Origin of the sequence: Mycobacterium kubicae (assembly GCF_015689175.1) — a bacterium.
Classification (GTDB): domain Bacteria; phylum Actinomycetota; class Actinomycetes; order Mycobacteriales; family Mycobacteriaceae; genus Mycobacterium; species Mycobacterium kubicae.
This window is the reverse complement of the sequence record NZ_CP065047.1, coordinates 3,041,239-3,154,259: the sequence shown is the minus strand read 5'-3', so window position 1 is coordinate 3,154,259 and position 113,021 is coordinate 3,041,239. Positions and strand designations below refer to the sequence as shown.

At 65.5% G+C, this 113,021-nt stretch carries 116 protein-coding genes and 4 pseudogenes (2 of these 120 only partly in view); 69 read left to right on the top strand and 51 right to left on the bottom strand.

From position 1 onward, the window contains the following. On the top strand, positions 1-338 hold the 3' end of the coding sequence (locus I2456_RS14860; protein WP_186246548.1) for a type I polyketide synthase. The gene continues 12,082 nt to the left of window position 1, outside the view; 338 of the gene's 12,420 nt are visible here — the last part of the coding sequence; the start codon falls outside the window, past its left edge; the stop codon is at positions 336-338. Between the two features lie 18 nt (positions 339-356). Further along, the gene (locus I2456_RS14855) at positions 357-2,900 is read left to right on the top strand and encodes a sugar epimerase family protein (RefSeq protein WP_085073097.1); all 2,544 of its coding nucleotides are present in this window, start codon (positions 357-359) and stop codon (positions 2,898-2,900) included. Positions 2,901-2,907: 7 nt separating this feature from the next. Here I2456_RS14855 and I2456_RS14850 read toward each other — a convergent pair whose 3' ends face one another. Continuing rightward, complete coding sequence (locus I2456_RS14850; protein ID WP_085073096.1) at positions 2,908-3,588, bottom strand: hypothetical protein; 681 nt, start codon at positions 3,586-3,588, stop codon at positions 2,908-2,910. A 78-nt stretch (positions 3,589-3,666) separates the two neighbouring features. Between I2456_RS14850 and I2456_RS14845 the strand changes: the two genes are divergently transcribed. Genes I2456_RS14845 through I2456_RS14835 form a run of 3 tightly spaced genes read left to right on the top strand, consistent with a single transcriptional unit; the run spans position 3,667 to position 7,693 of the window. Next, on the top strand, positions 3,667-5,172 hold the full coding sequence (locus I2456_RS14845) for a carboxylesterase/lipase family protein (protein ID WP_085073095.1): 1,506 nt from the start codon (positions 3,667-3,669) through the stop codon (positions 5,170-5,172). Positions 5,173-5,177: 5 nt separating this feature from the next. Next, the gene (locus I2456_RS14840; RefSeq protein ID WP_085073094.1) at positions 5,178-7,169 is read left to right on the top strand and encodes a DUF7064 domain-containing protein; all 1,992 of its coding nucleotides are present in this window, start codon (positions 5,178-5,180) and stop codon (positions 7,167-7,169) included. Beyond that, positions 7,148-7,693 carry a gluconokinase gene (locus I2456_RS14835; protein ID WP_085073093.1) on the top strand — a complete coding sequence of 182 codons (546 nt, stop codon included), beginning with the start codon at positions 7,148-7,150 and terminating at the stop codon, positions 7,691-7,693. Before I2456_RS14840 ends, I2456_RS14835 begins: the two co-directional genes overlap by 22 nt. Here I2456_RS14835 and I2456_RS14830 read toward each other — a convergent pair. Beyond that, positions 7,662-8,720, bottom strand: coding sequence for a DoxX family protein (locus I2456_RS14830; protein ID WP_068033016.1), 1,059 nt, complete (start codon positions 8,718-8,720; stop codon positions 7,662-7,664). The genes I2456_RS14835 and I2456_RS14830 overlap by 32 nt on opposite strands. 71 nt (positions 8,721-8,791) lie before the next feature. On the opposite strand from I2456_RS14830, the gene pncA reads away from it, so the two are divergent. Then, positions 8,792-9,352: a pyrazinamidase PncA gene (gene pncA, locus I2456_RS14825; RefSeq protein WP_085073092.1), complete on the top strand. Its 561-nt coding sequence runs from the start codon at positions 8,792-8,794 to the stop codon at positions 9,350-9,352. Next, positions 9,352-10,149 (top strand): nuclear transport factor 2 family protein, encoded by a 798-nt coding sequence (locus I2456_RS14820; RefSeq protein ID WP_085073091.1) that lies wholly within the window; start codon positions 9,352-9,354, stop codon positions 10,147-10,149. Before pncA ends, I2456_RS14820 begins: the two co-directional genes overlap by 1 nt. An 11-nt stretch (positions 10,150-10,160) precedes the next feature. On the opposite strand, the gene I2456_RS14815 is transcribed toward I2456_RS14820, so the two are convergent. Beyond that, positions 10,161-10,517 (bottom strand): DoxX family protein, encoded by a 357-nt coding sequence (locus I2456_RS14815; protein ID WP_068033252.1) that lies wholly within the window; start codon positions 10,515-10,517, stop codon positions 10,161-10,163. Positions 10,518-10,606: 89 nt separating this feature from the next. Here I2456_RS14815 and I2456_RS14810 point away from each other — a divergent pair, with 89 nt between their 5' ends. The 6 genes from I2456_RS14810 to I2456_RS14785 all read left to right on the top strand — a co-directional run bounded on the left by I2456_RS14810 (position 10,607) and on the right by I2456_RS14785 (position 16,654). Next, entirely contained in the window at positions 10,607-11,476 is an 870-nt protein-coding gene (locus tag I2456_RS14810) for a sigma-70 family RNA polymerase sigma factor (protein ID WP_082965909.1), read from the top strand. A gap of 89 nt (positions 11,477-11,565) precedes the next feature. Then, positions 11,566-12,885, top strand: coding sequence for an ABC transporter substrate-binding protein (locus tag I2456_RS14805; RefSeq protein ID WP_068033022.1), 1,320 nt, complete (start codon positions 11,566-11,568; stop codon positions 12,883-12,885). Continuing rightward, positions 12,882-13,781, top strand: coding sequence for a carbohydrate ABC transporter permease (locus I2456_RS14800; protein ID WP_068162371.1), 900 nt, complete (start codon positions 12,882-12,884; stop codon positions 13,779-13,781). The genes I2456_RS14805 and I2456_RS14800 overlap by 4 nt, the downstream gene beginning before the upstream one ends. Then, entirely contained in the window at positions 13,768-14,610 is an 843-nt protein-coding gene (locus I2456_RS14795) for a carbohydrate ABC transporter permease (protein ID WP_085073090.1), read from the top strand. Before I2456_RS14800 ends, I2456_RS14795 begins: the two co-directional genes overlap by 14 nt. Further along, the gene (locus I2456_RS14790; protein ID WP_085073089.1) at positions 14,610-15,680 is read left to right on the top strand and encodes an ABC transporter ATP-binding protein; all 1,071 of its coding nucleotides are present in this window, start codon (positions 14,610-14,612) and stop codon (positions 15,678-15,680) included. Before I2456_RS14795 ends, I2456_RS14790 begins: the two co-directional genes overlap by 1 nt. Positions 15,681-15,685: 5 nt before the next feature. Next, positions 15,686-16,654: a patatin-like phospholipase family protein gene (locus tag I2456_RS14785; protein ID WP_139823040.1), complete on the top strand. Its 969-nt coding sequence runs from the start codon at positions 15,686-15,688 to the stop codon at positions 16,652-16,654. Here I2456_RS14785 and I2456_RS14780 read toward each other — a convergent pair. Continuing rightward, a complete protein-coding gene (locus I2456_RS14780; RefSeq protein ID WP_205880171.1) occupies positions 16,612-17,670 on the bottom strand; it encodes a DUF4185 domain-containing protein in 1,059 nt (352 codons plus the stop codon). The two genes, I2456_RS14785 and I2456_RS14780, sit on opposite strands and share 43 nt — an antisense overlap. 154 nt (positions 17,671-17,824) lie before the next feature. On the opposite strand from I2456_RS14780, the pseudogene I2456_RS14775 reads away from it, so the two are divergent. The 6 genes and pseudogenes from I2456_RS14775 (at position 17,825) to I2456_RS14750 (ending at position 21,760) form a co-directional block, all read left to right on the top strand. After that, a pseudogene (locus I2456_RS14775) lies at positions 17,825-18,660 on the top strand (DUF3097 domain-containing protein). Positions 18,661-18,786: 126 nt separating this feature from the next. Then, complete coding sequence (locus I2456_RS14770) at positions 18,787-19,311, top strand: OsmC family protein (RefSeq protein WP_068033035.1); 525 nt, start codon at positions 18,787-18,789, stop codon at positions 19,309-19,311. 11 nt (positions 19,312-19,322) lie between these two features. Further along, on the top strand, positions 19,323-19,799 hold the full coding sequence (cynS, locus tag I2456_RS14765) for a cyanase (protein WP_085073087.1): 477 nt from the start codon (positions 19,323-19,325) through the stop codon (positions 19,797-19,799). Continuing rightward, on the top strand, positions 19,796-20,863 hold the full coding sequence (locus tag I2456_RS14760; RefSeq protein WP_085073086.1) for an acyl-CoA dehydrogenase family protein: 1,068 nt from the start codon (positions 19,796-19,798) through the stop codon (positions 20,861-20,863). Before cynS ends, I2456_RS14760 begins: the two co-directional genes overlap by 4 nt. A gap of 19 nt (positions 20,864-20,882) precedes the next feature. Next, entirely contained in the window at positions 20,883-21,500 is a 618-nt protein-coding gene (locus I2456_RS14755; RefSeq protein ID WP_068162392.1) for an RNA polymerase sigma factor, read from the top strand. Beyond that, positions 21,497-21,760, top strand: coding sequence for a hypothetical protein (locus I2456_RS14750; RefSeq protein ID WP_068033043.1), 264 nt, complete (start codon positions 21,497-21,499; stop codon positions 21,758-21,760). Before I2456_RS14755 ends, I2456_RS14750 begins: the two co-directional genes overlap by 4 nt. Before the next feature lie 22 nt (positions 21,761-21,782). On the opposite strand, the gene I2456_RS14745 is transcribed toward I2456_RS14750, so the two are convergent. The 3 genes from I2456_RS14745 to I2456_RS14735 form a co-directional block, all read right to left on the bottom strand. Beyond that, complete coding sequence (locus I2456_RS14745) at positions 21,783-22,400, bottom strand: GTP cyclohydrolase I (protein WP_085073085.1); 618 nt, start codon at positions 22,398-22,400, stop codon at positions 21,783-21,785. 110 nt (positions 22,401-22,510) lie between these two features. After that, complete coding sequence (locus I2456_RS14740; protein WP_085073084.1) at positions 22,511-23,179, bottom strand: PAS and ANTAR domain-containing protein; 669 nt, start codon at positions 23,177-23,179, stop codon at positions 22,511-22,513. 231 nt (positions 23,180-23,410) lie between these two features. Continuing rightward, positions 23,411-23,872, bottom strand: coding sequence for an Hsp20/alpha crystallin family protein (locus I2456_RS14735; RefSeq protein WP_068033047.1), 462 nt, complete (start codon positions 23,870-23,872; stop codon positions 23,411-23,413). Between the two features lie 118 nt (positions 23,873-23,990). Between I2456_RS14735 and I2456_RS14730 the strand changes: the two genes are divergently transcribed. Then, the gene (locus I2456_RS14730; protein ID WP_068033049.1) at positions 23,991-24,374 is read left to right on the top strand and encodes a MerR family transcriptional regulator; all 384 of its coding nucleotides are present in this window, start codon (positions 23,991-23,993) and stop codon (positions 24,372-24,374) included. A 23-nt stretch (positions 24,375-24,397) separates the two neighbouring features. On the opposite strand, the gene I2456_RS14725 is transcribed toward I2456_RS14730, so the two are convergent. After that, the gene (locus tag I2456_RS14725) at positions 24,398-25,858 is read right to left on the bottom strand and encodes an aminotransferase class I/II-fold pyridoxal phosphate-dependent enzyme (RefSeq protein ID WP_085073083.1); all 1,461 of its coding nucleotides are present in this window, start codon (positions 25,856-25,858) and stop codon (positions 24,398-24,400) included. Positions 25,859-25,938: 80 nt separating this feature from the next. Between I2456_RS14725 and I2456_RS14720 the strand changes: the two genes are divergently transcribed. From I2456_RS14720 to I2456_RS14695, 6 genes are all read left to right on the top strand, one after another. Continuing rightward, a complete protein-coding gene (locus I2456_RS14720) occupies positions 25,939-26,571 on the top strand; it encodes a flavodoxin family protein (RefSeq protein ID WP_085073100.1) in 633 nt (210 codons plus the stop codon). Positions 26,572-26,690: 119 nt separating this feature from the next. Continuing rightward, positions 26,691-27,227: a DUF1360 domain-containing protein gene (locus tag I2456_RS14715; protein ID WP_068033053.1), complete on the top strand. Its 537-nt coding sequence runs from the start codon at positions 26,691-26,693 to the stop codon at positions 27,225-27,227. Positions 27,228-27,255: 28 nt separating this feature from the next. Next, positions 27,256-27,669: a ChaB family protein gene (locus I2456_RS14710; RefSeq protein ID WP_068162402.1), complete on the top strand. Its 414-nt coding sequence runs from the start codon at positions 27,256-27,258 to the stop codon at positions 27,667-27,669. An 11-nt stretch (positions 27,670-27,680) separates the two neighbouring features. Beyond that, positions 27,681-28,334: a UdgX family uracil-DNA binding protein gene (locus I2456_RS14705; protein WP_085073082.1), complete on the top strand. Its 654-nt coding sequence runs from the start codon at positions 27,681-27,683 to the stop codon at positions 28,332-28,334. A 162-nt stretch (positions 28,335-28,496) separates the two neighbouring features. After that, positions 28,497-28,877 (top strand): hypothetical protein, encoded by a 381-nt coding sequence (locus tag I2456_RS14700; RefSeq protein WP_174814199.1) that lies wholly within the window; start codon positions 28,497-28,499, stop codon positions 28,875-28,877. A 9-nt stretch (positions 28,878-28,886) separates the two neighbouring features. Beyond that, the gene (locus tag I2456_RS14695) at positions 28,887-29,573 is read left to right on the top strand and encodes an HAD family hydrolase (RefSeq protein ID WP_085073081.1); all 687 of its coding nucleotides are present in this window, start codon (positions 28,887-28,889) and stop codon (positions 29,571-29,573) included. Between the two features lie 70 nt (positions 29,574-29,643). On the opposite strand, the gene mbp1 is transcribed toward I2456_RS14695, so the two are convergent. From mbp1 to I2456_RS14680, 3 genes are all read right to left on the bottom strand, one after another. Further along, entirely contained in the window at positions 29,644-29,877 is a 234-nt protein-coding gene (gene mbp1, locus I2456_RS14690; RefSeq protein WP_068162415.1) for a microaggregate-binding protein 1, read from the bottom strand. A gap of 212 nt (positions 29,878-30,089) precedes the next feature. Beyond that, a complete protein-coding gene (locus I2456_RS14685) occupies positions 30,090-31,886 on the bottom strand; it encodes a thiamine pyrophosphate-requiring protein (protein WP_085073080.1) in 1,797 nt (598 codons plus the stop codon). A 40-nt stretch (positions 31,887-31,926) separates the two neighbouring features. Then, positions 31,927-33,255 (bottom strand): acyltransferase family protein, encoded by a 1,329-nt coding sequence (locus I2456_RS14680; RefSeq protein ID WP_241007715.1) that lies wholly within the window; start codon positions 33,253-33,255, stop codon positions 31,927-31,929. 54 nt (positions 33,256-33,309) lie between these two features. On the opposite strand from I2456_RS14680, the gene I2456_RS14675 reads away from it, so the two are divergent. Continuing rightward, the gene (locus tag I2456_RS14675; RefSeq protein ID WP_068033067.1) at positions 33,310-34,284 is read left to right on the top strand and encodes an aldo/keto reductase; all 975 of its coding nucleotides are present in this window, start codon (positions 33,310-33,312) and stop codon (positions 34,282-34,284) included. Here the strand turns inward: I2456_RS14675 and I2456_RS14670 are convergent. Then, positions 34,281-35,036, bottom strand: coding sequence for an acyl-[acyl-carrier-protein] thioesterase (locus tag I2456_RS14670; protein ID WP_085073079.1), 756 nt, complete (start codon positions 35,034-35,036; stop codon positions 34,281-34,283). The two genes, I2456_RS14675 and I2456_RS14670, sit on opposite strands and share 4 nt — an antisense overlap. Continuing rightward, positions 35,037-36,455: an NAD(P)-binding protein gene (locus I2456_RS14665; protein WP_139823039.1), complete on the bottom strand. Its 1,419-nt coding sequence runs from the start codon at positions 36,453-36,455 to the stop codon at positions 35,037-35,039. Positions 36,456-36,555: 100 nt separating this feature from the next. On the opposite strand from I2456_RS14665, the gene I2456_RS14660 reads away from it, so the two are divergent. The 4 genes from I2456_RS14660 to I2456_RS14645 are packed head-to-tail and all read left to right on the top strand — an operon-like array spanning position 36,556 to position 40,823. Then, on the top strand, positions 36,556-37,383 hold the full coding sequence (locus tag I2456_RS14660) for an enoyl-CoA hydratase/isomerase family protein (RefSeq protein WP_085073077.1): 828 nt from the start codon (positions 36,556-36,558) through the stop codon (positions 37,381-37,383). A 2-nt stretch (positions 37,384-37,385) separates the two neighbouring features. After that, a complete protein-coding gene (locus tag I2456_RS14655; protein ID WP_085073076.1) occupies positions 37,386-38,276 on the top strand; it encodes an alpha/beta hydrolase fold domain-containing protein in 891 nt (296 codons plus the stop codon). Further along, entirely contained in the window at positions 38,273-39,946 is a 1,674-nt protein-coding gene (locus I2456_RS14650) for a tetratricopeptide repeat protein (protein ID WP_085073075.1), read from the top strand. Before I2456_RS14655 ends, I2456_RS14650 begins: the two co-directional genes overlap by 4 nt. Positions 39,947-39,956: 10 nt before the next feature. Then, on the top strand, positions 39,957-40,823 hold the full coding sequence (locus I2456_RS14645) for a hypothetical protein (protein WP_085073074.1): 867 nt from the start codon (positions 39,957-39,959) through the stop codon (positions 40,821-40,823). Positions 40,824-40,839: 16 nt separating this feature from the next. On the opposite strand, the gene I2456_RS14640 is transcribed toward I2456_RS14645, so the two are convergent. The 5 genes from I2456_RS14640 to I2456_RS14620 form a co-directional block, all read right to left on the bottom strand. After that, positions 40,840-41,643: a GAF and ANTAR domain-containing protein gene (locus I2456_RS14640; RefSeq protein ID WP_068033081.1), complete on the bottom strand. Its 804-nt coding sequence runs from the start codon at positions 41,641-41,643 to the stop codon at positions 40,840-40,842. 218 nt (positions 41,644-41,861) lie between these two features. Beyond that, entirely contained in the window at positions 41,862-44,783 is a 2,922-nt protein-coding gene (locus I2456_RS14635; protein WP_085073073.1) for an MMPL/RND family transporter, read from the bottom strand. Continuing rightward, entirely contained in the window at positions 44,780-45,214 is a 435-nt protein-coding gene (locus I2456_RS14630) for an MmpS family transport accessory protein (RefSeq protein ID WP_277395682.1), read from the bottom strand. Before I2456_RS14630 ends, I2456_RS14635 begins: the two co-directional genes overlap by 4 nt. A gap of 253 nt (positions 45,215-45,467) precedes the next feature. After that, entirely contained in the window at positions 45,468-46,076 is a 609-nt protein-coding gene (locus I2456_RS14625) for a TetR family transcriptional regulator (protein ID WP_085073072.1), read from the bottom strand. A 76-nt stretch (positions 46,077-46,152) separates the two neighbouring features. After that, on the bottom strand, positions 46,153-46,386 hold the full coding sequence (locus I2456_RS14620) for a hypothetical protein (RefSeq protein ID WP_068033089.1): 234 nt from the start codon (positions 46,384-46,386) through the stop codon (positions 46,153-46,155). Between the two features lie 454 nt (positions 46,387-46,840). Between I2456_RS14620 and I2456_RS14615 the strand changes: the two genes are divergently transcribed. From I2456_RS14615 to I2456_RS14605, 3 genes are all read left to right on the top strand, one after another. After that, entirely contained in the window at positions 46,841-47,704 is an 864-nt protein-coding gene (locus I2456_RS14615; protein WP_085073071.1) for a LysR family transcriptional regulator, read from the top strand. A gap of 186 nt (positions 47,705-47,890) precedes the next feature. Then, positions 47,891-48,562, top strand: a complete 672-nt coding sequence (locus I2456_RS14610; protein ID WP_241007994.1) for an alpha/beta fold hydrolase — start codon at positions 47,891-47,893, stop codon at positions 48,560-48,562. Then, complete coding sequence (locus tag I2456_RS14605) at positions 48,559-49,503, top strand: R2-like ligand-binding oxidase (RefSeq protein WP_068162450.1); 945 nt, start codon at positions 48,559-48,561, stop codon at positions 49,501-49,503. The genes I2456_RS14610 and I2456_RS14605 overlap by 4 nt, the downstream gene beginning before the upstream one ends. 46 nt (positions 49,504-49,549) lie before the next feature. Here the strand turns inward: I2456_RS14605 and I2456_RS14600 are convergent, their stop codons facing one another. From I2456_RS14600 to I2456_RS14580, 5 genes are all read right to left on the bottom strand, one after another. Next, positions 49,550-49,792 (bottom strand): hypothetical protein, encoded by a 243-nt coding sequence (locus I2456_RS14600; RefSeq protein WP_068162453.1) that lies wholly within the window; start codon positions 49,790-49,792, stop codon positions 49,550-49,552. A 28-nt stretch (positions 49,793-49,820) separates the two neighbouring features. Next, positions 49,821-50,051 carry a deoxyribodipyrimidine photolyase gene (locus I2456_RS14595; RefSeq protein WP_068162456.1) on the bottom strand — a complete coding sequence of 77 codons (231 nt, stop codon included), beginning with the start codon at positions 50,049-50,051 and terminating at the stop codon, positions 49,821-49,823. Between the two features lie 54 nt (positions 50,052-50,105). Then, the gene (locus tag I2456_RS14590) at positions 50,106-50,972 is read right to left on the bottom strand and encodes a GGDEF domain-containing protein (protein ID WP_139823038.1); all 867 of its coding nucleotides are present in this window, start codon (positions 50,970-50,972) and stop codon (positions 50,106-50,108) included. 80 nt (positions 50,973-51,052) lie between these two features. Beyond that, positions 51,053-51,580: an SOUL family heme-binding protein gene (locus I2456_RS14585; RefSeq protein ID WP_390637827.1), complete on the bottom strand. Its 528-nt coding sequence runs from the start codon at positions 51,578-51,580 to the stop codon at positions 51,053-51,055. 264 nt (positions 51,581-51,844) lie between these two features. Continuing rightward, on the bottom strand, positions 51,845-52,375 hold the full coding sequence (locus tag I2456_RS14580; RefSeq protein ID WP_163703843.1) for a CGNR zinc finger domain-containing protein: 531 nt from the start codon (positions 52,373-52,375) through the stop codon (positions 51,845-51,847). 109 nt (positions 52,376-52,484) lie between these two features. Here I2456_RS14580 and I2456_RS14575 point away from each other — a divergent pair, with 109 nt between their 5' ends. Continuing rightward, positions 52,485-53,372: a DMT family transporter gene (locus I2456_RS14575; protein WP_085073068.1), complete on the top strand. Its 888-nt coding sequence runs from the start codon at positions 52,485-52,487 to the stop codon at positions 53,370-53,372. Between the two features lie 376 nt (positions 53,373-53,748). Here the strand turns inward: I2456_RS14575 and I2456_RS14570 are convergent, their stop codons facing one another. After that, positions 53,749-53,946 carry a hypothetical protein gene (locus tag I2456_RS14570; protein WP_068033109.1) on the bottom strand — a complete coding sequence of 66 codons (198 nt, stop codon included), beginning with the start codon at positions 53,944-53,946 and terminating at the stop codon, positions 53,749-53,751. A 300-nt stretch (positions 53,947-54,246) separates the two neighbouring features. On the opposite strand from I2456_RS14570, the pseudogene I2456_RS14565 reads away from it, so the two are divergent. The 5 genes and pseudogenes from I2456_RS14565 to I2456_RS14545 all read left to right on the top strand — a co-directional run. Next, a pseudogene (locus tag I2456_RS14565) lies at positions 54,247-55,260 on the top strand (IS256 family transposase); the annotation flags it as partial. 116 nt (positions 55,261-55,376) lie between these two features. Further along, on the top strand, positions 55,377-56,426 hold the full coding sequence (locus I2456_RS14560; protein WP_007172498.1) for a tyrosine-type recombinase/integrase: 1,050 nt from the start codon (positions 55,377-55,379) through the stop codon (positions 56,424-56,426). Further along, a complete protein-coding gene (locus tag I2456_RS14555; protein ID WP_007172497.1) occupies positions 56,423-58,366 on the top strand; it encodes a tyrosine-type recombinase/integrase in 1,944 nt (647 codons plus the stop codon). The genes I2456_RS14560 and I2456_RS14555 overlap by 4 nt, the downstream gene beginning before the upstream one ends. Before the next feature lie 46 nt (positions 58,367-58,412). Continuing rightward, a pseudogene (locus I2456_RS14550) lies at positions 58,413-58,631 on the top strand (transposase); the annotation flags it as partial. Positions 58,632-58,824: 193 nt separating this feature from the next. Beyond that, positions 58,825-59,430, top strand: coding sequence for a class I SAM-dependent methyltransferase (locus I2456_RS14545; protein ID WP_085074321.1), 606 nt, complete (start codon positions 58,825-58,827; stop codon positions 59,428-59,430). Here I2456_RS14545 and I2456_RS14540 read toward each other — a convergent pair. Then, complete coding sequence (locus I2456_RS14540) at positions 59,395-59,868, bottom strand: hypothetical protein (protein WP_085074173.1); 474 nt, start codon at positions 59,866-59,868, stop codon at positions 59,395-59,397. The two genes, I2456_RS14545 and I2456_RS14540, sit on opposite strands and share 36 nt — an antisense overlap. Positions 59,869-59,962: 94 nt before the next feature. Here I2456_RS14540 and I2456_RS14535 point away from each other — a divergent pair, with 94 nt between their 5' ends. The 3 genes from I2456_RS14535 (at position 59,963) to I2456_RS14525 (ending at position 62,924) form a co-directional block, all read left to right on the top strand. Further along, complete coding sequence (locus I2456_RS14535; protein ID WP_068033113.1) at positions 59,963-60,625, top strand: TetR/AcrR family transcriptional regulator; 663 nt, start codon at positions 59,963-59,965, stop codon at positions 60,623-60,625. 537 nt (positions 60,626-61,162) lie between these two features. Continuing rightward, on the top strand, positions 61,163-61,969 hold the full coding sequence (locus I2456_RS14530) for an SDR family oxidoreductase (RefSeq protein ID WP_085074174.1): 807 nt from the start codon (positions 61,163-61,165) through the stop codon (positions 61,967-61,969). A 70-nt stretch (positions 61,970-62,039) separates the two neighbouring features. After that, positions 62,040-62,924, top strand: coding sequence for a helix-turn-helix transcriptional regulator (locus I2456_RS14525; RefSeq protein ID WP_085074175.1), 885 nt, complete (start codon positions 62,040-62,042; stop codon positions 62,922-62,924). Positions 62,925-62,950: 26 nt separating this feature from the next. Here I2456_RS14525 and I2456_RS14520 read toward each other — a convergent pair whose 3' ends face one another. The 3 genes from I2456_RS14520 to I2456_RS14510 are packed head-to-tail and all read right to left on the bottom strand — an operon-like array spanning position 62,951 to position 65,320. After that, entirely contained in the window at positions 62,951-64,159 is a 1,209-nt protein-coding gene (locus I2456_RS14520; RefSeq protein WP_085074176.1) for an NAD(P)/FAD-dependent oxidoreductase, read from the bottom strand. Between the two features lie 4 nt (positions 64,160-64,163). Further along, positions 64,164-64,352 carry a ferredoxin gene (locus tag I2456_RS14515; RefSeq protein WP_068033121.1) on the bottom strand — a complete coding sequence of 63 codons (189 nt, stop codon included), beginning with the start codon at positions 64,350-64,352 and terminating at the stop codon, positions 64,164-64,166. Then, positions 64,349-65,320, bottom strand: a complete 972-nt coding sequence (locus I2456_RS14510; protein WP_085074177.1) for a metal-dependent hydrolase — start codon at positions 65,318-65,320, stop codon at positions 64,349-64,351. Before I2456_RS14510 ends, I2456_RS14515 begins: the two co-directional genes overlap by 4 nt. Positions 65,321-65,565: 245 nt before the next feature. Between I2456_RS14510 and I2456_RS14505 the strand changes: the two genes are divergently transcribed. The 3 genes from I2456_RS14505 (at position 65,566) to I2456_RS14495 (ending at position 67,347) form a co-directional block, all read left to right on the top strand. Then, positions 65,566-65,955: a TA system antitoxin ParD family protein gene (locus I2456_RS14505; RefSeq protein WP_068033125.1), complete on the top strand. Its 390-nt coding sequence runs from the start codon at positions 65,566-65,568 to the stop codon at positions 65,953-65,955. A gap of 22 nt (positions 65,956-65,977) precedes the next feature. Then, positions 65,978-66,556, top strand: coding sequence for an ATPase (locus I2456_RS14500; protein WP_085074178.1), 579 nt, complete (start codon positions 65,978-65,980; stop codon positions 66,554-66,556). Positions 66,557-66,666: 110 nt separating this feature from the next. Beyond that, positions 66,667-67,347 (top strand): hypothetical protein, encoded by a 681-nt coding sequence (locus I2456_RS14495; protein WP_131813420.1) that lies wholly within the window; start codon positions 66,667-66,669, stop codon positions 67,345-67,347. Between the two features lie 52 nt (positions 67,348-67,399). On the opposite strand, the gene arr is transcribed toward I2456_RS14495, so the two are convergent. Both arr and I2456_RS14485 read right to left on the bottom strand, forming a co-directional pair. After that, on the bottom strand, positions 67,400-67,840 hold the full coding sequence (arr, locus tag I2456_RS14490; RefSeq protein ID WP_371869926.1) for an NAD(+)--rifampin ADP-ribosyltransferase: 441 nt from the start codon (positions 67,838-67,840) through the stop codon (positions 67,400-67,402). Between the two features lie 145 nt (positions 67,841-67,985). Continuing rightward, positions 67,986-68,213, bottom strand: a complete 228-nt coding sequence (locus I2456_RS14485) for a hypothetical protein (RefSeq protein ID WP_241007993.1) — start codon at positions 68,211-68,213, stop codon at positions 67,986-67,988. Positions 68,214-68,301: 88 nt separating this feature from the next. Between I2456_RS14485 and I2456_RS14480 the strand changes: the two genes are divergently transcribed. The 3 genes from I2456_RS14480 to I2456_RS14470 are packed head-to-tail and all read left to right on the top strand — an operon-like array spanning position 68,302 to position 70,093. Continuing rightward, positions 68,302-69,150, top strand: a complete 849-nt coding sequence (locus tag I2456_RS14480) for a sigma-70 family RNA polymerase sigma factor (protein WP_085074179.1) — start codon at positions 68,302-68,304, stop codon at positions 69,148-69,150. A 44-nt stretch (positions 69,151-69,194) separates the two neighbouring features. Continuing rightward, positions 69,195-69,593, top strand: a complete 399-nt coding sequence (locus I2456_RS14475) for a VOC family protein (protein ID WP_085074322.1) — start codon at positions 69,195-69,197, stop codon at positions 69,591-69,593. A gap of 41 nt (positions 69,594-69,634) precedes the next feature. Beyond that, positions 69,635-70,093: a cupin domain-containing protein gene (locus tag I2456_RS14470; protein ID WP_085074323.1), complete on the top strand. Its 459-nt coding sequence runs from the start codon at positions 69,635-69,637 to the stop codon at positions 70,091-70,093. Positions 70,094-70,102: 9 nt separating this feature from the next. Here the strand turns inward: I2456_RS14470 and I2456_RS14465 are convergent, their stop codons facing one another. Beyond that, entirely contained in the window at positions 70,103-70,849 is a 747-nt protein-coding gene (locus tag I2456_RS14465) for an SDR family oxidoreductase (RefSeq protein ID WP_068033132.1), read from the bottom strand. Positions 70,850-70,960: 111 nt separating this feature from the next. Between I2456_RS14465 and I2456_RS14460 the strand changes: the two genes are divergently transcribed. The 4 genes from I2456_RS14460 to I2456_RS14445 all read left to right on the top strand — a co-directional run bounded on the left by I2456_RS14460 (position 70,961) and on the right by I2456_RS14445 (position 75,169). Further along, complete coding sequence (locus I2456_RS14460; RefSeq protein ID WP_068033134.1) at positions 70,961-71,509, top strand: TetR/AcrR family transcriptional regulator; 549 nt, start codon at positions 70,961-70,963, stop codon at positions 71,507-71,509. A gap of 184 nt (positions 71,510-71,693) precedes the next feature. Further along, positions 71,694-73,157 carry a biotin carboxylase gene (locus tag I2456_RS14455; protein WP_085074324.1) on the top strand — a complete coding sequence of 488 codons (1,464 nt, stop codon included), beginning with the start codon at positions 71,694-71,696 and terminating at the stop codon, positions 73,155-73,157. A 37-nt stretch (positions 73,158-73,194) separates the two neighbouring features. After that, entirely contained in the window at positions 73,195-74,346 is a 1,152-nt protein-coding gene (locus I2456_RS14450; RefSeq protein WP_241007992.1) for a serine hydrolase domain-containing protein, read from the top strand. Positions 74,347-74,419: 73 nt separating this feature from the next. Further along, the gene (locus tag I2456_RS14445; protein WP_131811319.1) at positions 74,420-75,169 is read left to right on the top strand and encodes a C40 family peptidase; all 750 of its coding nucleotides are present in this window, start codon (positions 74,420-74,422) and stop codon (positions 75,167-75,169) included. A 45-nt stretch (positions 75,170-75,214) separates the two neighbouring features. Here I2456_RS14445 and I2456_RS14440 read toward each other — a convergent pair whose 3' ends face one another. Continuing rightward, positions 75,215-75,766 (bottom strand): SHOCT domain-containing protein, encoded by a 552-nt coding sequence (locus tag I2456_RS14440; RefSeq protein ID WP_068033140.1) that lies wholly within the window; start codon positions 75,764-75,766, stop codon positions 75,215-75,217. A 232-nt stretch (positions 75,767-75,998) separates the two neighbouring features. On the opposite strand from I2456_RS14440, the gene I2456_RS14435 reads away from it, so the two are divergent. Together I2456_RS14435 and I2456_RS14430 are read left to right on the top strand one after the other, a co-directional pair. Continuing rightward, positions 75,999-76,670 (top strand): VC0807 family protein, encoded by a 672-nt coding sequence (locus I2456_RS14435; protein ID WP_085074325.1) that lies wholly within the window; start codon positions 75,999-76,001, stop codon positions 76,668-76,670. 7 nt (positions 76,671-76,677) lie between these two features. Further along, positions 76,678-77,757, top strand: a complete 1,080-nt coding sequence (locus I2456_RS14430) for a M42 family metallopeptidase (RefSeq protein WP_085074181.1) — start codon at positions 76,678-76,680, stop codon at positions 77,755-77,757. Position 77,758: 1 nt separating this feature from the next. On the opposite strand, the gene I2456_RS14425 is transcribed toward I2456_RS14430, so the two are convergent. The 4 genes from I2456_RS14425 to I2456_RS14410 all read right to left on the bottom strand — a co-directional run bounded on the left by I2456_RS14425 (position 77,759) and on the right by I2456_RS14410 (position 82,812). Continuing rightward, positions 77,759-78,196, bottom strand: a complete 438-nt coding sequence (locus I2456_RS14425; RefSeq protein ID WP_085074326.1) for an ATP-binding protein — start codon at positions 78,194-78,196, stop codon at positions 77,759-77,761. 30 nt (positions 78,197-78,226) lie between these two features. Further along, a complete protein-coding gene (locus tag I2456_RS14420; protein WP_068033264.1) occupies positions 78,227-78,583 on the bottom strand; it encodes an STAS domain-containing protein in 357 nt (118 codons plus the stop codon). Positions 78,584-78,709: 126 nt separating this feature from the next. Continuing rightward, positions 78,710-80,101 (bottom strand): PE family protein, encoded by a 1,392-nt coding sequence (locus I2456_RS14415; protein ID WP_068033144.1) that lies wholly within the window; start codon positions 80,099-80,101, stop codon positions 78,710-78,712. 86 nt (positions 80,102-80,187) lie between these two features. Further along, the gene (locus tag I2456_RS14410) at positions 80,188-82,812 is read right to left on the bottom strand and encodes an ATP-binding protein (RefSeq protein WP_085074182.1); all 2,625 of its coding nucleotides are present in this window, start codon (positions 82,810-82,812) and stop codon (positions 80,188-80,190) included. Between the two features lie 331 nt (positions 82,813-83,143). On the opposite strand from I2456_RS14410, the gene ngg reads away from it, so the two are divergent. After that, positions 83,144-84,940: an N-acetylglutaminylglutamine synthetase gene (gene ngg, locus I2456_RS14405; protein WP_085074327.1), complete on the top strand. Its 1,797-nt coding sequence runs from the start codon at positions 83,144-83,146 to the stop codon at positions 84,938-84,940. 60 nt (positions 84,941-85,000) lie between these two features. Here ngg and I2456_RS14400 read toward each other — a convergent pair whose 3' ends face one another. Together I2456_RS14400 and I2456_RS14395 are read right to left on the bottom strand one after the other, a co-directional pair. Next, entirely contained in the window at positions 85,001-85,336 is a 336-nt protein-coding gene (locus I2456_RS14400; RefSeq protein WP_085074183.1) for a DUF732 domain-containing protein, read from the bottom strand. 69 nt (positions 85,337-85,405) lie between these two features. Next, positions 85,406-85,663: a three-helix bundle dimerization domain-containing protein gene (locus I2456_RS14395; RefSeq protein ID WP_085074184.1), complete on the bottom strand. Its 258-nt coding sequence runs from the start codon at positions 85,661-85,663 to the stop codon at positions 85,406-85,408. Between the two features lie 116 nt (positions 85,664-85,779). Here I2456_RS14395 and I2456_RS14390 point away from each other — a divergent pair, with 116 nt between their 5' ends. From I2456_RS14390 to I2456_RS14380, 3 genes are read left to right on the top strand one after another with little or no spacing between them, the layout of a single operon-like run. Beyond that, the gene (locus I2456_RS14390; protein ID WP_139823158.1) at positions 85,780-86,124 is read left to right on the top strand and encodes a hypothetical protein; all 345 of its coding nucleotides are present in this window, start codon (positions 85,780-85,782) and stop codon (positions 86,122-86,124) included. 10 nt (positions 86,125-86,134) lie between these two features. Further along, positions 86,135-86,476, top strand: coding sequence for a DUF732 domain-containing protein (locus I2456_RS14385; protein WP_163703842.1), 342 nt, complete (start codon positions 86,135-86,137; stop codon positions 86,474-86,476). Positions 86,477-86,508: 32 nt separating this feature from the next. After that, positions 86,509-86,718 carry a hypothetical protein gene (locus I2456_RS14380; protein WP_241007713.1) on the top strand — a complete coding sequence of 70 codons (210 nt, stop codon included), beginning with the start codon at positions 86,509-86,511 and terminating at the stop codon, positions 86,716-86,718. On the opposite strand, the pseudogene I2456_RS14375 reads toward I2456_RS14380, so the two are convergent. The 4 genes and pseudogenes from I2456_RS14375 to hrpA form a co-directional block, all read right to left on the bottom strand. Beyond that, positions 86,715-88,189, bottom strand: a pseudogene (locus I2456_RS14375) (FAD-dependent monooxygenase). The gene I2456_RS14380 and the pseudogene I2456_RS14375 sit on opposite strands and share 4 nt — an antisense overlap. A gap of 119 nt (positions 88,190-88,308) precedes the next feature. Then, positions 88,309-89,808: a glucose-6-phosphate dehydrogenase gene (gene zwf / locus I2456_RS14370; protein ID WP_068033267.1), complete on the bottom strand. Its 1,500-nt coding sequence runs from the start codon at positions 89,806-89,808 to the stop codon at positions 88,309-88,311. Positions 89,809-89,864: 56 nt separating this feature from the next. Then, the gene (locus I2456_RS14365) at positions 89,865-90,803 is read right to left on the bottom strand and encodes a lytic transglycosylase domain-containing protein (protein ID WP_085074328.1); all 939 of its coding nucleotides are present in this window, start codon (positions 90,801-90,803) and stop codon (positions 89,865-89,867) included. Between the two features lie 8 nt (positions 90,804-90,811). Then, positions 90,812-94,753 carry an ATP-dependent RNA helicase HrpA gene (gene hrpA / locus I2456_RS14360; protein ID WP_085074187.1) on the bottom strand — a complete coding sequence of 1,314 codons (3,942 nt, stop codon included), beginning with the start codon at positions 94,751-94,753 and terminating at the stop codon, positions 90,812-90,814. Between the two features lie 209 nt (positions 94,754-94,962). On the opposite strand from hrpA, the gene I2456_RS14355 reads away from it, so the two are divergent. Both I2456_RS14355 and I2456_RS14350 read left to right on the top strand, forming a co-directional pair. Continuing rightward, positions 94,963-96,336 carry a PPE family protein, SVP subgroup gene (locus I2456_RS14355; protein ID WP_085074188.1) on the top strand — a complete coding sequence of 458 codons (1,374 nt, stop codon included), beginning with the start codon at positions 94,963-94,965 and terminating at the stop codon, positions 96,334-96,336. Between the two features lie 51 nt (positions 96,337-96,387). Continuing rightward, the gene (locus I2456_RS14350; protein ID WP_068033159.1) at positions 96,388-97,467 is read left to right on the top strand and encodes a YihY/virulence factor BrkB family protein; all 1,080 of its coding nucleotides are present in this window, start codon (positions 96,388-96,390) and stop codon (positions 97,465-97,467) included. Here I2456_RS14350 and I2456_RS14345 read toward each other — a convergent pair whose 3' ends face one another. Further along, on the bottom strand, positions 97,468-98,580 hold the full coding sequence (locus tag I2456_RS14345; RefSeq protein WP_085074189.1) for a spore photoproduct lyase family protein: 1,113 nt from the start codon (positions 98,578-98,580) through the stop codon (positions 97,468-97,470). It lies immediately after the preceding gene. Between the two features lie 59 nt (positions 98,581-98,639). Between I2456_RS14345 and I2456_RS14340 the strand changes: the two genes are divergently transcribed. After that, positions 98,640-99,521, top strand: a complete 882-nt coding sequence (locus I2456_RS14340; protein WP_163703841.1) for an SGNH/GDSL hydrolase family protein — start codon at positions 98,640-98,642, stop codon at positions 99,519-99,521. Further along, the gene (locus I2456_RS14335; protein WP_085074191.1) at positions 99,511-99,837 is read left to right on the top strand and encodes a DUF3253 domain-containing protein; all 327 of its coding nucleotides are present in this window, start codon (positions 99,511-99,513) and stop codon (positions 99,835-99,837) included. Before I2456_RS14340 ends, I2456_RS14335 begins: the two co-directional genes overlap by 11 nt. Positions 99,838-99,839: 2 nt before the next feature. Here I2456_RS14335 and I2456_RS28905 read toward each other — a convergent pair whose 3' ends face one another. Beyond that, positions 99,840-101,660: a PPE family protein gene (locus I2456_RS28905; protein WP_085074192.1), complete on the bottom strand. Its 1,821-nt coding sequence runs from the start codon at positions 101,658-101,660 to the stop codon at positions 99,840-99,842. A gap of 121 nt (positions 101,661-101,781) precedes the next feature. Beyond that, positions 101,782-103,395, bottom strand: a complete 1,614-nt coding sequence (locus I2456_RS14325) for a PecA family PE domain-processing aspartic protease (RefSeq protein WP_085074193.1) — start codon at positions 103,393-103,395, stop codon at positions 101,782-101,784. 137 nt (positions 103,396-103,532) lie between these two features. On the opposite strand from I2456_RS14325, the gene I2456_RS14320 reads away from it, so the two are divergent. Both I2456_RS14320 and I2456_RS14315 read left to right on the top strand, forming a co-directional pair. After that, positions 103,533-103,787: a hypothetical protein gene (locus tag I2456_RS14320; RefSeq protein ID WP_068164391.1), complete on the top strand. Its 255-nt coding sequence runs from the start codon at positions 103,533-103,535 to the stop codon at positions 103,785-103,787. A gap of 14 nt (positions 103,788-103,801) precedes the next feature. Then, the gene (locus I2456_RS14315; protein WP_085074194.1) at positions 103,802-104,803 is read left to right on the top strand and encodes a D-2-hydroxyacid dehydrogenase family protein; all 1,002 of its coding nucleotides are present in this window, start codon (positions 103,802-103,804) and stop codon (positions 104,801-104,803) included. Here the strand turns inward: I2456_RS14315 and I2456_RS14310 are convergent. Continuing rightward, positions 104,704-105,174 (bottom strand): hypothetical protein, encoded by a 471-nt coding sequence (locus I2456_RS14310; RefSeq protein ID WP_174814198.1) that lies wholly within the window; start codon positions 105,172-105,174, stop codon positions 104,704-104,706. The genes I2456_RS14315 and I2456_RS14310 overlap by 100 nt on opposite strands. Before the next feature lie 118 nt (positions 105,175-105,292). On the opposite strand from I2456_RS14310, the gene I2456_RS14305 reads away from it, so the two are divergent. The 3 genes from I2456_RS14305 to I2456_RS14295 all read left to right on the top strand — a co-directional run bounded on the left by I2456_RS14305 (position 105,293) and on the right by I2456_RS14295 (position 106,990). After that, on the top strand, positions 105,293-105,967 hold the full coding sequence (locus tag I2456_RS14305; RefSeq protein ID WP_068164382.1) for a cutinase family protein: 675 nt from the start codon (positions 105,293-105,295) through the stop codon (positions 105,965-105,967). A 92-nt stretch (positions 105,968-106,059) separates the two neighbouring features. Next, the gene (locus I2456_RS14300; protein ID WP_139823159.1) at positions 106,060-106,413 is read left to right on the top strand and encodes a hypothetical protein; all 354 of its coding nucleotides are present in this window, start codon (positions 106,060-106,062) and stop codon (positions 106,411-106,413) included. A 28-nt stretch (positions 106,414-106,441) separates the two neighbouring features. Then, complete coding sequence (locus tag I2456_RS14295; RefSeq protein ID WP_085074196.1) at positions 106,442-106,990, top strand: thioredoxin family protein; 549 nt, start codon at positions 106,442-106,444, stop codon at positions 106,988-106,990. 20 nt (positions 106,991-107,010) lie between these two features. Here I2456_RS14295 and I2456_RS14290 read toward each other — a convergent pair whose 3' ends face one another. The 4 genes from I2456_RS14290 to I2456_RS14275 all read right to left on the bottom strand — a co-directional run bounded on the left by I2456_RS14290 (position 107,011) and on the right by I2456_RS14275 (position 109,634). After that, positions 107,011-107,691 (bottom strand): IF2 family translation initiation factor, encoded by a 681-nt coding sequence (locus I2456_RS14290; RefSeq protein ID WP_068033167.1) that lies wholly within the window; start codon positions 107,689-107,691, stop codon positions 107,011-107,013. 27 nt (positions 107,692-107,718) lie between these two features. Next, positions 107,719-108,276 carry a CsbD family protein gene (locus I2456_RS14285; protein ID WP_068033168.1) on the bottom strand — a complete coding sequence of 186 codons (558 nt, stop codon included), beginning with the start codon at positions 108,274-108,276 and terminating at the stop codon, positions 107,719-107,721. Between the two features lie 94 nt (positions 108,277-108,370). Further along, a complete protein-coding gene (locus I2456_RS14280; protein WP_085074197.1) occupies positions 108,371-108,823 on the bottom strand; it encodes an SRPBCC family protein in 453 nt (150 codons plus the stop codon). A gap of 1 nt (position 108,824) precedes the next feature. Further along, positions 108,825-109,634: a lysophospholipid acyltransferase family protein gene (locus I2456_RS14275; protein ID WP_085074198.1), complete on the bottom strand. Its 810-nt coding sequence runs from the start codon at positions 109,632-109,634 to the stop codon at positions 108,825-108,827. 422 nt (positions 109,635-110,056) lie between these two features. On the opposite strand from I2456_RS14275, the gene I2456_RS14270 reads away from it, so the two are divergent. Then, the gene (locus I2456_RS14270) at positions 110,057-111,895 is read left to right on the top strand and encodes an NAD-binding protein (RefSeq protein WP_085074199.1); all 1,839 of its coding nucleotides are present in this window, start codon (positions 110,057-110,059) and stop codon (positions 111,893-111,895) included. A gap of 5 nt (positions 111,896-111,900) precedes the next feature. On the opposite strand, the gene glnA is transcribed toward I2456_RS14270, so the two are convergent. Beyond that, a protein-coding gene (gene glnA / locus I2456_RS14265; protein ID WP_068164351.1) for a type I glutamate--ammonia ligase crosses the window boundary here: on the bottom strand, positions 111,901-113,021 show its 3' portion. 316 nt of this gene lie beyond the right edge of the window; the window shows 1,121 of its 1,437 coding nt (coding positions 317-1,437); its start codon lies off the right edge, out of view; it ends in the stop codon at positions 111,901-111,903.

Here is a 113,021-nt window from a genome sequence, read left to right as displayed (position 1 = left end):
CCGCCACTGGACTGGCCCTTTCGCCGACGCTCATCTTCGACTACCCCAACTCGGCGGCGCTGGCCGGCTACTTCCACCAGGAGCTGGTGGGTAGCCAACCGGACGCGCCGCAGGCCGCACCCGGCGAAGCCGAGCTGCAACGCGTCGTGGCCTCCATCCCGGTCAAGCGGTTGCGCCAGGCCGGTGTCCTGGATCTGCTGCTGTCCTTGGCCAACGAGAGCGACGGCAACGGCCAAGCGACCGGGCCCGCGGCGCCGGACGGGTCCAGCGAGGACGACCTTGCCGACATGGACCTCGACGCCCTGGTCAATGCGGCGCTGATGAACGATGACGACTAGCCGCAACGAGGGGCCCCAGTGAGGATCGCGATCACCGGGGCCAGCGGATATCTCGGCCGCGGCCTCGCGGCCCGATTGCTCAGCCAAGGCCATCAGGTCACCGGCATCGCCCGTCGGCGGCCCGAAAGCTGGCCGAGCGCAGCCCAATTCATCACCGCCGACGTCAATGACGGCGCCGCGCTGCGGCGAGCGGTCGCCGGCGTCGACGCCGTCGCACACCTGGCTTGGGCGCCGAATGCGACGACCAACACCAACACCGCCCGCCACCTGCTCGCTGCAACGGCCGAAACCGGCTGCCGGCGAATAGTATTCGTTTCCTCAGCGCAGGCCCACGGTCAAGCGACTCGAGTCGAGGAGCTATTGGCGGGCTCCGGCGCGCAGTGGGTCGCGGTCCGCTGCGCACTGATGCTCGGGCGCGGGCTCGATGACCGGCTGCAGCGGCTGCTGGCAGCACCGGTGTTCCCCGATGTGGCCGCCGACCGCGGCCTGCAGGTGGTGCACACCGACGATGTGCTCCGGTTGTTGATCCGGGCCCTCCTGGACGACGACATCGACAGCGGCCCGGTCAATCTGGCCGCTCCCGGGGAGCTCACATTCCGGCAGATCGCCGCCGCGCTGCGACGTCCGATCATGCCGCCTGGCCTGGCCCCGCTGGCTCGGCGCCTGCCCTCGTTCGCCGAACTGCACACGGTGCAAAGCGCTCCGGTGCTGGACACCGGCCGATTGCGTGACGTGTGGCGATTCGAGCCGGCCTGGAACGCCGAGGAAACCGTCACCGACTTCGCACTGGCGGTTCGGGGCCGTCTGGCGCTCGGCAAGCGATTGATCGCTCTGCCCTGGCGCATGGCCAGCATTCAGGATCTGCCTGCGGTCGACGCCCCGGCGGCCGACGGCGTACTCCCGAAAATGGCAGGCCCGCAAGAACATAACGGAGAGTTCGACACACCGATCGATCCCCGCTTCCCGACCTTTTTGGCCACCAACCTGTCCGAGGCGCTGCCCGGGCCGTTCTCGCCGTCGTCGGCGTCGGTCACCGTGCGAGGTTTGCGCGCCGGCGGCGTCGGCATCGCCCAACGGTTGCGGCCTGGCGGAGTGATTCAGCAGGAAATCGCCATGCGCACCGTCGCCGTGTTCGCGCACCGGCTCTACGGCGCCATCACCTCAGCGCACTTCATGGCCGAAACCGTGCCGTTCGCCAAGCCCGCGACCATCGTCAGCAACAGCGGATTCTTCGGCCCCAGCATGGCTTCCCTGCCGATCTTCGGTGAGCAGCGTCCGCCGTCCCAGGCCGGTCGCATCGGCAAGCAGTTGCGCACGTTGCGCAACATCGGAGTGTTCGGGGTCAACCTGGTCGGCCTGTCCGCTGGTGCCCCACGCGACACCGGCGAGTACCTCGAGGACGTCAACCGCCTGGAACAGCTCGTCGGCGACGACGTCACCCGGCTCAGCGATCGCCGCCTGCTCAGCCTCATCCTGTTGGCGCGCGACCACGTCGTACACGGCTGGTGGCTGGCATCGGGTTCCTTCATGCTCTGCGCCGCCTTCAACGTGCTGCTGCGTGCACTGTGCGGACGAGACATGGCCCCGTCAGCCGGCCCCGAACTGGTCAGCGCCCGATCCGTCGAGGCGATTCAGCGGCTGGTGCATGCCGCGCGACGCGATCCCGCGGTGAGCCGGCTGCTGTCGGAGCCGGGGGAGCGGCTGGACAAGCTGGCGGTCGAGGTGCCGGAGTTTCATGCCGCGGTGCTCGCCGAGCTGGCCCTGATCGGACACCGCGGCCCGGCCGAGGTCGAGATGCTGTCGACCAGCTATGCCGACGATCCCGAGCTGCTGGTCCGCATGGTGACCAAAGCGTTGAGCGCGCCGCCGGCACCGCAGCCCATCCACCCCGCAATCCCGGTGCACGCCAGGCCTGTCGCCAAACTCGCCGCGCGCCAACTGCGGGACCGGGAGGTGCGCCGCGACAAGATGGTGCGCGCCATCTGGGTACTGCGCGGTCTGCTGCGCGAATATGGGCGCCGGCTGGTCGAATCCGGCGTCTTCACCACACCCGACGACGTCTTCTATCTCCTGGTCGACGAACTCGACGCCCTGCCCGCCAACGTGTCAGAACTGGTGGCCCGCCGCAGGGCCGAACAACACCGATTGGCTGCCGTCGTGCCGCCCACGGTGTTCAGCGGCACCTGGGAACCGGCCGCCGTCACGGCGGTGGCCGCCAGCGGGGGAGACACTTTGCGCGGTGTCGGGGTCTGCGGCGGCCGGGTCCGCGGCCGCGTCCGCATCGTGCGGCCCGAAACCATCGACGACCTCGAGCCAGGCGAAATTCTGGTCGCCGAGGTCACCGACGTGGGATACACCGCCGCGTTCTGCTACGCCGCCGCGGTGGTGACCGAACTGGGCGGTCCGATGTCGCACGCCGCGGTCGTCGCGCGTGAATTCGGCTTCCCGTGTGTCGTCGACGTGCAAGGGGCCACCCGGGCGCTACCGCAGGGGGCGCTGGTCGAGGTCGACGGCAGCACCGGGGAGATCCGGGTGATCGACCTGCCGGCTGAGGCGTCGTAGACCGGCCTCAACAGGCGAAGGCGACCCCCACCCCGTCCGGCGGCGGCACCGACCGCAGGCAGCCGTACGGTTCGACGCCCGCGGCGCTGAGCCGGGCCGCGGACTGGTGGGCGTAGTTCACACAGATCACCTCGGATTGATCGGCGCGGCAGCGATAGTCACCGAAGAACAGTGAACTGCCATTGGCCAGCTCCGGCCCGTCGCCGTTGACGAATGGTCCTGGATCGGCCCGCGCCGCTCCTACCTGCAAGTTGGTGCCGTCGAAGTTCACCCAGCCGCCCTTCCACTCGCCGTAGGCGGTGTCGGGCCGCGGCGGTGGATTGGTCAACTTGACCAGACAGGCAACCGCGTCACCGGTGTGTTTGGTATCCGTCGTGCACGCCACTGCACCTGCCGAGGCGGAAAACGCGCTGTCGTCACCGAGTTGATTGGTGACACCGTCGCGCGCTGCGGTGTGGAACTTGGCGGGATCGGCCGGGTGCGCCGCCTCCACCCAGGCGATGACCTCCGACATCGGCGCTCCGGCGGCCGGCGCGGTCGGCGGCGACGGCAGCTTGCCGGCCGAGGCGGAAGTGGTGCTGCTCGGCGGCGTTGCGCCGGTCGTTTGCGAATGTTCCGACTGGCTGCCGGCATCATGCGAGCACCCCGCAAGCAGCAGAGGTATTGCAACCAAGGCACCGATCCGCATCCCGCCAGGCTAATCGCCACGATCCGAATTCGGGCGCTGCGCGCGCCGTCCCCGCGACGCGTCCGCTAACGTCGGTCTATGCACGAGCGCATCGTCCGCGCCCGCACGGCCGCCGGCACCGTCGAAGGCTTCACCCGCGACGGCGTCAATCGCTGGCGAGGCATTCCGTACGCCAGGCCGCCGGTAGGCCCGCTGCGCTATAAAGCACCGCAGCCCGCCGAACGTTGGTCCGGGGTGCGGCACTGCCACGGATTCGCCAACTGCGCCCCCCAGCAGCGTCGCTACACCATGGTCGGTCTGGGCCGGTACCAACCCATGAGCGAAGACTGCTTGACGCTCAACGTCGTCACACCCGAAGGCGGCGCAGACGAACCGTTACCGGTCATGTTCTTCATCCACGGCGGCGGCTACATCTTGGGCAGCTCGGCCACCCCCATCTATGACGGTGCGGCCCTGGCCCGGCGGGGTTGTGTCTACGTGTCGGTCAACTACCGGCTGGGCGCGCTGGGCTGCCTGGACCTGTCCTCGTTGTCGACGCCCCAGACCAACATCGACGGCAACCTGTATCTGCGCGATTTGGTGCTGGCACTGCGCTGGGTCAACGACAACATCGCTAGTTTCGGCGGTGACCCGGACAACGTCACCATCTTCGGCGAAAGCGCGGGGGCCCACATCACCGCGACGCTGTTGGCGGTTCCCGCCGCCAAAGGGCTTTTCGCACACGCCATTTCGGAAAGCCCCGCGATGGGTATGGTGCGCTCGCCGGAGGTTGCCGCCGAATTCGCGACGCGATTCGCCCAGTTGCTCGGGGCGAGCCCTGACGACGCCGCCACGGCGGTGATGCAGGCATCGCCGGCCCAGCTGGTCAAGGCCCAGCAACGCCTGATCGAACAGGGCATGCAGAAACGACTGGGCGCCTTCCCCATTGGGCCGGTGGCCGGTGACGAGGTGCTGCCCATCGACCCGATCGACGCGATGCGCAACGGACAGGCGCACCGGGTGCCCCTCATCGTCGGCACCAACGCCGAGGAGGGCCGGTTGTTCACCCGGTTCCTCCGGATGCTGCCGACCAACCAGTCGATGGTCGAGGAGTTGCTGGCCGACGCCGACCCGGCTGCCCGCGAGCGCATCACCGCGGCCTACCCGAATTACCCTGCGGCATCGGCATGTATCCAACTCGGCGGTGACTTCGCCTTCGGTGCGGCGGCCTGGCAGATCGCCGAAGCCCACACCAACCATGCACCCACCTACCTGTACCGCTATGACTATGCACCGCGCACGCTGCGCTGGTCGGGTTTCGGAGCGACGCATGCCACCGAACTGTTCGCCGTATTCGACATCTACCGCACCAGATTCGGCGCCTTGCTCACCGCGGCCGCCGACCAACGCTCCGCGCTGCGGGTCAGCAACGAGGTACAACGCCGCTGGCGGTCGTTCAGCCGCACCGGTGTGCCCGGTGACGACTGGCCGGCCTACACGCATACCGACCGAGCCGTCATGGTTTTCGACCGCAAGTGCCGCATCGAGTTCGATCCACACCAGCACCGCCGACTCGCGTGGGACGGCTTTAGCTTGGTGCACTGAACGCCATGGCGTCTGACAACGAGCGGGCCATCGAACGCCCCAGCGACCTCACCGCCGAGTGGCTCACCGAAACTCTTGGCGCTGGAACCGTTTCCAGCTTCACCACCGAGCGTATCGGCACCGGACAAATGAGCGAGTGCTACCGGATCGGCCTGAGCTACTCCGAGGGCGACGGCCCGCGATCGGTGGTCCTAAAGGTCGCCGCCAGCGATCCAATGAGCCGGCAGACCGGGTTGACGCTGGGTCTCTACGAGCGCGAGGTCCGGTTCTACCACGACATCGCACCACGGCTGGGCGGCGCGATCGCACCGTGCTACCACGCGGCCGTCGACCTCAGCACCGGCGTGTTCGATCTGCTGCTCGGTGATGCCGCTCCGGCGGTCGTCGGCGACGAAATCGCCGGTGCCACAAGCCAACAAGCGCACCTGGCCGTCGTCGAGCTGGCCCGGCTGCATGCCCCGCTGCTCGGCGACGCTGCGGCGGCCGCCGCAGCGTGGCTCAACCGCGACTCACCGCTGAGCCAGGCCATGATCACGCCGCTGTACGCGGGCTTCATCGACCGCTACGGCGATCGGGTCGCGCCGCAGCACCGCACCGTCTGCGATACCTTCATCGCCGCTTTCGACGGTTACCTCGCTCAGGAGGGCGCCCCGGGCCGAGTGCGGGGTCTGGTGCACGGCGACTACCGGCTGGACAACATGCTGTTCGGCGCTGCCGGGTCCGACCGGGCACTCACCGTGGTCGACTGGCAGACCGTGTCCTGGGGACCGGCTTTGACCGATCTCGCCTACTTCCTGGGTTGCGCCCTATCCACTCCGGACCGACGCACCCACTATGACGAGTTGCTGCGTGCCTACTATGGGGCGCTGGGTCCGATGCCACCGATCACGCTGGCCGAACTCCGCGAAAGTGTGCGCAGGCAAAGCTTTTTCGGCGTAATGATGGCGATCGTGTCCTCGATGCTGGTGGAGCGCACCGCGCGCGGTGACGAGATGTTCATGACGATGCTGCAGCGGCACTGTGACCATGTGCTGGACACCGACGCGTTGGCCACCCTACCTGCCCCTGCCCAACCGGAACCCTTACAACCGGCGGAGCCGGATGAGCTCGCCCACACTGCAACCGCCGAGCCGCTATGGAGCGAGAGCTGGTACGCCGACTTCGTCGCTGCGGCAGAGGGATTGGGTGGCTGGTTCCGCCTCGGCCTGATACCCAATCAAGGGCGAGCCTGGATTCACGCGCTGCTGTGCGGACCAGACCTGCCGACCGTGGCCGTCATCGACGTCGACGTGCCGGTGCCCGCCGACCCGTGGGCGATCCGAACCGACAGCATCGAACTGCGCCACGCCGCCGACGCACCATTACACACCTATCGGGTCGATCTACGGGCCCGAGGCCAGTCCTACCCGGACCCGTCGGCCTTGCTGCGCGGCGAGGCGGGCGAACCGGTGGACGTGGCGCTCAACCTGGAGTGGACCACGAACGGAACCCCGTATCAGTATCGGGTCACCACCCGCTACGAGATTCCCTGCACCGTCTCGGGCACCGTCGTGGTCAAACACGCTCGCTACCAGATCGATTCGGTTCCCGGACAGCGCGACCACTCCTGGGGTGTGCGCGACTGGTGGAGCATGAACTGGATGTGGAGCGCACTGCACCTCGACGACGGCACGCACCTGCACGGTCTGCACCTGACCATCCCGAACACCGGCGAACTCGGCATCGGTTACCTGCAGAGTGCCGAGGGCCCGCTGACCGAATTGCAAAGCGTCACCTACCGAGAGGCGTTCGCGCCCAGTGGCTTACCGCTCGACACCAACCTGACGCTGAACCCCGGGGACCTTGCCGCTGACGTCGAGGTGCGCGCGCACGCGCCGGTCTTGCTGACCGCCGACGACGGGCGCGTCAGCCAGTTTCCGCGCGCCTGGGTCGACATCACCACTGGCGACGGCCGCCGTGGAGTCGGCTGGATGGAATGGAACCGAAACCAGCCGTGAGCGGCGACCGGTCGACGCCCCGGTCACCCATCGTGGTGATGGGTGTCTCGGGAGCCGGAAAGTCCACGATCGGAGCCGCCCTCGCGCGGCGCCTGGGCCTGCCGTTCATGGACGCCGACAACCTGCACCCGCCGGCCAATCTGGCCAAGATGTCCGCGGGCGTTGCGCTCACCGACGCTGACCGCTATCCGTGGCTGGAGAAGGTCGGCGACTGGCTGGCCGCCCACCCCGACGGCGGGGTGATGAGTTGTTCAGCGCTCAAACGCCGCTACCGCGACCAACTGCGCACCCAATGCCCTCAGGTCCGGTTCCTGCACCTGACCGGGACACGGGAACTGCTCAGCCGACGCATCACGGCCCGACCGGGTCACTTCATGCCGGTGGCATTGCTGCGGTCGCAATTGGACGCCTTGGAACCCCTTGGCGCCGACGAAAACGGCGTCGCCGTCGACGTCGGCCAGGACGTCGACGACGTCGTCGATTCCTATCTGGCTAGTTCCACCAGCGCTTGCGACGGCCGCTGAGCTGCTCGTCGAAGCGGTCGCGGGCGGTGTCGGCGAGTTGACTGCTGCGCGCCACCGCGGTGTCGGCGAGTTGGCTGCCCCGGTCGCGGGCGGTGTCGGCGAGCTGGCTACCGCGGGCCACCGCCGTATCGGCCAGCACGCTGCCGCGCTGACGTGCGGTTTCGGCCAGCTCTACGCTGCGCTCCCGAGCCGTGCTCGCCAGCTTCTCACCCCGCTTGCGCGCCTCCTCGGCCAACGGGACACTCCGCTCGGCCGCGGTGCTGGCCAACTCCCGGCTGCGTTTGCGCGCCTTCTTCGCCAGCGGCGCAGTCCGCTCGGCGGCGGTGCTGGCCAGTTCCCGACCCCGTTCCAGGGCGGCTTCGGCCAGCGGCGCGCTCTTCTCGGCCGCGGTGCTGGCCAGTTCGCGACCCCGCTCCAGGGCGGCTTCGGCGTAGGGCGCGCTCTTCTCGGCGGCGGTGCTGGCCAGCTCACGGCTGCGTTCGGCGCCGGCCTGCAGACCGTGCACAATACGATCCCCAAGCTCCGCATCGATCAGCGCGTCGTGGGATCCCGGTAGCGCTCCGGACACCCGCTCCGAGAGCCGTTCGGCCGCCTTGCGACCGCGCCAACCCAGCGACGGTTTACCCGCGGTGTCGGCCGACGCGATGATCAATCCGCCCAACAGGCTCACGTCGGCCAGAAACGCCCGGCGCATCTCCGCCTTGCGCTCCGGATCGGATTCGGTCCAAAACATATGCGCGCCAAGGTTGCCGGGGATTACTGTCAACGCCAGCGCAGCAGAGGCGACTCGGGGCAGTCTGCCCGCGGCCAACAACAGGCCACCGCCGATCTGGACACCGGCGTTGATTTTGGCAAGTGTCTCGGCATCCGTCGGTACTTTGCTACCCACCGGATCGGGCAGTTGCTGCAATCCGCTCACGGTGGGCTGGGCGGCTTGCGCTGCCGGCTTCGGGTTGCGCAGGGCGTCCACTCCCTGGCCGATGAACACAGCTGACAACATGGGTCGCGCGATTCTCCGGATCAACATGGCAGGTGTATTACCCGCCTCGCCAGCCCACAAACCGCCGGGCCGGTCGTTACCGGCATATCGTGGGGTGTGTGCGGGCGTTGATCATCGTCGACGTGCAAAACGATTTCTGCGAGGGCGGCTCGGTACCGGTGACCGGCGCTGCGGCTTTGCCAGCGGCAATAAACGCCTACCTGGCCAGTGACCCCGGATACCAACACATCGTTGCTACCAAGGACTTTCATATAGATCCCGGCGATCATTTCTCCGATCACCCGGATTACTCCTCCTCCTGGCCGCCCCACTGTGTCGCAGGAACTCTCGGCGCGGACTTCCATCCCGATCTCGACACCAGTCGCTTGGATGCCGTGTTCCGCAAAGGCGCGTTCAGCGGGGCGTACAGCGGGTTCGAGGGCGTCGACGACAACGACACACCGTTGCTGGACTGGTTGCGGCAACGGCAGGTGGATGAGGTCGATATCGTCGGAGTAGCCACCGATTATTGTGTGCGGATGACCTCCAAAGATGCGGTCCGCGCTGGCTTGGCGACCAGAGTGCTGCTGGACCTGACGGCGGGTGCCGCGGCGGACTCCACCTCGCAGGCCATCGCCGACATGCGCAATGCCGGTATCAGCGTGGTCTCGAGCAGCTGATGGCGCGGCCGGACCGGGAGGCCTTGCTGGCCGCCGTCGAGCGCTCGCCGCAGGCCGCCGCTGCCCATGACCGGGCCGGCTGGGTGGGCCTGTTCACCGAGGACGCCCGCGTGGAAGATCCAGTCGGGTCGAGGCCCAACGTGGGTCGTGAGCAGATCGGCCGATTCTTCGACACGTTCATCGCCCCCCGAGACATCAAGTTTCACCGGGACCTCGACATCGTCTGCGGCTGCGTTGTGGTGCGCGACCTCGAGCTCGAGGTGGCGATGGGTTCAGCCGTGACCATGCTCATTCCCGCGTTTTTGCGCTACGACCTGCGGGGGACCGGCGCCGACTGGCAGATCGCCGAACTGCGGGCGTACTGGGAGTTGCCGGCCATGATGCTGCAATTCCTGCGAACCGGACCCGGCGCGGTGTCACCGGCTGTGCAACTGTCCCGGAGCTTGCTGGGCAACCAGGGCCTGCGCGGCACCGCGGGCTTCCTCAGTGGTTTCCGCCGCGCGGGCACGCGTCACAAGAAGCTCGTCGAAACCTTCCTCAACGCAATCGTGCGAAAGGACGAGGCGGCCGTATTGCAAACGTTGTCACCAGGCGCCCCAATCACTTTGGGCGATGACGACGCACTGGACCGCACCGAACTCGTCGAGCAGCTGCGCGGCGCCAGCTGGACCAAAGCCATCGGCGCGGGTTCGACGGTCACCGTTTCGGTGGCCTCGGATCACGGGCGCGGCATTCTGTTCGCCGACGTGGCTTGGCGCGGCCACCAGATCAACGAGATCCGTTACTTCCCAGCCTGATCGGTGACGGCTCAGTGCGCCACCAGTAAGACCAGCGACGCGATCGACAGCACCAAGTAACCGCCTGGAAAGGCGATGTTGGAGAAGACGCGCGCCCGTACGTGCACAATGACGGCGCCGATGAAATACAGGACCAGCCCCGTCGCGGCGGCGATCCCGATATACCGCAAACCGAGCAGCCCGACGATCAGCCCACCGGCGCCGGCGAACTTCAGCATGGCCAGGGTCGGCAGCCAGGAGCGGGACACACCGACGCGGGCCGAATTCGCCAGGACGAATTGGGCTGGCACCAGGTCGGGCAGCGTAATGCCCGCGGTTGCGACGGCGGTGGTCAGGACGACAAGGAAGCGCACAATCGGTAGGGTCATGGTGCTGGTCTCCTTCGCAGCGGAGCGGTCGTATCGAGCGGTCATGGATGACATCTCTTTGACGACTCCCGCTCGCAGAAGGTGACCCGATGAACGCAATGGATCTCGCGGAGCTTGCGCAATGCTTCGACGCCGACCGCCGCCACCTCAAGTCGGTAGCTTTTCAGCTGCTCGGCTCGTCGTCCGACGCCGACGACGCCGTGCAGTCCGCATGGTTGAAAGCCAGCCGCTCCGACTTCGCCGCGGTCGACAACCTGACCGGATGGTTCACCACAATCACCGCCCACGAGGCCGTCGACCAGTTGCGGGGGCGCCAGCGACGGGCCGAGCGGCCGCTGGCCGAACCCGACGATCGGACCGCGCTGCCGGGTGCCGATGAGGAAGCCTTGCTGGCCGACTCGGTCAGTCGGGCGCTCGTCGTGGTGCTCGACCAGCTCTCACCGGCCCAGCGGGTCGCCTTCGTCCTGCACGACGTCTTCGGGTTGCCGTTCGAGACAATCGGTGACCTGTTGGACCGCACGCCCGCGGCCGCCAAGAAGCTGGCCAGCCGCGCGCGCAGCCGATTACACCCGCACCCGGCGGCGCGCAGCCCGCGCACCGCCCAGCACATCAGGCTCGTGGAGGCGTTTCTGGCGGCCTCCCGCGGCGGCGACATCGCGACGCTGCTCGAGCTGCTCGCGCCCGACGTCGTGCGCCGGGTCGATCCGGCACTGGTGCCCGACGATGTGCCAACCGAAGTGCGCGGCGCCAGAAACGTTGCCGAGGAGACCCGGCGCTTCTCCCAGCGCGCGCGCACCGGCGTTGTGGTTCTCATCGACGGCATGCCCGGTATCGCCCTTGCCCCGGCCGGACAGGTGTGGGCGCTGCTACGAATCGATTTCGGTACTGACGACCGGATTCGCGCCATCGACATCACCAGAGGCCGGCGCGGCGCCGTTCTCACGTCCGCGTACGCCTAGCCGTACCCGACAACTCAGGAAGAGCACAGGCCCATCGACTAAGAAGGACCAAGTGTGGGCCCGAAGAGGGGGCCGGGATCGGAAGCAGCATGTTCGAGAAGGCATTCGGACGGCGCAGCCTGTTGCGGGGCGTTGGTGCGGTGACCGCAGCCGGACTGGCACCGTGGGCCGGCGGTTGTGCCCCTGACGACGATGACGCCCTGACGTTCTTCTTCGCCGCTAACCCCGACGAGATCCACCCCCGGATGCGCATCGTCAAGGAATTCGAGCGCCAGCATCCCGACGTCAAAGTGCGGCCGATCCTGTCCGGACCTGGGGTCATGCAGCAGCTGTCGACTTTCTGCGCCGGCGGCAAATGTCCGGACGTGTTGATGACATGGGAACTCACTTACGCCGAACTGGCCGACCGGGGAGTGTTGCTCGATCTCAATACGTTTCTGGACCGCGACCGCCAATTCGCCGCACAACTGCGATCAGACAGCATTCCGGCGCTGTACGAGACGTTCACCTACAACAAGGGTCAGTACGCCTTCCCCGAGCAGTGGTCAGGCAACTACCTCTTCTACAACAAAGCCTTGTTCGCCGGCGCCGGACTCGCGCCGCCGCCGCGATCATGGAGCCAGCCGTGGAGTTTCACCGAATTCCTGGATGCCGCTACGGCTCTCACCCAGCGCGACGCGTCCGGCCGCGTCACCCAGTGGGGTTTCGTCAATGCCTGGGTCTCCTACTACTCGGCTGGTTTGTTCGCCATGAACAACGGCGTAGCCTGGGCGGTTCCGCTCACCAACCCGACACACCTCAACTTCGACCAGGACGCCTTCATCGAAGCCGTGCAGTTCTACGCCGACCTGACCAACAAGCACCGAGTCGCACCCAGCGCCTCCGACCAACAGTCGATGTCCACGGCCGACCTTTTCGCCGTGGGGAAGGCCGCCATCGCGCTGGGCGGTCACTGGCGATACCAGACGTTCGACCGAGCCGACGGCTTGGACTTCGACGTGGCGCCGCTGCCGGTGGGACCGCACGGCAGCGCCGCGTGCTCCAATATCGGGGTCACCGGGCTCGCCATCGCGGCGACCAGTCGGCGCAAGGAACAGGCGTGGGAATTCGTGAAATTCGCGACCGGACCCGTCGGGCAACAGCTCATCGGTGAATCCCGGCTGTTCGTCCCGGTACTGCGGTCGGCGATCGATTCCGACGGCTTCGCGAACGCACACCGCAGAATCGGCAACCTCGATGTGCTCACCGAGGGGCCGGCGGTCTCCAAGGGAATGCCGATCACACCCGCCTGGGAGAAGATCGGTGCGTTGATGGACCGCAACTTCGGCCCCGTGCTGCGCGGCGCCCGTCCGGCGACGTCGCTGCGCGCGCTCTCCCATGCGGTCGACGAGGTGCTGCGCAGTCCATGACCGCAATCGATAGACGCGCGCGTGCCGGGCGCCTGTTCGTGGCGCCCAACCTGGCGGCGGTCCTGGTGTTCATGCTCTTTCCGCTCGGTTTCTCGCTCTACATGAGCGGACAACAGTGGGACCTGTTCACCTCGCCGAAATTCGTGGGTGTCAGGAACTTCACCGAGCTGTTCACCTCCGACCCGCTGTTCGTCATCGCGCTGCGCAACACGGTGATCTACACCATCGGCACCGTGGTTCCGACCGTGTTGATCAGCCTGGTCGTCGCAGCCGTACTCAACCGGAAGGTCAAGGGAATCGGAGTCTTTCGCACGATCGTGTTCATGCCACTGGCCATCTCGTCGGTGGTCATGGCGGTCGTGTGGCAATTCGTGTTCAACACCGACAACGGATTGCTGAACATCATGCTCGGCTGGCTCGGCATCGGTCCCATACCGTGGCTGGTGGAACCGAGGTGGGCGATGGCCTCCCTGTGCCTGGTCAGTGTATGGCGCAGCGTTCCGTTCGCCACGGTGGTGTTGCTGGCCGCCATGCAGGGAGTCCCCGAGACCGTGTACGAAGCAGCCAAGATCGACGGCGCCGGCGAAATACGGCAGTTCGTTTCCCTCACAGTGCCGTTGATCCGCGGAGCGCTGACGTTCGTGGTGGTGATCTCGATCATCCACGCCTTCCAGGCTTTCGACCTCGTGTATGTCCTCACCGGCGCCAATGGCGGCCCCGAGACCGGAACCTATGTGCTGGGCATCATGTTGTTCCAGCACGCCTTCTCTTTCCTGGAATTCGGCTATGCATCCGCGCTGGCATGGGTCATGTTCGCGATCTTGCTGCTGCTCACGGTGATTCAGCTGCGGATCACGAGGCGACGCTCATGGGAGGCGTCCCGTGGCCTGGCTTGATCGGGTGGCGCACCGCGGAGTGGTGCGCGTTGCCGTTGTGTACACCGCGCTGATCGCGATCGCCTGGTGCGCGCTGTTTCCGATCTTGTGGGCGGTGTCGGGATCATTGAAACGCGAGGGAGAAGTAAGCGAGCCGAAGCTGTTTCCGTCTCACCCGCGCTGGTCCAACTACACCCAAGTGTTCGACCTCATGCCGTTTTGGCGCATGTTGTTCAACACCGTGCTGTATGCGGGATGCGTGACCGCTGGCCAGGTCTTCTTCTGTTCGCTCGCCGGATATGCCTTCGCACGTCTGGAATTCCGCGGCCGCGACACGCTCTTCGTGTTGTACCTTGCGACGTTGATGGTGCCCTTGACGGTCACGGTCATACCGCAGTTCATCCTGATGCGGGCAGCCGGTTGGGTAGACACGCCGTGGGCGATGATCGTGCCGGGATTGTTCGGCAGCGCATTCGGCACCTACCTGATGCGGCAGTTCTTTCGCACCCTGCCGGCCGATCTGGAAGAAGCCGCGATCCTCGACGGATGTTCGCCGTGGCAGATCTACTGGCGCATCCTGTTGCCCCACGCGCGTCCGGCGGTGATGGTGCTCGCGGTACTTACCTGGGTCAACGTATGGAACGACTTTCTGTGGCCGCTATTGATGATTCAGCGCAACAGCCTGGCCACCTTGACGTTGGGCCTGGTGCGTTTGCGCGGCGAATATGTCGCCCGCTGGCCGGTGTTGATGGCGACCTCGATCCTGATCCTGCTGCCGCTGGTCGTCGTCTACGCAGTGGCGCAGCGTTCCTTCGTCCGTGGCATCGCAGTGACGGGATTGGGCGGGTAATGGCTTCGGTGAGTTTCGAAGAGGCGACGCGGCAGTATGCGGGTACCCAGCGACCGGCGTTGGACCGCCTGAACCTCGACGTCGGTGACGGTGAATTCGTGGTACTCGTCGGGCCGTCCGGATGCGGGAAGACGACGTCCCTGCGGATGGTTGCGGGACTGGAGTCGCTGGACTCCGGAAAGATCCGCATCGGCGCCCAAGACGTGACCCACGTCGAACCCAAGGACCGTGACATCGCGATGGTCTTCCAGAACTATGCGCTCTACCCCCATATGACGGTGGCGCAGAATATGGGTTTCGCGCTCAAGGTGGCCAAGACACCCAAGGCGGAGATTCAACAACGGGTGCTCGCTGCGGCCAAGATGCTTGATCTGCAACCATTCCTGGATCGCAAACCCAAAGACCTCTCTGGCGGTCAACGGCAGCGGGTGGCGATGGGCCGTGCAATCGTGCGCCGACCGCAGGTTTTCTTGATGGACGAGCCGTTGTCCAACCTCGACGCCAAGCTGCGGGTGCAAACACGTAACCAGATCGCCGCATTACAGCGCCAACTGGGCACCACCACGGTCTACGTAACCCATGACCAGGTTGAGGCCATGACGATGGGTGACCGGGTCGCGGTGCTGTGCGACGGCGTTTTGCAGCAGTGCGCGGCACCTCGGGAGTTGTACCGCAACCCCGCCAACGTGTTCGTAGCCGGCTTCATCGGGTCTCCGGCGATGAATTTGTTCACCCTGCCGATCGTCGATTCGGCGGTGTCGCTGGGGGACTGGCTGATTCCGGTGCCCCGCGAGATCACCAGCACCGCGTCCGAAATTGTGGTCGGCGTCCGTCCCGAACACTTCAAAGTGGGCGACCGCGGGGTCGAAATGGAGGTCGACGTGGTCGAAGAGCTGGGCGCCGACGCCTACCTGTATGGCCGAATCACCGGATCAGACAAGGTGATCAGTAAACCCATCATCGCCCGCACCGAAGGCCATGACCCGCCGGAGAAAGGCAGCCGGGTCCGCCTGCACCCGCAGCCCGGACAGTTGCGTTTCTTCGGTGTCGACGGTCGGCGGATCCAGTGAGTAACGTGGCCGCCGTGAGCACCGCGCAGGCAGATTTGGTATGCGAAGGCGGAGGGGTGCGGGGCATTGGACTGGTCGGTGCGGTCGATGCACTGGCCGAAGCCGGCTACAACTTCCCCCGCGTCGCGGGCACCAGCGCCGGCGCGATCGTGGCGTCGCTGGTAGCTGCCTTGCAGGCCGCCGGTGAACCGCTGACCCGGCTCGGTGAAATCATGCGGTCCATCGATTATCGAAAAATCCTGGACCGCAACCTGATCGGGCATGTGCCGCTGATCGGCGGCGGATTGTCGTTGCTCTTGTCCGACGGGGTCTACCGTGGCGCTTACCTGGAAGACTTGCTCCGTGGACTGCTCGCCGATCTCGGGGTGCGCAGTTTCGGAGACCTACGCACCGGGGACGAACCTGAGCAGTTCGCCTGGTCCCTGGTGGTGACTGCCAGCGATCTGTCCCGGCGCCGGCTGGTGCGCATTCCCTGGGATCTCGACTCCTACGGCATCGACCCGGATGATTTTCCGGTGTCCCGTGCGGTCCACGCCTCCTCGGCGATCCCGTTCGTCTTCGAACCGGTCCGGGTAGGTGGCGCCACCTGGGTCGACGGCGGGTTGCTGTCGAGCTTCCCGGTGGAACTCTTCGACCGTGCCCAGCCGCGGTGGCCGACGTTCGGAATCCGACTGTCCGCACGTCCGGGCATCCCGCCCACCCAGCCGGTGCACGGTCCAGTGTCGTTGGGAATCGCAGCGATTGAGACCTTGGTGAGCAACCAGGACAACGCCTACATCGACGACCCCTGCACGGTGCGTCGTACCATCTTTGTCCCCGCCCAGGACGTGAGCCCGATCAATTTCGACATCACGACCGAACAGCGTGACGCCCTCTACGCCCGCGGGGTGGATGCCGGGCAAGAGTTCTTGAGCGCGTGGAACTACGACGACTATCTGGCGGAGTGCGGCACCCCGGCGGTGCCGTCGAGCTGATCGCCGGCGGGGCGTGCGTTGACGACGATCTCGTGGGTGTTGTACGGCGCGCCGAACGGCACCCCCTCCTCGTCGGCTCCTGTATTCCATTGACTGACAAGAATTCTCAAATTATCTAGCGTGGATCCGGGCAGGATGTACCCGCCGTAGGGTTGGCGAAGGTAATTGGGGGCGGCCTCGATACCCTGCTGGGCGGCGATGATCGGCTCGTGACTGCGGAAGATCTTCGTTGGAGTGTCCGCAACGCGGACCTGCACCTCATACACCCCTGGTGTGCTGTCGAACGCAACCAGCACCGGGCGTCCGTCGACTTCGCGGAAGCTGAGTTCGCCGTAGCTGGATCCGGGAGGGCTGACCGGCGCAGCGACCCGGCCCGGTGCACCCCACCTGCTGCCGGTCCACGGTTGCCAGCCGCTGCGGTCGGTGACGCGGGCGGGGTCGGCGCGATACATGGTGATGCCCTGGCTGCGGTTGAAGGAGTCCGCGACGATGTAGACCATGCCGTCCGTCGCCTGAAATCCGCTGATCTGGGTAGGTGCGCCTGCGGCCGGACGCCAAGAGCCGGCGACGGCTTGCCACCCGGCGGCGGGATCGTCGCTCACTTCGACCAGCCAGGAGCCGGCGTGCGGCTCAAGCGCTCGGGTGCCGACCACCAGCACATATGCTCGTCCGTCGGTCACGATGCTGCCGGCGGGCAGGGTGTTCATGTCCGGCTCGAGGCCGAGTGCCTGGGGCGGCGGTGGGAACAGTACGTTCGGCCGTAAGGGTCCGCCCGGCTTGTTGAACGGCGTACCGAAGATCGGCCGACTGTGCCGGTCCAACCCCGTGATCGGCACCGCGACGGACCGGTAGTGATCGCCCTCGGGGCCCCCAATCTTGTCACCTGCGAAGCAGTCACCGAAGATCGCCACCAGGCGCCCGTCGGGAAGCTGGACAACTTCCCCGAGGTCTGCCGCCCCAATACCCGGTATGCCCGGGTCGGCGCCGGTTCCCGCGATCGGCCCCAGAAACCGCACGCCACCTGGCGGCAACGGCCTACTGGCACCGCGGTCCACCCCACCAAACTAGATCACCCCGAGAATTAATGGAATGAGCCTCGGCACAAGCGGTTTCGCCAGGCGACGGCGCGCCGCGCCGACGATCCCCGTGAGGGATACCTAATATTGCCGCGTGGTTGATCGCTACGGTACCGACGTGCTTGCCGGGGGGGACGCCGTAAGCCTCGGTCGGTTGAGCATCCGGTGGAAATCGGCATGGTCGTCGAGGACGCGCAGACGGGGTATGTGGGGGCGGTCGTGCGGGTCGAGTATGGCCGCATAGACCTCGAGGACCGGCACGGCAAGACACGTGGCTTCCCGCTGGGACCCGGTTTTCTGCTCGAGGGCCGCCCGGTGATTCTGACGCCACCGCGTCGATCGGCGCCCGCGGCCGCCACCCGGACGGCGTCCGGGTCGGTGGCAGTGCCGAACGTGCGTGCCCGGGTGGCCCGCGCGAGCCGGATCTATGTGGAGGGCCGTCACGACGCGGAACTCATCGCCCAGGTCTGGGGCGAAGACCTGCGAGTGGAGGGCGTCGTGGTGGAGCACCTGGGGGGTGTCGACGACTTGGTGGACATCGTGGAGAAGTTCGCTCCGAGCCCGACGTCGCGACTGGGTGTGCTGGTCGACCACCTGGTGCCGGGGTCGAAAGAGGCGCGCATCGCCGCAGCGGTAGCGCAGGGGCCCAGTGGCGCCGACACCCTGGTGGTAGGCCATCCCTATGTCGATATCTGGCAGGCAGTCAAGCCTGCCCGCCTCGGGTTGGCCGCCTGGCCGGTCGTGCCGCGCCACATCCAGTGGAAGCACGGCGTGTGCGACGCGCTCGGCTGGCCACACGCTAACCAGGCCGACATCGCCGCCGCCTGGCGCCGGATCCGCGCACAGGTGCGCGACTGGAATGACCTGGAGCCCGCGTTGATCGGCCGGGTCGAAGAACTGATCGACTTCGTAACGCAGCCGGCCGCGTAGGTTGCGGTTGGCATCACGGATCGGCGCCAGTCAAGATGTGTCGTAGCTCACCGTCACGTTGGCCCGTCTGCTGAGCACTAAGCCGTGACGACAAAACCCATTCGCTTCAACCAACGGAGGAAGTCCATGACCGACGCGCTTGTCATCGACGCTGAGGGCCTCGACCGGCTGTCGTGTAACGCCAAGGCCGACCCCACCACGGGCAAGAAGACCCTGAAGGCCAAGACGGTGTGTGAGTCCGGTTTCCGCAACATGACCTACGTGCGCGACCTGGCGCCGATGCTGGTGGGCGAGCCGCCGGCGCTGCTCGGTGACGACTCCGCGCCCAACCCTTCCGAGACCTGCTTGGCCGCGCTGGGTTCCTGCATTTCCGTCGGGCTGCTGGCCAACGCCACCCACCGAGGTGTGACGCTGACCAAGATCGAGGTCGAGATGGAAGGCGACATCGACATCTCCGCCGTGTGGGGCGTCGGCGACACCCCGGACGGCAAGGTGCTGGGCTTCACCGCCGTGCGCTGCAAGGTGACCTTGGACGGAGACGCCGACGAGGCGACGCTCAAGGAGATTCACGACAATGCCATCGAATGGTCGCCCGTGGTGAACACCTTCCGGCGCCCGGCAACCGTCGACTCCACGCTGTCCATCGGTTAGGCATTGCGGCGATGAGTTACAACTCCTCGAAAGCCGAACTGGCCGAAGCTATCCGGTTCGCTCGGGTGAAGAAGGGCCTGAGCTGGACCAAGATCGCCGAGGCAATTGGCAAGGACCGGGTGTGGACTGTCGCGGCGTTGCTCGGCCAGCATGCGCTTTCCGCCGAAGATGCCGCGACCGTCGGCGCCCTGCTCGACCTCGACGATGACGCTGTCGCCGCATTGCAGCTGCTGCCGTACCGGGGCACGGACGACGCGGTCACCTCCGATCCGACGATCTACCGGTTCCATGAGGCGTTGTCGGTGTACGGCCCGGCGATCAAAGAGCTGATCAACGAGGAGTTCGGTGACGGGATCATGAGCGCGATCAACTTCCGCATGGACATTCAGCGTCGCCCAGACCCGGACGGCGACCGGGTGGTCGTCACTTTCGACGGCAAGTTCCTCGACTACCGATGGAAGCACCGCGAACAGGAGGGCTCGCCGTGACCGCGACGGTTGATGCTGAGCCGGACGTCCTCGATCCGGACTTACTGGCCGATATCCGGGCCCATGCCGGCGCGTTGGATCGCGGCGAGGACAACTCCCGGCGCAGTTTCGTCAGTCTCGGTGCGGCCGGTGTGCTGGGTTTGGGCGCACCCAATAACACCGACGGCAAGTTGCAACAGATGGCCGAGGTAATTCGGCTCATTTCCGGGGAGTGCATGAGTACCGGGTTCTCGGTATGGGCCAACCGGATGGCCATCGAGTACTTGCTCTGCGCTGCAACACCTTTCAGTGTCGCTGCTGCTGAGTCGTTGCTGACCGGCACCGTGCTGGGCGTGACCGGCATGGCCGCCGCGTTCAAAGAAGCGGCTGGCTGCGGCAGCCTGGAACTCACCGCGGTACCCGTCGCGGGTGGCTATCGGGTGAGCGGATCGCTGCGCTGGGCCAGCAATCTCTACGACGACTCGTTGATGGTGACCGCCGCACGAACCGATACCGGTGACCGACTGATCCTGGCTGTGCCGTTGAACACCCCGGGGGTCACCGTGGGTGATCACTTCAAGTTGCTGGCGATGGATAGCACGGCATCGTCCTATCTGGAACTGAAGGACGCTTTCGTTCCCGAAGAGCAGATCCTGTCCGGTGACTTCGGGGGCTTCCTCACCGGGGTACGCCCCACTTTCCTTGTGCTGCAGTCGGCTATGTGTCTCGGGCTGGCCAAGACAGCGGCGGCGCAGGCCAAAAACGGTGTGTCTGGCGTCAACTCTGTTTTCACTGAGGAAGTCGAAGCGGTTGCCGACAAGCTCGCCGCTGCGGAGAGGGAATTGATCCGCCTGACCGGTGCGGTCGGAGGCGCGAAGCCGCCCAGCAAGAAAGAGTTGTTGGCGCTGCGCTTGCGCGCGGCCGAAATCGCCAGCACTAGTGCGGCTTTGGAGATACGCACCGCCGGCGGCAAAGGATATGCGAGCAGAACACCGGCGAGCCGCCGGTTCCGGGAGGCGGCGTTCATCCCTGTCCAGTCGCCGTCCGAAGCTCAGCTCCGGTGGGAGCTGGAAGGGTGCGGTTGAGCGACCGCCCGGGCCAAACATGACCTCGGGGGCTTGCCCGGCCGAAGAGTCTGAACCCGAGCATTCGGTCGGCGGCATTCCGCTGGCCGATCTGGTGCGCGACTTTCATCGACCTATGGTGAATTTCGCTCGGACGATGGTGAATTCACCGGCGGTGGCTGAAGAGGCGGTGCAAGAGGCGTGGGTGCAGGTGATCAAGTCGTCCGGCTCCTTCGAAGGGCGGTCGTCGGTAGCGACCTGGTTGTTCGGCATTGTCAAGAACACCGCTGCACGGCATCGGCGCCGGGAGTCACGAATCCGGAACTTCGAAGTGCTGGCCACCGAAGACGCCGACCCGCTGTCAGGGCGCATGCATCCCGCCGGCCACCCGGACGCCGGACATTGGAGTGTGCCGCCATCTCGGCGGTTCCTCCCGGAGGACCAGACGGTCGAACGCGAGCTCGTCGGGTATGTGCGAGCAGCATTGGACACCTTGCCGGTACGGCAACGACAGCTGATCATCCTGCGCGATTTGGTCGGCACCTCAGCAGAGGAGGCGGCCGAGATTCTTGAACTGTCTGCTGAGGCGCAACGTGCTCTGCTGTATCGGGCCCGAGGGAACCTGCGAAACGAATTGGAAAAGCGGTATCAACGATGACCGGATTCGACAGCACCGTGCCAGCGATCGATTGTGTCGACTTCGTCCGACTGGTGGACGACCTGGTCGACTCCGACCCCCGACAGTGGGGCCCAATCGTGGCCAAGCACCTTGATGAGTGCCCACCGTGCCTGGTCTATCTGCAGCAGATGCTCGACTTGAAAGTGTTACTCAACCACGTGTTCGACGGCGAGAAGCTCACCGACGACCACATATCCGGGGTCCTCGATACGATCAACGCCCTCAAGGGTCAGGGCTGAGGAGAGATTCGGCTCGACCGTCCTAGCCGACGTGCAGGCTGCGTACCCGCGCAATCTCGTCCGCGGCCCACGTGCCCTTGCGGGCCTCCGTGGTCACTTCGGCGGTCGGCACGCGCGATTGGCCCGCGCTCAGGCAGTCGTGCCGTGTGGTGATGACCACCATGACCCCCGACGGGTCGAGCTTGCGCATGAGCGCTGCGGCGGCCTGGTGTCCGATTCGCTCCTGCACTTGCAGGCGGGCAGCGTAGCCGTGCACTAGCCGGGCCAGTCCGGCGGTGTCGACCACCCGCTGGCCGGGTCGCGGCCGGTAGGCGATGGTGGCGGTACCGGAAAAGGGCATCAGGTGGTGCACACAAGTCGAGGTGAAGGCGATCCCGTGCATGACGATCAGCCCGGGTTCGTCGGCGGCGGGAAGGTGAGTTTCGAGGTGGTCTTCCGGCACCTCGTCGTAGCCCCACAACAGGTCCCGCCACACGCGCGCGCCGCTAACCGGAGTGCGAGCGGTGTGTTCTCCCTCGTTGACGCCCAACGCATCGAGTAACTGCTGCATAGCAATCTCGACCGCCATGTCGGCGTTGTCCTCGTACCACGCGGGCGACTCCACCGTTTGCGTGGTGTTGATGGCCTCGGCAACTAGCATTTCGATCCCCGTCCCGTGAGTGCGGCAACTAGCTCCATACGATGCCGCGGCGGGGAGCCGGTGTCTGTCGACTGATCGGGCACTTATAGGACGAACGCCGTGTCCCCCGATCAGGGGACACCCACCCGCAGATGGGCCGTCAACAGCAGTTGATCGAACGCCGACTGCGCATCGAAAGGTTTGCCGACGGTGCGGAAATCATCAACGATCTGCTCGGCCAACGGACGCAGCTTGACGTTGGATTCTTGGGACAACCATTTCAGTAGGTTGAAGGCCGATTCGCCGTCGATGCCATACACCAGCATCAACATCCCTTTAGCCTGCTCGATACCGGCGCGGTTCTGGGTGATCTCGGCCAGCTTGGCCGTGACCATGTCTTCGCGCACCTGCTCTTGCGGGGAGACGTCGACGTAGAAGCCGTGCGAGCCGATGACGGTCCCGTGCTCGTCGCACAGCTGGTCTCCGACCACGACGACGTGGTGAATGTCGCCGCCGGTGTCGATGATCCGGTGGCGAGTGCTGAACGCTTTCCGATTGTCGAGAATGTCTGCTATCGCGGCCGCCACCTGGTCACGGTCGTCGGGATGCTTATGCGAGAGCACCAACTCGGTAGTCGGAGTGACCGTCCCAGGCTCATACCCGTGCATCTGTTGCACCTGGTCGGACCATTCCCAGCGCTGATCGGCGAAGTAAAACCGAAACCATCCCACCCGTTGCGGGGAACCGCCGGCCAGCGCTTGCTCAACGGCGGCTGACTGGCCGTCAAGATCCCACGTCATCGCTGGCCTGCCTCCTCGGGCAACGAAATTGGGACGCGTCTGAAATTAGCGGCGCTGGATGCTCAACGCCGAGGTGGTCTAAAAATAACGTGTCGGTGAACGTCCCGCGCAAGAGTTCGAACTCGCGTTGCCTCCTATTTTCCTCAGCCGTTGCCAGGCCGGCGAAGCGCGGCGACCGTTTGCGGTCGACGCCTGCGCGACCAGTTGGTCGCCGCGCTTAGCACCGAATGATCAGGCGTTGATCACTTCCCGACCAGCGGCGTTGTCATCGAGCACCTGGTGTCCGTTGCCGTGTCCCTTGCCGCGGCCGACCGAAATCTTGCGGGGCTTCGCCCTTTCGGCTACCGGGATGTGCAAGCTCAACACTCCCTCGTTGTAGGAAGCCTCGATCCGTTCGGTGTCGAGGTTCTCGCCGAGCACCAGCTGTCGGCTGAACACGCCGCGGGGGCGCTCGGTGGCGAGCATTTCCCGGTTCGGGTCGACAGCCGGTCGTTCGGCTCGCACGGTCACCACGTTGCGCTCGATGTCGATGTCCAGCGAGTCCGGGTCGATGCCGGGCAGGTCGAACTCGACGACGAACTTCTCACCTTCGCGCCAGGCATCCATCGGCATCACGGCCGGCTTTGCGGCGGTGCCGAGCACTTGCTGGGCGAACCGGTCAAGGTCTCGGAAGGGGTCGGTACGCATCAGCATGGCAGTCACCTCACATTCCTTTTCATTGATCGATGATGGCGATTTCTTATGCCATCAGACATAGATTTCATATATCACTTGTCGACAGTTCGATGCAAGTGTGATAGATAAGTTTTCTATGACCGAGCGTCCGGGAGAGACCACTGCACCGCCGTCCAATCACGGCGTGTACGGCATCTCGGTGGCCGCTGAACTGTCTGGCATCCCGGTGCAGTCGTTGCGCCTCTACGAACGACACGGACTGCTCAGTCCCGCCCGCAGCGATGGCGGCACCCGGCGCTACAGCGCTGACGACTTGGCACGACTGCAGCGCATCAGCGCCTTGATCGATGCCGGCGTCAACCTCGCCGGCATCGCACGCATACTCAATCTCGAAGACGACAACGCCGAGCTATCCGCGGCCAATACCCACTTGCGCTCAACCAATAGGACGTTGCGCAACGCCGCGCGAAAAGCGGCGAAAGCCGACCGAGCAGAGCCGAGCCTGGACGGTCACCGCTAGCGCGCCGCGACGCCGGCTAGGGGTCAGGCCACGACCCGGAAGTGTTGCATGCTGGGGTCAGCGGGATCGGGCAGGGTCATGCCGGCCTCCGCACCCGTTCGCAGGTAGTCGACCACGGCGTCATTGAGGCGCTCGCCCGGCACGACCGCTGGAATGCCGGGCGGATACGGAGTGATCTGCTCGGCGGCGATGCGTCCGGCGGCCCGGTCCGCGGGCACCATCTCCGTGGGCCCAAAGAATGCGTCGCGCGGCAGTGCGACGTTGTCGAGTTGCAGCTCGGCGGGGGAGGGCAACCGTATTGCCGGTGGCCGCTCGAAGTCATTCGCGGCCGCACGCCACCGGGTCATCGCGGTGATGAGTCGATCCGCGGTGTGCTTGTCGTCGGCGAACGACATCGTCGCCAAGATCCGGCGGTGGTCGCTGAGGCCGACATCGAGATGGCAATGCTCCCTGAGCCAATCCGCCGCTTGGTACCCCGACGTTTTCGTTGCCGAGACGTCCATCAGTACCTGGGTGATGTCGAGGTCATGCGAGGCCTCGTGGCCCAGCAGCTCGTCCTGGAGAACCTGCAGATCGGGGATCTCCGAGAGTCGGCCGCGCAGATAGCCGGCCAGCTCCAGCTCCGCTGAGAGCAGCTCGTGGCCATGCTCCACCATCTGGCGCCGCCATCCGTCAAGAGCGGCATAGACCAACACGTTCGGGCTCGTCGTCATCAGCAGGTCCGCGCATTTGGACAAGCGATCGGGATCAACGAGGTTCCCTTGCAGGTGGAACACCGAACCCTGCTCGAAGCCGGCGCCCATCTTGTGAACGCTGACCACACAAATGTCCGCACCGGCATCCATTGCCCACGTCGGCAGGTCGTCATGAAAGGGCAAATGGGCGCCCCATGCTTCGTCGACGATGAGGGGTTTGTTGCGCTCGTGGCACACATCGGCGATGGCGGCGATGTCGGCGCAGGTGCCGTACGGACTGGGACTGACGATCAACGCTCCGGCGGCGTCGGGGTGTTTCTCCCACGCCTCACGTACTTGTTCCGGCGACGGCGGGTGGGAGAAGTGTCGGTCGCTGTCCCACTGCGGAGAAATCCACCGGGGCTGCACACCCGAGAAGATCAACCCCGCGACGATGGACTTGTGACTGTCCCGAGAGACCAGCAGTCCGCCTTCGGCGCCGCCCGCCACCGCCAGCATGGCCGCCTTCACCGACAACGAACTGCCGCAAGTTGAGAAGAACGCCGTGTCTGCGCCGACCGCGTCGGCCATCAACTCTTCGGCGCGGGCTAGTAATTTCCCCCGCGACATGCGGTCGTCGAGCCCGTTGCTGGCCAGCACGTCATCGAGGAAGGGCTCTTTGCCCAGTACGGCGAGGACGCGGGGATCGGCGCCGGCACCCTGCCGATGCCCCGGGGGAGTGAACCCGTATCGATCCTTACGGCGGTAATCGATCAGCGCGTCCAGCAGCGGCGTCTGGGATTGATCCATGGCACGTGCATACCCCGGCGCGCGCCCACCGACCCACCATCGGCGTTTCCCAGCATCGCGGTCGGGTATCCCAGACGACCATGACGGGCGCTTTGGGAGTCCCGCCGCTTCGGGCGATCGGGCTGATCTGCAATCTCAAAACCAGTCCGGCGCCGTCAAGCAGCGCCCTCATGGCCGAACATGTCGTCGCTGAGCTGAGCAAAGCCGGCGTCGAACATGAGCTGATCCGTTGCGTCGACTACAACATTGCTCCTGGTGTCGATGCGGACATGGGGGACGGCGACGAGTGGCCTGAGATTCGGCGCAAGGTGCTCGATGCCGACATCATTCTCATCAGCACACCGATATGGCTGGGGCACCCGTCGAGTGTGACGCAGCGTGTGCTCGAACGCCTTGATGCCGAGTTGTCCAACACCGATGACAGCGGAGTTCCGGTCATGGTGAACAAAGTCGCGCTGGTCAGCGTGGTGGGTAATGAGGACGGCGCGCACAAAGTTGTCGCCGACCTCTTCCAAGCCCTCAACGACATCGGGTTCAGCATCCCCGCGCAAGGCTGCACCTATTGGAACGGACCCGCGATGGAATCCACGAATTACGAGGATCTCGACGAGGTGCCGGAGCAGATCGCTTCGACGACTGCGACGGCGGCTCGCAACGCCGCCCATTTGGCCCGGACGCTGAAAGAGCGCAGGTACCCGCCGTATGCGTCGTAGAGCCGCTGAGTAACAAGATCCACGGTCACTCGGTGGCACCGGCCCCGCCATATCACCAAGTGGGTTGCCGGATGGGGAAACGGGTATTCGGCGTCCGATGCAAGCCCCAAGGAGTAGCAGTGGCTGAAACGACAGAGCTCGGCGCCGACGTGGTCAACCACGCCCGGCAGCAGGCCGACGAATATCGCGGTGATAACCCGCGTCCGCTGGGCGGATACATAGTGACCATGAGCACCTACGCCGTGATCGTCGCCGTCAGCGCCGTGGTCGCCGCGGTGACCGGACGAAAGCTGCCTGACCGGTGGCGCGTACAAGACCTGATTACGGTGGCGCTCGGTACTCACAAGCTTTCCCGGACGGTGACCAAGGGATCGGTGACGAGTCCGCTGCGCGCGCCGTTCACTCGGTACATGGGCAGTGGTGGCCCGGCTGAGGTGGTCGAAGAAACCCGCAATTCCAGCCAGATTCGGCACAGTGTGGGCGAGTTACTGACGTGCCCGTTCTGCTTCGATATGTGGGTTGCCACCGGATTCGCCATCGGCCTGGTCTTCGCGCCCAAAGTCACTCGTATGGTCGCGGGCACCTTCGCCGCGCTCACGGGTGCCGACTTCCTCCAGCTCGCGTATTCGATTGCGCAGCAATCGGCGGAGGGCTAACCACACGCAGTTGCACGAAAGGTTCGCCATGCCAAAGACAACCAAGAGCGGCGGAGCCAAGAAAGACGAGCTGCCCAGTACCTTGCGGCGTTCCAGCCCGAAGGCGCAGCGGACGTTCGCCAAAGCCCATGACGCGGCCGCGGAACAGTATGGCAGCGAGGAGCGGGCCCACCGCGTCGCTTACGCCGCCGTCAAACACAGCTATGAGAAGGTCGGCGACCACTGGGAAGCGAAAGAAAAGAAGGGCCCCTCGGACAAGCGGGCAGAAAGCGGCGGCCCCGACAACAACCTGCCCTCCGCCGAAGGCGTCGACGCAAACGCGAGCAAGAAGCACCTGCTCGACATCGCGCGTCGACTCGATGTTCGGGGCCGCTCGACGATGAGCAAGTCTGAATTGGTCGACGCCATAAAGAAATACAACCGCCGGGCCAGCCGCAGCTGAAGGCTTGTCACATGGCGACGGCACCTGTCGACGGAGCAACGCGCTACCTACCCGACGATCATTCGTTGAGCTCTCTCGAGAACGCGGCGAGTGGCTGTCAGGGTTGCCACCTCTATCAAGACGCCACGCAGACCGTATTCGGTCACGGAAAAGGCGATGCGCCGATCATGTTGGTCGGCGAACAGCCCGGAGATCACGAGGATCAGCAGGGGCTTCCCTTCGTCGGTCCGGCTGGCCGGTTGCTAGCGCAGGCGCTCGAGGACGCTCAGATTGACCCTGCGTTGACCTACCAGACAAATGCCGTCAAGCATTTCAAGTTCAAACGAGTAGGCAAGCGACGGATTCATCAGAAACCGGGCCGCATCGAGGTCGTGGCGTGTCAGCCTTGGCTTATTGCAGAAATCGAGGCGGTACAACCGCAAGTCATCGTGTGCCTCGGTGCGACGGCTGCACAATCGCTCTTGGGCAACGCGTTTCGGGTGACAGCTCACCGCGGCGAACGCCTGGAGCTGCCGGACGCTTTGCATGTCGACGTGCCCTCGCAACCGGTGGTTACCGCGACCGTGCACCCGTCGTCGTTGCTGCGCGACCGCAGTGACGACCGGGAGAAGAACTATCAGCTCTTCGTCGACGACCTCCGAAGCGCCGGCGCAGCGCTCAAATAGACAGTGCAGCAACGCCGAGTCACACATCAATCGGTGCGGCAGGAGGGCATGTTTCAGCTCGGTCGTCATGGGTAGATGAAGAGGAACGCTATGTTTTTGCCGACTGGTTGAGTCGCGCCCTGTGATCGACGCGACGCAGCTGCGATGTTCTAGGAGGCGCTGATGAGCGTACAAAACCGAGAAGCCACGAACGTGCAGCCCGCTGACCCCGCCCATTCGCCCGAGGCCGACCGGCCCGCCCACCGCCGGCATGCAGTCGTCAACTGGATTCTGGCACTGCTGACCGTGCCCGCAGCCGCATTGGTCATGGTTTTCGCCGTTGGGGCCGCGATGAGCGTCGCTGCTTGTAGCGCCGCTCAGTGTCCCCATCTGGGCCCCAGCGGCCTGCTGTACGGCGTGTTGTTCTACGGTGCACCAGTCGTCGCGGTGCTGACGCTCGTCGCGTCTTTCTTCACCGCCAAGCGTCGGCGGGGATTCGTCGTGCCGCTGATAGGGTTGGCGCTGCTGGTCGCCGACCTGGCGATCACTGCTCTGGTCTTCTAATTCGATTGCGTGGTAACCCAATTGGCGCAGCCTGCCGTTTTGTTCGATGTCGACGGGACTTTGGTCGACTCCAACTATCTGCACATTCACGCCTGGCAGCGGGCCTTCGCCGAAGTGGGCGTTGAAATTGAGATGTGGCGCGTTCACCGGTCGATCGGGATGGATGGGTCGACTCTGGTGAAAGAACTGTCTGGCGATGCGCCGGAGGACGTGCAGAGTCAGTTGAAAGACGCGCACTCGCGTTATTACAAGGAAGCCGCGCCGCTGCTGCGTCCGCTGCCGGGTGCGCGCGAATTGCTCAGGCGGGTAGCCGATCTCGGTCTCCAAGTCGTGCTCGCGACGTCAGCTCCGGAAGACGAACTGGCGATGTTGCGCGAGGTGCTCGATAGCGACGACCTAGTGAGCGAGGTGACCTCCTCCGCCGATGTGGATACGGCGAAACCGAAGCCCGACATCGTCAATGTGGCTTTGGAACGGGCGGGCGTGACCGCCGAAGAAGCCGTGTTTGTCGGCGACGCGGTCTGGGACGCCGAGGCGTGCGCACGGGCCGAATTGGTCAGCGTTGGCTTACTGTGCGGCGGGGTGTCTCGTGATGAGCTGCGCGACGCCGGCGTTGCAGTTGTCTTCGAGAACCCTGAAGACCTGCTCAAACACCTCGATGAGTCGCCGATCGCGAAACTGATCGACAAGTCATAGCGTCGACAAGTCGTCGCTAGACAAGCGAATGGGCCCAGTCCTTGCGGACTGGGCCCATTCTCGCGTCAAGCTACTGGTTGGCCTTCTGCTTCTGCTCGGCCGCGTCCGCACCGCCACGGGCGGCTTCGGCCTGTGCTTCCTTCTCGGCAGCGTCGCGCTGGGCGTCCGCCTTGTCCTGCTGCGCCTGGCCCTCGCGCTTCAGGTCGTCCTGGCCGGCGACGGCACCGACAACTTCTTTCGCCTTGCCCTTAACGCCCTCGACGACGCCTTCGACGCCCTCTGCGGGGCCACTCTTGTCAGACATGCATTCCTCCCTATTGCTGAATACTCAGCCTCGCGCTCCGCAAGATTGCGCTCAGCCAACAGGTACGGTCCTGAGTCCGCGACGACGTTGTTCACGTCTCAGTCCACGATTTACGCCCTGCGATCACAGGGGTTTCCGATTGCCTGAATCCTCAAACATGTGCGCTCGACCACCGCGGGTCGGGCCCGGTGAGCAGGGCAAACTTTTCCTCATCAGCGACTGCTACCCCGATGCGGCAGAAACTCCTGAGCTTTGACCTTGACGCCCTCTTTGATCATGGCGAAGGCGTCCTCGTCACCGCGCAGCACCGCGCCGGCAGTGGCCTTCATCTGCTCCAGCGTCGCGTGTGGGGGTACCGGCGGGATATTGGGATCACAATGCACGTCCAGCACCGTGGGCCGGTCGGAGTGCAGGGCACGATCCCACGCGGGCGCGATCTCGTCGGGATCGGTCAGCGTGGCGTGGCCCAAGCCCAAGCTGGCGGCGAACGCAGCGTAGTCGACGTCGGGCAGCGTCTGGGATTCGGCGAACTTCGGCGCACCGCCCATGGCGCGCATCTCCCAGGTCACCTGGTTGAGGTCATTGTTGTGTAACACCGCGATGACCAATCGCGGATCCTGCCACTGTTTCCAGTAATGCGCGATGGTGATCAGCTCCGCCAGACCGTTCATCTGCATCGCACCATCGCCGGGAAAGGCAATCACCGGACGATCTGAGTGGGCGAACTTGGCACCGATGGCGTACGGTACCGCGGGGCCCATTGTGGCCAGCGTCCCGGACAAGGATCCGCGGATGCCGGCGCGGAACTTCAGTTGCCGCGCATACCAATTCGTTCCCGAGCCCGAGTCGGCAGTCACAATGGCGTTGTCGGGCAACCTCGGTGACAACTCGGCGAACAACCGCATCGGGTTGATCGGATCGGCGGAGACGTGGGCTTCCATCGCCATGGTCTCCCACCAACGGGCCACGTTCTTCTCGATGTTTTCTCGCCATGACCGATCGGATTTGCGCTGTAGCAACGGCAATAACGCACGTATGGTGGCGCCGGCGTCGCCAACAAGGTTGACTTCATTCGGGTAGCGCATACCTATCACCGCGGGATCGATGTCGATCTGCACACCACGCGCCGACCCGTAGGCCGGCAGGAATTGCGAGTACGGGAAATTGGAGCCGATCATCAGCAAGGTGTCGCAGTCGCGCATCATCTCATAGCTGGGCCTGGTTCCGAGCAGTCCGATCGCCCCTGTCACCCAAGGCAACTCGTCGGACAAGACGTCCTTGCCCAGCAGCGCCTTGGCCACTCCGGCGCCCAGGACATCGGCGATCTCGGAGACCTCGTCGGCAGCGTTGCGCGCTCCACACCCGATGAGCATGGCGACTCGTTCACCGGCGTTCAGCACGTCGGCGGCATGACGCAATCCCTCAGGCGACGGCTCAACGGTGGACAGTTCGAGTCCCAGGCTGGAGGGGACCATCTTGAACTTATGTGCGGGAGGGCTGTATTCCAGCTCTTGGACGTCGCCGGGGATGATCAATGCGGTCGGAGCACGCCGGGCTAGTGCGGTGCGAACGGCGCGATCCAACACGTTGGGTAGCTGCTCGGGAACCGTGACCATTTCAACGAAGTCGCTGGCAACGTCCTTATAGAGGCTGAGCAGGTCAACTTCCTGCTGGTACCAACCGCCGATCGCGGTCCGCTCCGTTTGGCCGACGATGGCCACCACGGGTACCCGATCGAGCTTGGCGTCGTAGAGGCCGTTGAGAAGGTGAATGGCGCCCGGACCCGACGTGGCCGTGCAGACACCGATCTTCCCGCTGAACTTCGCGTAGCCGACTGCCTCAAAGGCGGCCATCTCCTCGTGTCGCGCCTGGACGAACATCGGCTTGTTCTCGGCGCGTCCCCACGCCCCGAGAAGACCGTTGATGCCGTCACCCGGGTAGCCGAACACGTGCGTAACTCCCCAGTCGCGCAATCGCTCTAGCAGAAAGTCGCTGACCTGAGTCGCCATTGCCTACCTCTTTCGCTTCTGGCCTCTGTTCGGCAGACGATTACCCAGTTGGGCGATCGTTAGACCTGCGATCGTCGGCGGCCGGAGTGCCCGCCAAACCAACCAGGACCAACCCGACGGAGAAGATCAGTGCCGTCAGCCACGGGAATCGCCCGTCGGGTGCGAACCCCGCGGCGGCGAGAAACGCCAGGGCGTAGGTCGTCATCACGGCCCCGGTCAACAGCAGGAAGCCGGTTAAACGGGCCTTCAGTCTCACGTTGACGACAGGCAGCGGCGCGGCGAAAAGTCGCCTCATAAGCCACAACAACACCATCTCGACCGCAGTTACCAGCGTCAGGATGGCCACCCACTCGAGGCGGGCGAGCCACCACTGCGCGGTGCCCTCGGGCGGTTGCGGTAACAGCCCTGCCGGGTAACCGACGACGCCCACCAACACGACCGGCACCATGTGCCACAGGTAGAGCGCCATCACGTTGGTGTTGGCGGTGCTCAAGATGCGTTGGGCTACGCCCGCGCGCAACACGCGGTCGAGCATGGGCGCTACGGTCATCGCTACTGCCGCTTGGGTGCAACCGAAGGCCAGCATGGCTATCGACGGAGGCGTGGTGTTCTGCACGGTTTGGCCCGGAACCCCGATCATGCTGATCGGATAGGGACCGGGCCAGATGAGCGCGGTCAACGCCAGTGCGGAGCCGGCCGCGAACAGTATCGGTCTGCGTCCGGTGAAAAGCCCGTCGTGCCAAGCGATCCCGAGCTGATAGAGCGTGCCCCAGCACAGCAGATAGTTGACCCAACCAAGGGCGGAGATATGGCCGGCAAGCGATGCGGCGTCCACCGCCGCCACCACGACGGCCAGCGCTGCGGGCACCAGCAGGCCCCAACGTTGCTGCGCGGCAATGGCAACGGGGGTCAGCAACACGACCAGCACATAGACGGCAAGAAACCACAGGTGCATAGCCACGGCCCAGCCCGCGTACTCCAGCAACGAGCCCGGCACCTGCAGCATCGCCAGAAACACGACGACCGCCGAGACCAGTGCCACGTACACCGCTGTCGGCCCGAGCACCCGAGCCAGTCGGCGGCGCAGCCACTGCTGCCGAGACACCGCCCCGGAGCCACAGCGGTGCGTCCACGACACGGCGCCGGCGTAACCCGCCACCAGGAAGAACACCGGGACGGCCTGGAATGGCCAAGTCAACCACTGCGTCCACGGCTGGTCGACGAGCGGGTTCTGTCGTCCGAAATAACCATCCCGATAGGTCACCGATGCGGCGGTCCAGTGCCCGAGCACGATGAGGACCACACCGGAGACGCGATAAAAGTCCACCGCCAGATTGCGCGCGGGCGCAGCGACTCGGACGCTCTGCACAACCGCGAGGGTACCCGCCGCCGGGGATCGGTTGCGCCGTACCACAATGGCGGCATGAGACAAGCGCAGCTGGGTGACCTGACGGTGGGACGCATCGGACTTGGAGCGATGGGTATGTCGGCGGCATATGCCGGCGCCGGCAGCGACGATGCCGAATCCATTCGCACCATTCACCGCGCCATCGACCTCGGTGTGACGCTGATCGACACCGCCGAGGTGTACGGGCCCTTCATCAACGAAGAGTTGCTGGCCCGCGCCTTGCAGGGCCGACGGGATCAGGTGATCCTGGCCACGAAGTTCGGCTTGATATCCCACACCGGCCGCACTGGCCTGGACAGCAGCCCGGCCAATATCCGCCTGGCCGTTGAGGGTTCGCTGCAGCGGCTGGCGACCGACCACATCGACCTCTACTACCAGCACCGCCTGGACCGCGCCACCCCGATCGAAGAAACGGTCGGCGCGCTGGCCGAGTTGGTGGCCGACGGAAAGATCCGACACATCGGCCTTTCCGAAGTCGGCGTGCAGACCATCCGCCGCGCGCACGCGGTTCATCCGATCACCGCCGTGCAGTCGGAGTACTCGCTGTGGACCCGCGATCCCGAAGACGGCGTGCTACCGCTCTTGCGTGAGTTGGGCGTCGGATTCGTCGCCTACTCTCCGCTGGGGCGGGGTTTCCTCACCGGCGCCATTCGATCCACCGCGGAACTGCCTGACAGTGACTTCCGCAAAGCCAATCCGCGGTTCAGCGACGAAAACTTCGAACACAACCTGCGAAGCGCCGACCAGGTGCGCGAGATCAGTACCGAGGTCGGCGCCACCCCCGCGCAAGTGGCGTTGGCCTGGCTGTTGGCCAAAGGTTCTGACATCGTCCCGATCCCGGGCACCAAACGCGTTACGCGCCTTGAGGAAAACGTCGGAGCCGACGCCGTGCAGCTGACCGACGACCAGCTTGCCCGGCTGGACGGTCTGACCCCGCCTGCCGGCGGACATCACACCGAGGAGCAGATGAAGTCAATCGACCGGGATTAGAGCGCGCGCAAGAGCGCCGCGGCACGCACGTCACCGTGCACCGCGAACTGCATACGCACGATGTCGCCGCACTGTTCGGAATGAATCCTGACGGGTTCTCCGAATTTGATCGGGCTGCGGTATTCCAGCACGGCGCGATAGGGGGTGTGCTTCAGTTCCGGTACTTGGCTGAGTATTTCGTAGACCCCCTGCCAGTAAACCGTGTTATTGACGTGCTCGAAGGGATCGATGTCGGTGCGGCGCAATGGGAATGGTGTTTCGCTGCCGTGGAGCAAGGGGCCCGGTAGCCACGGTCGCCACTTCAGCCGGTGATTCTCGGTGGTACTGCCGAACCGAGTGAGGCAGTCCTCGGAGAGGCGGGAAGGAGTGAGGGTGTCTTTGTTGACGCACAACCAGAAGCCCTCGGTTTCCACTCGGCCACCGCATGAGCCCTGAAGCTGCACGCGCATCGAACACCACCTGGTGGACAGTCCAGCGCACCAACGGCGGAAGGTGATGTCGCTGGGGAGTTCGATGGGTTTGAGCACGTCGATGACGGTGCGCAGAACCACCCAATGCGGATGCACCTCGGCCAGTCCCGCATCGGCGAGGTGCTCGGCGCCGACCTCTTGGATGTACCGCGCGACCGCGTCGAGGCGTAGCCCCATGTGCTCGTCAATGTCGAAAGTCCCCAGCCGGCAACCGGTTCGATACACGTATCCGGAGTTGGGTACCGGGACGAGCGGGTCACCGACTTCGGCAGCCTCGGTCATCTACCGCTGTCCTACCGGGGCAGTAGCCTCGGTGAGCAGTGCCTCCAGCTTGTCGGTGGCGGTGTTGAGCCTGGCCTGGAACATGGAGACGACCCGTTCGCGCACCCGCGGCTTGTCCGACAGCGGCGGCAGCAGGTCGGCGAGCAGATTCAACCGAGCTGAGGCCAGCCACTCGAACAGCTCCTCGTCGTCCAGCCAGCGCTGAAAGTTCTGTAGGTCGGAATGTGTCAACCGCAGCCAGTCCAAATCGCCATTCGGATGGGGAATGGGTACGCACAGTTCGTTTTTCACCGCGTCGTCGGCATAGGCGGTTTCGACGTGCGCGATGAACGCGGCGCTGAACACCTGCTGGCAGCCCCGCACGGCTTGCAAGGTGATGGTGTCACCGTCGAACACTGGCTTGGCTGGCTGTTGTGGGGCTCCGTCGGCGGTGCAGTCGATGTACAACGCGGTTGGTGAGGCAGGCACGGCGCCATCATCGAGCACTATGGCGGTGTGCTCGATGCGCTGCACGTGACCCATCCGCACGACGTCGTGAATGCGGCGAAGTTGTTCGAGTTCCAGGTGTGAGACCGTCGCACAGCGGTACATGCGCGGGCGCACTGCCGGGTCCAGGCGCAACAATGTGCCCGAGGCTTCCAGGCGGTCGAACAGGTCCTCGGCCGATGTGGCCGCGTCGATCGCTTCCAGAGTGGCGCCGAAACTTTCCCGGAACTGTTGGATGAAACTCGGGCCGGGCTGCAGCGTGGCCCGGTCGATCAGCCAGGAATCGCGCGGCATGATCCAGGTCAGCTTGTCCGGGTCGACATTGTGGCGCAGCAGCCAGAGGCAGACATCCATGGCGGTCTTGCCGGCCCCCACGATCACGTACCGGTCCCGGCTGGCGAACTTCGGTAGGTCGTTGGGGGCGATGCAGTCGAGACCGGGTGCCACGGCGTAGGGCGCGGGTCTCATCGACGGCACGATGGCACGCAAGTAGGTGGCGTCGACGATGCGCCGCTTGACGGTGACGGTGTACTCCTCGCCGCCCAGGGTCCGGAACCGGCCGTCGCCGAGGTAGTTGCTCATCGGGAAGTACTGGACCCGTCCGCTGGGCAGGAATCGTTGTTGCATGACGGCGTCGAAGTAGGCGCACACTTCACCGACCGGAGCGAGTTCGTTGAGGCCCTGGTTCCAGCCGACGCAGTCGATCGTGTTGTTACCCAGCGGGCGCGAGTTCACGCCGTAGTAGGCGGATGGCTGATGCAACCGAACGAAGGGATATGCCGTGGTCCAGTGGCCGCCAGGTTGGTGGGCGCGGTCGACGATCACGACGCGGGCATCGGAATCGCTGATGAGAGTGTCGGTGAACGCCATTCCCATGGCGCCGGCGCCGACCACCAGGTAGTCGGTGTCGAGTCTGTTCGGTGACCCGTCCATCGCCCTCCTTTTCACTCGCGCGAAACGACCGTTGCGACACGATAGCGCCTGACCTCCGACGGACAACCGGCAGACGTTATGTTTGCCCTGATGAGGACACATGGCTGAGGTCACCGTCGCGATTGCCGACGGAGTCGCCATGCTGACCCTCAACCGACCCGAACGGCGCAATGCCTATACCGCGCGAATGGGTGCCCTGCTCAACGACGCCTATCGGCAGTGTGACGACGACGATGCCGTGCGCGCGATCGTGCTCACCGGGGCAGGGGACACGTTCTGCGTGGGGGCGGACTTCTCGACCAAGACCAACCCATTCGACGCGCCGTCGGCCGATGCGACGTTCACCGCGTCGCCGACGGACCCGGCCGCGTTCGACTTGCGCAAGCCGGTCATTGCCGCCGTCAACGGCCATGCCATCGGCATTGGCATGACCATCGCCTTGCAAGCCGACATCAGAATCGTGGCCGTCGACGCCAAACTGGCCATTGCCCAGCCTCGGCGCGGAGTCATCGCAGACTGCATGGCGCATTGGACGTTGCCGCACCTGGTCGGGGTGGCGGTGGCCGCGGACGTGCTGCTGACCGGGCGGACATTCGACGGGGCCGAGGCGGCGACGCTGGGCATCGCCAGCCGTGCCGTACCCGCACCCGAAGTGCTGGATACCGCAATGGCGGTCGCCCACGATATCGCCGTCAACGTGGCACCGATGTCAGCTGCCCTGAGCAAGCGGCTGTTGTGGGACAGCGTGATTGGCGGGTACACACCCCGGCAGGTTGCCGACCTGGAGACGCGACTGCATCATCGGGTGATGGGCAGCGTGGATGCGCGCGAGGGCGTTGAGGCGTTCCTGCAGCGCCGCAGTCCCCGCTGGCAGATGTCGGTGTCTGCGCAATGGGAACCATTGCCCGACATGAACAATGAGGACTAACGTTGACCAGTTGGGCGAGCCGGGCGCTGCCCGTACTTCTGCGGTTCACCGGCCGCACGCGCGCGTACCAGAACGCACAAAGCGCACAGGAGCATATCGACCAACGTGCCTTGCGCCCACAACCGTATGGCCCGCCGGCCAAGCTGCGAACCGACGTGGCCGTTGCGGTGCAGCGCCGCGGGAGCTGGCCGATCTACACCTTGACGCCGAGAACCGCTTCGCCGCGGCGCGCAGTCGTCTATCTGCACGGCGGCGCCTGGGTCAATGAAATCACCCCGCAGCATTGGCATTTGGTTGCTCAGATCGCCGCCGAAGCGCAGGCAACGGTCATTGTCCCGATATATCCGTTGGTGCCGTTCGCCACGGCCGCGCAAGTGGTGCCGGCCGTCGTCGACCTGGTGGCCGACCAGGTGTCCGGCGGCGGCCCGGTGTGCTTGACGGGGGATTCCGCAGGCGGTCAGATCGCCTTGTCCGCAGCGTTGCTGTTGCGTGACGACCATGGGGCGGTGCTGCCACGGACGATCCTCATTTCGCCGGTGGTCGACCTGTCGCTCAGCAACCCCGACATCGCGGCGGTTGAGCCTACCGATCCATGGCTGGGACGAGATGCGCTACGGGTGTTCGCCGAGCGATGGCGGGCAGATCTGCCGTTGACCGATCTCCGGGTCGCTCCGCTGGCCGCCGACCTGGCCGGACTCGGGCCGCTGACCATCTTCACCGGTACCCGCGATCTTCTCAACCCCGACGCACACGTGCTTGCTGAACAGACCCGCGCCGCAGGCGTCAGCGTCGAATTCCACGAAGAACCGGGGCTGTTGCATGTGTATCCACTCATGCCCACCCCGGAAGGCCGCGCCGCGCGAGCTGTCATCGTCGAGGAGCTGAAGGTATGACTCTGGCTGCCGACGATCAGTATTTCGACCTCGGTTCCTATCACCGTCCGGTCGAAACCGATTCCAGCACCGCACAACTGTGGTTCGACCGCGGCATGGTGTGGGCCTACGCCTTCAACCATGAAGAAGCGGTCCGTTGCTTTGAGCGGGCGTTGCAGGCGGATTCCGAACTCGCCGTAGCGCATTGGGGAATCGCTTATTCGGTTGGACCCAACTACAACAAAGCGTGGGAGGCGTTCGATCCGGTCGACCTTTCCGCATCACTGGCGCGAGCTCACGCCGAACTCGACCTGGCCGAGCAGGGGCGGGCCAACCCAGTCGAGCGTGGGATGATCACAGCCCTTCGGGCCCGATTCCCCACTCATGATCCGGATGACACCGATGCTTTACGGGCTGGTCAAGCGGCCTACGCCGACGCGATGACGGTGCTCTCGGCTGAACATCCCTGCGACGTCGACGTGCAGGCACTGGCCGCCGACGCACTGGTCAATGTCACCGCGTGGGCGCTGTGGGATACCACCACGGGCCAACCGGCGGCGGGCTCGCGGGTGATGCAGGCCAAGCGGATTCTCGAGGAGGCGCTGGCCGGGCCTGCGGGCCGTGCCCATCCCGGGATCCTGCATTTGTATATCCACGCCATGGAGATGTCGGTAACGCCCGAGATCGCGTTGCCGGCCGCAGACTTGTTGCGGGGCATGGTGCCCGACGCCGGGCACCTTGAGCACATGCCGAGCCACATCGACGTGCTGTGCGGGGACTACCGCAGTGCGGTCGCGGCGAATCAAGCTGCGGTACAAGCGGATCGGCGGTTCGTCGACCGGGCGGGCCCGCTTAATTTCTACTCGCTGTACCGGGCGCATGACTTGCACTTCATTGTGTATTCGGCAATGTTTCAAGGGCAATCCCAGGTCGCGTTGCAGGCCGCCGAGGAACTCGCCGGCCAGCTGACCGACGAGCTGTTGTCAATCGAATCACCACCGATGGCGGACTGGCTCGAATCGTTTGTGCCGCTGCGCACCCACGTGTTGGTGCGGTTCGGCCGCTGGGACGAGTTGATCGCGCAACCGTTGCCACGGGATCTGGACTTGTACTGCACCACCGCGGCGACGATCCACTACGGACGCGGCATCGCGTTGGCGGCCACCGGTCAGCTCGCGCAGGCGCGCGCCGAGCGGGATGCGTTCGGCGAGGCTTACGACCGGATACCGGACTCGCGATACTTGTTCAACAACAGCAGCCGCGACATCCTCGCGGTCGCCGCGGCCATGCTGGACGGCGAGATCGATTATCGTGCAGGCTCATTCGCCGAGGCGTTCGGTCACCTGAGACGCGCGGTAGAGCTTGACGACGGGTTGCCTTATGACGAGCCCTGGGGCTGGATGCAGCCCACCCGCCATGCGTATGGCGCGCTGCTGCTGGAGCAGGGCCACGTGCACGAGGCGGCCGAGGTATATGCCGCGGATCTCGGTTTGGACCCGACACTGGCCCGGGCTTGTCAACATCCTGGGAACGTGTGGAGCCTGCACGGGTATCACGAATGCCTACGACGGCTGGGCCGCACCGAGGAAGCGGTGATCATCGGGCAGCAACTGGCGCTCACCGCGGCCCGTGCTGACGTGCCCGTCCGCGCCTCATGTGCATGCCGGCTCGAGGTGGCGGCCGGCGCGTAGCTTGGTTTGAGTGGGCGACGAGCTGCGAGACATCCGGGAGCTGACCAACGACTCCGCGGCGTACCGCGACGAGTTGTATCGACGTTGGACCGGCCTACTCAGTTACCGGTACATCGGACGTAAGCATTCGTCGATGAACCTGGGGGACGCCGACGACACCGTCGTCATCCGCCGCGATATGCGCAACGAGGCTGGCGGCCTCATGGTTGCGCCTCTTGCTATTTCGTCGCCCGAAGGATGTCAGACCGACATGGTCGCGGTGCCGAATCCCGTGATCGCCTCGGTGCAGATCATCGACCCAGGCCATGACGTCAGCAGGATTGCGATCGTCGACTCGGGCATCGTGCATCAGGGCCGCACCATGGGCTACGGGCGATGCAAGATCGTGGACGCTGACAATCCGGACCGGGTGATCGCGTTCAACGAGGGCCAGGGCGCCATCATCGGCGTTCCGCCCGGTGGGTTGGACCGGATGGACGTTGCCGGCACGGAACTGGTGATCGAGGACTCGCCCGAGTTGCCGCCACTATGGGCGGCCTTTGGCGCCGCCAAGCGAGCCGACGGGCATTGGGTGCTGCCCCCACTAAGCGTCGAATTCGCGTCCCCTGATGCGGCATTGCACATCGGCCCGCAACACGTGGTCCTCGAGACCGCGGCGACCGACCTTGCCGCCGATCTGGCCGGGACCAGAAAATTGCAGGTCATCAATTGGCACGTGATGTTTATGGCACGCGGCAAGACCGGCCCGTTCCGGGTTGAAGGCACCGCCCATGCCGGCGGCGCCGGACGGGTCGGAGTTCGCATGCTGTTGCACGACGAGGGAAACGGGGATAAGCCGATAACCTCGGCCGCGGCGATCCTCGATGTCCTGAATTGACCCGACCTCTGGGAGTTCAGCAACGGGTGGCGTCGCGGATCATTTGACGTCGCTCCGCGATGTCGCGCCCGAGATGCGCCAGGCGAGGCGAACCTGCCGTCGTGTGCGCGGGTGCGACGGTGTGCGGTCCGTGTTGCTTGCTGGCCATCCGGCGCGATACTTCGGCGACTGGGATCTTCGATTCCTCGGATAGTCGCTTGAGGAGAGCGAAGGCATCATCGGCGGTGACGTCGTAGCGTTCCATCAAGATGCCTTTGGCCTGGCCGATGACGTCGCGGGAGCCAAGAGCGCGGCGGAACTGTTCCTTCGTGCGTGCGGTGGCCCACGCTAGCGCCGCCTGAATGGCGTAGAAGCGGGCGATGTCCACGGCGTCAGTGCTGAAAGCCCCTGGCTGGTCAGCAAACAGGTTGAGAAGGCCCAGCATCAATTGGTCGGAAATCAACGGCACGGCCAACAGCGACCGTATCGGCGTCATCTCCACGGCGTCACGCCGGTAGAGCGGCCACCGCCTGTCGGAAGTGAGGTCGTCGGCGTGCACGACGCTGCGGCTACGAGCGGCGTCCACGCACGGGCCTTGCCGGTGCCGGATCTGCGCGATGTGCAGCAGTGTTGGATAGGCCCCGGCGTCGCCGGTTGTCTGCAGCTGACCGCGCCGGCGAACGACGGTGATGCTGGCGTATTGGGCGCCGGGAATGCTCGGCACGGCGGTGCCGGCAAGCTCGTGCACGATGGCGCTGACGTCGTCGGGGTGGCGCTCACAGATGGCACGGGTTTGCTCGGCGATCTGCAGGTGAGTAGTGGTGCCGCGGGCGTCGATCAATGGTCGTCTCCTGCTCATTGATGGCGTTGAGCGACGATCTGACAGCGCCGGAAACGCCAAGCGCACCCGCACTCTCAAGGCGACAATGCCGAACTATGCGGGAGGTCAGAACTCGTCGGGAACGCGGGGGAGTCGCGAAGCGCTGAGTCTGAACGCCCGATCCCCAGCCCAGTACCCGGCGAAAGCCGAGCCAAACTAACGGATGCGGGGGATCACTCTCAGGTGGTCACCAACGATTGGTCCGCTTTGGTCGGCTCCTTGGTCGGGTCCGGCCACGGTGAGGGCTTCGGGCGCTGGCGAACTCGTTGCGGCCACCAGAACCACTTGCCCAGCAGTGCCGCGATGGACGGCGTCATGAGCGACCGCACGATCAGCGTGTCGAACAACAAGCCAAGCCCGATCGTGGTGCCGACCTGACCGATGACGGTCAACTCGCTGACCGCCATGGTCATCATGGTGAAGGCGAACACCAAGCCGGCTGACGTGACCACCGACCCGGTGCCACCCATGGAGCGAATGATGCCGGTGTTCAAGCCGGCGTGGATTTCTTCTTTGAACCGGGACACCAGGAGCAAGTTGTAGTCGGCGCCGACGGCGAGCAGGATGATCACCGACATCGCCAGCACCATCCAGTGCAGTTCGATGCCCATCAGGTGCTGCCAGATCAGCACCGACAGCCCGAAAGATGCTCCGAGCGATAGCAATACCGTGCCGACGATGACCGCCGAGGCCACGACGCTGCGCGTGATGATCAGCATGATGATGAAGATCAGGCACATGGATGCGATGCCGGCGATCAACAGGTCGTAGTTGCTGCCGTCCTGCATGTCCTTGAAGGTGGCTGCGGTCCCGCCGAGGTAGATCTTGGAGCCCTCCAGCGGCGTGCCTTTGAGGGCCTCGTATGTGGCCTTCTTGATGGCTTCGATGTGTGCGATGCCTTCTGGCGTCATCGGATCGCCGTCATGGCTGATGATGAAACGCACCGCGTGGCCGTCGGGGGAGATGAAGTTCTTCATCCCGCGCTTGAACTCGGGGTTGTTGAACGTCTCCGGTGGCAGGTAGAACGAGTCGTCGTTCTTGGAAGCGTCGAATGCCTTGCCCATGGCCGAGGAGTTCTGCTGGGCCTCACGTTGCTGATCCAGCATTCCCTTCTGGGTCGAATACATGGTCAGCATCGTGGTTTTCATGTTCTTCATGTTCTGGATCATCTCGGGCATCAGCGCGGTCATCCGCGGCATCAGCGTGTCGAGGTGCTCCATGACAGGGATCAGAGTCTGGATGTCGTCGGTCATCGTGTCGATGCCGTCCAACGCGTCGAAGACCGACCGCAGCGACCAGCACACCGGGATGTCGAAGCAGTGCTTCTCCCAGTAGAAGTAGCTGCGGATGGGACGGAAGAAGTCTTCGAAATCGGCCATGTGATCCCGCAATTCGGCAATATCGATCGTCATCGACTTCATCTTGGTGACCATCAGGTGCATGTCGCCGGCCATCTGGGAGGTGATGCTCTGCATCTCGACCATGCTGTCGATCGTCGTCTGCATGTCGTCGGCCTGATGCAGCATGTCGGCCATCTGGTCTTCTTGATACTTCTGGGTCATCTGCTGGGAGACGCCTTGCATGCTGATCTGGAACGGGATCGAGGTGTGCTCGATCGGGGTGCCCTGAGGGCGGGTAATCGCTTGGACCCGGCTGATCCCGGGCACCCGGAAGATCTGTTTGGCGATCTTGTCGATCACCAGGAAGTCCGCCGAGTTCCGCAGGTCGTGGTCACTTTCGATCATCAGCATCTCGGGGTTCATCCGAGCCTTCGAGAAGTGTCTGTCCGCGGCCGCATAACCCGCGTTCGCCGGTAGGTCGGCGGGCAGGTAGTTGCGGTCGTTGTAGTTGGTGCGGTACCCCGGCAAGGTGAGCAAGCCGACCAGCGCGATGCCGATGGTCACGACGAGGATCGGGCCCGGCCAGCGGACAACTGCAGCGCCGACCTTGCGCCACCCGCGGATGCGCTGCGTGCGCTTGGGTTCGAGTGTTTGACGGAATCTGGATGCCACCGCAATCACCGCGGGCCCCAGCGTCAGCGCCGCCAGTACGACAACCACCATGCCGATGGCAAGCGGGATACCCAGTGTTTGGAAATACGGCAGGTTGGTGAAGTGCAGGCAGAACGTCGCTCCGGCGATGGTCAGGCCGGACCCCAGCACCACGTGAGCGGTGCCGCCAAACATGGTGTAGTAGGCGTCTTCTCGAGATTCCCCGACAGCCCGGGCTTCCTGATATCGGCCAATGAGGAAGATGGCGTAGTCGGTGGCGGCCGCGATGGCCAGCGTGACCAACAGGTTGGTGGCGAATGTCGAGAGCTTGATGATCTCGTGGTAGCCGAGGAAGGCGACGACACCGCGGGCGGCGGCCAGCTCGAACACCACCATTGCCAGCGTGAGCAGCACCGTGACTATTGATCGGTAGACCAACAGCAGCATCGCGATAATCACTGCAAAGGTGACCGTTTCGATCACTTGCAGGCTGCGGTCGCCCGCGATGTTCTGGTCTGCCGACAGTGCCGCGGGGCCGGTGACGTAGGCCTTCACCCCGTAGGGCGCCGGCACGCTTTTGACGATTTGTTGGACGGCCTCGACGGACTCGTTGGCCAGCGCCTCGCCCTGGTTACCGGAGAGGTAGACCTGCACGTACGCAGCTTTGCCGTCGTTGCTCTGCGCACCCGACCCGGTTAGCGGATCGCTCCAGAAATCCTGCACGTGCTCAACGTGTTTGGTGTCGGCGTTCAGCTTCCTGACCATCTGGTCGTAGAAGGCATGGGCCTCGGCGCCGAGCGGATTCTGGCCCTCCAACACGATCATCACCGAGCTGTTGGACTTGTATTCCTTGAACACCTCGCCCACGCGTTTGGTCGCGATCACCGATTGCGCGTCGTCGGGGCTCATGGAAACCGAACGCATCTTGCCGACCTCGTCCAGCTGCGGAACGGCAACGTTGAGCACCGCGATGAGCGCTATCCAGCCCAGGATGATCGGTACGGCGAACTTGCGGACAAAGTGTGGAATGCCCGAGCGCGCAGCGTGCTTCGCGACGGGGATGGGGTTTGTTCGCGCGTCGTCCTGCGTGTCGTGAGAAGTCGTGCTCATGCTGATTTCACCAAGCAGAAGGTCAGGGCGTGCACGCCGTTGGTCAGGTTCTCGGCTTTGACTTCGTCGTCGACGGTGATGCGACAACCGAGGGAATTACCGTCGCTCTGCGCGGAGATATTCGGAAAGACCGAGGGCGCGGTGGTACTCAGGGTCAGCGACCAGGGCAGGGAAGCGCCGTCCACCCGTTGGTGCTCGGCGCTGAGATCCAAGTAATTCACGTTGGCGCGCGCCGCCGAGCCGAAGATCTCGTACTTGACGACTTTGGGCTTGAACGGCTTGGAGTCATCGATCTTCGTGCTGACGTAGGCGTCGGCATTGTCGGCGCCGTAGAACGACTTAACCCTGGCCACGGCGAAGCCGCCGACCACCACGACGGCGACGATCAGCAGCGGCAACCAGGCGTTGCGCACAACTCTCGAAATCTGCACCTAGGTGATTCCTTCCGTCATCACGCAGCGCTGGTGCGGCCGGCGGCGTCCTCCGCTGGCCCGGTCTGGGCGGGTACAAGAAGCGAGTACTGCTGGTGCGCTGGACTTTTGGGCCCACGCTGTGGTGTGCACTCAGGCGCTGGGAAGGCAGAGATATGGCACTGCGGAAGGGACTCCCAGTACCGCCGCCCGAGCACTAGTACATGATGTGCATATTTTGCAGATCATGCAACTTTCGACGCGGTGTTTTAGGTCACTCCGTGAAGATGCTGTGAACGATGGCGGCGGCGCGCTCAACATAGGGCATGGGCGTGTCGTCTTCGTCCTTCGGGTTGCCGCTGGTCCAACTCTCGATGCCGGAACGGACAGCCGTCAGGGCCAACGCAGAGATCAGCGCGGGTATTTCTTCGTCAGGATTCATGCCTTGGCGACGTGCGACGATGTCGGTGAGATGGTTCTGGAACCGCTCTAGGTCCGCCAGGAACGCCGCCAACACCGCCGGGGTTGTCTTGGCCAGTTCGAGCATTCCCTCGGCTTGGTCGCGCGCCGGCGGCACGTCACGCAGATGGTGTGCCGCCAAGGTGATCAGTTCGGCTAAGACCACCGAGTACGGGGCGGGTCCAGCCGCCACGAATTGGGCAACCAACTCGGGCGGGATATCTGAAGGGCCGTAGGCGATCGCCGACTCTTTGTTCGGGAAATAGTTGAAGAACGTGCGCGGCGATATTCCGGCGTCAGCACAGATTTCCTCGACGGTCACCCGATCGAAGCCGCGTGCGCGGGCCAGGCGTACAGCGGCGTCACGGATATCGGCGCTGGTCTGGCGCCGTCGCCGCTCGCGAAGACCCATGGGATTCGCCATAACCTCCATAGTTGCACATAATGCAAACTTTGCAGTCATCCTTGCGCTTCGCGATCGAACGATCGGCGGCGGCGGATCAACAGCGCGTGGCCTCCCGAATCATCTGACGGCGAAGTTCGATGTCTTGGCTCAGCTGCGCCCGGCACTGCGGTGCCACGTTCGGCGCCGGGTGCACGGAGTTCCGTCCGGCCAGCCTGCGCGATACCCCGACAATGGGGGTCTTGGCTTGCTCTGACAGCCGTTTGAGGAAGACCAGCGCATCGTCGGTGGTGAGGCGGCTCTGACTAGGCGGGCGCACGGCGTGAATCATGGGTGTCACCTTTCAGTGGTGGCTTGGCCTCGCGGGTCCGCAGTCGCAACGCACGAGGAGGCGGCGAAAGCGGTCATGGCGAACCAAGCGTGTTGGCCATGGGATGAAAGCCGACCGCCGACACGACTCTGGAGCGGCGATTCGGCAAGACAAGGGGCGCTGAGTCTCAACGCGGGACCCTGAATACCCGCGCGGCGGACTTAGTAACCGGCAACTGTGTGTGAGATAGGCCTCAGCGAAGCAATGCGGGACAGCCGCCAAGACCGGTCTACCACCTCTTTCGACAGGCTCTCGCCTCGGCCTCGCTAAGCGGCAAGCCGCGGCAATGGTCTTTCCAACGATATCACAGATAGGTTTTCACCGATAACATGAGTGGTATCGTTCGGGTGGTAGGAACGTCGCTTGCGGCAGCGACCTTTCGAGCCGCGGATATGCCGACCTGACTGGAGCAACAGTGCCAACCGTGTTGCAGCTCAAGACTTTTTTGGCCGTTGTGGACCATGGCGGCTTCACCTCGGCGAGCCGAAAGCTGCGACTATCTCAACCTGCGGTGAGCCGCGCAGTGGCTAGCCTGGAGAGGGAACTGGGCTTGCCCTTGCTGCATCGCCAACGCGATGGCGTACAGCTGAGCGAGGCGGGGAAGCGCACTGCGCGGCATGCCCGGGAAGCCCTACGGCACTTGGACGAAATGCATGCCGAAGTCGCAGCGATGCGCGGAGGAATCACAGGCACCATCCGCCTAGCCAGCTTGCCGTTCACCACCGACGTCCTCGTCGCTCCTCAGTTGCGCGAGTTCTCCCAACGGCACCCAGGCGTCGAGATCTGCGTCCTGGAAGGTAGCGAACCCGAAATTCGCGACTGGCTTGACCAGGGCGCCGCCGATGCCGGTGTGATTTCCCTTCCCGCAAGAGGACTCACTACTGCATTCCTGGCCGCCCAAGACATGTTGGCAGTCGTTCCCGCAGGTCATCGCTTGGCCGCTCGTGACGAGATCAGCTACGTCGAGCTGGCCAGAGAGCCCTTCGTCCGTGCCACCGGTGGATGCGCGCAGATTTATATGGCGGTAGCGAATCAGGTTGGGGTAGAGCTTGACGTCGCATTCGAGGCCAGCGGGATGTCGGCGGTCCTCGCAATTGTTCGGTCGGGAATGGGCGTCAGTATCCTGCCGGCCGCCGCTCTCATTGGTCATCCCCGCGGGATCGCGGTTCGTAGGCTGGTTCCCAGGACCATTCGCAATCTCGCCGTTGCCGTCAGCGCCAGCGCAGGTCCTGCCGCTCGGGCATTCCTCGACCAGATCGCTGCTATGGGCCACTCCTGAGAAATGCCCATGCAGCCTAGTAATGGCTATAACGAAAAAGGTATTATCGCAACATCTTTGGCGTCGCTAACATCCATATTCCGCCGGCCAGTTGCACGAGCATGAGTACAGCAATTTGGGAGCACTTGATTGGGAACCTACGTCCTCGTCCATGGCGGATTTCACGACGGGAACACGTGGGAGCGGGTGATCGCACGCTTAGAGCAGCACGGACATACCGCGTTAGCGCCCACGCTCGCCGGCCGCGGCAAAGGCGCTGACCCGACAGTAGGTCTGGGTCAGTGCACTCAGTCCCTGGCCGATTACATCGTGGACCGCGATCTGACGGACGTTATCCTCGTCGGCCATAGCCTCGGCGGCGCCGTCATCTGCAAGGTCGCCGAGGCGATCCCCGAGCGTATTGGCCGGCTTGTCTTCTACGCTGCCGTGGTACCTCACGACGGCGAGTCGATATACGACGGCTACCCGCCCATTTACCGCTTGGCGTTGAACCAGTGGTTCGCCGAATCTTTCGACGGCACAATAACGCTGCCATTCGAGGTCTGGCGCAACGGGTTCATTCCGGAGGCCGATCTCGAGGTGGCGCAATGGGCATACCAGCAGCTGTGGCCAGAACCATGCCGAACGGTGCTCGACCGCGTCGACTTGACAAAGTTTCATACTCTGCGAACGCCGCGAACCTTCCTCGTAGGCACCGACGACTGCACGATGCCCGGCGGATGGCATCCCCAAATGACAAGCCGCGTCGGCCCATTTCGGTTACTGGAAACACCGGGCGGACACGAACTGATGTTCACGAACCCGGATCTGTTGGCCGACAAACTCATTGAAGCCGCGCGCGATGAGTCACTTCCATGACGCGCACACGTTTCGGCTCGCTGACCGCTGGTGGGCTCAACTGGAACAGCTTGCCGCTTCGGCTCTTCGTCGCCGGCAACGCCAAATTCTGGGATCCGGCCAGTATCGACCTCTCCCGCGACCGCGCCGACTGGGAGCAGCTGTCCGACCGCGAACGCCACTACGCCACCCGACTAAGTGCAGAATTCATAGCGGGGGAAGAAGCGGTCACCCAAGACATCCAACCCTTTATGGCCGCGGTGCGGGCCGAAGGACGCCTGGGCGACGAGATGTATCTGACGCAATTCGCGTTCGAGGAGGCCAAACACGCCCAGGTATTTCGCTTGTGGCTCGACGCCGTCGGCCTCACCGACGACCTACACGGCTACCTCGATGAGTTGCCCACCTACCAGCAGATCTTTCACGAAGAACTTCCGGAGTCACTGCACGCTCTTTCGGTGGATCCCTCACCGGTCGCGCAAGTCCGAGCGTCGGCGACCTACAACCACATCATCGAAGGCATGCTGGCGTTGACCGGCTACTACGCCTGGCACAAGATCTGCGTGCAGCGCGGCATTTTCCCCGGTATGCAACGGCTGGTTCAGCACGTCAGCGACGACGAGCGGCGCCACATGGCATGGGGCACGTTCACCTGCCGGCGGCACGTCGCGGCTGACGATGCTTGTTGGACCGTGTTCGAAAGCCGGATGAACGAACTCATGCCACTGGTCTTGCAACTCAACAAAGAGGTCCGTGCCCTCCACGGTGATTCGCTACCCTTCGGTATCTCGGGGGACGAGCTGCGCCAGTACTCCACGGCCAAGGGGATGCGGCGGTTCCGGACCATCAGCAGCGCGCGCCACCGCCCACTTGGCGACATCGATATCGACTACTCGCCAATGCAGCTCGAGAACATATTCGCTGACGAGGACCTAGCTGCTGAACGTGCGGGCTACCAGTAAAGCGCCTCCGCCGCAACGCAATTCGTCGCTGTGACGTTTTGGTGGGTCACCGAGATGCTCGGTCATCTACCTGGCCGGAGCTATAAGAGAGGGGCAGGTGCTGGTTGGTAATGGTCTCAATCGCGACCGCGCCGAGTGGCTGCACTTCGTAGTACCGGTGGACATAGCCCTGGGCATCGGGCGCGGTGCCGCACGGGCCCTTGGGACACACGTTCTTGACCGGCCAGGCCAGCAAGGCGATGACGACAATGACCGCGAAGCCGAGAAGCAGTAGTTTGAGTTTCCTCATGGTTGTGGCCGTTCGCACCAAGCGGTCGTCATTTCCTCTTGCTGGGCAAGATGGTGATGACGATAAGTGTCAGGATGCTGAAGAACAGTCCGAGAAGGCCCCAGCCCAGTGGATTACGTCCTTTGATGCTGGCAATGACACCGCAGACAATGGCGGCGATGACGCTACCGATCGCGACGATAATGCCCTTGATGCCTCTTAGGATGAGGCCGGCCGCTTGCGGGTTTTCCTGTGCGGCGGTGAGAACGTAATGCAGCATTGCAGCTCCTCAAATGTGTGCGCCTGACGAGAACAACTTTGCCGCTACGCGGTATCAGTCGGCAAGTAGGCGGCGCGAGCGTTTTGCGGCGTACATGTGCTCGTCGGCGAGGCGCATCAAGTTCTGCTCGCCGGTTGCAATGCCGGCGCTGAAGCCGACCGATGACCCGATCTCGGTCCAGCGGCGGCGGAGCCGATCGACAACTTGCTCGGCCTCGGCGCGGTCAGCGGCGACCAGCAGCAAGAGGACCTCGTCACCGCCGATCCGGAAGACGGCGTCGTCCTTGCGCGTCGACGAACGCAATGCATCGGCGAAGGCGACGAGGAGTTCGTCACCCGCTTCGTGGCCGTGGCTGTCGTTGTAACCCTTGAAGTTGTCGAGGTCGATCAGCACCACAGCCGATCCGCTGGCGTGCCTCGACAGCATGGGGCCAAGAGTGCTGCGGTCCAGCAGCGAGGTCAGGGCGTCGGTTTCGGCGATCTTGCGCAGCAGCGCGCTCTGTCTTTCCAGTCGCGAGATGAGCCAGGCCGGAACTTCGGAAACCAGGACCCACATGGCGGCGGCCAAAGTGATCTTGGGCGCCTGAGCTGGCAGGTGGAGCGCACCGCCCACGACGAACGCGGCAACCCCGAGTGGTACGACGGCAAGTGAGCGCCAGCGCCCGCAGGTGAGGCCGAGATAGGCGAAGGTGATCGTGATGGTGCCCGGTAGCTCGCGGGTGGCATGGGAGTCAGCCGCGCCGGCCAAAATCGTGCTCAACAGTGCGGCCACCGGCCAGGCGAGTAGCAGTCCACGGCGTTCTTGCCAACCGCGCCACAGGCCTACCAGCGCGACGGTGACCGCGAGCAGCGCTGCGGCGCCCAGGATCCAGTACAGCCTCGGCGCGGCGGCGGATCCGGCGGCCGCATAGAGGGCAAGCATCGACAGATAGGCTGTCAGTCCGATCGCGTGCCAACGCCTGGCTGATGGTTGCGGGTCTAACTCGGAGGACACTTGCCCGGCTAGCCGGCGATGTCGATCGGCACGGCAATCTCGCTGCGACGCAGCAAGGGAATGGTCCACGGCGGATCGTAGAACCAGGTCACCGGCGTTGCAGTCGCGGTGATCCCGTTGTCGCGCAATGCCCGTTGCAACAATGTGGTTTGCCGGGCGATAGCCCCAGGGTCGCGGCTACCAGAGAAACGTCGCACCGCATATGTTTCGGGCGGCACTTCGACGAGGGTGACAGCCGGATCATTCGGTTCGGGTAACGAAGTCATCGTTTTCTCCGCCGGCATGAAGAATTGAATGAGCCACTCGCCGTCACCGCTGCCACGTTGCGCGACAGGGGCTGTCATCGGGATCTTCTCGCCTGTGTTGCCGCGAGGTTGTTGAGCAACCGGAGCTGTCATTGCGATGTTATTGCCCCCGAATATATAACCGGCGAGGCGGCGGAAACCGATGTTGCGGGCCTTCTCCTGGTCTGCATTGACCGTTGTTTGGGCGACAATCCGGGCGCCGTACTTGCGAACCTCGATGCCGTCGTGCAACCACTGAGAGCTGTACGGAGGCTCGTCAGTGCCGCTTCGGATGCCGAAGATGGAAGCGGTCGCCTCAACGATTTGTCCTAGTGCGCGCAGGTGTCCACTCTCGCTCTCCGTTGACCATCCGACCCGGCTACGCACAGACCATACACAGCACAAAGTGTGTGGTCTATGCGTCTCGTGTGCACGGAGCTCATTCGTCACTGTGACGATTTGACGACCGGCTGGGATAAAAGGGGAGGGGGAGATCAATCGCTGGCCGGCGCGTAATTACCGGCGGTTGCGTTGGTAGTGCCTGCGAGCGCGCTCTCGGTTCCCGCAATCGGCCGCGCTGCACCAGCGTCGGTTCTGGCGGTGGCTGCTGTCCAAGAACAGCCAACCGCACACCGTGTCGTCGCAGCTCTTCACCCGCGATCGTGGTGTGCGAGTTAACAACTCAACGGCCGACACCGCGATCCGGTAAACAGGCGTGCGGATCGTCAGCTCATCCTCGGTCCACGTGATCGTGTCGTCGGCGAGCCGCAAGCGCCTTTCGCGCATCGCCGCTCGATACATCGTCGCGATCACCTCATCGAGGTCGTTTCCATCGGTCCACGCCGCATGCAGCGCTTCGCGCAGTCGCTTGCCGTCATTGAGCGCGCGCTGGGCCGCCGGTGCTGCGGTTGTCAATTGCCGGGCCTCCGCAACGGTCAACACCTTCGCGTGCCGGCACCACGACACGAGGTCCGTATATTCCACCAGGTAGTCAATTCGACGTGCCGAATCCCCGCGCCAGGCAACGGTGTTGACGAAGTCGACCACGGGATGTCCACCGCGCATGTCGAGATGACCAGCGGCTGAAACCATGACGCTCAGCCTAACAGCAAAATTCGTGTTTACCTGTTAGGCAAAGCGGACATACGACTCCCACATGGAGATCATCGAACGTGCCGACTATCGATGGCACCTCGGCGGGGCCCTCGGCGCCCTATGTGTTTCGGCATCGGCTGTGCTGCTAGGTCTGGCCAGTACCACACCGGCGACTGCCACCGCCGCTCGATGCCTGTTCGCGTTGCCAGTGGTGGGCGCGCTGGCTTGGCTGGAGCGACGGCGCCACGGCGCCCTCAGCGTGCGTGGCTATCTGGCGGGTGTGGGCTGCGGCGTGTTGTTCGCTGGCGACATGCTCTGGTGGACGCAATCGATACGAGAGGTGGGTGCGGGCCTGTCGACAGTATTGGTGAACACCCAGATCGCGCTTGTGCCGCTGCTGGCCTGGCTCGTCGACAGGGAACGTGTCGGACCGCGATTCTTGTGGTGTCTGCCTGTCATCCTGGCGGGCGTGGTGTTGGCGGGCGGTGTCTTCCAGCGTGGCGCCGGAGGAAGCAACCCTGCTTGGGGCACCGTGCACGCAATCGCTGCGGCACTGTGTTACTCGGGCTTTCTATTCTTGCTGCGCCGTGGCGGACAGGCGGGTCAACCGATGCAGACCTATGGAATCGTCCTGGTTTCGGCGGCAGTCGTTGCGATCGCCACGGGCCCGTGGTGGCATGGCGTCGACTTCACGCCAGCGTGGTCGTCGATCGGATGGCTGGTCCTCGTCACAGTGACCGGACAACTGCTGGGCTGGCTGCTCGTCGCGTTCTGTTCGCCGCGTCTGCCCAGCGACGTCAGTTCCGCGCTGCTCCTCTTGACCCCAGTTGGGGCCGTCGTGCTGGGTGCACTCGTGCTCAGAGAGCGGCCGACACCGCTACAGCTGACCGGCTGCGCGGTGGTGCTCGTCGCCAGTTATGTCGCGACGACGCGCCCGCGAGATCCGTGACCGCGACGCCGACGTGTGGCGAGCATTCCGTCACAGTGACGAATCAGTGGTCTGCCACCGGGGTTGGGCAAGAGTCGTGGCCGTTTGTAAATGACCGCGCTGAGCGCGATCCCGAGTCGGTGTCGCGCGCAAGAGGCCGACCCGGTCGGCCCGCCCGCGAGGAGAATTCCGCGCCGGTTGCGGGACGCGGACCGTCGCGGCGCGCACAGGCGGCGGTGCGGCGGGCGGACATCAATTAGGGTCGGCGCCTTGCGGGCTCACCGAACTGCCCGCACCTCTTTATGCCGATAAGCGACATTATGTCAAGTTGGATGCTGCAGGCTTCCCCTGGTCACGATTAAGGCATCGCGGTCAGGCTGCTTGGTCGCCCTTTCCCTCACTGCTGGAACCTCTGCAGGTAAAGCCGGATCTGTTCCAGGCTGACGCCGGTTTTCTGGCTGCCCGATTGGCCGCCGAGCAGCAACTGGTTGGTTTCATTGTCGTACAGCAAATACTCGTCGTCTCGGAGCCGGGTTACCAACATGTCCAACCGGGCTGCCAGCCGCTGAATCTCGCCGGGGCTGTGAGTAGGCACGCTTGGCCTCCTAACGCTATGGCTCGATCGGACATAGCGCCCCTTAGTTTGAGGGAAGTTCGATCCGTCTGGCAGCCGAAATGTTGCGTCTGCGCACTGTCACACTGGTTCGAGTTCGGTATGAGTGCCTCACTCTTGCTGGCTCAACGGCCTGAGCACAGCCGCGGGTTGCGTCCACCAAGGTGGTGTACGAGTCGGGCCGTGAGTTGAGTACCGGCGTGTCGTAGCCGGATAGATGAGGGTCATCGCGTGATTCTTCGAGAGACCGTCCAAAGTCACTCGAGCAAAGGAATCGACGCGATGACCGCTGCCCACGATATCGACTTGCCGGCGCTGCTGGCTGAGCGACTCACTACCACCCACCCTGATGTGTTGCGCGAGCTAGTGGCCACGTTCATCCACACGCTGATGGGCGCTGAAGCCGATGCGCTGTGCGGCGCGGGTTACGGTCAGCGCAGTGCTGAGCGCACCAACTCCCGTAATGGCTATCGGCATCGCCAGTTCGACACCCGCGCAGGTTCTTTGGATCTGGCGATCCCCAAGTTGCGGCAGGGCTCGTACTTCCCGGACTGGCTGCTGGAACGCCGCAAGCGTGCCGAGCGGGCGTTGACCACGGTGGTGGCCACCTGTTATCTGCTCGGGGTTTCGACGCGACGGATGGACAAGCTCGTGGAAACCCTCGGGATTACGTCGCTGTCGAAGTCGCAGGTGTCGGTGATGGCCAAAGAACTCGACACCGCCGTGGAAGCCTTCCGCACCCGGCCCCTCGATGCTGGCCCGTACACGTTCATGGCCGCCGATGCCCTGGTGCTCAAAGTCCGCGAGGCCGGCCGCGTGGTCAACGTGCACGCGCTGATCGCGGTGGGCGTCAACGCCGAGGGCTACCGCGAGATCCTGGGCGTCGACGTCACCACCGCCGAGGATGGAGCGGGCTGGTTGACGTTTCTGCGGTCGTTGACCGCCCGCGGCCTGTCCGGGGTGGCACTGGTCACCAGCGACGCTCATGCTGGCCTGCTCTCGGCTGTCGGGGCTACCTTGCCCGGCGCGTCCTGGCAGCGCTGTCGCACCCATTACGCCACCAACTTGATGGCAATTACCCCTAAGAGCTCCTGGCCGTGGGTAAAGACGCTGCTGCATTCGGTGTTCGACCAACCAGACGCAGCTTCGGTTGCCGCGCAATATGACCGGATCATCGACGCCCTGTCCGACAAGCTGCCCAAGGTCGCCGATCACCTCGAAGCCGCCCGGTCCGATCTGCTGGCGTTCACCGCATTTCCCAAGCAGATCTGGCGCCAAATCTGGTCCAACAACCCTCTATCCGTTAACCGGCTCTCCGGGGACACGGTTCGGGCTGCAGCGTGAGGTTCACGCACAAGCGCTGAGCACGGATGGATGCTGTCTGCATCTCGGTGGGGGAAGGCGGAGCGGCGATGCGGGTACTCAAGAGCGACAGCGGATATGTCCTGGAGGGCGACTGGGACGGGCAGGACGCGGTGAACGCGTTTCTCAACCATTTGGCGGGACGGGGGTTCAGCGCGGCCACGGTGCGGGCCTACGCATTCGACGTCGCCAATTTGAGCCGGTTCCTCGTCCAGCAAGCGGTCGGGCTCGCCGCGGTCGATGCGCCGTTGGTGTTCGACTGGATCGACTGGCAAGGCGTCCGCCGAACGGACCAGCCCACCGGCGGTCACCGCTCGTCGACCCCGCCGGCAGCTTCGACGGTGAACCGCCGGGTCGCGGCAGTGCGCGCGTTATTCGAGTATCTGGTGATGACCGGTGTCTGCACCGACAATCCGGTGCCGTCGCCGCGGCGGGGACAGGGGCTGCGCCAGTCGCAGCGGGGGTTGCTCGGTCATCTGGGTCCCGGGCGTGCACGCAGTGGCGGTAGGTTGGTGCGTCAGCCGCAGCGTCTTCCGGAATCGTTGTCCACCAACGATGTCGACGCGTTCCTGGCGACACTGGCAACGCACCGGGACCGGGCGATGGTGCTGGTGATGCTACTCGGAGGGCTGCGTTCGGCCGAGGCGCGTGGCCTGCTGCTCGCCGACGTCGATATGGGCCGGCGCCGGCTTCGGGTGATCGGCAAGGGCGGCAAGGAACGTCATGTCCCGGTCGATGCGGCGTTCTTCACCGAGCTCGCCGCCTACCTGCGATGGGAGCGGCCGCCGGGGTTGGCGACGCCGCAGTGCTTCGTAGTGCTGCGCGGCCCGACGACCGGTGCACCGGTCAGCGAGGCCGGGCTGCGCAGCCTGTTCCGTCGGCACCGGGAGACCTCTGGCGCCACAAGAGTCCGCCCGCACCGTTTACGGCATACCTACGGCACCGAATTGTCGGCGGCCGGAATCGATCTGCTGGCGTTGCGGGCGTTGATGGGGCATGTCTCGCCGGAGACCACGGCCCGCTACGTGCATTTGTCGATCGAGCAGCTCGCCGCCGAATACGGTGCTGCTCGTGCGACGTTGGCCGGAGCCCGGCAGTGACCACGGTGTTGGTCGGCCAACCCGTAGGCGCCGACGAGGTGGTGGCGGATTATCTCGACCACGTCGCCACCCTGGGTTTGAGCGGGCGGGCGGTACGCGACCGGATTCGGATCGCTCGCGACTTCACCGCACGCCACCGCGACCTGCACGCCTGGATGACGCTGCCGGCAGCCGAGCGGATCGCCGAGATACGGGACACCGGGGCGTGGCCGCTGATCTGTCACACGATCGGCACCGGCCGGTTACGGCTGGACGTCGAGCTGGCCGCGGTCAAACAGTTGACCGGGCTGGGCCGCGCAGTGGAGGACCGGGATCCGAGCGGATTCGCCGCGTTGCGGAATGCGGGAATTCGGTTGGGCTGGAGGAGTTCCTGGGTCGAGACGGTCCTCGGCGAATGTCTGGCGGTAGTGCTGGCACACCACGGCGGAATGGTCGCCGACCTGACCGGCGACGCGCTCGACGACTTCGACGCCGCGCTGTCACGTACCGTGGTGCCGCCATCGTCGCGGCGGGCATACAGGGGGCGGCTGGCCAGCCTGCGGCAGCTGTTGTTCGAGACCGCGGTCATCGACACCGCGCCGAAACGCCGGCGGTGGGCCCGTAGCCTCGAGCAGCGCTTCACCGAGGTGGAGATGCCCGACCCGATCCGTCAGACGTTGCTGCGCTACATCGGCGTGCGCGCGGCGGTGCTGCGGCCCAAATCGGTCGAGTCGCTGATCAACGACCTGCTGCCCTTCGCCGAATACCTCACCGCTCACCATCCCGACGTCATCAGCCTGCGTGAACTCGACCGGAGCTGCATCGAGGGCTACCTGAAATGGAATCGCACCCGGGGCTGGCGTGGTCAGCGCGCCGCCGCGGGCGCCGGGCGCACCGTCTCGGCCGCGGTGGCCCAGTCGGCAGTGCTCAGTCTGCGCAACCTGCTCGACGACATCACCGCCTGGGGCTGGGCGCAGGCCCCACCACGGCGGTTGGTATTCGCCGCCGACGTCCCCAAACTCGACCAGCCGTTGCCACGCGCGCTAGCACCCGATGTGGACGCGGCAGTGATGAACGCCGTTGCCCACCTGCAGGATCCGTTCGCCCGCATCGGCCTGACCGTGCTGCGTGGTGCCGGCCTGCGGGCGGGGGAACTGCTCGACCTCGAACTGGGCAGCATCATCGACTACGGACCGGCCGGAACCTGGCTGAAGGTGCCACTGGGCAAGCTCGCCACCGAACGCATGGTCCCGCTCTCCGCCGCGACCCTCGCCGCGCTCGACGAGTGGGTCGCCCTCCGCGGCACGCACCGGCCGCTGCCGCACCCACGCACCGGCGTGCTCACCGACTTTCTGTTCACCCGGCACGGACGCCGCCTGGGCTACACCCGGCTGCGCAACGGGCTGCTCACCGCCGCTGAATCCGCCGGGTTGCACCGTCCCGACGGCGGCGTCCTGATGGTCACTCCACATCAGTTGCGCCACACCTGGGCCACCGAACTCGCCAACGCCGGGATGAGTCTGCAGGCCTTGATGTCCTTACTCGGGCACGTCACTCCACAAATGACGATCCGCTACGCCACCCTGGCCTCGCCCACCCTGCGCGCGGCCTACGACGAAGCGATGGGCAAGATGCGCCGCCAGTTCACCCTCACCCCGGTCGGCAAACCGATCCTGCCCGACAAGGTCGGCTGGCTGCACAGTGAAATGCTGAAAACCCGCGTTGCACACGGATACTGCGCTCGCCACGAATCCGCGGGCGCGTGCCCTTATGCCAACATCTGCGAAACCTGCGACAACTACGTCACCGCCCCCGAATTCCGCGACACGCTCACCGACCAACTCGCCGACGTCCAGGCCCTCAGAACCGACGCCGAGTGCCGCGGCTGGACCGACGAAGCCGCCCGCCACGACCGCGTCGCCCACGCCCTTACCGACCACCTCCAGCGCCTCGATCGATGAACATCCCACCCCGACGGGTTGACCCGCCCCCGAGGGCCGGATAAAAGAGCGCCTTAATAAAGAGATCCGCCGTCGCACCGACGTCGTCGGCATCTTCCCCAACCGCGACGCCCTGATTCGCCTGGTCGGCGCTGTCCTGGCCGAACAACACGACGAATGGGCCGAATCGCGCCGCTACCTCGGCCTCGACGTCCTCAGCAAATCCCGCCTCTCAACCGACACCCCCACAGAACAGGAGGACACCCCCGCGGCACTAACCGCCTAACCACGACAACGAAGAATCACACGACGACGTCGTACACCACATCTCTGGACTTGACCCAGCCGCGAGCGACTCGGATGTGTGCCCATCTTGCGTGCGGGTGGAATCATGCCGGTGCGGGGCCAAATCATGAAACGCTCGAAGACCATTGATGGCGGAGCTGATGGGCACGGTCGTCGGTTGCGATAATGCCCGCGTGGTGGAGCCGAGCATATGGATGCAGAAGGTCACGTCCGATCCGGGTCACTCGCACTGGTATGTCGAACGTTTCCGCTCGATGGCGCGCGCCGGCGAGGATGTGGTCGGCGAAGCGCGATTGGTCGATGCGATGGCGCCTCGCGGCGCCCGCATTCTCGATGCGGGGTGTGGTCCCGGCCGGTTGGCGGGGTATCTGGCCGCGGCTGGTCACCACGTGGTCGGGATCGACGTTGACCCGGTGCTCATCGAGGCGGCCGAGCAGGACCATCCCGGTCCGCGCTGGCTCGTCGGAGACCTCGCCGAACTCGACCTACCCGCACGTGGCATCACCGAGCCGTTTGACGTGATCCTGTCGGCGGGCAACGTCATGGCGTTCCTTGCCCCGAGCACCCGTGTTGAGGTGCTGCGCCGGCTACGCGAACACCTGGCAGACGACGGCCGAGCGGTGATTGGTTTCGGCGCCGGTCGCGATTACGAGTTCGGCCACTTTCTCGACCACGCTGGACAAGCCGGGCTCTCCCCCGAACTATTGCTCTCCACTTGGGATTTGAGGCCGTTCACGCCGGAGTCAGACTTCCTCGTTGCGCTTCTGCGACCGCGGTAGTCCTCGGTCGCTTTCGCTGAGTTCTGATGTCGTAGGTGGGAACCATGGTGCTCCCCGCAGCGGGCGATAGTCCGCGACGGAGAAAGCTGTTGTCGCCGCTGAGATCAGCGCGACGAAGACGCCGGGCTGACGGGTGGCGTGTTCGGGATAATCGATGATCAGCCAGACGAATAGCGCCATCGAGATGGTGTTGAGTAAGTCCGTGGCGCCGATGAGTGATACATCGGGGCGGCACACGCCATACTGCCCGCCGGTGCAGGCCGTGGCGATCCCGAAGGCCCCACCAATCAGGAAATAAACCGCAGCGACGGTGTTGAATTCCCAGCCGCTCTGGTGGGTGCCCCCGATCTCTGCCCACGGCAGGAAGAGAGACGCTATCAACGAGGCGCCGCCGACACCGACGATCAACCGTTGGTATGCGGGCGTTTTCGCAGCCATGTCCGTCCTCCGGGTGATGCGGGAGAGCCACCTCCCCCCGCCATAACGCATGTTATTGCGCCAACATAACGTGTGTTATGACATCATGTCAACGATGACATCGGCTGAGACCTCATTGAGCATCCGGGAACGTCTGGTGGCTGCCGCCTTGACCGTGCTCGAAAGAGACGGGCCGGCAGCGATTCAAGCGCGAACCCTGACACGTGAAATCGGCGTGTCGACGATGGCGGTCTACACGCACTTCGGTGGCATGCCCAACCTCATCGAAGCCATGGTGCGAGAGGGCCTTTCGCGCTTCGCTGAGCACACCCGAGGTGTCCCCCACACCGACGACCCTATGGCGGATCTCATCTCCGGCGGACTGGCGTACAGCGAGTTCGCGATGCGAAATCCGCAGCTATACCGCTTGCTGTTCGGGCTGAACGAGCTCAGCGGAGTCTCTAAGCCGTCGGCCGATGCCGCCTCGCCATGGGACCTCGCCGAAGGGGTCGACGCTCTGTCGGTGCTCGTTGATGCGGTCGAGCGAGTCATCGAAGCAGGACGGATCCGACCGCAGGAGCCAGCCCCTGCGGCGACGCAAATCCTCAGTGCAACACACGGCTTTGTTCTGCTAGCGATGGGCGGGTTCATCAATTCTGACGGACTGCGAGATGTGATGATCCCGTTGGCCGTCAACCTGTTGGTGGGTCTTGGTGACACGCGCCGGCGCGCCGAACGGTCCGTGGCCGCCGCGATCAAAGCCCGCGCGTCTCAGTGACGATGCCCGGTCGCAATACAGATCAAAGGCAATGCCGAAAGGACTGTGCAGGAACGGGTGTGGCCGCGTGAGTCAGCGCACCACGCAAGGGTGGCTCTCACAGTACCTGCATCCTCAGGGTCTCCCGGACCTCCAAAACACCTGTCAACCTGGGTGAGTCGGCTCCCAGCTACAGAGGAAAAGTAATGAATCTGGGTTTGCATTACCGGAACTTGCCAGAGCCTCGCGATGTAGCCAAGATCACCACAACCCTGGTAGCGACGGCAGAACTCGCTGAACAGCAGGGGCGTGCTCGCCAAAACCGTTACCACCCTAGATGTGTTTCGGGTGGTCGTGCCCTACTCGGACTCGGCGCCTCGGTACGACCGCGAACAACGGGGGCTTTGGGGTGTCGGTCGTATCGGTGAAAGAGCGATTTGAACCGCTAGAGCAGACCCCATGGATTCGCACTGCAGCTTTACCCATCAGTTCAATTCAGCTGCACCGACTACGCGACCGCGTCACGCATTCTTCTCACGACAGAAAGGACTGAGACCAATGGCGGACAACCAATTCAAAACTCACACAGAACTTTTCGATCTGAGTGGGAAGTACGCCCTTGTCACTGGCGGCACCAGGGGCATTGGGATGATGATAGCGCGCGGACTTCTCCAGGCGGGCGCCCGCGTCGTCATCAGCTCACGCACCGCAGACGCGTGCGCAAAGGCGCAGGATCTACTGTCCGAATTCGGCGACGTTCATGCTATCCCCGCCGACCTGTCCAGGCACGACGAGTGTGAGCGCCTCGCTGGTCTTGTCACGACCGACTCGGAACGCCTGGACATCCTCGTCAACAACGCGGGAGCGATGTGGCGCGAACCGCTAGCGACGTTCCCAGACGAGGCCTGGGACGCAGTGATCGACCTCAACCTCAAGTCGCCGTTCTGGCTGGTGCAGGCGTTGCTCCCCGCACTTCGCAAGGCGGGCACCGCCGATGATCCCGCGCGAATCATCAACATCGGCAGTATCGCCGCGATCCACGTCGCCCAGTCGCCCAACTACTCGTACGCCAGCAGCAAAGCGGCACTCCATCAACTCACCAGAGTGCTTGCCAGAGAACTGGGCCCGCAGCACGTCACCGTGAACGCGGTAGCGCCGGGAGTCTTCCCGTCGCAGATGATGGCTTCCACGCTCGATGCCATCGGGGACACGATCGCCGCGGCGGCTCCCCTGCGCCGGCTCGGCCGCGACGACGACATGGCAGGTGTTGCTGTGTTTCTCGCTAGCCGGGCTGGGTCCTACCTCACGGGCACCGTCATCCCGGTAGATGGCGGCATCGCGACGACCGCAACTGGTACGCCCTAAGCGGCCGTCGGGGTAGCCGCAGTGCCTCCCTTAGGCTGCAGGACGGGCTTACGGTGAGGGGGTGCCCTCGATGGATCTACGCGCCAGTATCCGGGAGTTTCTAAGCTCGCGTCGCGCCCGCATCGCGCCTGAGCAGGCGGGCCTGCCCGCTTTCGGCGGCAATCGTCGGGTCAAAGGTTTGCGTCGCGAGGAGGTAGCGCTGCTGGCGGGGATATCAGTCGACTACTACGTGCGCATGGAGCGCGGCAGCCTCGCCGGTGCCTCCGATGGAGTGCTCGACGCGTTGGCCTCTGCCTTACAGCTCGACGAGGCCGAGCACGACCACCTGTTCCACCTCGCGCGCCAATCCGGGGCGCCCAGCGGCCGACGCCGACGTAAGCCTGCCGTGAAGGTGCGCTCGACCCTGCAGCAGGTGCTCGACGCCATCTCCGGTGCGCCGGCCTGGATCCGTAACGGACGGTATGACGTGCTCGCCATGAATCAACTCGCCCGCGCGCTGTATTCACCGGTGCTGGCCGACCCGCGTCGGCCCGCGAACACAGCGCGGTTCGTCTATCTAGCTCCCGAGGCGGCCAAAGATTTCTTCGTCGACTACGACCAACTGGCCAGTGACGCGGCCGCAAAGCTACGCATGGAAGCCGGCCGCAATCCGCACGACGAGCAGCTGATCGCTCTAGTTGGCGAACTGTCGATGGGCAGTGAGCTATTCCGGCAGCGGTGGGCATCTCAGGACGTGCGGTTGCAACGGTGCGGACGCAAGCGGTTGCACCATCCGATCGTGGGCCAGCTCGACTTGGACGTCGAATCTCTGGAACTGCCCGCCGACCCCGGCCTGCACCTCAACGTCTACACCGCACCCGCGGGCACGACGAGCGCGGACAATTTAGCGCTCCTGGCGTCGTGGGCGGCCACCCAAGAGAGGCAGGCGACAGAGCTCGAAGCACACAACGGATAGTCCAACCCTTTCAGCCGTACTAACGGCTACGCCGGCGGCGCCGGTGGGAACTCCGCGCGCTTCTCGATGGCGTCGCGGTAGGCGTACACCCGCCCGGTGACCGTGCCCAGCACCGCGATGGTGCATCCGCCACGCCCGTAGGCGGCGACGAACTCCCACGTGGCGGGATCCCCTTCGATGATCTCCATCGTGTCGTAACCTGTTGGTACGCCGAGCATTTGAAGTTTGACGTCATACTGGTCCGACCAGAAGTAGGGCACCTCAGTGTAGGGCTGCGCATGCTCGCGACCCGCCAGCAGCGTCCGCGCCGCCGCCGCGCCTTGGCGCCCGGCATGGTCCCAGTGCTCGACACGTAAGTGCCGCTCGTACAACGGGTGCCACCAGCGGGCCACGTCGCCGGCGGCGACGACATCGGTGGCGCCCTCGGCCGTGCCCGTGGCATCGCAGACCACTCCGTCGTCGATGCGCAACCCCGAGCCGTCGAGCCAGTCGGTGGCGGGCGTGACGCCCAAGCCGACGATCACCAGATCAGCGGGGACCTGGGAACCGTCGGTGAGTCGAATCGCCTCGACGTGCCCGTTACCGACGAATCCGTCGACGCCAACACCGACGCGCACGTCCACACCATGTTCCTGGTGCAGTTCGGCCCAACGAGGCGCCAACTCCTCACCCAGCGCCGCCAATAGGGGCGCTGCTGCCTTCTCGATCAGGACGACATCCAGCCCTATCGAGCGGCAGCTGGCAGCAACCTCGGCGCCGATGAACCCGCCTCCGACCACAACGACCCGGGGACGAGAGCCGAGTCGTTCCCGAATCGCCAGGCAATCTTCGACCGTGCGCAGCAGCATCACGCCGTCGGGAACCGGGTCACCGGGCCACGCGCGCGGGACCGCGCCACTGGCGATAACCAACCCGTCAAACCGCAGCGACAGGTCTTGATCCTCGTCGCGCAGCTGGACCGTACGCGAAGACATGTCCAACGCGAGCGCTGATGCCCCTCGCCGCACGTGAGCGTCGAAATCGAATTGGGGCGCAAGGTCGACCCCCGCGCGGTGCACCTTGCCGGTCAGCAGTTTCTTCGACAGGGGCGGACGGTGGTAAGGGGCGTGCCGTTCGTCGCCCACGAGGGTCAGCTCACCGTCGTAGCCTTCTTCTCGCAGGGTCTCGGCGGCTCTCGTCCCGGCGACCCCGCCACCGACAACAACCACGTGCTCGAGTCGATGATCGGTCGGCATCGGCTCAGTCCTTCACCGTGATCGCTTGGGTGGGGCAGGAGACCTCCGCGGCTTTCAGTTCTCTGCGCAACTGCGAGCCGGGCTCCTCCTGGAGCACATGAAGTCCGTCTTCTCGCACTTCGAACACCTCGTGGCACAGGCTCATACACACGCCGTTGCCGTCACACGTGTCAAGGTCCACCGAAACTTTCATCGAACCTCGGCCCTTTCTGCGCCCTCGATGGAATCGCTGCGTCCTCGGGTCTTGTCGGGTCCACCAGACGTGGCCTGTGTCCGCGCGCGCTCTCGCGCGGCTTTGGCGACCGGCGAATACTCCAAGTACTCGATGGCCATCTCTGTCGACGCTTCCGGTCCGGGGTGATGGTCGAACCGCAGATACCGGGCAGGCATGGTGACCATGAGCCACCACGGACCGGGCAGTCGGTATTGGCGCGCAGCCCGTAGCCAGTCCCGCCAGCGCCACTTGGTGTCGATGGTCGGGTCATGTGCCATCAGGTAACGAGCCCCTGCGATCCACCAACCGATGAACAGCGGTGCGGTCGTGAGCATAGAGATCGCCCGGATCAAGTAGCTCCCGCAGACGTGCTGGTAGACGTCGAACACCAGGGAGCGGTGCTCTACCTCCTCGGCCGCGTGCCAGCGCAACAGGTCAAGCATCATCGGGTCGGTGCCGGCGTAATCCAGGCCCCGGTTCTGCAGCACCCACTGCCCCAACATCGCCGTGAAGTGTTCCAACGCCGCGACATCGGCCAGACGCCGATACAGCCACCAGCGCTGCAACCCCGGCGGGAAGAACTTCGGCGGATCACCTAGCGTCGCGGACAACATTTCGCGGAGCCGCTCGGTATACGGCTTGGTGTCGATGCCCTGTTCGGCCAGGTGATCGAGCACCACCTGATGCGCCCAGGCGTGCCACGACTCCTGTTGAATAAAAGGCTTGATCGCGGCCTCCAACTCCGGGTCGTCGACCAGTGAGGACGCTTCCAGCACCGCCTTGATGAAGTGCCGTTCGCCCTCGGGAAGCAGCAGGTGCAAGACATTCATCATGTGAGTCGCGAACGGGTCGTCGGGCACCCAGTGCAACGGTGTGTTCGACCAGTCGAAGCGAACCATCCGGCGATATTTCGGGTGCCCGTCGTGGTGAAGTTGGACCTCTGGCATTGCAAACCTCCCGCGCGACGAGTGCGTCGGTTCAGCTAGCGTCGTCCATTGGCGAAACAGGCCAAGGCCGCTTTACGGACGGCACAGCGAACGATTGTTCACTGGGAGGCGTACCCGCCTCCCGGCTGTGCTATTCATCTCTGACGTTCCCGGTTTCCTGAAAGTTCTCTGTGAAGCGTCCGGGCTCGGTTGATGGGTGTAGCGTTTCGCTACAACGCGTAGCATCTTGCTACAGGAGGTTCAGTATGGCTAACGTCGCGGACCGGGTCACCAGGGTTGCCGCTGACTTGGTGGACAGCGCCGCTGCCGAGGGTGCTCGCCAGAGCCGGTCGGCCAAACAGCAACTCGACCATTGGGCTCGGGTGGGCCGGGCGGTGTCGAGCCATCAGACGGCCTCGCGTCGTCGGGTGGAGGCTGCCTTGGCCGGTGATCTGGACACCAACCGTCTGTCTGACGATGAGGGGCTTGTCTTCAACGCTGAGATTTCGGCCGCTCTCGAGGAGTCATTGGCCGCCGCCCACTACGGTGATCTGCTGCGGGCGCAGGGCATTACGACCGTGGCGCTCAACGACGACGGGCAGATCGTCGAGTACCAGCCCGACGGCACTACCTCCGTGGTCGATGTAGACGGATGAGGCATGACATCGTCGGCCGCCGGTGAAGCGGCTCGACCTCGTTGTGGGCCCGAACGGCGCCGGCAAGTCGACGTTCATCGCGTTCACACTGGCGCCGTTGTTGCCACGCAGCGTCTTCGTCAACGCCGACGAGATCGCAAAGCAGCGTTGGCCCGACGATCCGGCTGCACACGCCTATGACGCAGCGCGGATCGCTGCGAACACCCGCGCCAAGCTGATCGAGGCTGGTGTTTCGTTCATCGCCGAAACGGTCTTTTCCCATCCGTCGAAGCTGGAATTGATCGGCTCTGCCCACGATGCGGGTTATGTCATCGCCTTACACGTCATGCTGATACCCGAGGCCCTTGCCGTTGAACGCGTGAAGCGGCGCGTCCGTCACGGTGGTCACGATGTGCCGGAAAGCAAGATCCGGGAACGGCACCGCCGACTGTGGCGTTTGGTGGCCGACGCAGTCGAGAAGTGCGACACCGCAACGATTTACGACAATTCTCGTATCGAGGGTCCCCGAATTGTCGCGCAACTGACCGCGGGCACGGTCATCGGTGCACCGACGTGGCCGGCGTGGGCGTCGACGGAACTGTCCCGACGCTGGCCGGCCTAGACCTGCACCTTTCGGCGCTTCGCAGGTCCACCGCCACAATACCGCCCGGGCAAGCCTCGTCTTCTCAAGGTGGCAGAGAGGATCCTCATCCGCGGCTACGTTTGTCTTCTATGGACCGCTCTGGCAGCCACACGCATCGTCGTTGCGTCATTGCGTGCGGCGCGCTCGCCCTAATTTTTTCGGTTGCAAGCTTGCCTGGATGCACTAGGCAAAACGCAGCGCCCCACCCAGCACCCACTTCGACAAGCAAAGATGGGGTTTCCGCGACCAACGCGAACAATGCCTTCGTTGACGAGCAGCAATTGCGAGAGCTCTATTCTGAGCTGGTCAGTGCCATCGGCCGCTTTGACATTGCCGAACAAGTCAGACTGACGTGCAACAAGTATCAAGCCGACTTGCAACGTCGAGCCGACGCCGACCCCATGATGCAAATTGACTTCTTCGGTTCCCCCGACCAAGTGCGCCGCCTCGGGCTCGAAGCAGCCACCGACAAACTTCAAACCGTCTTGCTCCCGGCCTCCCGCGAAGCCGTCCAAGCCGTAGTGCAATCGATTCTCGATGGCAACGCGGCCGCATACAAGCTAGCGATTCACCGGGTTGAACAAGAAGGCAGCACAGCAATATTGGACCGAATCGACAACATCGCGGTCACCGGCGACACCGCCACCGTCCGCGGCGCTTACACCCTCAAGCTGTTCACCCGTCCACCCGAAGTTGTCGACGGCACGAATCAAGCTATCCGGGAACAGGGTCAATGGAGGGACTGCACCCCGTCGAGACGCCAGCAATGAACACCGGTGCGGGCGGTGGCGCGGCGTCCTCGACAGTCGAAGTTTGGTCCCGTCAGTCGTATAAGACGTTAAGTCCCTTGCGTCGCAGTTCATTCAACCCGTCGCGGAACGTCTGAAGGTACTCAGCCGAGTGCCCCACCCAGTCGGTGATCTCGCCGACGATCTTCACCGGTTGCCGGGTTCGATAAGAGTGAGTGGGATTTCCCGGGAACTTCTTGTCCGTCACGTTGGGATCATCCTCGACTGGGCCCTGGGGCTCCACGACGTACACGTGTCCACGGCCGTGTCCCAGAGCCATCTCGGCTGCCAGTACCGCACCGTCCAAGACTCTCGTCATGTAGACGTGATTGGAGATGTGCCCTTCCCGATAATTCGATGGATAACCGGGCGTTAGGAACTCCCCCACCCGGAGGGCGGCTTTGGTGCCGTGAAAGAAAGCTCCCGACTCGTGCGGCACGAAACGTTCCGGTGTAGCTGCCATATCCGCTGCCATTGCATCCCCCATGCCTATAGTTGCCGGGCGATTCTGCACCAGGTACGGGGTCTTGCGGCAAGCCCCCACCCACGCCTTAAAGTGAGAGTGGGAGCCAGCCTTTGGCGGCAGTTCTTGACAGTTCAGGCCCAGGTGCGGGGATGCGTCAGCTCTCCGGGAGCTCGGCGAATCGTTTCTTGACGTCGTTGTACCAGCCGAGCGACTTGATCGGGTGGCGCCAGCGGCCCTTCATGTCCTCGTGGGCGGGCACGTGTGCTCCATCGCCAGCCTTGGCAAGCTCCTTGAGGTGTCGGTCCTGTGCCTTGATGATCTCGTCGGCGCTCTCCCCGCGGTGGGCAAACCCGCAGGGACCACCGAGGTCTTGACAGGTCATGGTTTTCACGAAAAGTCTCCCTTGGTCACATCATTCGGTTCAGCTGCGTCAGCATGGTGACGCATCCGACGACGAAAGTGTGACCGCCATGACGAGCGACGATCACCTGCACGACGGCTTCGAGACCGAGCGGCCTCGCCTGCAACGCATCGCTGCGCGGGTATTGGGCGACGCCGACGCTGCCCAAGACGTCGTGCAGCAGGCGTGGTTGCGGCTGCATGCCACCGAGGAGCCGATCGGCAATCTGCCGGGCTGGCTCACGACGGTGACCTCGCGCCTGTGCCTCGACCACCTGCGGGCGCGTACGCCGGTGCCCACGGAGTCAATCGAAGTCGAGGCGACTGCACCCGACCCGGCCGACGATGTGGTGCTGGCCGACACCGTTGGCGTCGCGCTGCAGGTGGTACTCGACCGCCTAACGCCCGCGGAGCGGGTGGCCTTCGTGCTCCACGACAGCTTCGGGATCGACTTCGACTCGATCGCCTCGATGCTCGACACGACGTCGGTCGCGGTGCGCAAGATGGCGTCTCGAGCTCGGGCCAAGGTGCGTCCGGCCGCTACCGAAGACGCCCTTGCCGACTGGGAGGTTGTGGACGCCTTCATGGCCGCGGCCCGCGAGGGCGACTTCACCCGGCTGCTGGAGCTCCTGGCTCCTGATGTGGTGGTCCTTGCCGACGCGGCCGCGAGCGCGCTCGGCACGCCGGTACGCCTCGAGGGCCCCGACGAGGTGGCCGGCTTCTTCAACGGTGCAGCCAAAGCTGCCTTCCCAGTTTTCGTCCAGGATCGCCCGGGCTACGCCTGGATACACCGCGGCGGGGCCAAGGTCGCCTTCGACTTCACCGTCGAAAACGGGCGCATTCACCGCCTGCAATTTCGCGCGGCCGGCGACGTGCTGGCCGGATTGCGGCGGCGCGAGGGCGCCAACGCCCGGAACTGACCGTGAACACGGCTTTGCGCCCTCGCATCTTCAATACTTGGGTGGTGCTCGGACACCTCGGAATCAACGTCCCGGATCTCGCTGCGGCGAAACGCTACTACGACGAACTGATGCCCTTGGTCGGCTTCGAACCTTTCTTCGCAGCCGACGACGAGTTCGCCTACAAACCGGCGGATGACAAGCCGGGAACCTACGTGTTTTTCTATCCCGCAACGGACGCAGCTGCGTACTCGCCACACCAGACCGGCCTGCAACACCTCGCTTTCATGGTTCGCCGTCGATTCCTGGTCGACCGCGTTCACGACCACGTGGTACGCAGCGGCGGCAGCGTTATTCATAGCCCCCGACACTTTCCGCAATACCCGGGCCATTACTACGCCACCTTCTGGTTCGACCCGGTGGGAATCAAACTCGAGGCTGTCTGCCATCACGACCGCGACTAGCCGTAAACCCGTCAAAGTGAGAACGGATTACGGTGGAATACATGGCTAACCCGGACGGATTTCACCCCGACTTCCCCAACGATGCCGTGCAGAGCGCGCCGCGCAATCGGGTGCGTCACGTGAAGTCATCCCAACTCGATGCCAACACCGCTCAGTCCGATGGCATGCAGCGGTTCGCCGCTTTGAGCGGAGCCACCGTGGGCAGCGAGAAGCTATGGATGGGTGAGACATTGGCGGCGCCGGGCAGCGTTTCGGCCAACCACCACCACGGTGACTCGGAGACCATGATCTACATCCGCAGCGGTCATCCCGAATTCGTGTTCTTCGACGGAGTAAGCGAGGTTCGCGTCCGGACCGAGCCTGGCGACTATGTGTTCGTTCCGCCGCACCTGCCGCACCGGGAGGAGAACCCCGACCCGAATACACCGGCAGAACTGGTGATTGCGCGGAGCAGCCAAGAAGCGATCGTCGTCAATCTGCCGGCGTTGTACGCGCTCTAGGCTCGTCTTTCAGGCGGTGTATCCGCCGTCTACATTCCAATTCGCGCCCGTCACGAATCCCGCCTCAGGGCCGGCCAAGAAGCTGACGACGGCTGCGGTGTCCTTGGTGCTCCCGTAGTGGTTCAACGCCATGACTTGCCGCATGGCGTCAGCGAATTCGCCCGTAGCGGGATTCATGTCGGTGTCAATCGGGCCCGGCTGCACATTGTTCACGGTGATCCCACGGGGACCGAGTTCGCGGGCCAGCCCACGCGTCAGGGCTGCGACCGCGCCCTTGGTCATCGCGTACACGGCCAACCCGGCCACCGGGACGCGGTCGGCGTTGATGCTGCCGATGTTGATGATTCGCGACCCCTCGCCGAGGTGACCGATGGCGCTGCGGATCGCCGAGTACACGCCACCGATGTTGATGGCCACCAAGCGGTCGAACTGCTCCTGTGGGTAGTCGTCGATCGGCGCGATGTAGGCGGTGCCGGCATTGTTCACCAGGATGTCCAACCCGCCGAGGTCGGCGACGGCCTGCTCGACCGCTGCCGCTACCTGTGCCGGATCGGCGGCGTCGGCCTGGATGGCCTCGGCCTTGCCGCCGTTGTTGGTCACCTCCGCGACCAGTCGGTCGGCCTCGGCGGCCGATGATGTATAGGTGAACGCCACCGCGGCGCCGTCGGCCGCGAGCCGGCGCACGATTCCAGCGCCGATTCCGCGGGAACCTCCGGTTACCAGTGCTCGGCGTCCGGCTAAGGGCTTGGTGGTCATGTCGCCTACCTCTCAATCGCTTTTCGAACCGAATGGTTACAAAGTATTATCAGGTCAAGCGGGTGTCGAGCAGAGGATTCCACTTGTGGCCCGGATCACGGAAGGCGGAGCATGACGGTAGGGCGACCCCGGGAGTTCGACCCCGACACGGTCGAGGACATCGCAATGAAGCTGTTCTGGGATCGCGGCTTCGACGGCGTATCCATCAGTGATCTGACCAACGCGACTGGAGTGAACCGCCGCGGCATCTACGCCGAATTCGGCTCGAAGGAGGGCCTCTTCGACCGGGTAAAGCAGCGGTACGTCAAGGGCCCGGGCGGCTACATGGCGACGGCGCTTAATCGCGGCACCGCGCGTGAGGTCGCCGAAGCCATGGTGCACGGCGCGGCTGACGCGACGTCCGGTGACCCGCATGGTTGCCTGTTGGTGGGAAACGCGGTGGGACTGGCGGAGTTTCGCGATGCCGCCGTGTGCGAGCTGGCGCACCGGTTCGATCAAGCGGTGGCCGCAGGAGAACTGTCCGAGGTGGATACCCGGTTGCTGGCCCGCTGGATCAGCGCCGTCTGCCAAGGGATCGCGATCCAGGCCCGCAGCGGTGCCAGCCGTGCGGAATTGCATGCGATCGCCGATCTGGCCCTGACCGGGTGGCCGACGTCCTGAGGTGGATGCCGGCTCTTACGGGCGCGGCGAACAGGACTCCCAACTCAAGTGCAGATGGCAGCACGGGCAGGTAGCGTGACGGCGTGAAATTGCTTCAGCTCCACCCTGTCCGGCTCGCAGCTTGGTTGTCGTCGACCGCGCCGCCGCGCTGCTCGCGCCAGCCGTCGACCGCCCGGCGGCCGGCATGACGGCGCCCGACGCGTCCCGCCGGCTCAACGGGCTTTCGGACGTACGCGCGTTCTTCCACACCAACAAAGTGCCGCTGTACTTCATCTCGCCTACCCCGTTCAACCTGTTAGGCATCGACCGCTGGATCCGAAACTTCTTCTATCTCACGTACTTTGACTCATTCGAGGGCGTACATTCGCGCGTGTTCGTGCCCCGGCGACGCGACCGCCTCGACTTCGGGTCGATGGGTGACGTGTGCAATCACCTGCTGTCCGACCCCGAGACCCTCGAATTCATCGCGGGCCGAGGTCCCGGTGGGAAGGCCTGCTTCGTGATGCTGGACGAGGAGACCCAGGCGCTGGCGCGGCAGGCCGGTCTAGAGGTCATGCACCCCCCGGTAGAGCTCCGTAACCGCCTGGGCTCCAAGATCGTCATGACCCGTCTGGCCAACGACGCGGGCATTCCCAGCGTGCCGCACACGATCGGGCGGGCCAGCTCCTACGACGAATTGCTGACGCTCGCGCACAATGCCGAGTTGGGCGATGACCTCGTCATCTCGATCGCGTATGGCGCCGCCGGCAGCGGCACCTTCTTCGTGCGCGGTCAAGCCGACTGGGATCAGCACGCCGCCGCCCTGAGCGGGCAAGAACTCAAAGTCATGAAGCGGATTCGCAACGTCGAGGTGTGTATCGAAGGTGCCGTGACCCGCCACGGCACGGTCATCGGCCCCGCAATGACCAGCCTCGTCGGCTACTCGGAGCTGACGCCGTTACGGGGTAGCTGGTGCGGCAACGACATCTGGCGCGAGGTGCTACCGCCGGAGCAGACGCACGCCGCACGAGAAATGGTTGGGAAGCTGGGTGACATCCTCAGCCGCGAGGGCTACCGCGGCTACTTCGAGGTCGACCTGCTGCACGACCTCGACTCCGACCAGCTCTACCTCGGCGAGGTGAACCCTCGCCTCAGCGGCGCCAGCCCGATGACGAACCTGACCACCGAGGCCTACGCCGACATGCCGCTGTTCCTGTTCCACCTGCTCGAGTACATGGACGTCGAATACGAACTGGACATCGGGGCCATCAACGAGCGCTGGGAGCGGGGCTACGGCGAAGACGAGGTGTGGGGCCAAGTGATCATCAACGAGACCTCGCCGGAAGTCGAACTGTTCACCTCGACGCCACGCACCGGCGTCTGGCGCATCGACGACGACGGTCGAGTCTCCTTCGCGCGCTCCGCCAACGACTGGGCCACCCTGCTGGACGGATCCGAGGCCTTCTATATGCGCGTCGCGGCGCCCGGTGACTTGCGCTGCCCGGGCGCCCAGCTGGGCGTACTGGTTACCCGCGGACACCTGCAGACCGGCGACTACCAGCTCACCGAACGCTGCAAGCGCTGGGTGACGGGCATGAAGGCGAAATTCGCCTCTACTCCCCTGGCCCCAGCCACGCCGATCGTCTCGCGGCTCGTCGCACGAGCGTGAGCAGCCCTGCGTGACTAGCGCCCCGGCCGGCATCTCGCTGGCCAACTGGCTGTCGCCGCCCTATGCGCAGTGGTCATTCCAGCACGTCGCAGACATGGTGCCGACCGCGATGATCTCGCGGCGGACCGGCCCGGTCGCGTCCTTGCCGGCCGCGACGGCTCCGGTGGCCGAAATCCCGGTGACCAGCACCAACGGGACGACCACCACCGTCGGTGCGGTGATGGCAACGACCGCCACCGACGGGTGGGCCGTCGCCCACCGCGGGTCGCTGGTAGCCGAGGAGTACTGCGCAGGCATGGTGGCCCAGACCCGGCACTTGCTGTTTTCGGTGAGCAAGTCGTTGGTCGCAGCCGTCGTCGGCGCGCTGCACGGGGCCGGAGTGATCGATCTCGAGGCGCCGGTAACGGCATTCGTTCCCGCCCTGGCGACTTGCGGCTACAACGGTGCGACGGTGCGTCACTTGTTGGACATGCGGTCTGGCATCGCATTCTCGGAGAACTACGCCGACCCGGCCGCCGAGATCCACCTCCTCGACCAGGCGGTCGGGTGGGCACCCAAGAGCCGTCCGGACGCGCCAGCCACCGTGCGCGAGTTCCTGCTGACGTTGCGGCGAAAGTCCGCCCACGGCGGCCCCTTCCAATATCGCTCGTGTGAAACCGACGTACTCGGCTGGATCTGCGAAGTCGCCGCCGCCCAGCGGATGCCGGACTTGATGTCGGATCTGCTGTGGAGCCGCATCGGCGCGCAGGCCGATGCCACCATCGGCGTCGACCCGGAAGGCACCGGATTCTTCGACGGCGGCATCAACGCGTGTCTTACCGACATGATCCGGTTCGGGTCACTGTTCTTGCGTGACGGCGTCTCGTTGACCGGGCAACAAGTAGTACCGCCCGCGTGGATCGCCGACACTCTCGACGGCGGCCCGGACTCGCGCCGTGCCTTCGCGGCCAGCCCCGACGACAACGAAATGCCCGGCGGGATGTACCGCAATCAGATGTGGTTCCCGTACCCGGGCAACAACGTCGTGCTGTGCCAGGGCATGTGCGGACAGATGATCTACATCAACCGCGCCGCGCAGCTTGTCGCCGCCAAGGTCTCCGCCCAACCTGACTCGCACGAGCCGCACTTGCTGGACACGCTGCGCGCATTCGACGCGGTGGCACAGGAATTGAGCGGAGTCACCAGTTAACGCGGGAGGCTCGAGGCTCGTCGGCTTGGCTCGGTTCCTGCTCTGCGTAGCGGCGGCAACCATCGTCGTCCACGTGCCTCATGTGCTCGCCCGCGCCGACAACGGTGAGGCATCGTTCTCCTGCACCTGGGCGTCGTTGACGGCGGACTTCGCCGGTCGCGACGCCCAACCGCAAACCCTCGATCCCCCGACCGAGTGGTACCGCACAGATGCGCAAGGCCACTACGCCAACCACGGGTGGGGACCACGTGCGGTCGCCCTGCCGCCCCCGGTCATCCCGCAAGACGCGGGCTGCGATTCGGCCACCTGGAAGCGGGAACGGATCCTGGCCGTGGCCATGCGCTATGTCTACTCGCCCGATAACCCGCTGGGATTGCAGTACCGCCACCATCACATCCCCGCGTGGGAGCCGCCGACGTCGACTTATGCCGGCGCTTCTTCGGAGAATCCCGACCCTGACGCCCCGCCCGGGCTATCCGCGTGGGATGCCGGGCCTGGCCTGGATTGCTCGAACTTCACCGCGTGGGTCTACAACTACGGTCTGGGCATCAAGTTCGGCGGCAACGTCCACCAACAGTGGGACGGCAGCGCCGGCCCCATGGGCCTACGCATTTCGCGGGAAGGTCCCTTCCAGCCCGGAGACCTGATCTTTCTGCATCCCGACGCAACTGCGCAGCAGGCGTCACACGTGGTGATCTATATCGACGACGGCCACATCATCGACAGCCGAGTCAACGCCCAGAACCGCCTCGGAGTGCAAGTTCGCAACCGCCAGGGCTGGTATCGGGACGCCGTGTTGGGCGGGTGGCGGCCGATCGGCTGAAGCGTGACCGAGTGTGCGTCGCATGACGCAACACGCCGAATACCGTCAGATGTCGTCGATTACCCGCGCCCGCGCGGCACTGTACTCATCCGGCGAAATCGCACCCGCGGCGCGCAACGTTTCCAATTCTTGGAGGCGGTCGGCGATCGACTGCGGCGGAAGGGCTGATGAACCCGCCGCGGGCCTGCCGCCCCGCTCGGCGATGCATTGCCGCACCGCGTCTTTGCCGCGTTCCAACGCTTGTCGTCCCCGACTGGTCGCCGACCAGGTGTCTGCAGACTCGCTCCGAACCCTGAGCTGAACCAGTTCGGCATGCTCGAGCACCTGCATCGCCTCGCGTATCGGTGCGCCCAACTTCTTGTAAACCATCGCTCGCTGGCCTCGGGAGTCGAACTGGTAGCCGCGAAGCTTCCAGGTGACGAGGTCGAGTTGGGTGAGTGGCTTGCCGCGTTTCGCTCCGTTGGGGCCGAATGCCTCCATCAGCTCTGCGGCAAGGTCAGCAGCCGGCGGCAACGCCATCAGCCGCTCGGCTTGTGCTTCCAATGCTGCGGTTGCTTCGGTCCACGCGGCCTTGATGTTCTTTTTGAACAGCGGCACTCTCGTTCTCTCCTTGAAAGCCGAAACAGTTTGGTCATCGCTCGTCCGGTCCAGTACACCTCACCCGCGATGTTTACCGATCCCAAAGTCGATGGCGTACGGCGTGCAGTTCGCACTGCAGCTGGCGAAACTCACATGAACCGCCCAACTTCTGCGTAACTTAGGGTCAGCTAAGCTCGACCGCGTGCCGCAGGAAAACCAGCCAACAGCCAGCGCGCCCAACGCCGCTGGGATCGACGCACCGAAGAGCTTGCGTGAATACGCGATCACCACGGTGATCAACACCGTCCCGCCGGTCATCGCGTACTACGGGTTGCGCGTGTTCGACGTAACGCCCTACCTCGCCCTCGTCGGCGCGATCGTCGTCGCCACTCTGCAGGGCCTGTACACCGTGGTCCGCAAGCGCAAGTTCGAACCGGTCAATGTCGCCGTGCTGGTCTGCGCGGCCTGCTCGCTGATCGTGGCCTTCACCACCAAGAACCCGCGCATCGTCCAGGTCACCGAACTCATCCCGGCGACGTTCCTGGTGTGGTACGTGGTCGCCAGCGGCGTGGTGCGCAAGCCGACGTCCAAGCTGATCGCCGGCGTCATCGTGCCCAGCCTGACCGAAGCCGCGTTGCCACAACGAGGGTGGACGCAGCAGGACATCGGCAACTGGCACAGTCTGCACAGCCGGCTTTGCGTTCAGTTGGGGCTGGTCTGCGGCATGTTCCCGATCGCCGCAGTCGCCTGCATCTTCACCCTGCCGGTCGACGTTTCGCAGATCCTCATCGTGTCGGTCGGCCCGACGCTGTTGGTCGTCTGCATCGCCACCGCAACCGCGCTGTTCCGCAAGTTCGTCCGCGAGACCGATCAGGCGGCCGCCGCCCGCGCGAGTCAGCCGGCCGACGCGCCCGCGGAGTGATGCTGCGGTGGCCGAGCTGAACGGACTCAACCGCGATCTGCTCCAAGAGTTGCTGTGGACCTACGGGCCCTGCGGTCAGGAGCAAGCCGTCCGTGACGTGTGCCAACGCGAGTTGGCGCCCGTGGTCGACGACTCCTGGGTCGACCAGGCCGGCAATCTCGTCGGCCTCATTCGTGGCGCTGACGACCAGGCGCCGGCGATTCGCATCATGGCGCACATGGACGAGCTCTCGATGCTCGTCAAACGGGTGGAACCGGACGGCACGCTGCACCTCACGCAACTGGGCACCATGTATCCCGGGAACTTCGGGCTCGGGCCGGTGGCCATACTCGGTGCTCGGGAAACGTTGACCGGCGTGTTGGCGCTGGGTTCGGAGCACACCACGAAGGAAAGTCAGCGAATCTGGGAAACCAAACCTGACCAGGGCGACAAGGCCCTGGATTGGTTGCACGTCTACGTGTTCACCGGCCGCCCCCCCGATGAGCTGGCCGCCGCGGGAGTGCGGCCAGGTACCCGGGTCTGCGTGGACCGCAGCAAGCGAACCTTGGTGGAGTTCGGCGACTACATCGGGTGCTACTTCATGGATGACCGGGCCCCGGTGACAGCCCTGCTGCAGGCGGCCCGCTTACTGCGCGAGCGCGAGGAGCGCCCCGCCAACGACGTCTACCTGGTTTTCACCACCAACGAGGAAGTCGGCGGTGTGGGCGGCTCGTATGCCAGCCGGACCCTTCCCGGCGACATCACCCTCGCGCTCGAGGTGGGACCCACCGAAGCCGAGTATGCGACCACGTGCGCGGGTGGGCCGATCGTTGCCTACGGCGATGCGGAGTGCGTGTACGACAAGGACCTCGCCGACCGGTTGATGGACATCGCCGACGAACTGGACCTTTCACCGCAGCCGGCGGTCTTGGGCGCCTTCGAGTCCGACGCCTCGCACGCGAAAGCCAGCGGGCTCTCGCCGCGCGCGGCGCTGCTCTGCGTTCCGACGTTGAGCACGCACGGCTATGAAGTGATCACGCGTCAGGCCATCCCGGCGATGGCCGATATCCTCGTCGAATTCATGCTGCGGCCGGAACCGGCGAGATGAGTCAGTCCGGCGAAGTGTCGTAGTCCAGGCAGATCATGGTGCCTTCGGGGTGCCGCTCGACAGTGCACCGATCGGCCAGGGCCTGCATCAGCGCCAGACCGCGTCCGCGAAGGTCGTCGCCGTCTGAGACCGGTGGCCGCCACGCGCCATGGTCGGCAACACAAACCCGCACGGTGTGCCGGTCGGCGTCGTAGGTCGCTTGCAGGGTGATCGCCCCCGGCACGGGCTGCTTGTCGTAGGCGTGTTCGGCGCAGTTGGCCAAGGCTTCGTTGACGCTGCACAGGATGTCGGCATATCGCGTTGCCGAAATCGGCGGTGTAACCACCCGCTGAAGCCAGTAGCCGAGGTCGTGGCGCAGCCCAGCGGCCGTCAGCGGATCGGCCAGACCGACCCGACGCAACGAAGTGGTGGGAGTATGACTGTGGCTTACCGCGGTCATGCACAGTGAAATACCCACGCAGCCACCAGATTATGGCTGTCGACCGCGTATCGCTTCGGTGACGGTCGGATAGAGGTCGATCATTTTGTCGACTCCGACGATGCGCATCGGTCGGCTGGTGGCCGGTCCCTCGGCTGCCACTCGCAGCGCCGTGGCGGTCCGTTCAGTCAGACGGTGCGTTTCGACGAGCAGGCTGATGCCCGCCGAGGACATGAAGTCCACGCCGGTGAGGTCCACGACCAGCACCGCTGGTCCGCTCATCAACACAATGTCGAATTGCGTTGCTAGCGAGGGCGCGGTCACTTGATCCAAGGCGCCGCAGACCTCCAATACCACCGCCTCGCCGTGCGTGTGGCGGGTCACCGAGAACGCGCTGCTTTCGGTCACCACCCACCCCGCATGCGCAGTCGGTAGCTGGTGCAGGCCTCATCCACCACATTCCGAACCGTAGTGGCTGGATTTTCTTGGCCTTTTGTTAGGGCTGGCTACCTCGATCAGGCATCGGTGTTGCGATCATGCCAGGCCGTTCAGGCCGGATTCACCGAATAGCAACCCACCGGCGCCGCCGGCGCCGGGAGCTGCCGGGGCTTTGGTGTTGCCGCCGTTGCCGCCGAACCCGACCACTTCCGCGTCACCGCCGTTGCCGCCGCTTCCCCAGACCCCGCTGGAACCGGCGACACCACCGGCGCCGCCACCGCCGCCATTGCCGAGCACCCCGGACTTGCCGCCGGCCCCGCCGGCGCCGCCGTGGTCGAGTGAACCTCCGCCGGCTCCCCCAGCGCCGCCATTTCCGGACAGGAATCCAGCGGTGCCGCCGAAGCCACCGGCGCCGCCCTGCGTGGGACCTGTTCCGCCCTCCCCGCCGACGCCACCGTCGCCACCGAGGATGCCGCCGTTGCCGCCGTTACCTCCGGCGCCGCCGGTGCCTGATGCTCCGAAGCCGCCGACGCCACCCACGCCGCCGGCACCGCCCGACGCGAACACACCGCCGTCGCCGCCGTTACCTCCGGCGCCACCCGTTCCGGTCGGCGAGAGGCCGGCCCCACCGGTGCCGCCGACTCCCCCGGCGCCGAACCATCCACCCGCGCCGCCGGTGCCGCCGTTCCCCCCGTCGCCGAAGCCGTAGCCGCCGACTCCGCCGGCGCCGCCATTGGCGAATAAGCCCCCATTCCCGCCGTGTCCGCCGACACCACCGGTCAGGTTGCCAAGACCACCGGCTCCGCCGGCGCCCCCGGAAGCGAACAGTCCGCCAGCCCCACCGGAACCGCCAGCGCCGCCGGTCATCCCGCTCAGGCCGCCGGTACCTCCTGCTCCCCCAGCGCCACCGAACAGCCCGCCGGTTCCCCCGTTGCCGCCCACGGCACCACCGGCTCCACCGACGCCCCCGGTGCCGCCAACGCCACCGAACAACCCACCGGCTCCGCCGTTTCCGCCGTTCTGCAGGTCGGCGCCGGACCCGCCGTTGCCGCCGTTGCCGAGGAGCCAGCCGGCATTGCCGCCGTTTGCCCCGGTTCCAGGCGCGCCGTTCGCGCCGTTGCCGATGAGTGGGCGCCCGGTCAGCAGCTGGCTGGGGGTGTTGATCACCCCGAGGATGTCTTGCTCGACGGCCTGCAGCGGGTTGGCGGCGGCGGCTTCGGCGACGGCGTACTGGCCGGCGCTGCCGTGCAGCAGTTGGACGAACTGCTGATGAAACGACGTCACCTCGGCGCTGAGCGCCTGATAGGCCTGCCCGTGCGCGCTGAAAAGCGCCGCGATGGCCGCCGACACCTCGTCAGCGCCTGCGGCGAGGACGTTGGACGTAGTGGCGATCGCCGCTGTGTTGGCGCCGCTGATCACCGAGCCGATGTCTGCCAGATCTGTCGCCGCCGCCGACAGGTACTCCGGTGCCGCGGTCACGAATGACATCTCAATCCCCCAGCCGCAGTGATTAGTGCTTGCTTTGCTGCTGCAGTCTGCGCCGCCGCGGCGACAGTGGTGATCGGGAGTTTTCCCTATATTGAGGGGCCATCCGCTGGCTCGGACCGCCGGAGATGAGCGGCCGCCTGGGTGCGGTTGCCCACGCCAAGCTTGGCCAGGATCGCTGCGACGTGGTGGCCGACGGTTTTGGGGCTCAGAGTGAGTCGGGTAGCGATTTCGGCGTCGCTGTGCCCGGCGGCAAGTAGGGTCAACACCTCGCGTTCGCGGCGAGTCAACCCATCCGGATCGGCCAGGGTGTCTGCGCGTCGGCTGCGCCGGATGGGGCCACGCAACTCGCCAAGGCGTTGCTTGGCGCGGCGCGCGGCGGCTCGAGCGCCGAGGCGGCGAAAGGTCGCCAGCGCTGTTTCCACCGCTTCGACGTCACCGCCGAGTTGCGCGATGGCCGCGTCGTACGGGCAACCGCGCCGCGTCCACGCCTGCGCAGCGGCCCGCCAATCGCCGCTGATCTCCAGCTGGAACGGGGTGATGGGTTCGCGCAAAGCGATGGGCGTCGCCGGCGCGCCGGGCAGGTGCGCCCATCGGCGCAACTGCCAGATCAGCCAGGGATTGCCGTCGGTGCCCATGGCGGCCAACGCGCGCTGGGCTACCGCGCAGGCTGTGTCGTCGTCCCCGGCGAGCCAGGCGGCTTCGGCCCGCGCGGCCCAGACGGGGAAGAACCGCTGCTGGTCTACCTCGGAGGTGGCCTCGATCTCGTCGAGCAGCGAGGAAACCGGTTGACGGCCGGTGCGCGCGTGAATCAGGGCCAGGCTCACGCGCGGCGCAATCCAATTCACCAGCGTCAGCCCGGGACGGCTCAGCAGATCCTCGGACCGGGCAGTGGCTTGATCCCAGTGCCCCCGGTGGAGACCAACTAGGGCCTCGGCGCCGCCGGCGATGCCTTCGAAGAGGTAGATGCCGCGGTCGCGGCAGTATCCGACGGTGCCGGCGGTGAAACGATCCGCGCGATCGGGGTCATGGTGCATCGCCGCGATGTAGCCGGACACTGCTCCCAGGAATGCGGCGGTCTCGCCGCGGGCGTCGGCGACCATCGCTTGGTGCCACACCTCTTCCAGCTGATCCCAGCCCGTGTCCGTGCGCACCACGTTCGCCAGCGCGACGTAGCCACGCGCGCGCACGACGACTGCCTCCTCGCCCAGCTGAGTGCCGACGGCTACGGCGCGGGCGGCGTAGTGGGCACAGTCCGGGTCGAAGTTCCACAAGCCTTGTTCGGCCATGTTCACCAGCGACCACGCGAGCTGCGGGCAGGCGCCGGCGTCCTCCAGGAGCCGCAGCGAGGATCGCGCGGCCTCAGCGGATTGCTCTACCTTGCCCAGGCCCCACAGTCCGTGGGAGAGCCAGCGCAGGTTGTCGCCCTCCTCCAGATAGTCGCCGAGCCTGTGGCGCAACGTGATCGCCTCACGCCATGACGACGCCGCGGCCTCGCCCCGGCCGGAGAGGTAACAGGCGACGGCGTGTTGCTCCAGCCATTGCACGGTCTGTTCGGCGGGAGTGTTGTCGGCGTGGCGCAGCGCCAACGCGTACAAGTCAGCGGCTTGCTGATGCGCCCCCAGCGCCGCCGCTCGTTCGGCACCGGCGACCCCATGGCGGATGACAGCGTCGGCGTCGCCGACATGGTCGGCGTGAAAGGCCAACGCGGCCAACGTGTTCGGGTCGACGGGCGGTTCGGCCAGTGCGGCCAGTGCCCGAGCATGCAGGATCTTGCACTCATGGTCGGGGATCTGATCAAGCGTCGCACGTCGGGCCAACTCATGACGAAACCCGATCGCATCCCACTCGGCGAGCAGCACGCCGGCGTCGAGGCATTCGGCCAGCCCAGTGTCGGCGGCGGGGCACACCTTGTGCAGCAGCGTCGGGTGCACGCGTGGGCCGCACACCGCCACCGCGTGCGCGGTTTCCCGCGCGGCCGTCGACAACCGGCCTAGGCGGCCCCACACCGCCTCAGCGACGTTGCGTGGCAATGCGTTTCGTTGTAAGGCCGCAGAACCGGCCGCCAGCACCTCGGTGGCATAGAACGGATTGCCGCCGGTGAGTTGATGCAATTGGTCGGCGTTGACCCCGGTGCCGGTCGCCAGCACGGCCACAGCATCGCGGCTGAGCGGCTCCAGCCGGACGCGGCTCACCGCCGCGCAGGTCGCGATGTCACCCAGCGCCACGGACAGTGGATGATTGCGGTCAACTTGATCGTCGCGATAGGTCACCACCAGAAGCATCGGCAGCGAGTCGATGCGCCGCGCCAGGAACCGCATCAGGTCAAGGGTGGCTCCGTCGGCCCAGTGGGCGTCTTCGATGACCCAGACCCAGTGGCGCCCGTCGCGCAACACGGCGAGCAACCGCCGGTAAAGCGCCCCGGTGTCGCCGGATTCGATCGCCGCATCCAACGCCCGGGCCGCCGTGGGACCAATGCCGGCCAGTGCGTCGAGCAGCGGACCCAACGGACGTGGCGCAGCCAGCGGGTCACACCAGCCTCGCAACACGCGTATGCCGCCGGACAGGCCGGCGGTGAACCGGGCAACTACCGCGGTCTTGCCTACGCCGGCCTCACCGCGCAACAGCACCGCCTGGCCTGCGCCTTGCTGTGTTGCACGGGCGAGAGCCGCCAGCTTGGCCAGCACGGCCTCGCGCTCCAGCAAGCGCTCCACCAGACGAATTCCAATCGACTGCCCCCCGCTAAGCGGGCACCTTACGGGACCGGCGTACTGCGGGAAAGATGCACTGCGGTGGGAGTTGCCTTTGAGTACGGTGTGAACTTGGTGAACGTGATCTCCGACGGCGCGTATAGCTGGCGCTGTGCGGTGTATCTCGATACCGCCCTTGCGTTGGTGATTGCTGCCCCAGGCGGGTAGACAAAAACATCATGAGGCGTCAGTTGGGAGGCCGGGTGGTGGCGACCGCGGTTAACCGCACCGAAGTCGGGCATTCTCACCAGCATGAACGCAGGTTGCAATGTCGGCCGGTAACTGGGTGCGCGGCATGAGCGTTCTGGACCCTTCCCCGGACCATCCGGAAGCGATCACCCTCGGCCTACACGACGCCTCGCCTCCGCACCTGATGGAGGCGATGGTCAAGAACGTCGAGCTGGAGCTGGGGTGGGGCCGGCTCATCTTCGGCCAGACTTTCTCCGATGCCACCACACTGGCCGAGGCATTGCGCAAGGAAGCGCCCGGGCGACGCGACATCTGTATCTACGCCCGCGAGTCCCACGTGGTCATCGCCGGCGCGCCGACCGAGCTGTTCATCGACCCGAGCCACACCTACCGGCTGCGCTTCGCCGATGACTCCCACGACGAGGCGCCGACCCCGTCTCCGCCGGGCGTGACAGTCCGAACGCTCAACGACCCGGTTGATGCCGACGCGATGAATCGCGTGTACGTGCGCTGTGGAATGGTTCCCGGGCCGGTCGATACGATCTGGAACAACCATCTCAACGTCGACGCGGTGACCTATCTGATCGCGGTGCGCGACGATGACGGGGCCATCGTGGGCACCGTGACCGGCGTCGACCACCAAGTGCTGTTCGCCGATCCCGAGCACGGGTCCAGCCTGTGGAGTCTGGCGGTTGATCCAGCGGCCCGGCTGCCAGGAATCGGTGAAGCGCTGACCCGAGCGGTCGCCGACCACTTCCGCCGGGCGGGGCGCGCCTATCTGGACCTCTCGGTAGCACACGACAATGCCGCGGCGATCGGCCTGTACGAGAAGCTCGGATTCCGCCGCGTCCCGGTGCTTGCGATCAAGCGCAAGAACGCCATCAACGAACCGCTGTTCACCACACCGCCGGAGACGGTCAACGACCTCAACCCGTACGCGCGGATCATCGCCGACGAGGCGCTGCGCCGCGGCATCTGGGTCGAGGTGCTCGACGCCGAGACCGGTGAAATGCGACTCAGCCACGGCGGGCGCAGCGTCATCACGCGTGAGTCGCTGTCGGAGTACACCTCCGCGGTCGCGATGTGCCGATGTGACGACAAGCGGCTCACCCGGCGGCTGGTCAAGCAGGCCGGGATCCAGGTTCCGCGCGCGCGGCTGGCTAACTCCGAGGACGAGGACTACGCGTTCTTGACCGACGTCGAAGAGGTAGTGGTCAAACCGACCCGCGGCGAGCAGGGCAAGGGCATCACGGTCGGAGTGACCGCGGAAAACGGTCCCGACGACCTGATCGCCGCGGTGGCCCGGGCCCGAGAACAACACCCAGATGTCCTGATCGAGCAGCGCATCCAAGGCGACGACCTGCGGTTGGTGGTGATCGACGGTCGGGTGGTCGCCGCCGCGCTGCGGATGCCTCCGGAGATCATCGGCACGGGCGAGCACACGGTGCGCGACTTGATCGAGGCCGAAAGCCGACGGCGTTCGGCGGCCACCGGTGGCGAGTCCAAGATCCCGTTCGACATCATCACCGAGACGGCGGTGGCTAAAGCCGGGTGGACCCTGGACGACGTACTCCCCCAGGGAACCCGGCTGCAGGTGCGCCCGACGGCCAATCTGCATCAAGGCGGCACCATCCACGACGTCACCAGCCGGGTGAACCCCGAACTGTGTCGCGTTGCGGTGAAAGCGGCCGAGGCGATCGGCATTCCGGTGACAGGTATCGACCTGCTCGTGCCCGATGTCACCGGAACCGAATACGCATTCATCGAAGCCAACGAACGGCCCGGCCTGGCCAATCACGAACCACAACCCACCGCCGCGGCTTTCATCGACTTCCTGTTCCCCGGCCAGCCCGGACAGCCGCTGGCCTGGACACCGGAAGAGGCGCGCGCCGACCGCAGCTGAACGGTTGCCGCTCACGCCCAATGCGGGGACCCGTCCGGATCCCCGCATTGCGGAGGGTTGTCAGGCCGAGGTGACGAACTGCGGGCAGTATGCCGAAGCCGCGTCAACGGCGAACGTCTTGGCGCCCTTGCTGCTCAGACCCGTGGTCTCGGCCACCGAGTTGATGACCTGCTGGCTCGACTGTCCCTGCTTGAGAGCGGTGCACACCGCGTGCCCGTCGCTGATGGCGCGTGCTGAGGTCGGTGGGGTGATGCCGTCGGCCTTCAGTTGAGCGAGGAACGCGTCGTCGGTGGAACTTGCGCCCGCGGTGCTCGCGAAGCCGAGGGCGGCCAGTCCCATAGCGCCGGCGATGACGGTGGTGCCGGCCACGGAGGCGGCGAATCGGCGAGTGAACATGGTGGCTCTCCTTTACTGAAGTGGTGAGGGACGCTTTGTTGCGTTGTCACCAGCTTCAGCAGCGAGCCTTTACGCGTTCTCCATGAATTCTTGGCGAGCGCGCCGGGGCGCCTGACGGGGCGCTGTGCGCTTGCTGGTTTCGGTGAGTTCGGCGCGAGCGCGTCGCTCGACCAGAAGCGGGAGGTAGTCGCGGATTCGGCTGTCCTGGTATCTCATTCGCGCGTCTTGAACCGCGGCGGTGACGAGATCAGCGGAAAGATGCCCGTAGGACTTGGTGAGGCGACGCTCGACGTCGGCCATCTTCTGCTCCTCGTCGATCCGGATCACCAAGTCATCTTCAGATAGCAACAACGAACCGTCAACCGGTGTTCACCTGTGAGTTCCCTAGTTGTCGCGTGGTGCTCGGCGTGCGCGGTATCAACACTGCTGTGAAGGATTCCGCGATGGCCGACGACATCGACGCGAAGCAGGCTCGGATGCTCGCTGTGGCGTTGCGCGCGACGATTGCCGAGCTATCCGAGAAGCTCAAGACCCAAGGTGAGGATGTCAGCCGACGACCTGTCCGTCGGCAGCGTCACCAGGGGAAGCGGGCCCCGTCCCTGCGCGATCAGTTGACCGAGGCGCATCGCCATCTCGACGACCTACACCGCCGTTTCCCCGAGGCGCTGTGCACCATGGATCCACGGCGAACCGGCCGGCGGCCGATGAGCGCTCGCCCCACCGGTTCGGTTGGGGCGGGGCATGTTTCGCCGGGGCAAAGGCCACCCAAGTGCATTGGTCCAGGCTGAGGCGGCTATGGTGACCAGACTCGCGATGGCCGTGACGTTGCTGAGCTACGTGATTATCGCAGCGCCGCCGGTTCGTGCCAACGCGACCGATGACGCGTTCCTGGGTGCGTTGACGCGCAAGGACATTCACTTCGAGTCACCGCAGACCGCGTTGATCGCCGCCCATGAGGTGTGCACCGAACTCGACGCCGGTAAAAGCAAATCCGACATTGCGTCGACGATCATGCAGAACACCAACCTCGATGGTTATCACGCCGGATATTCGTGGGCGTCAGCATCAGCGCGTACTGCCCGAACCACACCTCCGACTGAGGAGCGTTTTCAACGCGCCGTTCGAGACGACAGCCGGTAGACTCCGGGCAAGCGAATTACGGAGATCTGCTGGTGAAGAAGACGATCAAGCTCGGCGCAGCCGCCCTTGGCATTGCGGTCGCCTTCGCCTCGCCCGCCAGCGCCGACCCCAGCGCCTTCGGCACGCTGAGTTGTAGCTGCCAGCAGGCCGTCACAACCTCAGGCGGCGGCGCCGGTGCGCCAGACCAGGTCGACGAGGGCGTGCGCAGCGGTTTGGCCGATCTGCAAGGCGTCGGCGGCTAGCGGCCTACGGGTCCCGCCCCGAACCAGAGGTCAAGTGCCGTAACCAAGTCGGGGTCGGTCAAGTCGCCGGCCCAGGCCACATATCCGTCGGGCCTGATCAGCACAGCACCAGGTGCCGCGACCGCGCCGATCACCGGAAGCTCCCACTTCCCGAAATACTTGGCGTCGACCCGGCGAACCGTCGGCCAGGAGGCGACGTCGAATGCGGCCTCGCCGAGATTGAGCAGCACCGGCCGGGCCTCGTGCAGCAGCGTGGACGTGCGCACCGGCCCCGCGGCGGTGACAAGATCAAGGTCTGGCATCCGGCGGCCGAGCAGTGGATGCCCGCCACCGAGGTCGTATCGGATATCCAGGCCCGACATCATCGCGCCGAATCGTTTCCGCGGCTCAGTCAAGCTCAGCAGCCCAGACATGGTGTCGCGCAAGGCGCGTGTGCGATCGTCGAAATTGCGGAGCAGTGCTGTCTGAGCCAGTGCGTTGTGCAACACCCGCGCAGCGACTGGGTGGCGTTCGGCGTGGTAACTATCCAGCAAGCTGTCCGGCGAGATTTGGTTCACCACCTGGCCCAGCTTCCAGCCCAGGTTCACGACATCCTGAACTCCGGTGTTCAGGCCCTGACCACCCACCGGGTGATGGACATGTGCGGCGTCACCAGCCAGCAGGACACGCCCGTCCCGATAGGTCACCGCCTGACGAGCCGCATCGGTGAATCTGGAAATCCATGCGGGACGGTGGATTCCGTAGTCCGTCCCGTATGCCGCGACCAGCGCTTCGCTCAACTCGGGCAACGCCGGTGCGCTACTGGTGCCGAGGTGGCGTTCGGTGACCATGACGCGCACCGCTCCCCCCTCCTCCGGTTTTGCCAGGGCGTGAACGCCGAGGCTGTCGTGCCGAATGCCCCACGGCGGTTCTTCTGTGTCGCAGGCGAATTGAACTTCACCAAGCAGATAGCTGGTGGTCGCCTCCCACCCGCGGAACTCGATGCCGGCACTCTTGCGGACGGTGCTGCGTCCGCCGTCGCATCCGACGAGATATTCCGCGGCGACGCAGCTGCCGTCGGACAGTTCACGTCGACACCGCGCGCACTTTGAGTGAATCCGCTCACTTCGACTCCGCGGTACACCCGCACGTCGAGCCCTGCCACCCAGTCGGCCAGTATGCGCTCAATATCGTTCTGCCACAACGCGAGTCCGTACGGGTGGCGGGTCGGAAAGTCGCTGATGTCCAGCCGGATCTGAGCAAAACCGGCAACCTGCGCCACCGTTCCTTGGGTCAGGAATCGATCTGCGATGCCGCGTTGGTCGAGGATTTCGATGGTCCGTGCGTGCAGACCGCCCGCGCGCGTGCCGACTAGTTCCTGGTTGGCGCGCCGCTCGACCACAGCGACGTCGACACCCGCCAACGCCAATTCCCCAGCCAACATCAGCCCGGTCGGGCCTGCCCCGGCGATCACCACCGCATGACCGGCCATACGCCGCACCCCCAATGCGTCGAGTTCTGGCTTCGGCCAGCGATTTTGCGGCATGACCCGGGTCTTGCCGCAAGCCCCCCAATGCCATATATGTTGAAGGTGAGGAAAGAAAGAAGCCGCTAGTTCCTGGCTTGGCGCCACTCCCGTTCGAATGGCAAGCGCCACGCATTGGGCGCAATCAGCTGGTGGATGGCGTTGGGCCCCCAAGTGCCGGGCTGGTACATCTTGGCCGGCGGCGGATCATTGAGCAGGTCTTCGGACCGTTCCCACAGCGATTCGATGCCCTCGGCGGTGTTGAACAAGGTGTGGTCGCCACGCATCGCATCCAGAATCAGCCGTTCGTAGGCTTCCAGCACGTCGACATTGGTTTCGATCTCCTGGGTGGAGAATTGCATGGACAACTTCTCCAGCTTCATCCCCGGACCGGGTCGCTTGCCGTAGAACGACAGTGACACCTTCGAGTTGTCAGCCAGATCGAACGTGAGGTGGTCGGGACCCTGGGTTCCGACGCCCGACCCAGGCGGGAACATGGTGCGCGGCGCCTCTTTGAAGGCGATCGAGATGACGCGGATGCCTTCGGCCATCTTCTTGCCGGTACGCAGATAAATCGGTACTCCGGCCCAGCGCCAGTTGTCGATACCCACCTTCAGCGCGATGAACGTCTCGGTGTCGGAATCCTTTGCCACGCCCTGTTCTTCGCGGTAGCCGGCGTACTGGCCGCGCACAACATTGGAAGGCTTGATCGGCAGCATCGATCGGAACACCTTGTTCTTCTCTTCGCTGATGGCAAACGGTTCGAGCGCCGTGGGCGGCTCCATCACCACAAACGCCATCACCTGGAACAGGTGCGTCACCACCATGTCCTTGAACGCGCCGGTGCTTTCATAGAAGTTTGCCCGCTGATCCAGGCCCAGCGCCTCGGGGATGTCGATCTGGATGTGGTCGATGAAGTTGCGATTCCAAATGGGCTCGAACAAGCCGTTGGCGAAACGGAACGCCAAGATGTTCTGCGCTGCCTCCTTGCCCAGGAAGTGGTCGATACGGAAAATCGCCGATTCGTCGAACGTCTGGTGCACGAAGTCGTTGAGCGCCACCGCGCTGGCCAGGTCCGTCCCGAACGGCTTTTCCATCACCACCCGGGAGCGTTCGACAAGATTGGAGTCGCACAGCATGTCGATGACGGCGCGCGCCGCCTTCGGCGGGACGGAGAGGTAGTGCAACCGCCGCACGCCCTCGCCGAGGTTGGCCTCCGCATCAGCGACCGCGGCGGCCAGCGCTTCCGGTCCGGCGCCCTGCGGCACGTATTTGAGGATCTTGGCGAAGTTCGCCCACTGTTCGGGGCTAAGCGCGTGCGTACCGAACTCGTCGATCGCCGCCTTGGCCAGTTCGCGGAACTCGTCGTCGCTGAGGTCTTCCAGCGATGTGGCGACGATTTCGATGTTGGGCGCCAGCTCGGACTGGTCCAGGTAGGCCAGGCCGGGCAGCAGCTTCCGTTTGGCTAGATCCCCCGTGGCGCCGAACAGCACAATGACGTGGGGGTCGAGCGGTTCGGTGTCGTTGCGGCGCGGGCGTGCGTCTGCCGCTGGATAAGAGATCGTCTGCGGTTTCTTGTTAGCCACTCCCGCGATACTTCCATTGCTGCGGCGTATGCGCACGAAATGCCGCGCGCCGGTGGTTACTGCGGGTGGCTGGCCAGATACTCCTCGGCCGGAATAGGCGAACTGGCGGCGTAACCGATGGGCAGCAATACATCGCCGGCGGTGGTGAGGAAGTAGACGTCCCACCGGTAGTAGCCGGTGAATGCGGCCGGGTCCGCTCCGATCAGCGCTGCGTACTGGTTGACGGCCTGCACGTACTGGTTCGAGTGGTTGTACCGGTAGATGGCGTGGTCGTGGTCGCTGGCGAAGCCGTTGGCGGCCAGGTAGCGGCCGGCGGCCAGGATGCTGTCGCGGGGCGCGGCGATGTCGCCGCCCTCGCCGTAGGCGGCGAACGTCGAGGGCAGAAATTGCATCGGGCCTTGCGCGCCGGCGCTGCTCAACCCGACGACGCTGCCGAAGTGCGTCTCGATCAGATTGATCGCGGCCAGGTAGTTCCAGCCGACTCCGGATTGCGCTTCGGCTTCGTGGTAGTAGCCGAGCAGGTCCGCGGCGGGGGTCGGCGGGTCGATGCGCCACGGCGGCAGGGTGCTCTTGGCCTGTGTCATCGCGCCCAGTTGTCGCCGGGCGTCGACGTTGCGGTCGTAGACCTCTGCCAGCGACGCGGGAATCCGGGGGCGGACGACGGCATCCCAGTCCGGATGCTTCTCGATGGCTCGGTAGGCCGCCTGCTGGCGCCGCGCCGCTGCCACCAGGGTGGACTCCGGCGCGGACCCGTCTCGCAGCGCTTGCTCGTCGGCCACCAGGTCGTCGGCCACCTGGGCCGGGTCTGGGGCCAGCCGCGGCTGTGCGCCCGCGGGGATGTTCGGCGCGGCGGGCACGGTGGAGGCCAGCTGTGTGGCGGCGGCGGAGGGAGCCGTAACGGCGGCTCCCTTCGTCGCTGGCGGCACAGCAGCGTGGCTGCAGCCACCCAACGTCAGTGCGACGGCGATCAGCGAAGCACTGCGCCGACCGGCAATTCCACGGCTCACTCCGGCGACGCTATGGCATCGGTCGGCTCAAGAAAAGTGGTCGTGGACGCCTCGATCGCCCGGTAGATCCGCTGCTCGCTGACCGGGCGCGGTGTGCCGAGCTGCTGAGCCCACAGGCTGACCCGCAGTTCCTCGATCTGCCAACCGATGTCGCGGACCTCGGTGGCGGTTCGCCGCGCCGGGGACAACGCGCGCAGCAGTTCGTCATACGCGCGCTGCACGGCTCGCACCCGCTGCAGCCTTTCCCGATCGGCCTCCGGCGCGAACGGCAACCGGTCCAGACGCCGTCGCATGGCCGTCAGGTAGCGAGCCAGGTCGGTCAGGCGGGCGCGGCCGGTGGTGGTGACGAAACCGGGCGCCAAAAGCGCGTCCAGTTGCGCTCGGACGTCAGCGATCGCCTCGGCCTGCGCGGGCGGGGCTTTCCCGGGCAGCACCAAGCGCACCTCATGCGCGGCGGCCAACACCTTCTCGACGCGCGACACCAGGTCCAGGGTCGTCGGCACCAGATTTTGCCCGACCCGATGACGTATCGCGGCGAACTCGTCGCGCGTCCACGCCGGCTCGGGCATCAGCGCATCGGTCGCGGCGTCGGCGCAGTCCTCGATCAACGCCGACAGCGAGCCGTCCGGGTTGGCGCCCAAGGTCAGGCGAGTTCGTGGATCCAGTTGGCGTTGAATGGCTTTCGCGGGTGACGGCACACTCAGCCGCACCAGCCGGCGCAGCCCCGGACCCATCGCGTGATCCTGCTCTGCCGATGTGGCGAACACCCGCAAGGCAACCGTGCTGCCCGCGTCGAGGAAAGCAGGAAACCCCCGCACCACCCGTCCGTCAACCCGGCGCTCGACGACATGCGGCAGCTGATCGAGGTCGTCCGGCCAGCCGCGCAACCCGGTCCGTTCCAGTTCACCGGCGACAGCGTGGGCCACGGCCTGCCGCGCCGGTTTCGCCAGCCGCTCCTGCAGCGCCGTGAGGTCCTTACCGCGGGCGACTTCACTGCCGTCAGGAGACTCGACGATGAAGCTCACCCGCAGATGCGGTGGCAGCTTCTCCACATCAAAGGCATCGATGGGCACCAACACGCCGGTGCGGCGGCGCAATTCGCGCTGCAGGGCTTCCAGCAGCGGCTCCTTGCTGGGGTCGATGCCGGTGAGCACGGCGCGGGCGGTGTCGGGGGCAGGAACGAAGTTGCGCCGCAAGTCTTTCGGCAGTGAGCGGATCAGCGCGGTGACCAGTTCCTCGCGCAGCGCCGGCACCTGCCAGGCGAAGTCGTCGCCACCCAGGCGGGAAAGCACGTCGATCGGCACATGCACCGTGACGCCGTCGTCGGCGGCGCCGGGCTCGAACCGGTAGGTCAGCGGCAGGGTGATGTCACCCGCCTGCCAGGTGTCCGGGCGGTCGTCGCCTGCGCTGTCGTCGGCACGCAGCAAGTCCTCGCGGGTGAAGGTCAGCAGGTCGGGGGTGCGGTGCCGCTGCTTTTTCCACCAGGCGTCGAAGTGGCGCGCGGAGACCACCTCGGCGGGGATGCGGGCGTCGTACAGCCCGTAGACCTCGTCGTCACCGATCAGCAGGTCGCGACGGCGGGCCCGCTCCTCGAGTTCTTCGAGTTCCGCGCGCAGCCGGGCGTTGTCGCGGAAGAAGTGGTGGCGGGTCTGCCAATCGCCTTCGACCAGGGCGTGGCGGATGAACAGTTCCCGCGCCACCGCCGGCTCGATACGGCCGTAGCCGACGCGGCGGCGCGCGACCAGCGGCAGGCCGTACAGCGTGACCCGTTCGTAGGCGAGCACTTCGCCGCGCTGGGCGTCCCAATGTGGCTCGCTGTAGGTGCGCTGCACGCGATCACCCGCGACCCGTTCGACGACCTCGGGTTGGATGCGGGCGGCGGTCCGGCCGTACAGGCGGCTCGTCTCGACCAATTCGGCCACCACTACCCAGCGGGGCGGGCGCTTGGTGAGCACCGAGCCGGGCGCCAGGACGAACCGCGAATTGCGCGCGCCGAGGTACTCCCGGCCGTCCTCGCGGCGCATACCCACGTGCGAGAGCAGTCCGGCCAGCAGCGCCGCGTGGACCACAGCCGCGTCCGCCGGTTCGTCGGATTCGTTGATGCCCAGGTCGCGGGCGATGCTGCGCAGCTGCCCGACCAGGTCCTGCCACTCCCGGATCCGCAGGAAGTGCAGGTACTCGTTGCGGCACATGCGCCGAAACGCGCTGCGCGACAGCGTCTGTCGCTGCTCGCGCAGGTAGCGCCAGAGGTTGAGGTAGGACAGGAAGTCCGAGGTCTCGTCGGCGAAGCGGGCGTGCTGCGCGCGGGCGGCTTCTTCCCGATCGGCTGGGCGCTCGCGCGGGTCGGGGATGGTCAGCGCCGCGGCCAACACCAGCACTTCGCGCACACATCCCTCTACGTCGGCCTGCAGGATCATCCGCCCCAGCCTCGGGTCGACGGGCAGCCGGGCCAGGCGACGCCCGAGGTCGGTGATGGTGCCCTGCTGATCGAAGGCACCCAATTCCTGCAGCAGCTGCACGCCGTCGCGGATGCTGCGCCGGTCCGGCGGATCGAGGAAGGGGAAGTTCTCTACCTCGCCGAGCTGCAGGGCCGCCATCTGCAGGATCACCGCGGCGAGGTTGGTGCGCAGAATCTCGGGTTCGGTGTAGCGCGGGCGGGCCGCGAAGTCCTCCTCGGAGTACAGCCGGATGCACACGCCGGGTGCGACGCGGCCCGATCTCCCGGCCCGCTGGGCGGCCGACGCCTGAGAGATCGGCTCGATGGGTAACCGCTGCACTTTGAGCCGGCGGCTGTAGCGCGAAATGCGGGCGTTGCCCGGGTCGACGACGTAGCGGATCCCGGGCACGGTCAGTGAGGTCTCGGCGACGTTGGTGGCCAGCACCACGCGGCGGCCGGTGTGTGGCGCGAACACTTTTTGTTGCTCGGCGGTCGGCAGCCGGGCGTACAGCGGGAGTACCTCGGTGTGCCTGAGGCCGGTCAGCGCCTCGGCGGTGTCGCGGATCTCGCGCTCCCCGGACAGGAACACCAGCACATCGCCGGGCGGTTCGGCCTCGAGTTCACCGATGGCGTCGACGATCGCCTCGATCTCGTCCCGGGTCTCGGTGCGCACGATCTCGCGATCGGGATCGTCGGGGTCGCGGGAGTCTTCCCGGGTGTCGGACAGCACCGGCACTTCCAGGGGTCGGTAGCGGATCTCGACCGGGTACGTCCGGCCGGAGACCTCGACGATCGGTGCTCCGCCGAAGTGAGCGGCGAATCGTTGCGGTTCGATGGTCGCCGAAGTGACGATCACTTTCAGGTCCGGGCGGCGCGGCAACAGCTCGCGCAGGTAGCCCAGCAGGAAGTCGATGTTGAGGCTGCGCTCGTGGGCCTCGTCCAGGATCAATGTGTCGTAGCGCAGCAGCCGCCGGTCGCGCTGGATCTCGGCGAGCAGGATCCCGTCGGTCATCAGCTTGATCAGGGTGCGCTCACTGACCTGGTCGGTGAAACGGACGCTGTAGCCCACCGCCTCGCCCAACGGGGTCGCCAGTTCGTCGGCGATGCGTTGCGCGACCGTGCGGGCGGCCAGCCGCCGCGGCTGGGTGTGCCCGATGGTGCCGCGGATTCCCCGGCCGATGTCCAGGCAGATCTTGGGCAGCTGGGTGGTCTTGCCCGACCCGGTCTCGCCGGCGACGACCACCACTTGATGTGCCCGCAGCGCTTCGGCGATCTCGTGCCGGCGTTCACTGACCGGCAGGTCAGGATAGGTGACCGACGGGACGGCGGCTTGCCGAGTGGCGACGAGCGCCTGCGCTCGGGAGATCTGGTCGGCGAGCTGCTGCAGCTTTGCCGGGTTGGCACCGCGCAGGTTTTTCAGGCGCCGGCCCAGGCGCGCCGCGTCCGCACTGGTCAGCCCGTCTAGCTGCTTGCGCAGTCCGGAGACGGACAGTTCGGCCACTTTGGCCAGGGTAGGCGTCCGGCGGCTGTGACAGATCTCACCCGCGACAAGCAGCTCAGTTAACGCCACCGATTATGCGCGTGAACGTATTTGGAATATGCAGGAAACGGATATGAAGATGATGACCAAGGCAACAACTGCACACAGCAACAGACGCTGTAGCGCAGGCGCAAACGGTCTGGGCAACTGGCCGACCGATCGGAGGAACCATGGACTTCACCGCGCTCCCGCCGGAGGTCAACTCGGTCCGCATCTATACCGGCCCCGGTTCTGGACCGCTCCTGGCCGCAGCGGCCGCCTGGGAAACGGTGGCCGCGGAACTGCAGACCGCGGCCGGCCTCTACGAGACGGCCATCACCGCATTGACCGCCGGACCATGGCTGGGTCCGTCCGCCGCGCAGATGGCCGCGGCGACCGCTCCCTACGTGGGCTGGATGCGGCTGACCGCGACGCAGGCCGAGCAGACCGCCACTCAGGCCGCCGCCGCCGCGGCTGCGTATGACTCCGCGTTTGCGGCCACGGTGCCCCCGCCGGTGGTCGCGGCCAACCGCGCACTGTTGATGGCATTGATAGCAACAAACTTTTTCGGCCAGAATCTGCCGGCGATCATGGCCACCGAAATGCAGTACGCCGAGATGTGGGCCCAGGACGCGGGCGCCATGCTCGGCTATGCCGCCGCGTCGGCGTCGGCGACCGCACTGACCCCGTTCACTCCCCCGTCGTCGACCACCGACGCCGCCGCGCCGGTAAGCCAAGCCGCGGCGGTGTCCCAAGCCGCCAGTACCACGGCGGGCAGTGCCCAGAGCACGGTGTCCAACGCCGCCCAGGCCTTCTCGGCGGTACCGAACACGTTGACCGGGCTGGCGGCGCCGGCCGCGGCCACCGACGCGCTCTCACCGCTCGACACGCTGGACATTTTGGGTGACCTCAGTGGCATTTTTCTCGACCCGGGAATTGGCACCGCCGGACTGACCGTCGACGGAATCCTTGCGGGGACCGCGCTTCCCTACGGAATCAACGGCTACTTCGTCGGTCTGCACACCGACGACATCGTCAGCGGCTGGGCGGGAATCGAAACGTGGCCGGGATCGGCGCCGGTGCCGCCGACGCCGTTCCCGGTGATCACCGACCTTGGTTCGACAGCTGCGGCCGGGCTGGGCGAGGCCTCGACCGTCGGGGCGTTGTCGGTACCGCAGGGCTGGGTCGCAGCCGCGCCCGAAATTCGCCTGGCGGCAACGGCGCTGCCGGCAACCGCGGCCGCGGCCGCGGCCGAAGCGAGTGGTGCGGGCAGCCTCTTCAGCCAGATGGCGTTGGCGGGTCTGGCGGGGCGTGCCGCTGCCGGCACCGGCGGTGGGGGCGGCGGTGGGCGGCGCGAGCGACTTGCCGAACGCGTCGGTGCGGTGACCCGCAAACCCGCGGAGGGCGCACAGGTCGATACGCCGGAACCGCCACCAAGCCCGCCGGTCGGGGGGCCGATCACCAGCATCGCCGCGGAGCTCCGCGAGCTTGCCTCGTTGCGCGACGCCGGCATTCTCACCGAGGCGGAGTTCACCGAGCAGAAGCAGCGGCTCCTCGCGCACTGATGTGACCGGAGCCCGACGTGTGGATTTGTCGGCCGGCGGGAATCGATGAGTATGGCCCCCGCCGAAACCGACTCCCCGGACACCGGAGCCGAAACCGAGGACCGGGAACGCGCGCCCGATCCCGACGACCCGAGCAAGCCGGATTCGCCGCATGAGCTGACGAAGGCGTCGTGGTTTTTCGTGCTGCGTAAAACCGCCCACGAGTTCAGCAACGATCAATGCACGGACCTGGCCGCGGCGCTGACCTACTACGCGGTGCTGTCCTTGTTCCCGGCGCTGCTGGTGATGGTGTCGCTGCTCGGCGTCTTCGGGCAGGGGCAGCGCACCACGAAGGCCCTGCTGGATGTGGTCGCCGGTCTCGCGCCGGCATCAGCGGTCGATATGTTGCGCCAGCCGATCGAGCAGGTCGTCGCCAACCCGTCGGCGGGAGTCGCGCTGGTGGTCGGCGCGACGGTCGCGTTGTGGTCGGCTTCGGGATACGTCGGCGCCTTCGGGCGGGCGATGAACCGCATCTACGAGATCGCCGAGGGCAGGCCGGTATGGAAGCTGCGACCGCTGCAACTGCTGCTCACGCTGGCGGGCCTGGTGCTGGCCGCCGCCGTGGGGCTGATGTTGGTGGTCAGCGGCCCGGTGACCGAGGCCGTCGGTAACGCGGTCGGACTGGGCGACGCCGCTCAGCTGGTGTGGGCCATCGCCAAGTGGCCGGTGATCCTCATCTGCGTCACGCTGGCGGTCGCCATCCTCTACTACGCCACCCCGAACGTGCGGCAGCCGAGGTTCCGGTGGCTGAGCATCGGGGCGGGCATCGCCATCCTGGTGTGGGCGGTGGCCTCGGTGGGGTTCGGCTTCTACGTCAGCAACTTCAGCAGCTACAACAAGACCTACGGCGCGCTCGGTGGCGTCATCGTGTTCCTGCTGTGGCTGTGGATCACCAACCTGGCGTTGCTGTTCGGCGCCGAACTCGACGCCGAACTCGAACGCGGTCGGCAGCTGCAGGCCGGCATTGTCGCCGAGCGAGAGTTGCAGCTGCCGCCCAAAGACATCCGCGTCGTCAAGAAGACCGAGGCCACCGAGGAACGGGACATCAAACACGGGCGCTGGTTACGGCGCACCCGCGGCCGACGCGAGTGATCAGAACGCGTAACGGACCCGGCAGGTCGGCAGCTCGACCGCGAGCAGATCGGTGAGCTCCTGCACCCAGCGGCCCTTCCAGGGACTCTTGTAACGGACGTTCCACTGTCCGCTCTGGCTGCGCTTGAGTTGCTGCAGGTCGGGTCGCCACAGCAGCTCTTCGCCTTTGGGGTGCCAGCCGAGGTTGACGTCGTGCAGACCCTCGTTGTGCGTCAAGAAGATGATCTCGGCGGCGAGCTGTTGCTTGGTGCGTTCGTTGGTGCCGTCGGCGACCTGATCGAGTAGCTCGGCCCAGTCGTTTAGCCAGCCCTCGTAGACGATGACCGGGCTGAAGTTGAGGTGCACCTCGAAGCCTGCCGCCACGAAATCGTCGAGCGCGGCGATCCGGTCGGCGATCTTGGACGTCCGGATGTCGACGACACGAGAGGTGTCCTTCGGCATCAGACTGAACCGCACGCGAGTGCCGCCCTGGGGGTCGTAGTCGAGCAGGTCGCGGTTGACGAACTTGGTCGCGAAGCTGGCTTTGGCGTTGGGGATGCGGGCGAACAGCTCGACGAGGTCGCGGACGTTGTCCGAGACCAGGGCGTCGACCGAGCAGTCGCTGTTCTCGCCGAGGTCGTAGACCCAGTCGACCGGGTCGCACTGGTTGGGTTCGGGCTTGATGCCTTGACGGGCGGCGTGTCGCTCGAGGTAGCCGGTAATCTTCTCGATGTTGGTGAACACGGTGATCGGGTTGGCGTAGCCCTTGCGGCGCGGAACGTAGCAGTACGAGCAGGCCATGGCGCAGCCGTTGGCGGTCGACGGGGCGATCCAGTCGCTGGATCGTTCGTTGCGGCGCGCCGACAGGCTTTTCTTCTCGCCTAGGACGAGTACTTCCTGCTTGATGCGGACCCAGTCCTCGACGTTGCCTTCATTGCCGTAAAGGCCAGGTATGGCTTGGTGGGAAAGAACCTGGATGCGCTGGGCGTCCGGAAACCGGTCCAGCACCTGACGGGCGCGTGGAAATCGGTCGATGTCGGGTTCGTGGTAGATGCGTTTGATGTCGAGGAGCCGGTCGGCGAGGTCGACGGGCTTGCGGCGGGGAACAGCGTCGTTCTCTAGCGTGGATGTCATCGTAGATTTTCAACGGCTGGGCGGCGGCGGCGGTTCCGGATCGGGCTGGGGAGTTGGGTGTGATTGACCGTTGGGCGCGGGGGGTGTGCGGCTCTGTGGTCGCGCTGCTCGTTGCCGCGACCGCGATATGCGCGTCGCCGGTGTCGCGCGGTTTCGAGCCCGCCAAAGCGGTGAAGTACGTCGCGCTGGGCGACTCGGCGGCCGCGGCGCCGCTGGTGCCCGACCTGGCCGACCCGCCGTGGTGTCTGAAGTCGACCAACGACTACCCGTCGGTGCTGGCGCGGCGGATCGCCGCCACCGGCTTCACCGACGTCAGCTGCAGCGGCGCCACCACCGCCGACATCACTCACCACGCCCAGCAGACCCGGGGTGGGGTCGTTCCCCCGCAGATCGACGCGCTCACCGCCGATACGGAATTGGTCACCATCACCATCGGCGGAAACGACGTGGGGCTGGCCAGCAGCGCGTCGAAGTGCCGGCGGGCCTCCCTTGCCGAGCCGCCCTGTTTCGCCGACCTGGCCGCCGACGGGGCCGACCGGTTCAGCGCGGCCATCCGCAAGCAGGTCTCGGCGTGGGAGGCCATGGTCGACGCGGTGCGGGACAGAGCTCCGCATGCCCGCATCGTGCTGGTCGGTTACGGAACCTATATCCGGGCCGGTGGCTGCTTCGGTGAGCAGCCGATCAATCCCAACGATGCCGACTACTTTCAGGCCAAGGTCGGCGAGTTGAACGATCAGCAGCGCGCCCTGGCCGCCAAGAAGCAGGTCGACTTCTTCGACACGCGGCCGGTGTCGCTCGGCCACGATATGTGCGCCGCGCCGGATGACCGGTACTTCGAAGGTTTCGTGGTGACCCATAGCGCTGCGCCGCTGCACCCCAACGCGATGGGAGCCGGGGCGGTGGGCAACGCCCTCGCCGACTGGATCATCCATGCGCGCTGAACTGAGCCGCATCGTCGACCACGGCGGGCCGGGCGCCGACGACGCCGAAGTTGCGCTGACCGACGGGCCGATCGTGCCTCGACTGAGGTCGGCGATCCTGGCGTTGGCTCGGCACCGCGGCCCGAACAGCAGCACCTGCCCGTCCGATGCGGCCCGGGCGGTCGGCGGTGACAATTGGCGCGAATTGATGGAAGACGCTCGGCTACTGGCTCGCCAGCTCGCGCGCTCCGGGGACGTGGAGATCACGCAGCGCGGCACCGTGCTGGATCCGGACGGCACCTGGCGTGGCCCGATCCGGATCCGAACGAAGCGCTGAGGTCAGCCGGGCAGGCCGCGGCTGCCGTTGGTGGTGCTGCCGAACCCGCCGAATCCGCCGATTCCATCGGCGTCGCCAAAGCCGTTGCCGCCATTGCCGCCGTTGCCGCCGAACCCGTCGACGCCGCCGAAGGCGTTGCCGCCGTTGCCGCCGTTGCCGCCGGGTGCGACCAGGCCGCCGTTGTTGCCGTTTCCGCCGTTGCCGCCGCGCGCGACCGCACCGGCGTCGGCGTCTCCCCCGTTTCCGCCCATGCCGCCGTTGCCGGTCAACCCGCCGCTGCCGCCGTCACCGCCCTGGCCGCCGTTGGCGCTGCCCACATCTGACGTGGCGTCACCGCCGCGGCCGCCGAAACCGCCGGTGCCCGACCCGGCGGAACTGCCGCCGTGGCCGCCGTTGCCGCCGTTCGCGGTGCCGCCGGTGGCGACGGCGTTGCCACCACTGCCGCCCGGCCCCGCATTGCCGATGACCGACGCTCCCCCGTGGCCACCGTTGCCACCGGTCGCGCCGTCGGGGCCGCCGGTCAGGTCGTTGCCGCCCGCCCCGCCGGCGCCGCCGCTACCGAAATCACCGGCGTCGCCACCGTTACCGCCGTGACCGGCGTGCAGTGTTGGGGTCGCCTGCCCGCCGTTGCCGCCGCTGCCGCCGCTGCCGGCCAGGGACGCACCTGCTCCGCCGTCACCGCCGTCGCCGCCGAACAACGAGCTGCCGCCGGTGCCGCCGTTGCCGAACATGACCGCGGCCTGGCCGCCGTCGCCGCCGTTGCCCGAGACGCTGGAGCCCCCGTCGCCCCCGCTACCCGCGATGGCGCCGCCGCTGCCCCCGGCACCGCCGTTACCCGATTGGCTGAAGCCGCCGCTGCCTCCGTTGCCGGCGATGGCGCCACCGTTGCCGCCGTTGCCGCCGGGTTGTCCCAGCCCGAGCGCGGTGCCGCCGGCTCCGCCGAAGCCGAACAGGCCGGCGTTGCCGCCAGAGCCGCCGGCCCCGCCGTCGCCACCCACGCCGCCGCTGCCGAACAGCAGGCCGCCGGTGCCGCCCGCGCCGCCGAAGCCGCTGATGCCGCCGCTACCTCCACTGCCGCCGTTGCCGATCAGGCCGGCCGCGCCTCCGGCACCGCCGCTCCCGGCGGCCGCCGTGTTGGAAAAACCATTGCCGCCGTTGCCGATCAGCAGCCCGCCGGGCCCGCCGGTCGGGTTGGCCGCGGTGCCGTTGGCGCCGTTGCCGATGACGGGGCGCCCGAGCACGGCTTGGGCGGGCGCGTTGACGACGTTGAGGATGTTCGAGGTGGACAGTTGGGCGGGCAGCGTCTGCAACGCGGTCTGCCAGGAGGTGAGTTGGGCCGCCGCGGCCGAGGCCCCGCCGTGATAGCCGACCATGGCGCTGACGTCTCGGGCCCACATCTCTTCGTATGCGGACTCCGTCGCCGCGATCGCCGGCGCGTTCTGGCCGAACAGATTGCTGACCACCAACCCGACCAGATTGGTGCGGTTGGCGGCGACGGCCAGCGGACGCACCGTGGCGGCCTGCGCGGCCTCGAACGCGTCGACCATCGCGGCGGCTGATTGAGCGGCCGATTCGGCCTGGGCTGCCGCGGTACTGAGGAAACTGGCATAGCGTGCGGCCGTCGCCGCCATCGCCGTCGAGGCGCTGCTCTGCCACGCCTGTCCAGCCATGTCGGAAATCACCGCAGAGAAGGACGCGGCGGAGGCGTTGAGCTCGGCGGCCAGGCCCTGCCAGGACGTCGCCGCGGCCAGCATGGGCATCGCACCGGCACCGGAAAACATCAGCGCCGAGTTAACTTCCGGCGGCAGCAGCAGAAAACTCATCCCAGGACCCTCCCCGTCTGCGGCGACAAGACGCCGGGAGGCTTATCCGTGGGGATCAGCTACGCGGCCAGGGTCCGGGATGCCCAGGATTGGCCGATTAACACCGGTTTGTCCTTCAGAATTAAGGGTCGTAGAAGACGGTCGTCCCGGTTCCGTTCGGGCTGTAGTCGATGAATACCGGCTGGTAGCGGAAGGGGTAGTTCCCGCTGTTCATGGTGTTGCCGGTCGTGATGACCGGGGTGTAACCGGTGCTCGCGTTCGTGTGGTACTCGTACAGCAGATCACCCTTCATGTTGTAGACCGAAATGGTCGCATTCGGCGGCAAACCCCCGGCCGGCAGCAGGGATGCCGGCAGTGTTCCGGTGACGCCACCCGAGTCCAGGATCGCCGTAGTCTGCTGCCAAGGCTCGTTGTTGATGCTCACCTGCACCGGTGAGATCGGCGCCCCGATTGTCGAGTGGCTAGTTCCCGGCAGCGTCTGCGGGCCGAACTGCAAATGACCTTGCGGCTGGTCGATCAAGACGCCCTGATTCAGGTTGCCGCCCAACCCGACGACCGGGCTGCTCGGGCCAGGACCAACCGCGTTCGGGCCGAGTCCCAGGACTCCCGTCACACCGGCCGGAGCGAAATACCCTTCCAGCGTCTGCGGGAAGGCGAAGAGGACCACATCCACCGGAGTCGGCGCGGTCACGATGCCGTTGCCGAAGTCGACCGGCGCGTTGTAGGTGGCGAACAGATAGGTCAGACCGCCGCTGTAGCCGCTCATGCCGAACGAAACGGGCAAGCCCAACTTGAGCAAGCCGGGCAAGCCGCCGATGGCGTTTGGTGTGACGACCAGACCCTCCGAGCCGGTGTCGACGAGGACTGGCAAGTTCGGTCCGCCGTTGACGGAGATGTTCACGTAGGGTTCGGTGCCGGCGTTGACTCCCATTGAGACGGTGCGGCCGTCCCACCCAAGCCCGCTGTGTCCGGTGTTGCCGAACAGCAGACCGCTCGCCCCACCGGGTCCGCCGTATGCGCGACCGCCGGGCACGTTGGCGCCGGCGCCAAGACCCCCCGCTCCGCCGTTACCTCCCCAACCGATGAGGCCCGGAGCAGCACCCCCGGCACCGCCCGCTCCTCCGGAGGCGCCGCCGGTACCACCGGGCCCGCCCCAGCCGTAGAGCCAGCCAGCGGTCCCACCTGGTCCGCCAGCGCCGGTACCGAAGCCGTTCCCGCCGACACCACCATTGCCGAAGAAGCCGGCCGGGCCGCCGGCCCCGCCGCCGGCGTTGCCGTTGGTCGGCGAATAGCCGTTACCGCCGTTGCCGAACAACAACCCGCCGGCGCCGCCGTTGGGGTTTGCCGCGGTTCCGGCCGCCCCGTCTCCGATGAGCGGGCGGCCCAGGAACAGCTGAGTCGGGGCGTTGATGACGCCCAGCACGTCTTGCTGCAGGGTGTCCAGAATGGAGACGCTGGCGGCCTCGGTGCCCTGATAGGAGCCGACCGCCGCGCCGAGGTTCCGCACGAACTGCAAGTGATACGCGCTGAGCTGAGAGCTGAGCGCCTGGTACTCCTGACCGAAGCCGCCGAAAAGCGACGCGATCGCCGTCGAGACCTCGTCGGCAGCCGCGGCCACCAGCCCGGTCGTCGGCGCGGCGGCCGCCGCGTTCGCCGAAGTGAGTGCCGAGCCGAGGTTTTCCAGGTCGGCTGCTGCCGCACTGAGCCACCCGGTATCAACGAGTACTAGTGACACGCCGCCGCCTCCCCCTCAGTTACCGATGGATGTCCGCGTAGAGCGTATCGAGGTCCACACGCGGCATGGCCGTTTTCACGCATTGGTAACCAGACGCATAACCAGCCGTCCCAGCCGGATCGATTACCGTCGACCGTATGTCTGAATTCTCCGATAACGATCGAATCGACGACGTCGCCCCGGGTGACATCATCGCCGTCGACCGCGGCTCGGGTGAACAGCCCTACAAGGTGGTGTTCAAAGACGCCACCAACGGCCACTACGTGGTCACCTTCCAAGACGACGACGGCGAAACCTTCCAGCTCGAACTGCAGGCCGGCACCACCGTCAAGCGGTCACTCGGCTCGAAGTGGGAGTCGACGCAGAGCCCCACACCGCACGAACAGGACTAGTACCAGGCACCGGCATGCCCCAGGTGGCGATACTCGACGACTACGCCGGTGCGGCGCTTGAGGTCGCCGATTGGTCGACCGTGCAAGCGAGCGCACAAGTCACGGTGTTCGACCGGCACCTGTCCGAAGAGGAAGCCGCCGAAGTGCTGCGGCCGTTCGACGTGGTGTGCACAATGCGAGAACGGATGGCGTTCCCGCGCACGCTGTTCCAACGGCTGCCGAACCTCAAGCTGATCACCATCGTCGGACGAAGCCTGCCCAACCTCGACCTGGCTGCGGCCAGCGACTGCGGCGTCCTGGTCGCGCATTCCAACTTCGCCAGTCCCCGTTTCCGCACGGTCAGCGACGCCACTCCGGAATTCACTTGGGGGTTGCTGATTGCGACGGTGCGCAATCTGGCCGAAGAACACCGGCGGATGCGTGAGGGTGGGTGGCAGACCACCACGGGTATGACGTTGTCCGGCAAGACGCTCGGGCTGCTCGGGCTGGGCAGGATCGGCAGACGGATGGCTGAGTATGCGCAGGTGTTCGGCATGGAAGTCATTGCGTGGAGCCAGAACCTCACCGAGGAGGCGGCGGCCGAGGTCGGCGTGCGCCGCGTCGAGAAAGCCGAGCTGTTCGAAGAATCCGACGTGGTGTCCATCCACGTCGTGCTTTCCGAGCGGACCCGGGGCCTGGTCACCGAACGCGAACTGGCATTGATGAAGCCGCGCGCCTACCTGATCAACACCTCCCGCGGCCCGATCGTCGACGAGGCCGCTCTGATCGCAGCACTCAGCGATGGCCGCATCGCCGGCGCCGGCCTCGACGTCTTCGACACCGAGCCGCTACCGCACGATCACCCGCTGCGGGCGCTGCCTAATGTGACGCTTTCTCCGCATCTGGGCTACGTCACCACCGAAACCCTGAGCGCGTTTTACTCCGACACCGTTGAAGCGGTGCTGGCATGGCTGGATGGAGCGCCCGTTCGAATCGCCAACCCCGAGGCGCTAGCCCCGCCCACCGATCCGAGCTGACGCAGCCGCACCGCCAGCGCCACGGCCAGGGCCACCGATACCGCCCCTAACGACCAGGCCTGCCCCGCCGAACCACCCTCATCAAGGTCCATGACGTGGTTGACCGTGTGCACGGTGTTCGCCAGCAAGAACCCGGCCAGCGCTGTGGCCATGGCGTCCCGCCAGAACAGCGCGAGCAGCAACGTGGCGCCCAAGCCCAGCTGGAACGCGCCGAGGTCGTGCAAGAAGTGCACGTGCTGGTGAAACGCGACGACCCGTGCGAACGACGCCGGATCGATCAGGCACCACACCCCGATCCCGAACGTCATCAACCCCACCAGCGCCGTCACCGTCACAAGGTAGACCCGCGCCAGCGCGCTCAAGCGATTCATCATGCCGCCCCTTCCGATGGCTTATCTGCCTTCGCCTTGGAAGACGAAACGAGGGCGCACAATGTGACGAAGGCAGCCGCCGACGGTGCCCTGCCAAGCGGTATGTCAGCATTTGGGCATGACTGCACGCAGCCTTATTCGCATCGTCGGGGTCTCGGTTGTGACGACGGGGGCGCTGCTGACCTCGCCCCTCAACGGTCCTGCCGCCGCCGCCGACCCTTGTTCTGACATCGCGGTGGTGTTTGCCCGCGGGACACACCAGGCTCCGGGACTCGGTGACGTCGGCGAGTCGTTCGTGGACTCGCTCACCTCGCAGGTTCGCGGTCGGTCGGTCAACGCCTACGCGGTCAACTACCCAGCCAGCGACGACTACCACGGCAGCTCGTCAGCGGGCGCGGATGACGCCAGCGCGCACATCCAAGACGTGGTCGCCAGCTGCCCCAACACGAAGATCGTGTTGGGCGGATATTCGCAAGGCGCGACGGTGATCGACTTGGCCACCTCTGCAGTCCCACCCCAGACGGTCGACCGGGTCGCCGCGGTGGCGCTCTTCGGTGAGCCGTCCAGCGGCTTCTCCAGCGCGCTGTACGGCGGTCAGCCGCTGCCCACCATCAATCCCGCCTACAGCTCCAAGGTCATCAGCTTGTGCGCTCCCGAGGACCCGATCTGCACCGGCGGCGGAAACATCATGGCGCACGTGTCCTACATCCAGTCCGGGATGACGGCCCAAGCTGCCACTTTCGCGGCTCAACGACTCAACCAGAGTTCTCCGGCACCGGCTTCAGGAACCTAGCGCCGGGAGCTAATTGGGATCGGTAGCCGGTCTAGCCAGATCTGATTTCCGCAGCGACGCTATATGAGATAGCGCCTGAGGAAGGAGATCACATGGATCTGACAAGACGGCCAATCATCAGGATGGCGACCGCCGTCCTGATCTCGGGCAATCTGGGTCTGGTCGGCGTGACGCTGTCCACGGCGACCGCACAAGCCGACCCCTCGCCGATGGTGTGCCAGGACCCCACGTCGGGTCCCTCCCCGACGAACAGTTGCACCTACCAATGGTGCCCAGGGTCACCGGAGATGAAGCACATGCCTGATTGGGACCGAAGTGTCTGCCACCCCTGGTACTTCGACAAGAACAGCCCGGTGACCGACTCGGTCATCATCGAGGGCTTTCCACCGCCGTATCCGCCCTCGCCGCCGTGCATCCCCTTCATCAATTGCTTGCCCGGACTGTAGAAGAGGGCGTCCGGATACCCTGGCGAGCATGGCTGTCGAGTCGAGCATGCTCGCCCTGGGTACTCCTGCGCCGTCATTCACGCTGCCCGAACCGGCCACCGGCGCCACGGTCAGCCTGGACGAGCTCACCGGTCCCGCGTTGGTGGTGACGTTCATCTGTAACCACTGCCCGTACGTCAAGCATGTCGCAGGAGGGCTGGCCGAACTGGGCCGAGATCTGGCCGCGCAGGGCGTGGCGATGGTGGGCATCTCGAGCAACGACGTGGTCACGTACCCGCAGGACGGACCCGAGCAGATGGCGGCTGAAGCGCGCCGGCACGGCTGGACCTTCCCGTACCTCTACGACGAGACCCAGGACGTCGCCCGCGCCTATTCCGCCGCCTGCACCCCGGACACCTTCGTTTTCGACGGCCAACGTCGCCTGGTCTATCGCGGTCAACTCGACGATTCGCGGCCCGGTAACGAACGACCGGTGACGGCCGCTGACGTGCGAGCGGCTGTCAACGCGGTACTCGCGGGACAGCCGGTCGACACGAACCAGCGGCCGTCAATCGGGTGCGGCATCAAGTGGCGGTGAGCCGCGGCGCCTAACCGCGCCTAGGAGTTGTCGTTGGCGCGCTCGGCTCGGCGCTTCTCCTTCTCGGCGTCGGCCAGATCTTCGACCTGGTTTGCGTCGGCGCGCTTACTTGCCGCCTCGCTGCGCATCTCCCGGGCGTCGTCGAGCTTGGCGTCGGCGGCTTTGGCCGCGGCGTTCTCGACGGCTTTGGTGCGCGCCTCGGTTTGCTCGCGGGCGGACTCGGCCGCCTCTTTGCGCTTGGCGGCCACCTCGTCTGCGCGCTGCTTTGCCGAAGCGCTTTGCTTCTGGGCGGACTGAGCCGCTTCCCGCTTGCGTTCCTCGGCGGCGTTGCGCGCTTCCTTGATCTCTTGCTCGGTGGCCGCACGCGCCTGCTGCTGGTCCTGGATCGCCTCGTCGCGCACGCTCTTCAGCTTGGTGTCGGCCTGCTGCTTGCGCGTCTCGGCCTTCGCGTCGAGCTCAGCTGCGCGGCTCAGCGCGTCGGTGCGCTCGAGCAGCGCAGCGCCCCGCTCGGCCAGCTGCTGATCGCCCAGCACCCCGCCGATCGTCGTGTCGAGCATGCCCAGCGAACGCTCGAAGAACAGTCGCGCCGGCGCCTCGGAGCGGACCCGGGCGAAGACTCGATCCTCGATCACCTGCAACGGGAAACGGGCGAGCTGGTATTGGAAGCGCAGAACTTGTTGGGTGACGCCAGATATTTTCATCAGCTGCTCCTGTGTCTAGCCGTGCCCTCAGGGCAGGTCCGATTGCTTGCTTATGTCCTGCGCCTCGCGCCGCAGGCGTTCGGCTTCCAGTTGCTCGTGGGATGCCGCCTGCACCGAGCTCTGGTGTTCGGCAACGGCGTCGACGACTTCCTCGGTGGCATCGCGGATTTCCTCGCGCTCCTCGGCCCGCGCCTCTTGCATTTCGCGCTGGGCTTCGAGCTCGGCTTGCGTGCGCTCGGTGGCGGCTCGCTGCTGAGCCGCCTGGTCGGCCGCCTGCTTCTGCGCGGCCTGCTGCGCCTCGATCGAGTCCTCCGCCGCCGTAGCCTGCGCATTGGCCGCCAAGCGCTGCTGTGCGCCCTTGACCTTCGCCTCGGCCTCGTTCTGGCGGGCTTGCTCGGCCTCTGCCTCGGCTATCGCGTCGATGCGGTTGGCCTCCCGGCGCTCTTCGGCTTGGGACTGCTCGAGCTGTCCTTCTTTTGTCAGCGAGTCGTTGCCGGTGACGGCACCGACAACCTCTTTTGCCTTGCCCTTGACCGAATCGATCAGACCCTTGCGGGCCTCACCGGCTTTGTCTTGTTCACTCATCGAAACTCTCCTCGTGGCATCAGCCATGACCTCGTTCGGTGTCAGGCCCAGTGATTCCACGTGAGCGACGGGTCAAACACCGATGTGACTTCAGTCACCGGCGTTTCGGCCGATCGGTTTCGAATTCGAGGTGGTGTCGAATCTCCTCGGCCGCGGCTTCCAGGTTGCGGCTGGCGAGCCCGCGACCGATCAGCTCACTGATCTGCGCGATCACGTATCCGGCGAGGCGATACCGCAGGGTCAGGGTCAACCTGGTACCGCTGCGGTGCGGCTCCACCCGAGCCTCGAACGAGTGGCGGGTTCCCCGTACCGACCGCCACGTCAGCCGCCCGTCATGGGGCGGCGGAATGAGGACCCGACCACCCAGATAGATCGTGCCGCTGTTCAAGAACACGTCCCACATCTCACCGTCATCACAGGACTCGACGAACTTGCATCGACTGAATGCCGACACCTGCGGAATCAGCTTGTGCGGATCGGTGACAAAGTCGGTCGCTTCGTCGACTGGGCAGCGAATGATGCGGGTAACGGTGACGGTCTGGGTCATTTCACCGGACCATCGGGACGACGGTTTGGCTGGCCAGGTTCGACAGGCCGACTTGCATGACGCTGGTGACATAGCGCAACGCGTCGTCCCAGTCCGGTTTGGCGCCGAAACGCTCGCGCACGTCGATCGGCTCGAGCACTTCCATGCGGATCTTCGCCGGGAGCGGCAGGTGCGGCAGCGGGACCGGGAGCAGGCCCCAGGGCACGCTGAGTGTCATCGGCAAGCTCTTGACTCGCAGCAACTTGTCCAGCCGTAGCATCTTCGCGGTGCGCCGGCCGTCGTTGAGCACGATGAGGGTGTCGTGACCGCCGGTGGCGACCACCGGAACGATCTTGACGTTGCAGCGGTGCGCTAATCGCAGAAAACCCGTGCGTCCGGAGAAAATGATCTTGTGCCGGTCGCGCCACGGCCGCAGTGCCTCGACGTCACCCCCCGGGTACACCAGCGCGGACCCGCCGCTGTCGAAGATCTTCTCCGCAAACCCGTTGTCGGCGGGTACGACGCCGAGCCTGCGGGTCAATCCGCCGAGCAGCGGTGCGGAGGTGATGGTGTCGTGCGCCAATGCATACAGCGGCCGACCTTCCACGGTGAAGAACGTGTTGTAGGCAAGCAACAGGACGAAGGTGTCTGGTGTGGCACCGCCGCCACTGTGGTTGCCGACGAACAGCACCGGCTCGTCGGGGACGTTCTCGAACCCGTGCACCTCGGCGCGAAACCACACCGTCGAGGCCAGCCACAGAGTGGGCAGCACGGCGCGGATGAACTCGGGATCGCGCTCGCGAAGCTCGACCGGCAAAGATTCGTCACTCATGACGGTGGGTTAAACCGATTACCCCGCTGATTAAACCAACTAAGCGGTCCGGACTCCCGAGAGATGGAGCCGGACGGGCCAGGTTGAGCCCGCGATATCTGCCCGAGTTAAGCCATTCGGCCACGAGTACGGCGGCGTCGCCGCAGCCGTCGGCAACCAGTCAAGCCGGTCAAGCCGGACCGGTTTGCGCGGTGATCGCCCGGAGAAAGGCGCCGCGCCATCAAGGCGTTTTTGCAGCCCTAGGTAGCGGCCCGCCGCGGCGATATGCTCCTAGTATTTCGCTCGTGTGACGAGTGCGAGTCGAACCTGTTGCGATCCAAGGCTGTTCAGCCTCATCACGTCCGTGCTCCGGTGGCAGCTTCTTGCGTTGTCGCCGATAGTTCATAGGTACCAGTGAACTTCGCACCAGAGGTCGGGACGTCATGGCGCACACACCGCAACCGGGCCGAAACCCGCGAACCCAGCGACCGGATTGCTTTGACGTGGCCGAGGTCCTGCAATTTCATCGCGAAATCATCGTCAGCGGTGACGATGCGCTGTCGAAGACGATCGCCGAGGAGTTACGGGGCGCCGGTGCTCGGATCGTCAGAATCAACACCGCCGCCGATCTTCTCGGTGCGGGGGTGCACCGCGCCCGCGCTGTCGTCTGTGCCGGCCCCAACGACGCCGTCAATCTCGAAATCGCCCTATTGGCAAGGCAATACAGCCCCAACGTCCGGGTGGTTGCCCGGTTGGCCAACGACGTGTTGCGTCAGAAGGTGGCCACCGTCAACGGTCCAGGGGCGATTCTGGACGTCGCCGAACTCGCGACCCCCTCCTTGGTCGAAGCAGTGCTGTCACGCAACGCGCACCAGTTCGATACGGCGGGGATCGAATTCGTCGTTTGGGGAGCCGAAGCGCCGTACGAGGCGACGTTGCGCGAGATCTACGCCGACTTGGCGCCAGTTGCGGTGATTCACGGCAGGAACGCACCTACCCCCGGCGAGGTGGTGGCGTGTCCGGGACGTGATCTGCAGGTCTACGCCGGCGACTGGACTTCCATGATCGGTGTGAAGGACGAATTGGAAGCTCGGGGAATCACCGTGCCGTCCCGGACCGCGACGCGCTCTCGAAACTCTCGACTGCGGCGCGTCATCGATGCAGCGCGCGCCATGCGCGACGACATGAATCCAATGCTGTTTCCCTCGGTGGCGTTCACGCTGTTGCTCACCTTCGGGGCCACTGCGGTGGTCCGCTTCGGCTACCACAACCCCAAGATGTCCTGGCTCGACTCGCTCTATTTCGCTTCCGAGACGATCACGACGGTGGGCTATGGCGACTTCAGCTTCGCCCGGCAATCGATATTTCTACGACTATTCGCTGTCGGGTTGATGTTCGGCGGCGTCATCGTCACCGCCATCCTGGTGGCGTTCCTGGCTGACTTGCTGCTGTCGCGCCGATTCCTGCAGAACGCCGCGCTGCGGCGGGCGCGTCACATGCGCGGGCACGTCGTGGTGGTGGGACTGGGTTCGGTCGGCATCCGCGTGGTGAGCGAGTTGACAACTGCCGGCTACGACGTCGTGGTGATCGAGCAGGATGAGAACAACCGCTTCCTCCCGACTGCGGCAAAGTTGGACGTGCCGGTACTTTTCGGGGACTCGACGATGCGCCAGACGCTCGAGACCGCGCGCGTCGACCGTGCCCGCGGCGTGGCGGTGGTGACACACGACGACATGCAGAACATCGAGACCGGGATCGTGCTGCTGGAACTGCTGGGTTCTGACACCAAGGTGCCGATCGTCATGCGCGTCCAGGGGCGCGCGCTGGGCACCGCCATCAATAAGCGGTTCGGCTTCGAGAACGTGCGGTCGATTGTCGACCTGGCAGCACCCTGGTTCATCGGCGCCGCGATGGGGCTGCAGGTGCTGGGCACGTTTTGGGTGGGGCAGCGCTCTTTCATGGTCGGCGGGATGCTCGTCGCGGCGGGCAGCGAGTTAGACGGGCTGCGCATGGTGGACATGTCCACCCAAACCCGTGTCATCGCCATCACCCGGCCCGAAGGGCCGATCCGGTTGCGGCCGCGCCGCGATGCTCGACTCAAAGCCGGCGACACCGTCTACCTGATGGGCCCCTACCGCGAACTCATCGCGACTCTGCGTAAGGGCCAGCCGCCACCGACCACCGCGACCAACGGTGAGCGCGCGGCGACTCTGGCGGCGGCGCGTGCGCCGCACCGCACGGGCGTCCGCCTGCCACGGTGGGCGCCCGACCCGGAGGCCTGAGGCGCTCACACGTCGTAATACAGGGAGAACTCGTACGGGGTGGGCCGCAGGTTGAACGGCGCGATCTCGTAGTCGCGCTTGTAATTGATCCACGTCTGAATCAAGTCCGGCGTGAAAACGCTTCCCTCGGTGAGGTATTCGCTGTCCTCCTCCAGGCGGTCGATCACCGCGGACAGGGCGGTGGGTGCCTGCGGGATATCGGCGGCCTCCTCCGGCGGCAATTCGTAAAGGTCCTTGTCGATCGGCGGAGGCGGCTCGATCTTGTTCTTGATGCCGTCGAGCCCGGCCATCAACATGGCCGCGAACGAAAGGTAGGGGTTACCCGACGAATCCGGGCACCGGAACTCCAGCCGCTTGGCCTTCGGGTTGTTGCCGGTGATCGGAATCCGCACGCACGCCGAGCGGTTGCGCTGGCTGTAGACCAAATTGATGGGGGCTTCGTAGCCGGGGACCAGCCGCTTGTAGGAGTTGACCGTCGGGTTGGTGAAGGCCAACAACGACGGTGCGTGGTAGAGCAAGCCGCCGATGTAGTGGCGTGCGGTGTCGGACAGGCCGGCGTAGCCTTCCTCGTCGAACATCAGCGGAACGCCGTCCTTCCACAGCGACTGGTGGCAGTGCATGCCCGACCCGTTGTCTCCGAACAGTGGCTTGGGCATGAAGGTCACGGTCTTGCCGGCCTGCCTGGCGGTCTGCTTGACGATGTACTTGTACATCTGGTGGTCGTCGGCGGCGTGCAGCAAAGTGTTGAATCTGTAATTGATTTCGGCTTGGCCGCCGCTGCCGACCTCGTGATGGCCCTTCTCCAGCAGAAAGCCGGCATTGGTCAGATGGGTCAGGATCTCATCACGCAGATCGACGTAGTGGTCGGTGGGCGCCACCGGGAAGTAACCGCCCTTCGGACGCACCTTGTAGCCGAGGTTGGGGCTGCCGTCAGACTCGGTCTCCTTCCCGGTGTTCCACCACCCCGATGTCGCATCCACCTTGTAGAACGATTCGTTGGTGCACGAGTCGAAGCTGACCGAGTCGAAGATGTAGAACTCGGCTTCGGGGCCGAAGAAGGCAGTGTCGGCGATGCCCGAACTGATCAGGTAATTCTCGGCTTTGCGCGCGACATTGCGCGGATCAC

Bases quoted from the DNA above. Each gene is read 5' to 3' on its own strand.
- I2456_RS14850 (WP_085073096.1), bottom strand. From the start codon at position 3,588: ATGCGGATCGGTGCCTTGGTTGCAATACCTCTGCTGCTTGCGGGGTGC.
- I2456_RS14845 (WP_085073095.1), top strand. From the start codon at position 3,667: ATGCACGAGCGCATCGTCCGCGCCCGCACGGCCGCCGGCACCGTCGAA.
- I2456_RS14840 (WP_085073094.1), top strand. From the start codon at position 5,178: ATGGCGTCTGACAACGAGCGGGCCATCGAACGCCCCAGCGACCTCACC.
- I2456_RS14835 (WP_085073093.1), top strand. From the start codon at position 7,148: ATGGAACCGAAACCAGCCGTGAGCGGCGACCGGTCGACGCCCCGGTCA.
- I2456_RS14830 (WP_068033016.1), bottom strand. From the start codon at position 8,720: ATGTTGATCCGGAGAATCGCGCGACCCATGTTGTCAGCTGTGTTCATC.
- I2456_RS14820 (WP_085073091.1), top strand. From the start codon at position 9,352: ATGGCGCGGCCGGACCGGGAGGCCTTGCTGGCCGCCGTCGAGCGCTCG.
- I2456_RS14815 (WP_068033252.1), bottom strand. From the start codon at position 10,517: ATGACCCTACCGATTGTGCGCTTCCTTGTCGTCCTGACCACCGCCGTC.
- I2456_RS14810 (WP_082965909.1), top strand. From the start codon at position 10,607: ATGAACGCAATGGATCTCGCGGAGCTTGCGCAATGCTTCGACGCCGAC.
- I2456_RS14805 (WP_068033022.1), top strand. From the start codon at position 11,566: ATGTTCGAGAAGGCATTCGGACGGCGCAGCCTGTTGCGGGGCGTTGGT.
- I2456_RS14800 (WP_068162371.1), top strand. From the start codon at position 12,882: ATGACCGCAATCGATAGACGCGCGCGTGCCGGGCGCCTGTTCGTGGCG.
- I2456_RS14790 (WP_085073089.1), top strand. From the start codon at position 14,610: ATGGCTTCGGTGAGTTTCGAAGAGGCGACGCGGCAGTATGCGGGTACC.
- I2456_RS14770 (WP_068033035.1), top strand. From the start codon at position 18,787: ATGACCGACGCGCTTGTCATCGACGCTGAGGGCCTCGACCGGCTGTCG.
- cynS (WP_085073087.1), top strand. From the start codon at position 19,323: ATGAGTTACAACTCCTCGAAAGCCGAACTGGCCGAAGCTATCCGGTTC.
- I2456_RS14755 (WP_068162392.1), top strand. From the start codon at position 20,883: ATGACCTCGGGGGCTTGCCCGGCCGAAGAGTCTGAACCCGAGCATTCG.
- I2456_RS14750 (WP_068033043.1), top strand. From the start codon at position 21,497: ATGACCGGATTCGACAGCACCGTGCCAGCGATCGATTGTGTCGACTTC.
- I2456_RS14745 (WP_085073085.1), bottom strand. From the start codon at position 22,400: ATGCTAGTTGCCGAGGCCATCAACACCACGCAAACGGTGGAGTCGCCC.
- I2456_RS14740 (WP_085073084.1), bottom strand. From the start codon at position 23,179: ATGACGTGGGATCTTGACGGCCAGTCAGCCGCCGTTGAGCAAGCGCTG.
- I2456_RS14735 (WP_068033047.1), bottom strand. From the start codon at position 23,872: ATGCTGATGCGTACCGACCCCTTCCGAGACCTTGACCGGTTCGCCCAG.
- I2456_RS14730 (WP_068033049.1), top strand. From the start codon at position 23,991: ATGACCGAGCGTCCGGGAGAGACCACTGCACCGCCGTCCAATCACGGC.
- I2456_RS14725 (WP_085073083.1), bottom strand. From the start codon at position 25,858: ATGGATCAATCCCAGACGCCGCTGCTGGACGCGCTGATCGATTACCGC.
- I2456_RS14720 (WP_085073100.1), top strand. From the start codon at position 25,939: ATGACGGGCGCTTTGGGAGTCCCGCCGCTTCGGGCGATCGGGCTGATC.
- I2456_RS14710 (WP_068162402.1), top strand. From the start codon at position 27,256: ATGCCAAAGACAACCAAGAGCGGCGGAGCCAAGAAAGACGAGCTGCCC.
- I2456_RS14705 (WP_085073082.1), top strand. From the start codon at position 27,681: ATGGCGACGGCACCTGTCGACGGAGCAACGCGCTACCTACCCGACGAT.
- I2456_RS14700 (WP_174814199.1), top strand. From the start codon at position 28,497: ATGAGCGTACAAAACCGAGAAGCCACGAACGTGCAGCCCGCTGACCCC.
- mbp1 (WP_068162415.1), bottom strand. From the start codon at position 29,877: ATGTCTGACAAGAGTGGCCCCGCAGAGGGCGTCGAAGGCGTCGTCGAG.
- I2456_RS14685 (WP_085073080.1), bottom strand. From the start codon at position 31,886: ATGGCGACTCAGGTCAGCGACTTTCTGCTAGAGCGATTGCGCGACTGG.
- I2456_RS14675 (WP_068033067.1), top strand. From the start codon at position 33,310: ATGAGACAAGCGCAGCTGGGTGACCTGACGGTGGGACGCATCGGACTT.
- I2456_RS14670 (WP_085073079.1), bottom strand. From the start codon at position 35,036: ATGACCGAGGCTGCCGAAGTCGGTGACCCGCTCGTCCCGGTACCCAAC.
- I2456_RS14665 (WP_139823039.1), bottom strand. From the start codon at position 36,455: ATGGACGGGTCACCGAACAGACTCGACACCGACTACCTGGTGGTCGGC.
- I2456_RS14660 (WP_085073077.1), top strand. From the start codon at position 36,556: ATGGCTGAGGTCACCGTCGCGATTGCCGACGGAGTCGCCATGCTGACC.
- I2456_RS14650 (WP_085073075.1), top strand. From the start codon at position 38,273: ATGACTCTGGCTGCCGACGATCAGTATTTCGACCTCGGTTCCTATCAC.
- I2456_RS14635 (WP_085073073.1), bottom strand. From the start codon at position 44,783: ATGAGCACGACTTCTCACGACACGCAGGACGACGCGCGAACAAACCCC.
- I2456_RS14625 (WP_085073072.1), bottom strand. From the start codon at position 46,076: ATGGCGAATCCCATGGGTCTTCGCGAGCGGCGACGGCGCCAGACCAGC.
- I2456_RS14620 (WP_068033089.1), bottom strand. From the start codon at position 46,386: ATGATTCACGCCGTGCGCCCGCCTAGTCAGAGCCGCCTCACCACCGAC.
- I2456_RS14605 (WP_068162450.1), top strand. From the start codon at position 48,559: ATGACGCGCACACGTTTCGGCTCGCTGACCGCTGGTGGGCTCAACTGG.
- I2456_RS14600 (WP_068162453.1), bottom strand. From the start codon at position 49,792: ATGAGGAAACTCAAACTACTGCTTCTCGGCTTCGCGGTCATTGTCGTC.
- I2456_RS14595 (WP_068162456.1), bottom strand. From the start codon at position 50,051: ATGCTGCATTACGTTCTCACCGCCGCACAGGAAAACCCGCAAGCGGCC.
- I2456_RS14590 (WP_139823038.1), bottom strand. From the start codon at position 50,972: ATGCTTGCCCTCTATGCGGCCGCCGGATCCGCCGCCGCGCCGAGGCTG.
- I2456_RS14575 (WP_085073068.1), top strand. From the start codon at position 52,485: ATGGAGATCATCGAACGTGCCGACTATCGATGGCACCTCGGCGGGGCC.
- I2456_RS14560 (WP_007172498.1), top strand. From the start codon at position 55,377: ATGCGGGTACTCAAGAGCGACAGCGGATATGTCCTGGAGGGCGACTGG.
- I2456_RS14540 (WP_085074173.1), bottom strand. From the start codon at position 59,868: ATGGCTGCGAAAACGCCCGCATACCAACGGTTGATCGTCGGTGTCGGC.
- I2456_RS14535 (WP_068033113.1), top strand. From the start codon at position 59,963: ATGACATCGGCTGAGACCTCATTGAGCATCCGGGAACGTCTGGTGGCT.
- I2456_RS14530 (WP_085074174.1), top strand. From the start codon at position 61,163: ATGGCGGACAACCAATTCAAAACTCACACAGAACTTTTCGATCTGAGT.
- I2456_RS14525 (WP_085074175.1), top strand. From the start codon at position 62,040: ATGGATCTACGCGCCAGTATCCGGGAGTTTCTAAGCTCGCGTCGCGCC.
- I2456_RS14520 (WP_085074176.1), bottom strand. From the start codon at position 64,159: ATGCCGACCGATCATCGACTCGAGCACGTGGTTGTTGTCGGTGGCGGG.
- I2456_RS14515 (WP_068033121.1), bottom strand. From the start codon at position 64,352: ATGAAAGTTTCGGTGGACCTTGACACGTGTGACGGCAACGGCGTGTGT.
- I2456_RS14510 (WP_085074177.1), bottom strand. From the start codon at position 65,320: ATGCCAGAGGTCCAACTTCACCACGACGGGCACCCGAAATATCGCCGG.
- I2456_RS14505 (WP_068033125.1), top strand. From the start codon at position 65,566: ATGGCTAACGTCGCGGACCGGGTCACCAGGGTTGCCGCTGACTTGGTG.
- I2456_RS14495 (WP_131813420.1), top strand. From the start codon at position 66,667: ATGGACCGCTCTGGCAGCCACACGCATCGTCGTTGCGTCATTGCGTGC.
- arr (WP_371869926.1), bottom strand. From the start codon at position 67,840: ATGGCAGCGGATATGGCAGCTACACCGGAACGTTTCGTGCCGCACGAG.
- I2456_RS14485 (WP_241007993.1), bottom strand. From the start codon at position 68,213: ATGACCTGTCAAGACCTCGGTGGTCCCTGCGGGTTTGCCCACCGCGGG.
- I2456_RS14480 (WP_085074179.1), top strand. From the start codon at position 68,302: ATGACGAGCGACGATCACCTGCACGACGGCTTCGAGACCGAGCGGCCT.
- I2456_RS14470 (WP_085074323.1), top strand. From the start codon at position 69,635: ATGGCTAACCCGGACGGATTTCACCCCGACTTCCCCAACGATGCCGTG.
- I2456_RS14465 (WP_068033132.1), bottom strand. From the start codon at position 70,849: ATGACCACCAAGCCCTTAGCCGGACGCCGAGCACTGGTAACCGGAGGT.
- I2456_RS14460 (WP_068033134.1), top strand. From the start codon at position 70,961: ATGACGGTAGGGCGACCCCGGGAGTTCGACCCCGACACGGTCGAGGAC.
- I2456_RS14455 (WP_085074324.1), top strand. From the start codon at position 71,694: ATGACGGCGCCCGACGCGTCCCGCCGGCTCAACGGGCTTTCGGACGTA.
- I2456_RS14425 (WP_085074326.1), bottom strand. From the start codon at position 78,196: ATGACCGCGGTAAGCCACAGTCATACTCCCACCACTTCGTTGCGTCGG.
- I2456_RS14415 (WP_068033144.1), bottom strand. From the start codon at position 80,101: ATGTCATTCGTGACCGCGGCACCGGAGTACCTGTCGGCGGCGGCGACA.
- ngg (WP_085074327.1), top strand. From the start codon at position 83,144: ATGAGCGTTCTGGACCCTTCCCCGGACCATCCGGAAGCGATCACCCTC.
- I2456_RS14400 (WP_085074183.1), bottom strand. From the start codon at position 85,336: ATGTTCACTCGCCGATTCGCCGCCTCCGTGGCCGGCACCACCGTCATC.
- I2456_RS14390 (WP_139823158.1), top strand. From the start codon at position 85,780: ATGGCCGACGACATCGACGCGAAGCAGGCTCGGATGCTCGCTGTGGCG.
- I2456_RS14355 (WP_085074188.1), top strand. From the start codon at position 94,963: ATGGACTTCACCGCGCTCCCGCCGGAGGTCAACTCGGTCCGCATCTAT.
- I2456_RS14350 (WP_068033159.1), top strand. From the start codon at position 96,388: ATGGCCCCCGCCGAAACCGACTCCCCGGACACCGGAGCCGAAACCGAG.
- I2456_RS14345 (WP_085074189.1), bottom strand. From the start codon at position 98,580: ATGACATCCACGCTAGAGAACGACGCTGTTCCCCGCCGCAAGCCCGTC.
- I2456_RS14335 (WP_085074191.1), top strand. From the start codon at position 99,511: ATGCGCGCTGAACTGAGCCGCATCGTCGACCACGGCGGGCCGGGCGCC.
- I2456_RS28905 (WP_085074192.1), bottom strand. From the start codon at position 101,660: ATGAGTTTTCTGCTGCTGCCGCCGGAAGTTAACTCGGCGCTGATGTTT.
- I2456_RS14320 (WP_068164391.1), top strand. From the start codon at position 103,533: ATGTCTGAATTCTCCGATAACGATCGAATCGACGACGTCGCCCCGGGT.
- I2456_RS14315 (WP_085074194.1), top strand. From the start codon at position 103,802: ATGCCCCAGGTGGCGATACTCGACGACTACGCCGGTGCGGCGCTTGAG.
- I2456_RS14310 (WP_174814198.1), bottom strand. From the start codon at position 105,174: ATGAATCGCTTGAGCGCGCTGGCGCGGGTCTACCTTGTGACGGTGACG.
- I2456_RS14305 (WP_068164382.1), top strand. From the start codon at position 105,293: ATGACTGCACGCAGCCTTATTCGCATCGTCGGGGTCTCGGTTGTGACG.
- I2456_RS14300 (WP_139823159.1), top strand. From the start codon at position 106,060: ATGGATCTGACAAGACGGCCAATCATCAGGATGGCGACCGCCGTCCTG.
- I2456_RS14295 (WP_085074196.1), top strand. From the start codon at position 106,442: ATGGCTGTCGAGTCGAGCATGCTCGCCCTGGGTACTCCTGCGCCGTCA.
- I2456_RS14290 (WP_068033167.1), bottom strand. From the start codon at position 107,691: ATGAAAATATCTGGCGTCACCCAACAAGTTCTGCGCTTCCAATACCAG.
- I2456_RS14285 (WP_068033168.1), bottom strand. From the start codon at position 108,276: ATGAGTGAACAAGACAAAGCCGGTGAGGCCCGCAAGGGTCTGATCGAT.
- I2456_RS14280 (WP_085074197.1), bottom strand. From the start codon at position 108,823: ATGACCCAGACCGTCACCGTTACCCGCATCATTCGCTGCCCAGTCGAC.
- I2456_RS14275 (WP_085074198.1), bottom strand. From the start codon at position 109,634: ATGAGTGACGAATCTTTGCCGGTCGAGCTTCGCGAGCGCGATCCCGAG.
- I2456_RS14270 (WP_085074199.1), top strand. From the start codon at position 110,057: ATGGCGCACACACCGCAACCGGGCCGAAACCCGCGAACCCAGCGACCG.